Below are 115,343 nucleotides of genomic sequence, written 5' to 3'. Positions count from 1 at the left end.
AGCAAAAAGACAAAGAAAAGGATAAAGACAAGGACAAAAAGAAAAAGAAGAAAAAAGTATAAGGTAATGCACAGCTTATGAAAACAAAATTTCTGGAAATAACAGGGAAAGCGAAAGAGGTCATCTTTCGCTTTCCTATGGTTCTCCTGATGGCTTTACTCGCGTCTATCGGAGCGGTATGCCTCTATGAAACCAATTATTCAGAACGTTATTTTTTCACCTGTTCCAAATTTACGATCTGCTCCTGCTTGGGAATATCATTAATGTTCGCTCTGAAAATGCTTTCTCAACGGATAGGAAAAAGTTATATGCTCGAATCCCTGGGAGTCATTTTTCTTATTGGATTTTATTATATCTTACCTGGTGATAAAAAAGATTTCACAGAAGTATATAAGTATATTATTATAGTAACATTCCTTCTTTCCCATCTTCTGGTTTCCTTTATCGCTTTTTTAAGCCGAAACAAAGAACTCAATTTCTGGCAGTACAACAAGAATCTCTTTGTCAATACAGTGCTTACCGTCATATTCACAGGAGTTCTTACAGGTGGTATGGAACTGGCTGTTTTAGCGGTTGATAAACTTTTTGACTTTAAGTTTAATAACAGGGTCTACTTTGATCTTTTTTTCTTTCTGGCGATCTCCGGAAGTTGTCTCAATTTCCTGATATTTAATGAAAGAGGACTGCCTTATCTTGAAAAAGACAGCCAGTATCCTGTAGTTTTAAAATTTTTCACTCAGTTTATCCTGATCCCGCTTCTTTTGATATATGCTGTTATTCTTTACTTTTATTCGTTTAAAATACTGATCAACTGGGAACTTCCGAGAGGCTGGGTTTCCTACCTGGTACTCGCTTACAGTATTGTGGGGATTCTTGCTTTATTACTGGTTCATCCTTTGAAAGAAGACCATACAAAGTCCTGGGTAAAGGCATTTTCAAAACTATTCTATTATACTGTCATTCCATTAGTTGCCTTACTTTTTGTGGCTATTTTTACCAGAATTTTAGAATACGGATATACAGAGCCCAGATACTTTGTATTGCTTCTGGCTGTATGGCTGACAGGTTTAGTGGCTTATTTTATTTTGAATAAGAAGTCAAGCATCAAATTCATTCCGGTAAGTTTATTTATCGTAGGAATATTCTCCCTTATATTTCCTTATCTGAATGCCTTTAGCGTAGCAAAAAGAAGCCAGAAAAATGAATTGATCAGACTTTTAAAAGAAAATAATCTTCTTATCCGTAATACAATCGATTTCAATAAAAAAATATCAGATCCTGTGATCAATACAATGGCCTCCCAGTTTGAATTTTTAATTAAAAGAAAACAGGAAGATTTCTTGTTAGGTCTTGTGGATGCTAAAATGAAAGCCAAATTATCAAAAGATTTTAAGGAGCCTTACTATTGGAGCATCAACAATTCTTTAAGAAATGCCTTTACCTATGCTGATAAAAATTCCGGAATCACGGCGTATGAACAGCTCACCCTGGAGCCTGAAACAGAGGTAGTGAATATCAAAGGATATCAGTATTTGATTAATTTCCAAAGCTATAACAGGGAATCAAAAGAAATTAACGGAGATACATTTCTTATCGATAACCAAACAAAGATTAATGAATCCGAAGGTCTCAGGGTGATCCTCAACTCCCAGGAAGAAATAGACTTTACTCCAGCCATTCGTAAGCTTTTTCAAGAAAAAGTTAAGACAACAGGAATTGTCAAATTAAAAGAAGTTTCTGTTGAAAATGATTTGGGCAAGTATCATCTCAAAATAATATTCAAAAATATCTCAATGGGGAAAAGTTCTTCCGGTACCCATGATTATCTGTATTATAATGATGCCCTGCTTCTGATTAAAGAAAAATAAGCATAAAAAAAGCGGCTTAAAAGCCGCTTATATTTTTTACCAACGTTTTCCACCGCCGTTTCCACCGCGATCACTTCCACCACGGTTGTTACCGTAGCTTCCGCCACCTCTGTTGTTTCCATAACTACCACCTCTGTTGTTATCGAAACTTCTTCTTGGCTTCTCTTCTCTTGGCTTAGCTTCAGATACGTTTAACGTTTTTCCGTTGAATTCTTTCTGATTAAGAGCTTCGATAGCTTGTTGTCCTTCTTCATCACCCATTTCTACGAAACCGAAACCTCTTGAACGACCAGTTTCTCTGTCCGTAACGATTTTAGCTGATGATACGTCTCCAAATTCTGCGAATAGATCATGCAACTCATACTCTTTAGTTGCGTAATTGATGTTTGAAACAAAAATGTTCATTTTAAATAAAATTAAAAAATTAATAAAAATTTGGTATATAAAAGAAAAACAACATAAATTAATGAACAAATATTGATTCCAAATATAAACGTATGCAAGATACAATTAAAAAATTCAAATCAAAGATTTTTTTTGACTGTTTTTCACATTTATTTGATTTTATCTTTTCTATTAACTGATTTGGAATTAATATTTATTGCTAATCAATAAATATTTACCGATATTTACACAAAAGTTAAATTTAGTTAACAGATAAGAGGCCTCACTGCACTAAAAAGAAAAACAAACCATCATACCGTTATGCCCATAATAATAAACCTCGATGTAGTAATGGCAAAAAGGAAAGTATCGCTGAACGAGCTTTCTGAAAAAGTAGGAATTACCCTGTCTAACCTTTCTGTTTTAAAAACGGGTAAAGGAAAAGCAATCCGGTTCAATACTCTGGAAGCGATCTGTAAAGCCCTGGATTGTCAGCCCGGGGATATTTTAGAGTATAAAGAATAGTTATATTATATACTAACACCTATTTAAAATCAATTCAATCATGAACCAGCATACCACCAATTACATCAATACCTTTATTGAAACCGCCGAAGACTGTCCCGCATCTCACTCCCAGATTCCTCCGGACAAAAAAGAGAAAACCCAGGCCTGCCTGCAGTATGAAAAAATAATAAAAAATCCTTATCTGTATTCTTCTGATGACATTATCTTTGAATGGTATGCCCTGAAAAATGATATTTCCCAAAGTGAAAAACATGAAGCAAGAAATATATTCTTTTCCAAGGGACAAGCCTGTTTAAGATCTTCTCCTCTCGCCAAGAGATACGGCTTCGGCTTTCATCATAACCAAGAAGGAAAGGTAGCGCTTTTCCCAATAGAAAGCGAAGAATATCAAAATTTTTTAAATGACCCTTCCATTACCAAAGTAAAAGCAATGCGTTCCAAAAGAAAATGATTGAGAAAATGAATAATCTTCTTTGCATCAATAAATAGTATTCTTTTGAAAAGCCCGGTATTAAACACTAAATTTGCACTACAAATTATTAGAATATGAACTACCATACCAGAAAATGGGTAAAACCTGAAGATTTAAATCCTAACCATTCCCTTTTCGGAGGAAGACTTTTACAATGGATTGATGAAGAAGCGGCATTATATGCCATCATCCAGTTGGAAAACACAAAAGTAGTTACAAAATTTATCTCAGAAATTAATTTCGTAAGTTCTGCCAAACAGGGAGATATTATAGAAATTGGTATTGAAGCCACACATTTCGGGTCCTCCTCGATTACGCTAAGATGTGACGTCAGAAATAAAATGACCCACCAGACGATTATTACCGTTGATAAAATTGTAATGGTCAACCTTAACAGCGAAGGAAATCCTGCCCCACACGGCAAAACTCAGATTGAATTTGTAAAAGACAGATTAAACGGCAGTCTATGAAGGTTTTCATAAAAAACATGGTGTGCAACAGGTGCATTTCTGCCGTTGAAGATATTTTCAATAAAGCAGGCGTGGGGATCAGCTCTGTCATATTAGGAGAAGTTGAAACTGAAGCTGAAGTTTCTGTTGAAAGCATGCAGCGTGTCGAAAAAGAATTGCTTGAAACCGGTTTTGAAAGGATCATGGACTCTGCCCATCAACTGGTTGAAAAAATCAAAAATCTGGTTATTACAAAGATCAGTGAACTTGATATTGCCGAAGACTTTCTGCTTTCTGAATTTTTAAGCTCAAAACTTCACAAAGAGTACAGCGCCCTGTCCAAAACCTTTTCACAAAACGAAAACATTACCCTCGAACAGTTCTTTATCCTTCAAAAAATTGAAAAAGTAAAAGAACTCCTTTTATATAATGAATTTACTCTTACTGAGATTGCAGGAAAACTCGGATATAAAAGTGTACAGCACCTATCTACCCAGTTCCGCAACAGCACCGGTTTTACACCGACTGAATTCAAGAAACTGAAAGAACACAATAGAAAATCCCTGGATAACCTGTACTATTTTTGAGAGAGAGTATTAGGCTTCCGGGCGTCAACATGCGAGCGATAAGGATGCACTCCCGCTCTCCAAATCCTCAACCACAATTTTATAACTATTATCCTTAAATTTATAACAACCTTAGGTTTCCATTTTGGAAATTTGTAGTATAAATTTAAGAATCATGCAACGACAGTATAAAATACTTGGAATGACCTGTTCAGGCTGCCAGAAAAAGATTTCAAACCAGCTGAATAATGTCAAAGGCATTACAGCAGAGGTAAATCTGGAAAACAATACAGCAACGATCACCTCAGATCATGAAGTAGAACTATCTGTTCTGAATAACGCTTTAGCTGAAATAGGAAAATACAAACTGGAAGATCCCAATCATCCTGATCATGCGTTTGTAAAACCCCAGGACCGCGTATCTCCGTCTTCGGTCTATTATTGCCCGATGGAATGTGAAGGAGACAAAGTCTATTTCAAACAGGGGGAAAGATGCCCTGTCTGCAAGATGTACCTGGTCCCGATTGAAGAGAAACTTGCAAAAGATCCTCTCCATAAACCTGCTTATTCATCTGCCCACCTTCCTGAAAACTTCAAAAACAGTATTGGAAAATATTATTGTCCAATGTTTTGTGAAGGTGATAAAGTCTATGATGAAAAAGGCGATTGCCCGGTATGCCATATGCATTTAGAGGAAATAACGGAAGGGCTTGTCAACAATGCGGATTCTCATGCTCACAATCATAATCATGGCCATCATCACCAACATCACGAAACTCCTGCAGTCACGGATGAAATGGCAGGTAAATATTACTGCCCTATGTACTGTGAAGGGGATAAGACCTATGACTCCAATGTAGGATGCCCGGTATGCGGGATGGACCTTGTAAAATACCCGGAAAAGAAAACTGCCAAATATACGTGTCCGATGCATCCCGAGATTATTCGTGACGAGCCGGGAAGCTGTCCGATCTGTGGGATGGATCTGGTAAGAATGCCTGACAGCGGAGATGAGGAAGAAGATAAGACCTACAATATTCTAAAAAGGAAATTTATTATTTCATTGGCATTTACCATTCCGGTATTCATTCTTTCCATGGGTGGAATGCTGATCAATTTTCCTTTTCCGCACCAGATACAGGCTATTATAGAACTGGCTTTAACGCTTCCGGTGATGTTCTACTCGGGATGGTTCCTGCTGAAAAGAGGCTGGGTTTCTTTTAAAACCTGGAATCTCAATATGTTCAGCCTTATTGCACTAGGTGTTGCTGCCGCCTTTATATTCAGTATTGTTGCGTTGGCCTTTCCAGGCATTATTCCTCACGAGATCCGTGGGCATAATCATGAAATCCCGTTATATTTCGAGGCCGTCTGTGTCATTTTAACACTGGTTATTTTAGGCCAGTTAATGGAAGCGGCAGCTCATAAAAAGACAGGAAATGCCATCAAGGAATTAATGAACCTTTCACCGGATGAAGCCAATATTATAGTCAATGGTGAAGAAAAAGGGTTTTGCTTTCTCAGGTAAAAATAGGGGATCTTTTAAAGGTAAAACCGGGTGAAAAAATTCCGGTGGACGGTAAAATTACAGAAGGAAATTCCATAGTTGACGAAAGTATGATCACAGGAGAGCCTGTTCCTGTTGAAAAAAGTGTGGATGATAAAGTTTCTTCAGGAACCATCAATGGCAACCAGGTATTTATTATGAAAGCTGAAAAGGTTGGGGATGAAACCCTTCTTTCACAAATCATTAAAATGGTCAATGAGGCCAGCCGGAGCAAAGCACCTATTCAGAAACTGACCGATAAGGTTGCAAAAGTATTTGTTCCCGTAGTCATCCTGATTGCTGTATTAACTTTTGTTCTGTGGCAGTTTTTCGGCCCCGAAGGAAAAAGAAGTTTATTTGCTTTTGTCAATGCCGTGGCAGTTTTAATCGTAGCCTGTCCCTGTGCCCTCGGGCTGGCCACTCCTATGTCTCTGATGGTAGGAATTGGAAAAGGCGCTAAAAACGGTATTCTGATCAAAAACGCGGAAGCTCTTGAACAAATGAATAAAGTAAATGTTCTGATCACCGATAAAACAGGAACTTTAACGGAAGGGAAACCGTCTGTAGAATATATTGAAACGGTAAATAATGCAGATAAAAATCAAATTTTAAAACTGGCATTCTCACTAAACCAAAATTCTGAACATCCCCTGTCCAATGCGGTGATCAAAAGAGCGAAAGAAGAGCATATCTCAGCAGAGAAAGTAGATCGGTTTGAAAACATTTCTGGAAAAGGAGTTAAAGGCAGCATTGGCGGCAAAACCGTTTACCTGGGCAATGAAAGTCTTTTGACTTCGCATCAGATCCGGATTCCGGAAGGCTTACGACAGAAAGCTGTAGAAGTACAGTCAAAAGCACATACCATCTCTTATATTGCGCAAGACCAAAATGTATTAGGATTTATCAGCTTTACCGATAAAATTAAATTAAGCTCCAAAAAAGCAGTAGAAAGGCTGATGAGCGAAGGTATTGACGTCATAATGATGACCGGAGACAACGAACATACCGCGAAAGCAGTGGCGGATGAACTGGGAATCAAACATTTTAAAGCGAACTGCCTTCCTGAAGATAAATTAAATGAGGTAAAAAAATTACAGCAGCAAGGGAAAATCGTTGCGATGACCGGTGACGGGATCAACGACTCCCCTGCTCTTGCGCAATCTGACGTAGGTATTGCAATGGGAACAGGAACAGACGTTGCGATTGAAAGTGCTGAAATTACTTTACTGAAAGGAGATATCATGGGGGTTGCAAAAGCAAAGCTGTTAAGTGAAAAACTCCTTAAAAATATCAAAGAGAATCTATTCTTCGCATTTATCTATAATGTATTGGGAGTTCCAATAGCGGCAGGATTATTGTATCCATTTTTTGGAATTCTGTTATCACCGATGATTGCAGCTGCAGCCATGAGCTTCAGTTCATTATCTGTGATCCTGAATTCATTGAGATTAAATTCTGTAAATCTGGATATAAAATAATCATAATGAAAAAAGAAAATCTTTACATAGGGTGTTCAGGATTTTATAATAACGACTGGAAAGGGTCATTATATCCTGAGAATGCTCCAAGTAAAGATTTTCTTTCTTTATACGCTGAAGTGTTTAATGCTGTAGAGATCAATTCCACATTCTACAGAAACCCTACCGTTAAAACACTTTCAAAATGGCATGATGAAACTCCGGACCCGTTTCGGTTTTTCATTAAAATCCCTAAGATCATTACTCATCAAAACCGTCTTGCAGAATCAAAAGAAGCCATTGCCGCATTTTGCAGCCACATCCAAAATAACCTCAAGGACAAGCTGTCCGGTTTTCTGTACCAGCTGCCGCCCTCTTTTAAAAATACACCGGAAAATAGAGATCGGATCACCCAAAACCTTGATTTCAGTTTTTTAAATGTCATTGAATTCCGCCATGAATCATGGTGGCAACAAGAAATATTTGATTTTTTAAAAAGCATCAATGTCGTTTTTTCCGGGGTCAGCTTTCCTGGCAGTCTTCCTGAAGATTTGATCATTAACAATCCTGAAATCATCTATTACCGGCTTCACGGAAAGCCTGTTCTCTATAAATCTGAATACAGCACTGATTTCCTTGATGATCTTGCTGGAAAAATTAAGAACACCAAACAAACAGCCTTTATATTTTTTAATAATACCTGGGGAACTTCAGCGGTCCGCAATGGCAAGTATGTAAAAAAGATTTTGGAATAAAGAAAACAAAGCCATTTTCTGATAGCGGCAGTAGTACATTTTGTTAAAATTAAATAATTCCCTGTCTAATGAAGGATATTTTTACAGCAAAGAATATAGAGAAAGACTATTGTTTTCACATTTATAAATGTTAAAACATAAAGAAAACAAAATCATATCCTCACAATCGGGTCATTTATTACAATCTTCTTTAAAATTAAGTTCTTAAAATAAACTTAAAAAGAAAAAATGCTGCACAACATGGCATGTAATTTGTTAATTTTCAACCGTTATTTTTAACGATTTTTAACAATTTAAACTTCCATTATCTTTATGAGAAAAATTTTTGCGGGAGAGTCGAAAAATAAGACTTTTCTCGGGATGCTTGCATTGATGAGTGCAACTTCGATCTTATTGAACAGCTGTAATTTCAAGAACGACGTGAATGAAAAAATAAATTCACCGGAAGATCCTGCCGCAAAAACAGTCCCCAGTATAGATGATGAAAATGTAGACCCCGATAAAAGAGTGATCTACCTTACCTTTGATGACGGCCCGAATCAGGGCACTGAAAACCTTTTAAAAATACTCAATAAGAGAAATGTGTGTGCCACAGCTTTTCTTGTCGGGAAACATGCCTATGGAAGCAAAAAGCAAAAAGACGATTTTGAACTGTTAAAACAGAATCCCCTTATTGAGCTTGCCAATCACAGTTTTACCCATGCCCACAACAAATATACCGACTTTTATAAAAACGCCGAAGCCGTGGTACATGATTTTGATATCGCTAAAGACAGTCTTAAGCTTCAGGATAAAATAGCAAGAACCCCGGGCAGAAACATCTGGAGGCTCAACACGATTAATGTAACGGATATTAAAGGTTCTACGGCAGCAGCCAATGGACTTAAAAATGCAGGATACAAGGTGGTCGGCTGGGATCTGGAATGGAGACCCACTCATAAAATGACCCTGAAGGGAAGCCATGAAGCCATGTTGAAAAAGGTAGACAGTATTTTCTTTAACGATCTTGAAAAAACATCGAGACATCTTGTTTTCCTTACGCATGACCAATACCTCAGGGATACTGATTCGATCAACGAATTGGATCTGTTTATTGAAAAACTACAGAAAACCAACAGATTTGTTTTCAGAAAGATTTCTCAATACCCTACGATCAATGAAGTTTTGAATTGATTTTTTTATGCCGTGTAAAATGGGTTCATCACTAGCAACTGTCAAGTAAATTTCGGAAATTTGCAATTATGAGTATTAAAGAAAATTATCAGATTATAAAAGACCAGCTTCCGGAAGGAGTTCAGCTGGTTGCCGTATCAAAAACACATCCGGTTTCCGCTATACAGGAAGTTTATGAATTGGGACAAAAGGTATTCGGAGAAAATAAAGTACAGGAACTGATGGAAAAACAGCCTCTTCTTCCCCAGGATATCCAATGGCATCTGATCGGTCATTTACAGACCAATAAAGTTAAATACATTGCTCCCTTCATTGATACCATACAAAGTGTGGATTCTGAAAAGCTACTGGCAGAGATCAATAAAGAATCCGGGAAACAGAACAGGGTCATTAAGGTATTGCTTCAGGTAAAAATTGCTGCAGAAGATACAAAGTTCGGGCTTGACATTTCAGCGGCTGAAAACCTGTTCAGACAGTATCTTGACGGGAGTTTCCCGAATGTTGAAATTACCGGTTTAATGGGAATGGCTACTTTCACGGAGGATGAACAACAGGTCAGAAAAGAATTCTTAACCTTAAAAGGTCTTTTTGATCAATTAAGCCAGCTGAAACCATTGAAAATCTTATCAATGGGGATGAGTGACGATTTCCCGGCAGCCATTGAATGCGGGGCCAATTCAGTAAGGGTCGGATCTGCTATTTTCGGCAGAAGAGATTATTCGAAGTAGAATTTTTAGGTATAGTTTTTGCTAATAATTGAAACAAAAAATTTAAATTTGCAACTATGCAAAAAATCCTTATAGTAGAAGACGAAAAAGCAATCTCGGGAGTACTTCACAGTATTCTTTCTGATGAACTTACCGATTATGAATTTGTTATCGCTGAAGACGGCCTGGAAGGCTACAAGCAGGTAGAGAAAGAAGATTTCGCATTAGTGATCTCTGATATCAAGATGCCTAAGCTTTCAGGAACAGAGCTTTTAAAGCAAAGTCTCGCATTAAAACCAGAAACTACTTTTATCATGATCTCAGGTCACGCAGATATTGACTCTGCTGTTTCATGCCTGAAAGAGGGTGCATACGACTTTATCTCCAAGCCAATTGACATCAACAGACTGATCACCAGTGTAAAAAATGCGTTGGTTAAAGAAACGCTGAAGAAAGAAAACAAAAATCTTCAGACGGAAAACAAAACATTAAAGAAAAAAGTAAATAAAAAGTATCAGATGATCGGTAATTCTCCTGCTTTGCAGAAAATTCAGGATATGATCGAAAAAGTGGCCGTGTCTGATGCCAGAGTACTGATCACCGGACCGAATGGTGCCGGAAAAGAATTGGTAGCCCACGCGATCCACAATCAAAGCGACCGTGCAAGAGGTCCTATGATAGAGGTAAACTGTGCTGCAATCCCGTCTGAACTTATTGAATCTGAACTTTTCGGCCACGTAAAAGGATCTTTTACAGGGGCTATCAAGGATAAGCAGGGAAAGTTTGAACAGGCTAACGGAGGGACTATCTTTCTGGACGAGATTGGTGACATGAGCCTTATCGCTCAGGCTAAAGTATTAAGAGCGCTTCAGGAAAGCAAAGTTTCCCCTGTAGGAAGTGATAAAGAAATAAAAGTTGATGTAAGAGTACTTGCAGCAACCAATAAAAATATGCAGAAAGAGATTGAGGAGGGAAAATTCAGAGAAGACCTTTACCACAGACTTTCTGTGATTGAAATTTATGTTCCGCCATTGGATGAAAGAAAAGAGGACATCAAATTGTTGGTTGAACATTTTTCAGGTATGATTGCCGATGAGCATGGCACTGCTATGAAAAAGTTTGATGATAAAGCTATTGATGCTTTAAAAGCGCTTTCATGGACTGGAAATATCAGAGAATTAAGGAATGTTGTTGAGCGATTAATTATTCTTGGTGGAAACACGGTTTCTGAAGCTGACGTTGCAAGTTTTGTAAGGAAATAATACGATTATTATTTACGATATTATAAAAATTTGCAGTAATCACTGCAAATTTTTTTTTGACCTGTTTTGAAATATTAACTATATGAATCATAAAATACGATGAACTTTTTAAACAAAAACTATACAAAAGAATGCCTGACTTTGGCTCTGCCTGTGATGCTTACCCAGGTGGGGCAGGTTTCAGTCAATTTATTCGATAATATTATTGTCGGAAAACTGTTAGGTGCGGATGCACTGGCCTCAGTTTCGCTGGGGAATGCAGTATTCTTCTCGATATTCGTACTGGCACTCGGGTTTTCATTTGCCATTCCGCCTTTGGTTTCAGAGGCCCATTCAAGACAGGACCATGACACGATCAATTCTGTTTTCAGCCATGGATTTGTGATCAATATGTCTGTCGGGATTATCCTCACGGTGGTCTTATTATTGGGTATGCCTCTGCTCTACCACTCGGGACAGCCTGCCAAAATCATTCCTGACACCGTAAGCTTCTTAAGCATCATGGTTATCAGTATGATTCCTTTTATGGCATTTCAGACACTTCGTGAAGTATCTGAAGGGCTCTCTTATACTATTGGTGTTACCAAGGCAACAATCATTGCCAACATCATTAATATTGCCCTCAACTATGTATTTATCAAGGGTCTTTGGGGGCTTCCTCCAATGGGTGTAAAAGGATCAGCCCTTGCTACTCTTATTTCAAGAATTTTTATGGTTGTTTTCCTTTATTTTGTATTGCTTAAGGAAAAGAGAACCCGGCGTTATATCAAAGATTTTTCGTTGAAAATCCAGGATTTTTCTAAAAAGATGTTTGATAAAATGGTAAAACTGGGATTGCCTACAGCATTACAGATGTTCTTTGAAGTAACAGCCTTTGCAGGAGCGGCATTTATCTGCGGACTTATTTCTGCTCACGATATTGCTTCCCACCAGATTGCCTTAAGCATGGCTTCCTTCACCTTTAATCTTTGTGTAGGATTCAGTGTGGCTTCTACGGTAATGATTGGGCGCAAACTGGGCGAACGGAATTTTGTGGAATTAAGAAAAGTAGGGATCAATAATTTGAAGATTGCATTCATCTTCATGTGTATCTGTGGATTGGTCTTCATTTTAGGAAGAAACATCCTGCCTACTTTCTTTACGAAAAAAGAAGAAATCGAAGTCATCACTTTGGCTTCAAAACTGATGATCATTGCAGCCCTGTTCCAGCTTTCAGATGGAATCCAGGTCACCGCTTTGGGAATGCTCAGAGGATTACAGGACGTTAAGATACCGTCTATCTATACCTTTATTGCCTATTGGGTTATTACCATTCCGTTAGGGTATTTCTTCTGTGTCACTTTAAAAATGGGGGCCTTCGGAATGTGGATCGCCCTTGGTTTAGGACTGACTGTATCAGCCGTTTTCCTTGTAAAACGATTCCTGAACATGTCAGCCAAAAGAATTAAGCAGAATATATAAAAATAATGTGGCTGTTTCCAGATTGAAACAGCCTTTTTTATTGCTTAAAATCTAAGTTTCTCACAAATATTGCAGATTTCGCAGCTTCTTTCAATACCAATGAGGCACAAACCAATGGGGCGTTATACGAAAACCAAGATTGAGCCATATTAGGTATAAACATGATCTAAACTGCTATAAAGAGTGAGAATCTTTTTAAAATAATTATACAATTCATACAAAGAAAAAAGGTTATCTCAACAATGAAATAACCTTTTTATATTTTACCCGATTCTTTTTCCTAGAATCTTCAGACTCCTTTCCATACCGTCTAAAACCGCTACATCCGGAAGAGTTCCCCAATCTTCAAATCCAAAATATCTGAACAGTTTCAGACTTGGCTCATTATGAAGAAAAATAAGAGCAACCAGATTTTTTACGCCGAACTTTCCGGCATTGTCGACACAGTATTGAAGGATTGTTTTGCCATACCCTTTTCCCCTGCATTTTTCATCCAGATAAATACTTACCTCTACCGTTCCGCTGTATGCAGGTCTTTCATGGAACGAACTAAAGCTTACCCATCCTACCGTCTGGCCGTCAAGATCTTCAACAACCCAAAGCGGCCTTGTTTCAGGATTATGTTCTTCAAACCACTTCTGCTTGCTTGCTACCGAAACTTCTTCCACATCCGCGGTCACCATTCTTGAAGCCACCGTTGAGTTATAAATCTCTACAATTCTTTCTAAGTCTGCTAAACCGGCATTTCTAAACTTTATTTCGTCCATGGCTATCCATTCAATTTATTTTTCAATACAAAAGTAATTAAATTTTCAAAGTACCCCCAAAAAAAATAAGCATAATTCATTAAAATTTAATTAAATATAACAAACACCCCCTCTATAAATAGAGTTATTTTAAATTTTTCAAAATTCTATTCAGACTGCGCACTGTAATGCCGAGGTAAGCAGCCATATCTTCTTTAGAAATCCGGATCCCTTGTTTTTCCTGCATGGTCAGCAGCTGGCTCAATGTATGTTCTACCGTATACAGCTGCTGATAGGAAGCTCTGCTGGAAGTGTTGATAATACGTTCTGCAAAAACATCAATACATGATTTAAACGAAGATCATTCTGGATCAAAGACTTAAAATAAGGAAGGCTTACCGCATAAACAGCAACTTCTGATACGGCTTCAACACTGCATAAACAGGTTGTATTCTTAATCACCTCTACCTCACCAAGAATTTCTCCACTGCCCAAAAACTCTACAATATATTCCTTTCCGTTTTCTTCGGAAAAATAACATTTGGCAATCCCTTCTTTGATAAGCATGACTTTGGGAAGGGTCTGCCCCTGTATCAATATTTTTTCGCCTTTGGAAAAAGTTTTTAATACAATATCATCCTTTGGGCCCTGCTGTATATAAAGTGCTTCAAGATAGCTTAAAAATATATGATTCGTCCTTAGCATATTGATCCGGGACAAATGTCCTTTTCCGGTTTGATTTTTATATTGAATTTTGTTACCGGAAAATTACAAAAGTAAAATGAATAATCACATCACCACCATCGCTTTTGACGCTGATGATACCCTTTGGATCAATGAGCCCTACTTTCAGGAGGCAGAAAAAGAATTCTGCAGCCTTCTTGAAGATTATCTGCCACAACATTCGGTATCCCAGGAATTGTTTAAGACGGAAATGCAAAATCTTCATTTATATGGCTATGGAGTGAAAGGATTTATGCTGTGCATGGTTGAAACCATAAGCAGAGTTTCCGGGAATACAGCGCCTATACAAGTGGTAAATAAAGCGATTGAGCTCGGACAGGAGCTTTTAAAGAAACCTATTGAACTTCTGGACGGAGTCCCAGAGACCCTGGAAAACCTAAAAGGAAAATACAGATTGGTAGTCGCTACCAAAGGGGATCTGCTGGATCAGGAACGCAAATTGAGAAACTCAGGACTCCAGGATTATTTCCATCATATTGAGATTATGAGCGATAAGAAAGAAAACGACTACAGAAAGTTGCTGAAACACCTTGACTGCCTGCCGGAGAACTTTCTGATGCTGGGAAATTCCGTAAAATCAGATATATTGCCTGTATTGGAAATAGGAGGTTTTGCGGCCCATATTCCTTATCATGTCACCTGATCTCATGAGCAGCATGATCTTAGTCTGGAACATGAGCACTTTATGGAATTGAAAAGTATTGATGAAATTCTTAAACACCTGTAAAAAATATGCAGCCATTAACGGTTGATAGAATTTTAAAAACCGACTGCTCCAAAAATGTTCAGCCAATACTTTATTTTCCAGCCACAAATGTTCAAACTTCTTTCACTGGTTTATTCGGAACTAAAGAAAAACAGGCTGTCTCACTTCTGAGACAGCCTGTTTCCTATTATTTTTTCAAACATTTTTCAAGGAACTGATCCTGCTCCCATAAAAGATGTAAAATATTCTCTTTAGCCTGGTATCCATGGGATTCTTTTGGAAGAAGTACCATTTTTACCGGAGCTCCCAGATTTTTTAAAGCCTGGAAATACCTTTCAGTCTGCAGTGTAAATGTTCCGGGATTGTTGTCAGCATCCCCATGTACCAACAGAAGAGGTGTTTTCATTTTGTCTGCATTCATGAACGGGGACATGGCATTATAGATCTCGGGAACATCCCAATAGTTTCTCTGTTCACTCTGGAATCCGAATGGAGTCAGGGTTCTGTTGTAGGCTCCGCTTCTTGCAATACCGCATGCAAACAGGTTGGAATGGGTCAGAAGGTTGGCAGTCATGAAAGCTCCATAAGAATGTCCTCCTACAGCTACTTTTTTCTTATCAATATACCCTAGCTGTTCCACTGCATTGATTGCAGCTTCAGCATTCGCTACCAACTGAGGAATAAAAGTATCGTTAGGTTCTGTTTTTCCTTCACCAATGATCGGGAAAGCGGCATCATCCAATACGGCGTACCCTTTGGTTGTCCAGTATACAAAAGAACCATAATACGGGAAAGTAAAGTCATTGGGGTTCTGGGTATTCTGCCCTGCTGTATTCTTATCCTTATATTCTGTAGGGTAAGCCCAGATCAATAACGGAAGCTTTTCTTTTTTCGCTTTTCTGTCATAGTTGGCAGGCAGGTAAAGTGTTCCGGTCAGCGTAACTCCGTCATTTCTCTTGTAGGTAATCACTTCTTTGTACACATCTTTAATGCTCTCAAAAGGATTTGCGAAGTGGGTTACCGGTTCCGTTCTGCCGGACTTGATATTCTTTTTATAATAGTTTGGATACTGGCTTGAAGACTCCTGGGTCGTTAAAATCTCACCTTTGGATGGATTCAGAATATCAACAATACTTTCTTTGGCATTCTTAAGGCCGGAAGTATACAGTCTTTTCTTTTTCAGCGATTTAACATCCATTTCATCGATAAACGGGTGCTGACCATCCTTTGTAAATCCGTCACCTATCAGATAGGCCTTCCCTCCTTTCATATCAATCACATATCTTCCGTATTGATTTTTAACATTGTTAAATTTCCCAGGATCACTGTAAACATCCTGATAATTTCTGTCGTCAAGTACTTTTGAATCTCCGCTCTTCAAATCAACCAGGAACGATTTTTTATTTCTTGTGTCATACCATTCTTCAGAAATCACGGCATAATGGTCATTCGTCCAGTCTGTTCCATCGTATCTCTGTTTGGTTTTAAAGAAAGATTTTGAAGCAGCTGTAAATGGCGCTTCCCAGGTAAAGATTTCATCTCTATATTCCGCGGCTTTATACTGATCTCCTCCATCAAGTGCCTCTGCATAAACCAGCGTTGCCGGAACATCACTTCTCCATGTCATTCCTCTTTTTCCTGTTCTTACTGATGAAAATCCTTTCGGCATGATTTCACTTAAAGGAACCTCATTCACAACTTTTACGGTATTTCCTTTGACGTCATACACTGTAGTTGACTGTGGAAACCTGTTATAAGGAACAATATAAGAGAATGGTTTTTTGATCACTGTCGCCATCAGGTAATTCCCATCCGGAGAAAAGCTTAAACCAGCATACAGATCCTGGTCTTTTACTTTTTTAAGGCTGCCGTTCAAATCTACGTTATATACTTCTGAAGCGGTAAGAACTTCAAAGTTCTTTTCATCCTGTGGATTTTTCAAGAGATCCTGGTACGTCCTGTTTTGTGACACCTTTCCGTCAGCAGTGGAAACAATGGGTCCTGTAGGAAGATCTTTAGTGGCATCTATTAATGCTGCCCTGTTTTGAGGCAGTGTCTTGATCAGTAAACTCTGCGAATCATTGTACCATATATAAGGGGTTCCTAAATTGGCATTCAGGGTATCTCCTGTAATTTTTATGGCCGCAGCCGTTTCCAGATCAACGATCCACAGCTCTACTCCTTTGCCTGTTGTATTGGTAAACGCAAGTTTCTTCTCATCCGGTGAAAATGTAACGTAGGTGATCTTTGCATCCGCCGGCATATTTTTCACTGAGATTTCATTTTTATCGTTGATCTTTCTTATTTTAAGATTATTGAAATACGTTACCGTGCTTGCAATATTGGTCACCGGGTTGATTCTCAGTCCTCCCAGTTTCATTTCCTGCTGGTTAAGATCGTTCAGCGTTTTATAAGTCGGACGATAGGTAAAAACCACCCAATCCTTCTTACTGTTCATCAAAACGCCAGGCGGCCTTTCATAATCTGCAAGTTTCAGGATTTCTGCAGATGGCTTTTGATAAGCAATATTCTCCTGTGCATCATAAAAATTGAGAAATGCCAGAAGGCAAATAGTCAGTTTTATCTTCATTTAATTTCATTTTCCACGAATGTAGTAATTTTTGAGTTATTTTAAAGTCTCAGCCATGACACATCTTGCAAATGAACAGACCATTCTAGCATAAAATAAAAAAAAGAGCATTGTTTAATGCTCTTTTGTCTTTTATATTTTCTAAATAAGTCTACCAGTCTGATGCTCTTTTTCTTTTTTCAATCATATGATCCACTGAAATCTTTCCTGCCCCTAATGCCATGAGCAAAAGATAAACAGAAAGATAAATAAGGCTCATTTCTCTCTTCTCAAAAGGATCTGCTCCATGCACCACAAAAGCGGCGATCACCATTGTAAAGATCAGGAAGCCTAAAGAAACCCTTGTGAAAAGCCCTAATATCAGTAATATTGAACATACAAATTCTGCAAAAACCGTAAGAATAAGAGATATCTGAGGTCCTAGTCCCATAAAATCAAAGAACTCGATTTTACCGCCTGCCAACAGCATCTGAAGTTTTGGATATCCATGAGCAAGCATTGCAAAACCTACAAACACTCTCACAGCAAATAAAACAATATCTTTAAGTATTGAGCTTGAATTTGAATTGGTATAGTTCATGTACTGAAAAATTTAGACTAAGGTAATAAAAATCTTTTAATACAACGGGATTACAGCGTTTTTAGTTTATCTGTAACCGAAGTTTTTCAGATCTCTGTCATTCTTTCTCCAATCTTTTTTCACTTTTACAAATAAGTTTAAGTGAATTTTTTTAGAAAAGAATTTCTCCAGGTCTAATCTTGCGTCAGTTCCTACTTTCTTAATGGCCTCACCTTTATGGCCGATGATAATTCCTTTCTGAGTATCTCTCTCCACATAAATAATAGAGTCTATAAAGATGATCCCTTCTTTTTCCTTAAACTGCTCTGTTACCACTTCTACTGAATAAGGAATTTCTTTATCATAATTTAAAAGAATTTTCTCACGGATCGCCTCATTCACAAAGAACCTTTCCGGTTTGTCTGTAAACTGGTCTTTGTCATAATAGGGCGGGTTTTCCGGCAGTAGAGATTTAATCTTAGGTAAAATAATCTCTGTATTGAAAGAATTCAGTGCAGAAATAGGAAGAATTTCCGCTTTAGGAATTCTGTTATGCCAGTCTTCCACTAATTTTTCAAGGCCTTCCTGAGTAGTCTGATCCACTTTGTTTAATAAAAGAAGAACAGGAACAGGAATTTTATTTAATTTATCAATAAGAAATTCGGATGGTTCAGCTTTATCGGTAACATCTACAATAAACAGGAAAACATCAGCATCCTGCAAAGAATCTTTTACAAAATCCATCATTTTTTCCTGAAGACCGTACTTTGGATCCAATACTCCCGGAGTATCAGAAAATACAATCTGTAGATCCTCTTCATTATAAATACCAAAAATTCTGTGACGGGTTGTCTGAGCCTTCTGCGTTACAATCGCCAACTTCTCACCCATCAATTGGTTCAATAAGGTCGATTTCCCCGCATTGGGCTTTCCAACTATATTTACAAATCCTGCTTTGTGCATAAAAATATTATTACGAACTGCAAAGTTAGTAAAACAAAATTGGTCTTTACGGCTAATCTCAATATTTAAAAGAAAAAAGAGACTTATTGTTTTAAATGATCATGCAAAATGGTTTCTTTTTAATAGGAATACCGCTGTAAAACCTCATATCCCTGCATAATCTGAACTGAGACCATATACCTGTTTATTTTTAAAAAAAATGATCAGATTTTTGTGTTGCATCACTTAAAACTAATATTTTTGACTATTAGAATTCATTTTTATGAATATAGACCAGATTCTTGACTCTATTTATCTCCTTCCCGAAGCTTCAAAAACCGGCTTAAAAAAGCATATTACAGAAGTTTCCTATCCTAAAGGCTTCTGCCTTATGGAAGCTGATAAAGTCATCCCATACGTTTATTTTATCCGTAAAGGAATTGCGCGAGCCTATGCGACTACTTCAGAAAACGATATAACCTTCTGGTTCGGAAGCGAGGGGCAGACGGTTATTTCTATGAAAAGCTATGTACAGGACAAACCCGGTTATGAAAGTATTGAACTTCTTGAAGACTGTGATTTATATAAGATCGAAACGGAAGACCTGAGGAAGCTTTTTAATGAGGATATTCATATTGCCAACTGGGGAAGAAAACTGGCGGAAGCGGAGATGATCAAATCGGAGGAACTAATTATTTCAAGACAGTTTAAAACTTCTTTAGAGCGCTATAAAGACCTTATGGCTTATCAATCCGATCTTCTAAAAAGAGTGCAGCTTGGTCATATTGCCTCTTATCTTGGCATTACCCAGGTGAGCTTAAGCAGAATCCGTGCGGAGATAAAATAATTTCAATTTTAAGATTGGAAGCAGGAAGAATGAAGATGGAAGTTATGGTCTCATATACTAATTAGCAATCATTCCTTATGGAAGGTTCTTAGAATCATTAATAAGTAAAATTGAGTACGACTCCTTAACCGGCTATCATTACTCCTTTCTTCCGGCTCCCCTCTTCATTTTTTAACAATTGTAAAATTTTTTCTCCTGCCAAATTCTGAAATTTGCAGTAGAAAAATTAAAAAAATGAATTGGATCATATTAGTTATCGCGGGATTATTTGAAGTTGCCTTCGCATCATGTCTGGGAAAGGCAAAAGAAACATCAGGGACTGAGATGTACCTGTGGTATGCCGGCTTCCTGATCACAATGACGATCAGTATGCTTTTGCTGATCAAAGCTACTCAGACACTGCCTATTGGTACAGCTTATGCGGTATGGACAGGAATTGGGGCTGTAGGAACTGCTTTAATGGGAATTATATTCTTTAAGGATCCTGTAAGTTTTTGGAGGGTATTTTTTATTGTAACCCTTATCGGTTCCGTCGTAGGCTTGAAAGCGGTGTCTTCATCACATTAAAATCTGCATCAACTTCTATCAATAATTAAAAATGGAAACCGGCTTCGTATTGAAGCTGGTTTTTTTATTTTTATATAGTGAAATAAGGAAATATTCAGACTTGTCTTCCTGATTCCACATAAAAAAGCCTGTCATGCACTGACAGGCCTTTTTTATTTTTTGTAAACTACAGGTAAGATCTCATTGCGTCTTAACCCGTATTTTTTAATTTCTTCTTCCGAAAATTTTTGAGAATAGAAGTTCGGTTCTGCTTCAAAACCGGTCTTTCGTAAGCGGTCGAAATAATCCATTCCGTACCAACGGACATGATCATACTGTCCGAAGTGTTTCTGGCGTTCTTTAGGATCCTTGATCGTAAAATCTTCATACGTTTTCTCCAATGAATTTTTCATCGGAACCTGAAGAATTCCCCAACCTCCCGGCCTCATTACCCTGTAAAGCTCACGCATCGCTTTGGCATCATCTTCAATATGTTCCAGGACATGGTTGCAAAAAACAATATCAAAACTTTCATCTTCGAAAGGTAAATCAAGAATATCGGCCTTTACGTCCACGATCGGTGAATACAGATCGGCTGAAATGTAATTCAGGTTGCTCATTCTTTTAAATTTTCTCAAGAACTCCTGTTCGGGAGCAATATGCAGAACTTTGTAGTTCTTAATGAAAAAATCGGTCTCATTCTGAAGATACAACCACATCTGACGGTGTCTTTCCAAGCTCAGGGTTCCCGGAGAAAGGGCATTTTCTCTTTGCTTTCCATATCCGTAAGGCAGGAATTTCCGGTAAGATCTTCCGTCGATAGGATCATAAAACTGATCTCCTTTGAAAAACTGATAAATAAGCGGTCTCGCCCAGATGCTCATTTTAATCAGCATCGGACGTGGAATTTTATTCAGTAGAAGCTTAGTTATCTTTTTCATTAAAAATCCAGTTGGAACGGCTTTTCTTCATCACTTTGAATACCCAGCGCTTCATACACATATTGGAATGTTGAAAGCAATACCGGTTTACCGTTGATAACCGCTACATCATGTTCAAAATGAGCAGAGGGCAAGTTATCCAAAGTCGTTACCGTCCATCCATCATTATGGAATTTTACTTTTTCAGTTCCAAGGTTGATCATCGGCTCAATAGCAATGGCCAGACCGTCTTTGATCACTTTTCCGCTTCCCTGTCTTCCATAATTGGGAACCTGAGGATCTTCATGCATTTTTCTTCCTAAACCATGTCCTACCAATTCTTTTACCACTCCATATCCTTCTTTTTCACAGTGTGCCTGGATAGCATGTGAAATATCTCCTATTCTTTTTCCTCTTACACATTGGGCAATCCCTTTGTAAAGAGATTCTTTGGTCACCTCCAGCAGCTTTTTAACTTCCGGTTTCACTTCACCAATCTCAAAAGTGTAAGCATGGTCTCCTACAAAACCGTTCAGGATCACTCCACAGTCTACGGAAAGAACATCTCCTTCCTTAACGACTTCATTATTCGGGAAGCCATGAACTACCTGCTCATTCGGCGAGATGCATAAAGAGTTCGGAAAGCCTCCATATCCTAAGAATGCCGGTTCTGCACCATGATCTTTAATGAAATCATGAGCCAGTTTATCCAGATATAAAGTCGTAATTCCCGGTTTAATTTCTTTGGCCAACATTCCCAATGTTTTAGAAACCAATCGGGCGCTCTCCTTCATAAGACGTAGCTCGTCTATCGTTTTTAATTGAATCATTATTGTATAGATTTAGATATGAGATGCTAGAAGTAGATGACCGCTTTACGTATACCTTTACTTCTAATGATCTATCAACTTTTCTGAGAATATACAGAAGCTCTGCTATGACACTGAAGTCTGGCTCCTAATGTCCGGCTCTGCATTTTATCTTACCAGAAAAGTCCTTTTTTCTTTTCTTTTTTAAGTTTTGAATAGGCAAGAACTTCTTTCCCCTCTACCCGGAACTCTATTCTATCCTGGATGATATTGTAAATCTCGCCCCATCCCGGAAATCCACCTAAATTTCTGTCGTCAATGAACCAGTCTGCGTCTAATTTTCGGGACTGATTTTCAGAATCGAAAACTTCTCCTTCAAAACTTGAATTTACCGCATAAAATTCTATTCCGTTCTTTTTACAAAATTCTACCGCTTCATCTAACGTTTTTCCGTGTCTATATGTCCAAAGGATAAGTCTGTACCCTTCCGCCTGAAGTCTTTTCAATGTTTCGAAAGCAAAAATTTTCGGTTTCCCAATTGCCGGATAAGCATCATCAACAATAGTTCCGTCAAAGTCAACAGCAATCTTCTTATTGTTTAACATTTTGTTCTTTTTTTAGCTTTGCAAAGATAAGAAATAAAAAAGAGTGCCAAAAAAGAAAGGCACTCAATACTTTTATAATTTAAATAATAGTATGGAACTATTAGCTTTTTACCCAGTTGAACTGGAACTGAAGATCCGGTGTAGAAACTCTGTCGGTGATCTTCTGTAGTCTTGCAGGCAGCTTCATCAAATATTCCTGCGCTTTTTCTGCTTTTTCAGTAAGACCTTTCACGTGTTCAATCTTCCATTCATCCAATAGATCTTTCATAATATTGATATAATCCTGGCCGGTATACACCATACATCTTTGGGCTGCATCTGAAAAATGTCCCCAAAGTTCACCTGCCTTCTGCCCGGACTGTCTCATCAGGTGAGCCGGCATTACGATCTTCTTACGCATCATATCTTCAAAGGCAAGGATCATTTCTGAAGGGTCTATTTCAAGGATTTTAGCAACGAAATGCTTATAAGCTTTAGCATGTCTTGCTTCGTCTGCTGCAATAACACCGCACATTTTAGCCAATTTACCGTTTCCGGACTGCTTGGCCAATGTTCCTACTCTTCTATGAGAGATATTGGTTGCTGTTTCCTGAAAACTTGTATAAATAAAGTTTCTGTAAGGGTCCATACTTGTTCCCAAATCAAAACCGTCGTTAATCAGATATTGAGTTGTAATTTCTACTTCTCTCATATTCACTCTTCCGCACAGATAAAGATATTTGTTTAATAAATCTCCATGTCTGTTTTCCTCTGCGGTCCAAGCTCTTACCCAGTTTGCCCAGCCTAACTTTTCTTCCTGATTGATTCCTTCCACTCCCATCAGCCAAGACTCATAAGAAGGAAGAGCCTCTTCAGTGATACAGTCCCCGATCAGGGTTACAAACAGGTCATAAGGCATTTCACGGGCAAAAGTCTGAATTTCTTCCAAATCATGTTTAAACTCATCGCTTGAAGGGTCCGGCAGGTAATCGGAAGGCTGCCATATTTTTTCAATTGGCGTTAAAAATTTTTCCAGAAAAGAACCTACTTCCTTTTCCAATAATCCCATTACTTCTTTCCTAACAAGCTTTTGATACATTTTTCTATTCAGTTTTAATTAGCAAAGATATGATTTATTTATTATTTAACGCATAATAAAGTATGCAACTCATACCTTATCTGACATAAATCATAAAGAATGCCATTATTCAAATTATAACGGCATTCTTTTGACATTATTATTAAATTTTAGCTAACTAAAACATCTCCTGTCATCACAGCCGGTATTTCAACGCCCATCACTTTGAGGATCGTAGGAGCTACATCACCCAGTTTACCGGGTTTTAAGTTCCAGGTGTGGTCTTTATCCATTACAATGAAAGGGACCAGGTTTGTGGAATGCTGTGTATTCGGGGTACCATCTGCATTGATCATTACATCAGAATTTCCGTGGTCTGCAAGGATGAAAACAGCGTACCCGTTTTCATAAGCGGCAGTGGCCACTTTTTCAATACATTTGTCTACGGTTTCAGCAGCTTTTACTGCTGCTTCAAAAACTCCGGTATGCCCTACCATATCTGTATTGGCAAAGTTTAAGCAAACAAAATCAGCCGTTCCCTGTTCCAATTCCGGTACGATGGCATTGGTAATATCATAAGCTGACATTTCCGGCTTAAGATCATAGGTAGGAACATCTTTCGGGCTTGGGCACAACAGTCTTCTCTCTCCTTCGAATTCCTGTTCTCTTCCTCCTGAAAAGAAAAAGGTAACGTGCGGATATTTTTCCGTTTCTGCAATTCTGATCTGAGATTTACCATTTTTCTCTAGGACCTCTCCCATGGTTTCCATCAATACATTTTCGTCAAAGACCACCTGAACATTCTGGAATGTTTTATCATAATTGGTCAACGTAATATAGTAAAGGTTAAGTTTACGCATAAAGAACTCGGGGAAGTCTTTTTGTGAAAGTACTTCTGTGATCTCCCTGCCTCTGTCTGTACGGAAATTAAAGCAGATCACCACATCGTCATCTATAATTTTTGCTACCGGAACGATATTTCCTGTTGCCGTAGTATTTACTAAAATAATAGGTTTAAGGAATTCATCGGTTACATTATCATGATATGAATTCTGAATTGCTGCCAGCGCATCAGTAGTCTGCAGGCCGACTCCTTCCACAAGGGCATCATAAGCCAGCTTAACACGTTCCCATCTCTTATCTCGGTCCATTGCATAATAGCGCCCTATCACGGTAGCCAGTTTTCCTGTAGTAGCCTCCATATGCTTCTGAAGTTCGTCAATGAATCCCAGCCCTGAATGCGGATCACAGTCTCTACCGTCTGTAAACGCGTGAACGAAAACATTTTCATTCAATCCAAATTCTTTAGCGGCAGTTAATAAACCTTTCAGGTGATTAATATGTGAATGCACACCTCCATTGGAAACCAATCCTATAAAGTGTACTTTTTTATTTTCTCTTTTGGCATATTCAAAAGCATCCTGGATTACTTTTTCCCGTCCTAAGGTTCCATTCTCCACGGCCATATTAAGCTTTACCAGATTCTGATAAACGACCCTTCCGGCCCCTAAATTCATGTGACCTACTTCAGAATTCCCCATTTGTCCGGCAGGTAGCCCAACAGCCAGCCCGCTCGCTTCAAGTGTTGTATGCGGGTATTTTTTGTAGCAGCTGTCTATAAATGGTGTATTTGCTTTGTCTATTGCAGAAACATCAGGATTTGTTCCTAATCCCCATCCGTCAAGGATTGCCAATATTGCTTTTTTTGACATAGTATAACTTTTGTATACAAATTTACCTAATTTCCGATGAATAGAAGAATTTGAAGTCCTTAATTTTGTGTATATCTCATTATCAGACTGCTCTATCTTTTACAAGAATAAAAGTTCGGAATATATTTGATCTCTCAAACGTAGCCCGGAGTAAGCGGGGCCTTTGCTGCTCTCAAATGCCGGCATCCTCATCATTCTTTAATGCCAGCATCTTCAAATTTCATCAATATTTCCATCCATAAATCCGTAAATCTTTTTAATTTTGCTTTATGGATTTACGAGATCAATTGAAGAATCTTTTTCCTGATCATGAAGAGCAGGATTTTGAAATGCCTGAAGAAAAGTTCAAGCAGAAAGAACCTTTGGTGTGCAAATTTGAAAAAAAGGGAAGAAATGGCAAGCCTGTAACCATTGTTGAAGGCTGGGAAGGAAGCGAAGAAGAGCTGAAGAAAATTTCAAAGAAAATAAAAACCACCTTAGGAATAGGCGGTTCTGAGAAGGATGGAACGATTATCATTCAAGGGGATAACCGTGATAAAATAATGACTATCCTTAAAGATATGGGGTATAAAACCAAACGGGTTGGCGGATAGGTTTAGAAATAAACCTGGGTTTCCGGCAGTAAGACTTTTAATTTTTCAATTTTAGATTTATCTATAGGATTTCCTGTAAGAATCAATGTTTTCAGGTTTTTCAGCTGCTTAATCTCTGCAGGAATATCTTTCAGGTTATTATTGGCCAGATTCATGCTGACCATCCTTTTTAATCCTTTTATTCCGGAGGAAATTTCCGTAATCTGGTTATCACTGACGTTCAGGAATTCAAGATCCTGAGCTTTATAAAGGTTTTCCGGAAGTTTTACGATAGCGTTCTGCTGAAGTTCAAGATATCTTATACGGCTGGGAAAAGATAAATTTCCAAGATCATTGATCTGGTTATCAGCAAGATTTAAAAACTTAAGGTTCCTGATCTTGTACAACCGGTCGGCAATAAAACTGATCTGGTTTCCCTGAAGATTAATTTCTTCCAGCGCAGGGATTTCCATAAGCGCTTCCGGAAAAACATTCAGGTTATTGGCATCAAAGTGAACAGTCTTTAAGTTTTGGAGCCTGGCAACATTCGGATTAATATGGGTCAGGCTGTTCAGATTCATTGAAAATGTGGTGAGTTTCTGAAGCTGTTTTATTTCATCAGGAATATATTTAATACTGTTTTCATTGAAGTTCAGGATTTCCAATTGCTTCAGCTTAAATACCTCCTGATCCATTTTTTCAAACTTATTCCCCATCACATTGAGAAAGAATAATGAGTCCAGTGTTGCAATCTGGGGTGGCAGATTGAAGAGTTTCTTTTCTCTGAAGCTCATGCTGTAAACGGCTTTTTTACTATTCAGAGCTTCATCAATACTGGTGAAGGTAGGATATTTTACAGGATCAATCTGTCCTTTCGCCAGGAAAAGAAAAAGAATGGATATAAACAAAAAAGATCTTTTCATAGATAGGAAATGTCCGCCGGCAGCAGAGCTGCCGGCGGACAGGAATTATAAATAATTTATTTCTTTAAAAGTTTCACTGTCTTCTGGAAACCTCCCTCTGCTTCAATGTTTAAAATTAAAACGCGAGATGTTTCCAACTGTGGAGTGAAGTCCAGGTCCAGTACTTTGTTTACACCATTAAACTTCTTGGTATAAACAATTTTCCCATCCATGCTGTAAGCGGTCACCGAAATATCTTTCAGACCTTTTGCTGAATTGATTTTAACGGTTCCTGAAGTTGGGTTAGGGGCTACCTCTACTGTGCTTTCTGTTTTTGTAGCCTCAATAGTTCCCAAAGTTCCTTTCCCTAAGTTTTCTTTAAGTGCAATGACAATGGTTGCAGATTTTCCTCTATAATCAATGGTATTTCCGGTAGCATCAACATCTGTAGCAATAGTGGCATCAGGATGCTGAATGGAGAAGAAACCAAACTTATGATCAGGCGTAAAGGTAAGTCCTGTAGGCTCTGATCCTGAAGGCATAGAAGCAAAAAGCCTTACTTTAGGATTCGCCTGTGTATGATCCGGAGCAATCACCCAGATATAATTTTTTCCTCCGTCCTGAAGAACCCAAAGGTTTCCAAGTTCATCGAAAGTAAGGTTGTCATTTCCATCCCCCCAAGCTTCAGACATCATTCCCTGTGCCGTATTGAAAGAATAAACAGAAGAGGCACCCCCTACAAATGTTTCCACCTGTGAAGCGGTTGTTCCGTTATCCTGTAAACGGTATACTTTATCCAATCCTTTTGCTGTAAAATAAATCTTACCATCCAAAGGGCTGATATCCACATCTTCTACTCCATTAAACCTTGTTCCTCCCAATGATTGGGCAAGCGTGTTGGTACTGTTCTGATCTACTTTAGTTTTATTAGGAATCTGGACCCATGTAGCGGTGGTTCCTGCCGGATCTCCTGCTGCGGTAAGCCCCTGGTCTAATTTCAGTACGTAAAGATTTCCTGAAGAAAGATCATTCGGGGTATCCATTACATATTTATAGACCATGTGAGTTCCTCCGTCTTCTCCATAATAAGCTGCCGTTCCGGCATTATTAATCACCACATTTTCATGATTCATGATTCCCATCTGCCAAAGCTTACCTTTAGAGCCATCAAGATTTTTAGAAATGACCTGTGCTGTTGCAGGATCTATTTCAACAAGCCAGCCATAATCCCTGTACCCGTCATTATTCACATCATTGGATGTTACAGATTCTTCTGCCGTAATTACTGTCCCCCATGGAGTGATTCCTCCTGAACAGTTTCTGATGGTTTGTACCAAACTGGGAGCTGAGAAACTTACAGCTCTGGATCTTGTCAGCTGCCAAAGTTTTGTTGAATTATTATAGTTGATTTCCGCCATGGTCACTCCTCCTGGATTCGTTTCATGGTTTACTGAAAGGTATCCATTGGTGCTGCTTCCGGCTTTAGCGACATACGCTGTAAAATCATTCTGCCCTCCTACTAATCCTCCTCCTTCGGTATAGCTGTCTCCTTCTTTAAGGATAAGCTGGTATTTATGGACTGCAGGAATAATCAGTTTATTGGTCTGTGCCGTAGGAACAATAGAGGTAAAACAGCTGATATGTGTTCCGGTACAAGCTGTTGTAGTAGGTATTGTCTTTAAATAAGCATCGAGCCGGAGATCAGAGCTTCCCGCACTTCTGTTATGAAGTTCAATAGAGATTCTGTTGACCCCGTTTACAAATTTTGATTTGGGAATAGAGAATACATTATATACATTTTCGGCAGCTCCGTCAACAGTAGTACTTGAAAGTGTATTGAAAGTGATCGTTCCGGCAGGCATATTATCCCTTACGACTTCCTCACCGTTAAGATATACCACAATACCGTCATCTCTCATGATTCCGAGTTCCATATTGTCAGAAAGAGTGGATACATTAACCGTAAAATCTTTGGCAAAATAAGCAGTAATAAGCCCGGTAGCTCCAGAATGGATAGTAGTGGCTACAGGGTCTCCATAACCTAAGGGCGCATTTCCTACCGGCCAGGAAGAAACGTCATATGTTTTGGTTTTCCATCCGTCCGGCTGAGCCTGATCAAGATCTTTGTATCTCCAGGCCGAACCTTTGTCAAAGATAAGAGTCTGCGCCTGAACCGTAGAACTTGCCAATAAAGCTAAAGTCCCAATTGTTAGTAGTTTTTTCTTCATTTTAATTTGATTTATTAGACGTTGTAAAACTATTTTTTTAGGACTGTTTTCCTGTTAATTGGACTTTAAATATGGTTTGGAAAATATTAATTAATCAATAACCCAATGTTAAGAGAATTAAATTAGTGTTAAATCGTAAAGATCCGCGAACCAAGGTCCGGGTATGCTGCCATCCGGATGTACGTTTATTTCGCGTTACTCACATCTGTAAGGGCATTCAGGAAAGCAATGATCTGCCTGATTTCTGTCTGGGTAAGGTTTAGTTTATCCGGTGAAAGAGTCTGGTTTTTCATCTTCAGTCCCAACCCTTCTCCACCACCTTCATTGTAAAAATCAAGAACTTCTTCCAACGTGTTGAAAGCACCATTATGGAAATAAGGTTGGGTAAGTGCGATATTCCTCACCGTGACGGTTTTGAATGAATAATCATAAATCCATGACTTTTCTTTTTTCACCGGGCTTTTTCCTCTGCCTGGATCAGCGTCAAGCTCTATTGGCAATTGTTTGATCGGCTTCGTGGTCACCCCCAGCACTTCGGATTCATTTTCGTTGAAAAATGGCGGTACCAGTCCTGAAAAATGAGGGGCAAAATGACAGGTTGCACAGTTTGCTTTCCCCATAAACAGGTTAAACCCTTTCTTTACCTCATCAGATACATTTTTTTCATTCCTCATAAAACGGTCAAAATCACTGTCAAAAGAATACAGCGAGGCCACATAGGAGCTTAAAGCTTTTGAAAAATTCTCTTTGTTGATTTTGCCATCTCTGAAAGCATTGCGGAATGCTTTTTTATATCCGGGATCCGTTTTTAATTTCCTGATGATTTCTTCATAGCTAGTATTAAACTCTTCTTCGTTATAAATCACATGTTCCGCCTGCTGCTCAAGATAAAAGGCCCTAAGGTCATAGAAAAACCTCTTGGCAAAAACTGCATTATACAGAGAAGGGGAATTTCTTAAAACAGTTTTCCCGACAACATTGCTTGCTGATTTTGCCTGGAGATCCGTAAAAGCATTTTCCTGAAGATGGCATGAAGCACAGCTCATTTTACCGTTTCCGCTCAGCTTTTGATCATAGAAAATCGATTTTCCTAGATTTTTAAGCGCAGGACTATCCTCCGATGGTTGTAGCAGAGTATAAAAATAAGGATCTAAAAAATCACTGCTGAAAAGATTTTTACTGTTCACATTCCAGCCTGAAAATTCTTTAAGATCATCCGGCCTCCCATCCCATCTCCCGAACTCTTCGTACAGAGGCTGTATATACTTTTTATAAAACTCAATTCTATCAAAAGTTTCAAAGTCTCTATGAGCTGATAAATAGCGGATTCCTTCCGTTAAAATCTGATCAGCATTCTGTGTATTGTAATTCTTAAAATAAGGATCATCATTGATGTATTTTTTAATTCCTGAAAATGCAGACCCGGCTTCCTCAGCAATATTCAAAGATCCCGGAGTATCAAATCCTGTTACTCCTAAAGTATAGATCCTGATCAGTTCTATCCGCAACGGCAGCGTTTTATTATTCCCTTTACTTAAGCCATTTTTCACCATACTTAAATAGAAATTGGAATAGCTGTTGTATAAAAAGTCGGTAATGGTTTTGATCTTTTCTTTTTCTTCCTGGGCTTCCTCAGAAAAAATAAGTTCATCCAGCACCTGCAGTCCTTCCGGAGGTAATGTATAAGCCGAAGTTCCCGCTGCTTCTATATGAAATAGCGGAGCCGCATTGAGGTGTGTTTTTGTAAATTCGGGATAATGGTAAGCAATATAAAATTCTATTTCTTTAAAAGAATTTCTTGTCCGGCTCAGGGATTTCTGTAATTCTTCCAGGGAGATCTTATCTTCGGAAAACTGATACACATCTGATTTAAGCTGCCCAAGTTTCAATTTAAAGTCTGAAAGTCCTTGATTGACAAAGGTATTTTCGCTTTCTTTTCCTTTATACACCGGATTAAAAGACATAACTGCAAATCCTATCAAAAGGACGCCCACAAGCAGCGGATAAAATTTCATTAATTTTTAAGGGCAAAGCTATTCATCAGATGTTATCTTAACTTTAATAGGAGATTAAAAAATGTTTATATTTCTGGTAAAAGATTTTTTACTAATTTTAAACCCCGAAATCAAATTCATTATTCTTAAAGAAACCGTTCTTTCTAAAAAACTGGTAAAAAATAATGGCGGAGGTTACTGGGAGAGGATTTTTAAATTTAATTCAACACATCAAAACTAAAATAGTACTATGAGAATAAAGTTATGGTTTGCTTTGGCTGCCAGTTTTGTTTCTCTTTCTGCCTATTCTCAGAAAAAGAAACAAAAAGAAGTGGCTGTCTATGCAGAAAAAAAAGGCAATGATTATTATTTGATACGTCCGGAAGAAGGCACGATATACGAACGTATGGGATCACCTTACAAAGAAGCCATTTTCATTAATTAAAAAAACAAAAAATATACATTATGCTAAATAAACTTGCTGCCTCAGAACTTGTTCTGAATGAAGACGGAAGTGTATACCACCTGAATCTTTTACCTGAAGACATAGCTGATAAGATCATCCTTGTAGGGGATCCTGACAGAGTGGCGAAAGTTTCAAAATATTTTGATACGGTAGAGGTCAAAAAAAACAAAAGAGAATTTTATACGCATACAGGAACGCTTCGCGGTGAAAGAATCACGGTAATGTCTACCGGCATCGGAACTGAAAACATCGATATCGTAATGAACGAACTGGATGCCCTGGTAAACATTGACCTTAAAAACAAGGAATTTAAAACTGAGCACAAAGCACTAGAATTATTCCGTATGGGAACCTGCGGAAGTGTAAATCCGGATGTACAGGTAGATAACATGCTCGTTACACAAAACGTAGTAGGATTAGACGGACTAATGCATTTCTACCAGGATTACAATTTCGAGAATGAATTTTCTAAAAGTTTCTTAGAAAAATTCCCTTACGAAAAAATTAAGCCTATGCTTTATTTCTCAGACTGGGCAGAAGAAATGGGTGCCTATTACAAAGATGCCAGATACCATGGAAATACAGCTACATTCCCGGGATTCTACGCCCCGCAGGGAAGACAGCTTCGTTTAAAAGCAGTAGATGACCGATTCCTGGAAACACTGAACGATCTTGGAATCACCAATTTTGAAATGGAAACTTCTGCCATCTATGCGCTTTCAAAATTATTAGGCCACAAAGCTATTACCGTAAACAACGTAATTGCCAACAGAAGACGCGGAGAATTCTCTGCAGATCACCACGCTTCTGAGAAAAACCTTATTGAATGGGTATTGGAAAGAATCATCAAGTAGATACAGTCTTGTAACGATTATACATAAAGCTATCCTCAATGAGGGTAGCTTTTATTTTTTTATCAGGTTTTGGCTGAAGCCAATGGATTGATTTTTAAAAGTTAAACGGGCTAAAGCCCGTTGCTATTGATACCATTCTAATAGAAAAGTTCGTTATAATAAAATACGTGTATCCGCGGCTCACCGATTTTTCTGATCGACCAGATTTTTGATTTTAAAAAAAATTCTCTTTACAAATGAAAATACCTTGGATCAGGATATTGAAAAACAAAATCCAGTTCTGAAACTAATTTTGAAGATAAGATCTTCTTTCCTTTACTCTCTTTCACCTCTATATCCGGTAGCTCATTTTGGGCGTTGATCACCTGGCTTTTGGCAGGATGGTCCGGAGCCGTCACATTATACAGTTGAGCCTCCGTTCCTTTTTCAATCATCAGTGAGATCACAGCACAGATGTCAGCATAATGAATATGGTTGACGGCAAAATCCAGATTAGTAATATTATAATTTTTAAGCAGCCTGTTATCTCCCATCAGGCCACCCAATCTTAAAATATTAACCTGCGGATATGTTTTTTTAATCATTCTTTCCCCTGAAACCTGCTCCCAGGGAACATCATCTTCTATCCATTCTTTTGAGGTATCCGGATAAACACCGGTAGAACTCATTAAAAACATCTGTCCCTTAAAATCTCCGATAAAGGAGATCAAATTTTGAATTCTATTATACAATGAGCTTACACAACAGGTTTTATCTGAAATAGGAATTGTTATTATCAGAACATCCAGCTCATTGATCTCCCTCCATTGCGGATACGGATCTGCAAGCTGATAGTCCATAAAATTGGCAACCGAAGCAGTAAAGCCCTGGGCATTCAGCTGATCTGCCTTATCCTGAGTGGTTGCAGTAGCATAAATAATGTGCTGATCAGACATTGAAGCAGCAATTCTCTCTCCTAGCCAGCCGTAGCCTATAATTCCTATTTTTTTCATGCGTTGATATAAATTAAACCGACAACATTTCGTCTAATGCTGTCATTAACTGAGTTTTTGTTTCCTTACTGAGATTCATGGACTTCTGAACTGCTCCCGGGATATGTTTCGCTTTCGCTTTTAGTTGTCTACCCTTTTCTGTCAAACTGATCAGCACGACCCTTTCATCGTCTGAGCTTCTGACTCTTGTTAAAATGCCATTGCCCTCCATTCTTTTAAGCAAAGGGGTAAGCGTTCCATTATCCAGATGGAGATATTCTCCAATTTTACCAATACTCATTCCGCCGTTTTCCCACAATACCACCATTACCAGGTACTGGGGATACGTCAATGAAATTTCGTCCAGGTACGGCTTATATAAACCTGTGATATACCTTGAAACGGCATATGTCTTAAAACACAAATGTTCAGAAAGCTCCATCATATTTATTTGGGGATACAAAAATACTCAAATTACTTTGTGCACAATATTTTTGTTTACCAATTTATTTTCTATTCTATATTTCCGCATCACTATTTTAAATTGTGAAACTAAAACCTTTACCACTTACTATTGACATGAAAAAAACTGAGTGATCTGCTCTCTCCTGCTGCACTTATCAAAGAGCAAAAAACGGTTTCAGCGCTGTTAGTTTACTTCCGCTATTTTATTCCTGTGTATCTGACAGTATGGAAGAGCCAAAAGGACGTACGCAAGGAAATACACGCCCGCAAGGATAACTAACCCTCTTTTCCGAAATGCAGAATACATGCTCAAACTGCGGCCCAACCGTCACTACAAGTATTGCAGAAGCTTTTATCGATAATGACCGGTTATCTCTGGGTTTATCATCATTACAATAAAAAGAGACTTCCTGCACAGAAGCCCCCTTTAACACCATATCAACTATAATAAAACTTATTATTAAAACTCATTGATCATCACATACAAATGTCCTGAATAAAGGCTGCTGGCACTTCCTGAAATATTGGTAAGATTAACGGTTACACTGGAAGTAGAGGTCATTCTTGGATTTGATATCGAGAATGAAGTATTGCCTGCAAAATCTCCGGCCGGGGATACTACCACGACAGCTCTTGTGGAACCAGGTTGTAAATTGGAAGGAATCGCGATATCCAATGTTACAGATTTCCCCGGCGGTAAGTTATTGATGGATATCCCCGGCCATGCTTCAAAAATAATCTGGTTTTTCTGTATACTGCCTTTTTCCCCCAGCTTAAACTGTCCGTTTACATCCAGTTTAGCAGAAGTATTCGGAGCAGCGGTACCAATCCCTACATTCGCATTGTTATTTCCCAAAACAATGGCATTGGCCTGTGAAGTGGCCGCTCCGTATCCTACTGCTGTTGAATATTGTCCCAAAGCATTGGCACCTGAGCCTAAAGCGGTTGAGTTTTCGTTATTGGTAACGGTATTATATCCTAAAGCCGTTTCGCTATTTGTGTTTGTTTTTGCATTATATCCCAGGGCTATAGACTGAAATCCTCCAGCAGAGGAATTATTTCCGATAGCAGTAGACTCATTTTTACTGGTTTGTGCATTATATCCAATGGCCGTTGATTTAAAAGCTCCGGCTGTCGATTTATTTCCTATCGCCAAAGATTCATTGGCAGAAACAGTAGCTGCTTTACCGATAGAAATTCCCTGAAATGCAGAACTCGAACTCCCAATGGCAATTCCGTCCTGCCCTGCATTGGCTCCCTGCCCAAGACTTACAGAGTGATCCACTCCCAATCTCCCGGCAGTTAATGAATTCACTTTAAAGATCAGATCATCCATTGTTTTGGTCCCCAGAGACAAATTCGTATTTGTGCTTCCATAATTTCCGGCATTGGTTCCACTGGTATTCCATTCCGTACTGTCATCTTTATTCACCGATCCGGCAGCCGTTGAAAGCTTATTCCACTTGGAAGCATACCAATAATAAAAACCAGTCTCCGTGAGCCCTCCGTTTCCGTTATTCCAGACGATAAGCCCGTCTGCAGGAGACTGTACCGTCGTACTATCTGTCACGGATGCCAATGCAATACTGGGAAGAAGTACGCCCTTATCTTTTGAATCAATCTGCAGCATTGCAGAATGGTCCGGGTTCGGCGTTCCAATCCCTATTTGAGCAGATATGAAAACAGTAAAAAGAGAAAAGAGAAGACTAAGTTGGAATTTATATTGTCTATGCACGGTCATTTATTTTTGGCGGTGCAAATATACAATTTTTTAATAAATAAGTGATTTTATTAAAAAATTCGCAATTAAAAACACTCTAAAGGGATTAAATATACCCTTATTCACATTGTAATGAAAAATATGTAATTATCAGCGCATTACAAACGACCACACACAAAGGAAAATTCAATACATTTACTTGTATTATCCAATGAATAACATTAAATATTTAATAAAAATATCACAAAAAATTGAATAAAATTAAATTTATCATCTTCTTATAAAACAAGTTTCAATATGATCATTAACCATTCCTGTTGCCTGCATATGTGCATAGACTACTGTAGATCCCATAAATTTAAATCCTCTTTTTTTTAAGTCTTTAGATATTGTATCGGAAATTTCTGTAGTTGCCGGAATATCTGATAAAGTCTGAGGCTTATGATCTATGGGCTTTCCGCCTACAAATCCCCAGATATATTCAGAAAAACTTCCGAATTCTTTTTGTATTTCCATAAATTTACGGGCATTGGTGACTGCAGCCAATATTTTAAGCCTGTTTCTGATAATTCCAGGATCACTCATTAATTCTTCTATTTTCTGGTCAGAATACGCCGCCATCACCTGATAGTCGAAATAATCAAAAGCTTTTCTGAAATTTTCTCTTTTAGAAAGAATAGTATACCAGCTTAATCCTGCCTGAAAACTTTCAAGAATCAGAAATTCAAAAATTGTTCTGTCATCATACACCGGTTTCCCCCACTCCTCATCATGGTATTTTCTATAGAGATCATCTTTTTCACACCAGCCGCAGCGAATTTTTTCCATACTGTTCCTATTTAATTGATTAAGGTAAAGTTACTATCCATTTAGAAAAAGACAACAAAAGATTATGAAAATTTTAACAATATCACTCCATTTTAGGAATAGTTATTGTTTATTTACTGATACGCAAACCAAAATATAAGTTATTATGAACAATTCAGAGTATAACAAAGCAGAAAATGCAGTAAACAATGTAGAAAATTCTTTACAGAATGCAACGGACAACGCCAAGTGGAAAATCAATGAATTGGCAGACAGAGCCAAAGATTACATTAATGAGAAGCGAAACAAAGATGAGGAAGCGAATCAGGAAGACTGGCTTGACAGGGTAAAAGCTAATGTTTCCGATGCCTGGGAAGATATAAAGGATAAAGCTGATGAAGCATGGGAAAAAACCAAAGATGCAGCGGAAGATGTTAAGGCAGAATGGAACAAGAAAACCAATTAGTATTTCAGTCATATAAATATTTTCAAGAAAATGGAGTCTTAAATTGATAAGGCTCCATTTTTATTATGTCATAACCACAATTATTGCTACATTTGTATTTCAATAAACATTAAAAAATTATGTCATACGGTTTACTTAAAGGCAAAAAGGGAATTATTTTTGGAGCCCTTAATGAACAATCTATTGCATGGAAAGTTGCAGAAAGATGTCACGAAGAAGGTGCGGAGTTCATCTTATCCAATGCTCCTATCGCCATGAGAATGGGAGAACTGAATGCTTTAGCTGAAAAGACAGGTTCTGAAGTAATAGGTGCTGATGCTACTTCTGTGGAAGATCTTGAAAAACTTTTTGATGCCGCAGTAGCAAAATATGGTAAAATAGACTTTATCCTCCACTCTATAGGAATGTCCGTAAATGTGAGAAAAGGAAAACATTATACAGAGATGAACTATGACTGGTTAGAAAAAGGATGGGACGTTTCTGCTGTATCTTTCCATAAGGTAATGCGTGTGGCCTGGGAAAAAGACTGTATGAATGAATGGGGAAGTATTCTTGCCCTTACTTATATTGCAGCCCAGAGAACATTCCCTGATTACAATGATATGTCAGACAACAAAGCTTATCTGGAAAGCATTACCAGAACTTTCGGATATTACTGGGGCGAGAAAAAAGTACGTGTTAATACCATCTCTCAGTCTCCAACTCCTACAACAGCGGGAAGCGGCGTAAAAGGTTTCGGAGGCTTCCTTGGATATGCCGAAGATATGTCTCCACTAGGAAACGCTACAGCTCTTGACTGTGCCAACTACTGTGTAAGCTTGTTTTCAGATCTTACTAAAAAGGTAACCATGCAGAATCTTTTTCACGATGGAGGTTTCAGCAATACAGGAGTTACCCAAAAGGTAATCAACAGATATGATCTTGAATAGGAAGTAAGAAAAGATCATTCTCAATACAATTAGAACGGGCGGCCTCAATGAGGCCGCCCGTTCTGTCACAAAATAAATATTAATATGATATTATAAAATTACGGTCTGTATAGAGTGTGCAGGGGCATTCAGCTTAGCAGCCATCCCTTCAATCCATAAGTTGGTTTCGATATCATTGTCTGAATCGTTCATGATCACCGTTACAAGCTGTCCGTTTTCATTCATGAACGCTGTAGAAGTAAGGGCTGCTCTATTGGAAGAGCTTCCGATTCTTTGAGCGTTCGGTTTGATGAATTTTGACACGTGGCCTACATAATAATACTCGTAGGTGTAATGCAGCTCACCGGTTTTGGTATCGGCAATAATCGGTGCAAAACAGAAATTACCTTTATGGTTGGGACCTCCGGTTTCATCCAGCAGAATATTCCAGTCGGTCCATAAAGCATTTCCTTTGTTAAAATCATTGAGCATATTTCTTCCATACAGCTCTCCTAAGCTTACATCATCAATCTTTTCCATATTGAACTGCTCTTTACAACCTTCTGTAAAAGCCAGGAATTTATCCGGAAAAGCCCTGTGGGTTTCTGCCAGATTGTCAAAAAGCTGGGTTTTATTATTCCATGTTTCATACCAGTGGTAGCCGATACCATGAGCATATTTTGAAGTTTCCGGATCGCTCAGGGTGGTCGTTGCTCTCTGATAAATAAGGTCCCTGTTATGATCCCAGATCATGACCTTCTTATCCTTATATCCATTTTTCCAAAGAGTTGGGCCCAGGTTATTTTTCAGGAACTCTCCTTCTTCTTCCGCCGTATAGATACAGGATTCCCAACTTTGTGTAGCCATAGGCTCGTTCTGAACGGTTAATCCCCAAACATTAATTCCTCTTTTCTCATATTCCTTAATGAACTTAATATAATAATCCGCCCAGGTCTGGTAATATTCGTTTTCCAATCTGCCTCCTTTATACAGGCTCTTATTAGATTTCATCCATGCCGGTGGGCTCCATGGGGAGAAATAAAATGTAAAGTTATTTCCTATCGCATTTTTTGCTTCCCTGATCATAGGGATTTTATACTTTTCATCATGAGCAATATTGAATGATTTCAGGGAAGTATCATTATCTGCTACATACGTATAAGAATCACTGGAGAAGTCACAGGAATTCATATTGGTACGTACGACCGTATATCCCAGCCCATTTTTACCGAAATAGGCATCCAAAATCTCTTTCTGCTTATTCTTCGGCATTTTGTAAAAAGTTTCTGCCGACGCATCTGTAATAGCACCACCGATTCCTATCAACTTTTGATACTTAAAATTCGGTGCCACAAAAATACATGCTTCCGTTTCCTTAGGCTGTCCGAATTTTTCAAACTTAACAATTCCTTTGTCGGTCATTTTTTCGTTAACCTTAGAATTGGTAAGAATTACTTTAGCTGTTTTTCCATCATTTTTTTTCCAGTAATTTTGTGCCTGGGCATTGAAAACAACACTTATTACAAAACAGCTTACAATTAATTTTTTCATATTTTCTTTATCTTTTGAGGACAAAATTGTCCTTGCTTCATTATTTATTTTGATAAACTCTTACATAATCTATGTAATATCTTTGTGGAAAAATACGGTCATCAATTCCCTCTTTTCCACCCCAAAATCCACCTATTGCGAGATTTAGAATGATAAAGTAAGGCCTGTCAAAAGGCCATGCCCCAAAGGTTTTTTCTTTATTCTCGTAGGTGAAAAATTTCCGGTCATCTATGTAAACCTCTATTTGCTCCGGTGTCCATTCTGCTTTATAGACATGAAACTTCTCGCTTGCATCTTTTACAAACAGCGTATCTGTTTTCTGTGTTCCCAGGATATGATTATAATTTTTGGTGTGAACGGAAGCATGTATAAACCCCTGATGATAACCAACATGTTCCATGATATCCAGTTCACCATCATCAGGCCATTTCTTCATATTTTCACTCATCATCCAGATCGCCGGCCAGGTTCCGCGACCTTTGGGAAGCTTTGCTCTTACTTCTATTGTTCCATATTGAAAAGCAAATTTTCCTTTGGTTAAAAGTCTTGCGGAAGTATATTTATTGTTTTCCCAATTTTCCTTTTTAGCTTCAATGATGAGATTTCCTTTTTCCATTCTGGCATTCTCAAGCCTGTTTTTGGTATAAAACTGAGCCTCCTGATTACCAAAACCTCCGCCTCCTACATCGTAATTCCATTTTAATGAATCCGGAAGGCCTTTACCATTAAATTCATCACTCCAAATCAGGACTCTGCCGGAATCTGGTTTGCTTGAGACACAGCTGAAAACAGAAAGGAAGAAAATCCCTGCTGCACCTATTTTGATGATACTTTTAACGTTGAGATTCATATGTATTAGGTTTTGGCTAAAGCCATTTTCTGATGTCTTTATAAGCGGGCTAAAGCCCGCTCCTATTGAATTGAGCTTATTTCACCCAGTTAATTCTTTTTGTCTGTACATTTTGAGAATTGGTTCCCAGCATGATATCAAATTCTCCGCTTTCCCAATCAAAGTTCAGGTCTTCATCAAAAAACTTCAGATCTTCCGGGGTAAGTTTAAAATCTACTTTTTTACTTTCCCCTTTTTTGATGAATATCTTCTGGAAACCTTTCAGCTCCTTCACAGGTCTTACTACTTTTCCGAAAAGATCCCTGATATAAAGCTGTACCACTTCTTCACCATCATATTTTCCTGTGTTGGAAACCGTAACGCTGATTTCCAGTTTCTGATTTCCTTTAAGGTTTACAGAATTTAAAACCATATCAGAATATTTGAAATCTGTATAGCTTAAGCCATATCCAAACGGATATTTCGGATCATTATCAAGGTCTATATATGCGGAAACATAGTTTCTATCTGTATTATTTTTTGCGGGTCTTCCCGTATTGTAATGATTGTAATATACAGGAATCTGACCTTCTGTTCTTGGGAAGCTCATCGGAAGCTTCCCTCCAGGATTCACGGTACCCAACAGAACGTCTGCAATAGAGTTTCCTGCTTCAGTTCCCAGCCACCAGGTGTACATAATTGCAGGAATATTATCTGCTGCCCAGTTAAAGATCAGCGGTCTTCCTGCATTGATCATCAGAATGACTGGTTTTCCAGTTTTGGCAATTTCTTTCAGTAAGTCTTCCTGAACTCCAGTAAACCCGATATTGCTTCTGCTTTTTGCTTCTCCGCTCATCGCATGGCCTTCACCCAATGTCATAATCACTACATCTGCTTTTTTAGCCGTTTCTATGGCTTCTGCAAATTGAGTTTTGTCCTGATCATCTACATTACAGCCTTTTGCATACAATAAAGTGGAGTTTTTATCCAGTTGATTTTTAATTCCGTCAAACTGTGAAACTATCCTTTGGTTATCATCTTTAAAGGCGATCGACCAAAATCCATGATTAGCCACTGTTTCTTTTCCGAAAGGGCCAATGAGCGCAACGGTCTTCACTGTTTTTGAAAGGGGAAGAATATTTCCCTGATTTTTAAGCAGCACTATACTTTTTGATCCAAATTCTCTTCCGAATTTTCTGTTCTCCTGATTATCGGTCTGCTCTTTCTGTCTTTTCTCGCTGCTGAATCTGTAAGGATCATCGAAAAGCCCCATTTCGAATTTCTTGGTCAAAATTCTTCCTGCCGCATCGTCTACCAGTTTTGCATCTACTTTTCCTTCTTTCACCAGTTTTGGAAGTTCAGCCATATAAACACGGCTTTCCATATCCATGTCACTTCCGCCCTGTACAGCTTTTTCTGCTGCCTGGCCCGCATCTTTGGCATAACCGTGAGGAATCATCTCCCCGATACTCCCCCAGTCTGATACCACAAATCCTTTATAATTCCATTTTCCTTTTAACAGATCTCTCTGAATATATTTGTTGGCAGTCGCCGGAATTCCGTTGATGTCATTGAAAGAGTTCATAAAAGTAGCTACTCCAGCTTCTGCAGCAGCTTTGAACGGAGGAAGGTAAGTTTCGTTCAGCTGCCTTAGACTCATATCTACGGAATTGTAGTCTCTTCCCCCTACAGCAGCTCCATAGGCAGCGAAGTGTTTGGCACATGCCATTACTGCATCAAGACTTCCCAAACCTCTGCCCTGAAATCCTTTAATTCTTGCCAATCCTATTTTGGTTCCCAGAAAGGTATCTTCTCCTGAACCTTCCATTACTCTTCCCCATCTCGGATCTCTGGCAATATCCACCATCGGAGCAAAAGTCCAGTGAATACCATAAGCCGCTGCTTCTGTTGCGGCAATTCTTTCAGACTTTTCGATCATTCCCAGATCCCAGCTTGCTGCCTGTCCTAAATTCACAGGAAAGGTAGTCCGGTAACCATGGATAACGTCCTGCCCGAACAGCAAAGGAATTTTCAGTCTTGACTGCATCGCCAGTTTCTGAAAGGCCCTGGTTTCTTCTGATCCTGCAACATTCAGCATAGAACCTACTTTTCCTTTCTTAATTTCATCCAAAACAGCAGCTGAATTGGAATGCTGTGGTCCTGTGGCATATTCAAACCCGCTGTACTGAACCATCTGTCCTACTTTCTCTTCCAGGGTCATTTTAGACAGCAGCTCTGCTACTTTCTGATCAATTGTTTTTTGTCCGTAAGCACTGATTCCCAATGCGGAAAATGCCAATAAGAAATATACTCTTTTCATGGTAACAAATTAAAAAATATAAGTTGCTGTAGAACGTCCTGAAATTGCTACAGCAGCGGTTTTCCCGGCAAATTTAATATTAAATTTTTCATCTGCCTGATTATCGTTCTGAACAATTAAAACTATTTTCCCAAATTGAGTCTTAAAAGCAGCCGTTGAAAGTTTATCAGTCTGTGTGGAAGCGATACGCTGAGAACCTGCAGGAACAAATTTCGAAGCGTGTGCAATAATGTAATAGGAAACATTTCTGGTAAAGTTTTCACTGTCTGAAACGGTAATAGCACCTTTGCATTCTGTACAGCCGCCATCTGTATGCGGAGCAAATTTCGGATCGTTTGCCAGGTTCCATTCTAATGCGGTTTTGCTCCAGTTTCTCATGGAACCAATAATCACATTTTTAGTGTGCCAGTTCAGGTCTTCGTTAAAATTTCCCTTTGCTCCGGTCCACTGCTCGGTAAAGTATAAATTTTTGTCCGGAAAAGCATTGTGTACGGCACTTAATGCAGAGATGTCTCCTTCGTACAAATGAAAAGCAGATCCGTCTATATATTGATTTGCTTCAGGATCTTTTAAAATATCAACAGCATATTCAGGTTTGTTGCAGTTGTGATCATAAACAACAATCTTGGTCGTGATTCCATTGGCTTTAAAAACCGGTCCCAAATGATTTTTAATAAAATCTCCCTGTTGTTCAGACGGCATATACAAACTCGGGTTATTTCCCGGATGCAAAGGCTCATTCTGAGGCGTTACTGCATCAATGGTAATGCCCTCTTTTTTCATTCCCCGGATGTATTTTACAAAATATTGGGCATACGTTCCATAGAATTCAGGTTTTAAGCTCCCTCCTTTTGATTTACCGTTGTCTTTCATCCAAACCGGAGAAGACCACGGAGCAGCAATGATTTTAATAGAAGGATTGATCGCCAGAATCTCTTTCAGCATTGCTATCAGGTCTTTATCTTTTTCCAGACTGAATTTTGAAAGTGAGGGATCCGTCTGTCCTTCCGGCAGATCATCGTAGGAAAACACTTCGCCGTCAAGATCGGAAGCCCCTATGCTTAATCTTAAATAGCTGATGGAAATCGAGTTTTTATTGTTCCCAAAAAGTTCGTTAAGCAGTGCTTTTCTTTTGGAAGGCGATAACCGGTTGATTACCTCAACACTTCCTCCTGTTAATGTATATCCAAAGCCATCAACATATTGAAACTTTTGAGAATCGTCAATTTCAATATTCTGAAAGCTGTTGGAACCGTTTATAAATTTAACGGAGGTCTGCTGTTGTAATTTGACGCTTTCATCACCTTTGGTAAGCCAGTACTGCACTTCGTTTCCTTTATTGAATGCAACTGATGTACATGATAAAGGAAAAAGGGCCACACCACTAAGTAGTGCGGCACCTCTAAAGAAACTATATAAGTTGTGAAACTTCATGTGTTAGTATCCAGGATTTTGTTTTAAAGCGGTATTCGGCAATTCATTGAATGGAATGGGTAAAATTTCATTTTTGCCGCTTTTAAATCCTTTAGATGCAAGTTTTGAAGGAGCATCTCCCCATCTGACAAGATCAAACCATCTGTGTCCTTCTCCTGCAAGTTCTCTTCTTCTTTCATCCTTAATTGCCTGCATGGAAACAGGAACTGATGCTAAACCTACTCTTGCCCTTACTGCATCCAACAGCGCCTGAGCTCTTCCTCCGGCACCTCCTAAAGCTTCAGCTTCCATCAGGTAGGTGTCAGCCAATCTTATGGCGATATAATTTTGTCTGAAATTAAGTTCTGCCGGTCCGGGAAGTGAGCTTTTTAAAGCGTTTGTAGGTAAGTATTTATTGAGAAAATAGCCGGTATCCGCAAACGCCGGACTGTAAGAAATTTTACCATCCGCCACCAATTGTTTTGCATTGAAAACCGTCACATCCAGTCTTGGATCTCCCTGCATAAAACTGACAAAATTCTCTGTTACTGTATTAAATGCCCAGCCTGAATAGATATCAGGTGCAGTATTATTCGGAATATTTTTTAAAGAATAAGAACGAGGTCCCACCATTACATTGATAGAGTTACCTTCATCTTTTCCCTGGCCCCAAAAACCCCAATCAGAATTCCCTTTGTTGGTATGCATTACTTCCAGGATAGATTCTGTAGAAAATTTATAGGGGTCTGCCGTTTCCGGTCCTACTTTAAATAAGTCTGCATAATTGGCCACAAGTTTATATCCATATTGGCTGGTTCCTCCGGGTGTACCGTTCACTTCAGCAAACTGTGCTGCCGCTTCTGTCATTTTTTTATCATACAGATAAATTTTGCCCAATATTGCTCTGGCTGTTCCTTGCGTAATTCGGCCTCTGTCATTACCGCTTGACGTCATCATTAGATCCGGAATTGCAATAGTGACATCATTTTCTATCTGGGCATAAACCTCACTTGGCTTTGCCTGCGGAATATGCCAGTAATCATCATCAAATTTTATACTTTTGAGGATTAACGGAATATTTCCAAACATTCTTACAAGTTCGAAATAGTATAAAGACCGGAGAACCCTGGCTTCAGCAATATACCTCTTTTTAAGATCATCACTCATCGAAGCTCCGGGAACTCTTTCTATTAAAAGGTTAGCACGTGCGATACCCTGATAATAGTCTTTCCAGTAACTTGCAGGCATGGTATTGGGGTTAATCATATAATTATTCATTCCCTGAATACCTGCACCATCATTAGAATTTCCTCCACCGGAATAAAAATCGTCAGATCCCGCATTAAAAAAAGTCACTGTATTCTCGAATCCGCCTGAATATTTTCTCAAAATATCATATACGGAAACCAATGCGCTGAAAGACTGCTGCTCATTCTTAAAATACAAATCGGTATTAAAAGATCCCGAATTCTGTACGTCATCAAGATATGAATCACTGCAAGCCATATTACTAAAACTTAAACCCGTTAAAAAAGTAATAGCAAGTCCTTTATATAAAAAATTCTTATTTTTCATTTTGTTATGTATTAAAATTGAATATTTGCTCCCATCAAAAATGTTCTGGCTTGTGGATAGTAAGCTCTGTCAACACCGATAATATCCTGTTCAGAATTATTTCTTCCGGCAATTTCAGGATCATAACCTGTGTATTTTGTGAAGGTAAAAACGTTTTCCCCGGTTATATACAATCTCACTTTGCTCATTCCAAAACGGCTCGTAATATCCTGAGGAAGCGTATACCCCAACTGGATAATTTTCACACGTACATAATCACCTTTTTGAAGGTAGTAATTTGACATCCAGGAATAATTATGGTTAGGATCATTTCGTGTAATTCTAGGGTTTTCATTGGTAGAACCTTCACCGGTCCATCGATCCAAGACTCTTGTCTGGTAATTGGCATCAAGCATATCAAGCCTTCTTAAACCCTGGAAGATCTTATTACCGGCCTGCCCTTGTGCAAACACCATAAAATCGAAGTTTTTATAATTTAAATTAACGGTCAATCCAAAAGTATACTTCGGGATGGAACTTCCTAAGTTCACTTTATCATCATCATCAATTTTACCATCTCCGTTATTGTCCTGCCAGATAAAATCTCCCGGTTTTGCATTAGGCAGCAACTTGTTCCCATTGGCATTTACATAGGCATCGATTTGTGCCTGATTCTGGAAAACACCACTGTACGTTTGCCCGTAAAATGAACCGTAAGGCTGTCCAACTGCAACCCTTGATACAGCGCCCATAGTCTGGAAAGAAGCAAGATTGAAGTAGTCAATATCATCCTCTAATCGTAAAACTTTGTTTTTTATCGTAGCAAAATTCCCGTTTACCGATATCCCGAAATCATCCCAATTCTTTTTATAGCCCAACTCGAACTCCAGCCCTGAGTTTTCCATATCCCCTACGTTTGCCCAAGGTAAGTTAGGAACACCTACATAGCCCGGAATGTTGATTTGTCTCAAAATATCGGAAGTTTTCTTTTTGTACCAATCTGCAGTAAGCGTGAAGTTTCTGAATAATTTTAAATCTGCCGCAATATTCAACTGGCTGGTTTGTTCCCATTTCAGGTTTGGATTTTCCAGTGTGCTTGGTGCGTATCCTATAATGATATTATTCCCGGAATTGGTATAGTTGCTTCCTGAAACCATAAAACTTGCAAATCTGAAATTATCCATTTCATCATTTCCTAACACTCCATAACCTCCTCTTAATTTCAAATTATTGATCACTTTATTTTCCGGCCAAAAGTTTTCTTTATGAACATTCCATCCTAAAGACAGGGACGGGAAAGTTCCCCAATGCTGATTGGTAGCAAATTTTGAAGAACCGTCTCTACGGATTGTCCCCGTAAATAGATACTTATCTGCATAATCATAAATTACTCTCCCGAAATAAGAGGCCTTACGGGTTTGAATACCGTCCCACCCGGTTGCCGTAATATCATCCTGGGGAATATTAAAGTTAAAAGAAGCATCCTGCCAGTGTTCAATAGGCAAATTACTATAAGTCAAACTAGCACCGCCGGATATATTATATCGATAAATTCCCTGTCCTACCAATACACTTAAATTGTGATCTCCAAACTTATTTTGGTAGGTCAGAGTATTTTCCATACTCCATTCAAATTTATTTTCATCCACCTTATTCAGGCTATTAAAACTTGTGTTATTATAGTTCGGACTTAAATAATATTTCGGTGTAAAAGAGCGGCTTCCCCAATAAGATTTCTTACCGTTCAAGCTTGTTTTGAACGTAAAGTTTTTAAGAAACTTAAGCTCAGCAAAAACATTTCCTACAAAATCATCTGACCAGCTGTAGTTTCCTTGCTGTATTTGACGGAAGGCCTGCGGATTGGTCATTTCCTGATTTACGTAACGGGAAATTCCATACGGATTGCCATAGGGATCACGAATGATGTAGGGGTTGGTATAACCGCTGGGATCTACCTGAGACCAATCTGTGACAACTACCGGAGTGGTGGGATCTAGATTGACTGCTGAAGCTAGAGGACCACCATATTCCTCATTTGCGCTGACTCCCTGAGATTTGGTATGGGTATAAGCAAAGGTTTGTCCTAAAGTTAAATAATCTGTTACTTTATGCGTTGAGTTGAATCTGGCATTGATCCTTTTGTAATAAGAGATATCAGTCATTACAATACCGGTCTGATCGAAATATCCAAATGATGTATAGTACGTGGATTTCTCATTACCGCCGGTAATACTTATTTCGTGAGAGGATTTTTCACCGGTTCCAAAAATAGCATCCTGCCAATTTGTTCCTTTTCCAAGGGATTCAGGATTGGAATATCGGTGTTCCTCCGTCATTTACAAAACCTTCATTAATGATATTGGCATATTGGGTAGCATTTAAGAGATCTAATTTTTTAGATGCATTTGAAAAACCGTAAAACCCATTATAAGAAAGGGTTAGTTTACCTTTCTTACCTTTTTTTGTGGTCACCAGGATCACCCCTTTTGCGGCAGAAACCCCATAAATGGCGGATGATGCCCCATCCTTCAGTACTTCAATACTTTCTATATCAGATTGGTTAAGCCATCCGATATTATCTACTACAATACCATCGACAACCCATAGAGGACTGTTACTTCCAGCCCCAAAACTGGTAATTCCCCGCACACGTACTGTTGCCGGAGCACCGGGCTGTCCCGAATTTGTAACTACAGAAACACCTGCAGCTCTTCCCTGCAATACCTGCTCCGGCTTACCGGTCGGAATGTTTTCTATATCACTGGCTTTAATACTTGCTATAGCTCCGGTTACATTACTTTTTTTCTGAGTACCGTAACCGATGACTACAACCTCATCTATTTTGTTTTCTTTAGAAAGCGTGTCCTTCACCTTGGTCTGGGCACTGAAATTGGCCGTAAAATAGAGGACGGCAACCATTCCTAAGCTTCTTGGTATTCTTACATTCATATACAGTTATTATTTTAATTCTCAAATTGAGACAATAAAAATATATTTTTTTTCAATTAATTAACATTACATTAATAAATATTTTAATTTTTCGTTTATTTTTAAGGGATAGAAGCGTTATCTTCGCACACATATTTCATAAAATTTAATAAAAATCCAATAAAATAAATCCCCAAAATGACGCCCAAGCTGTCCCATATTTCACTTCCGTTAAAGCTTACTTTTCTCATTTTTTCAATGGTCTTGAATTGTATGGGGCTTATTATCCTCCAGCTTTCCGAGGCTAAAATCACTTATAGTGAACTGGGATTTCTGGAGTCATTCAAAGATTTGCCCATTGCTTTTATTTCTCTTTTTGCAGTAAGTTTCATCAATAAAACGGGAACAAAGAAAGCATTGATCATCGCATTAACTATTGTCGGATTATGTTCCTGCCTTCTGCCGTTTGTTGAAGTTTTTTGGTTTTATAAGCTCTGGTTTGCGATCATCGGAACTTGTTTTGCCGTTGGCAAGATCTGTGTCTTTGGTATTATCAGGAATAATATCTCAGAAGAAAAATCACTCGCAAAAAACATGAATAGCGTAGAAGCTTCTTTTATGATCGGAATTTTTGTGGTCAATACCGGTTTTGGGTGGCTGATTTCAAGCCCATATTCTCAATTTTGGAAATTTGGATTCTTACTGATCGCTTTGCTTTGTATCATCACTATTTTTTTATTTTCAAAAATGCCTATTTCAGAGGTAAAGCAGGTAGAAAACAAAAGTATCATCTCCGAACTGTCCGGATTTGTCACTCCCACCGTTCTGCTATTCCTGGGCGTTGTTTTTTTTATTGTTTTTGTAGAACAGGGTTTCAATTCATGGCTCCCTTCATTCTATAAAAATCATTTGAAGGTCAATTCATTCTTTGCTCTTCAGGCCTCCTCATTTCTTGCCCTCTTCTCCTATGCGGGAAGAACGGTAACGGCCAACATTATCCGGAGGTTTTCATTGCACCGCTATTACATGGCATGTATATTTTGTATTATAGCAATCCTGGCAGCCATTTTAGGAATACAATACTTTACATCGGAAAATTCCAAACTGCTTCTGTTTTTATTTCCGGTAATAGGATTATTTTTATCGCCGCTTTATCCGGTCATCAATTCAAAGATGATTGCCCACACCGATCAAGAAAAAGTAAACCTTTTCACCTCATTAATTGTCATTTTTTCTTCCCTGGGCAGCTCTGTCAGTTCTATTATCATGGCTGTTTTGTTCGGAAAAAGCCTCTTAAATTTTTATCCTTTGTATATTTTAGCCTCTGTAATTGTGCTTTTTATGATGAGTTTATTATATTTTAAGGTCTCCAAAAAGAAAATATAGAAAATAATTTTATTTTTACTGCCATGAAAATCAAAGACACAAAAAATAAAGAAACCCTACAGGAACTTATAGACACAAAAGATTTTGTAGCCCATATATCCGTAGACTGTACGATATTCGGTTTTCACAATAATATTTTGAAAGTTCTGCTGCTGAAATATCATGATCTTGATTTATGGTCATTACCCGGCGGGTTTGTATTTAATGATGAAGATCTCCGGGAAGCTGCCGAAAGGGTGCTTTACGAAAGAACTCATCTTAAGGGCCTGTTTTTGAAACAATTTCATACTTTCGGAAGAATTGACCGTACCGAGAATAATGTCCATCAGATTTTGCTTAAGAACAAAGGAATTGAGGTTCCGAAAGACCACTGGATATTCCAAAGGTTTATTACAGTAGGCTACTGCAGCCTTATTGACTTTTCAATAGCCAACACCTTTCCGGATGCATTCAATGAAAGCTGTGAATGGTTTGAAGTCAGCAAATTGCCGAAAATGGCTTTCGATCATGACAGGATTATAGAAACCGGGCTGGAATATCTCCGCATGAATATCAATACGGAAGTAGCAGCCAGTAACCTCCTTCCGGAGAAATTTACGATGAAAGATCTGCAGGCTCTTTATGAGACCATTTTAGGCCAAAAATTCAGGAGAAATAATTTCCAGCGTAAGATTTTAAGCTTAAATATTCTTGACAGACTGGAAAAGCTTTACGATGGTTCAGCCAATAAAGCTCCTTATCTGTATAAATTCAAAAAAGAGGTCCATAATTCTACCAATCAGTATCCCATATCTAATGAGGAGGAGGAGTAAAAAAGTAAAATCTTCCTGATAAAAGAACAAAAAAATCACTATATTACTGAAAATCAGTATTGAGGTAAGTTTTTAAAAAAATTTTTTAAACCACCCGAAAAATGCTATTTTTAACAAAATCAAAAAATCATGTCATATTATCCTCTTACAAGCATTCCTGACTATTATGGAATTGATGCTTTACTTACTGAAGAACATAAACTGATCCGTCAATCTATCAGAGATTGGGTGGAAAGTTTTGTAATGCCGCAGATTGACCAGGCAGCTCAAAATCATACAGATCTTCCGGGCCTTATGAGAGAGTTAGGGAAAATCGGAGCATTAGGTCCTTATATCCCGGTTGAGTATGGCGGTTCCGGATTAGACCAGATTTCTTACGGTCTTATCATGCAGGAATTGGAAAGAGGAGATTCAGCGGTACGTTCTGCAGCTTCTGTGCAGAGTTCTTTGGTGATGTTCCCAATCAATGAGTTCGGTTCTGAAGAGCAAAAAAGAAAGTATCTTCCTAAGCTTGCCGCTGGAGAAATGATCGGATCTTTTGGATTGACTGAGCCTAACCACGGATCTGACCCGGGTTCTATGGAAACTTATTTCAAAGACATGGGTGACCATTACCTTTTAAATGGTGCTAAAATGTGGATTACCAACTCTCCTCTATGCGACATCGCTGTAGTATGGGCCAAAAATGAAGAGGGAAAAGTACAGGGATTAATCGTTGAAAGAGGGATGGAAGGTTTCACCACTCCTGAAACACACAACAAATGGAGCTTAAGGGCATCAAAGACCGGAGAACTGGTATTCAATGATGTAAAAGTTCCGAAAGAAAACCTGCTTCCGGGAGTAACTGGATTGAAAGGGCCTTTATCCTGTCTGAACTCTGCAAGATATGGAATTTCATGGGGAGTAATCGGTGCAGCCATAGACTGCTACTGTACGGCTGTTCAGTATTCTAAGGAAAGAAAACAGTTTGGTAAGCCTATTGGTTCTTATCAGCTTCAGCAGAAGAAGTTAGCAGAATTTGTCACTGAAATTACAAAAGCTCAGTTGTTATGCCTTCAATTAGGAACTCTTAAGAACGATCATAAAGCAACTCCCGCTCAAATCTCTATGGCTAAACGTAACAATGTGAAAATGGCCATTGACATTGCTAGAGAATCCAGACAGATTCTTGGAGGAATGGGAATCATGGGTGAATTTCCTATGATGAGACACGCTGCCAACCTTGAATCGGTTATCACGTACGAAGGAACGCATGATGTTCATTTATTGATCACCGGTTTAGATATTACCGGAATCAATGCTTTTTAAATAAAAGACAAACGATAAATACACAGAGCCTGGCCGATGAGCCAGGCTCTTTATTTTATTCACATTCAGGAGAATTTATATTCAGTGAATAATTATTGAGGGGGTAATATTTTAATGAATTTATTAAAAACATTACCTTGACCCCCAATAAATACATCAATATTAGAAAACCACTACTTTTTTCTCGGTCTCACTGCTGCTTTTTATTCTGCACAGCAAAGAGGAGATCTGGTAAGCACTGAACAAAAATTTCACGGAAAAATAATTCCTAAAAAAGTAAAAATGTAACATCACCTTGTCTTTTATATTCATTTTCAAGTTAATTTTGATGCACTTCATGATAAAAATGAAGTGCATTTTTACCTTTATAACGTATAGGTAATCTGCAATGGTTAAATGATTTACCAGTTTTCTCCATGCAACACGACACCTTAAAAAAAGCATTCTCAACTCTTTTTTGGGCAAGAGGAGCACAATGACATTTGTCAATTATTTTAAATTATTCTAAATAAAATTAGTGAAATTATCATGAGCCACTTACTTTTGCCGGAAGAATAATGCTTGATGATAAATAATGTACCCCACCTTCCTTTTAGGCTTCTTTTTTTCAGTTTTCTCTTCTCTTTTACCGGTGCTGCCGCGTTTAAATCTCAGGAAAGAAATGTAACCATTACCTTCGAGGTAAAAAGCCCGGATGATGATCCTCTTGGAAAAACACAGATAAAAATTGTATCTGATGAAAACAGTTACTCAACTTCTACCAATAATAAAGGAATTTCGGTAATAAATGTCATTTCCGGGAAATATAAAGTGGAAGCCCGTAAAGACGGATATCATAGCTATTCTATGATCATAAACGCTGTAAAGACAGGCGTTTTTTCCATATCCCTGGCAGAGAAAATGAATAACATCGAAGAAGTTGTGATCACCGCTAAAGAAGGAAAAGGCCTCACCTCCTCCTCTATCATCAGCAACCGCGCCATGCAGCATTTACAGCCTTCAAGCTTTACCGATCTTTTGGAACTGCTTCCCGGAGGAAGATCGGGCGACCCGGTTTTGAACCAAGTCAATCAAATAAGCCTCCGGGAAACCGGCAGGCCTGGTTCCGGCTACAATACCTCATCGATGGGAACTACATTTCTTATAGATGGAGCTCCTTTACATTCCGGAGCCAATCTTCAGTATACGTATGATTTTCTGGATAAAACCAATAATGGATTAACGAAAAGACTTTCCGTTACCGGTGGAGTCGATATGCGGAGTATTTCCACAGACCAGATCGAGCGTGTTGAAATTCTCCGGGGAATTCCTTCAGTGATCTATGGAAACCTGACCTCCGGAATTGTAAAAATCACTAAAAAATCAGGATATACAAAATGGAAAGCAAGGTTTAAAGCAGATGGTTACAGTAAACTGTTTGCTCTGAATAAAGGTTTTGAAAATAAGGAAAAAGATTTGAAAATCAATGCAGGATTCGATTATCTGAATGCCAAAGCCGATCCGAGAGACAGACTGGAAAATTATAAAAGAATTACAACAAATCTTGCTGTAGCAAAGGAAAAAACATACCATAGCGGAAATGTAAGATGGCTGTCTACCCTTAGTTATACGGGTTCTGTTGACGGATCTAAATCTGATCCGGACATCGACCTATCCGAACTGAATTCTTACGAGGTAAACAATCATTTCCTCAGCTTATCCCAACTTTTCACATACACGAAGACCAACCGGTCATTTTACAGATCCACAGAAATCCAGGCCACTGCCAATCAAAGATTTGACAAAATAAAACAAACCAAATTTATCCAGCTCGAAAATGCTACTGCCTTTCCTTTATCTATTACGGAAGGAGAATACGACGGATATTATCCTCAGGCACAATACATTTCAGATTACCAGGTGGATGGAAAGCCTCTTGATCTGTTTGTTAAAATGGTCAATAACTTCCATTTTGATTTTAAATCGGTAACCAACGAATTGAATGCGGGATTCGACTGGCAGCTGAGTAAAAACTTGGGCAAAGGACAGCAGTTTGACCGTCACCGGCCGATAGATCCCAAATCAACGTTCAGACCTCGTGCCTACCGTGATATCCCGGCCTATACTACATCAGCCCTATTCCTTGAGTCTGTCACTATGGCAGCGTTGGGAAAACACCAGCTCACTTTAGCATTGGGAATAAGAGGAAACATCATGATGAATCTGCCTTCAGATTTCAAAATGAAAGGAAAAATCTATCCCGATCCCAGAGCTCATCTTCAATGGGAATTTCCCTCATTTGACTGGATGAATAAAAAAGCAAGATTGGCCTTAACGCTTGGATATGGCAGGCAAACCCTATTCCCCGACCTTAATTTACTGTACCCGGAGCTGGTGTACAAAGATATCCAGCAGCTCAATTACTTTCACAGCAATCCAAACTATAGAAGAGTTAATTATAAAACAATGATTTATAATCCTCAAAATCCGGATATAGAACCTGCCGCCAATGAAAAATTTGAAGCCAGAATGGATTTTAATTTAGGGTTTCATCAGTTGTCAGTGACTGTTTTTAAGGAGAACATGCATAATGCTTTCCGTTCTATGAATGAGTATGCAGTCTATCAATATAAAAAATATGATACCTCGGGGATTGATCATACTGCCATTACCTCTCCACCGGAGGTGAATACACTTCCCTATCAGACCGTCAGTGAAAACTTCATCTATGCCACGCAGCGAAATGGCAGTAAGGTAGATAAGGAAGGGGTGGAATTTCAATATTCTTCCAATAGAATTCCGGTCATCAATACGAGACTTACCTTTAATGGAGCATGGTTCAGAACCCAATACGGCAACAGTCTTCCTGTCTACAGAGGGCGGGATCTGCTCATCAGCGGAAGGCCTTATCCTTATCTCGGGCTCTATGAAGGGATGGAACCTGCTTCAAAAAATGAAGTGTTGAATACCAATCTGATGCTGGACACCTATTTTCCCAGGCTGGATCTGGTCTTTTCTTCTTCTTTCCAGTTTTCATGGTATTCGATGAGAAAATTAAATCCCATGAACGGCGTGCCCAGCCATTATGTGGATCAAAACGGTACTATCCACCCTTTTAACCCGGATACTGTAACAGGGACCATACTGGAAAGTTTAATTATTCCTCAGAATGAGGACCGCTACACTGCCACAAGAAGGCCTATGGAAGTGAATCTGAATCTGAAAGTAAGTAAAAGCTTCAGGAATAAGGCGGTTACTGTTTCTATGTTTGCCAACAGGCTTTTCAGTTACTATGCTCCATACAGCATTAATGGATTCAATATCAACAGGAAGGGAGCGTATGATCCTTACTTCGGAATGGAAATCAATTTCAATTTATAAATAATTTCAAAATAACATTATGTTTAAACATTTATTAAAAACACTATTATTATGGTGTACTGTAGCCGGTTTTACGGCATGTTCTTCAGATTCAGATGCTCCGGAAGCACAAACATCGTTACAGCTTGAGCTAAAGGTAGTTCCGGAAAATCTCCATGTTAAAGAATATAAACATCTTACGGTGAGCTTTAAGGAGCTTAACACAGGATTTACCGTTTCCCGGGAATTAAAAAATACGAATACCCTACAGCTTTCACTTCCTTCGGGAACATACCATATTATTGCTGAGGGAAGCATTGTTTATTCTGACGATTCAGGCTCTGCAGACGCTAAAGTCGGTGGTGTACAGACAGGAGTTGTAATCAGCGGAAATGAGCAAAATAAAACAATGGATATTGCTTTAAAAGCAGGAAGCAATGACCTTATTCTGGAAGAGGTCTTTTTTACCGGGACAAAAACACCACAGGGAGCGATGTATTTCGGAGATCAGTATTTTAAAATTACCAATAATACAGACCACGTTTTATATGCTGATGGTATGCTTCTGATACAATCCAGTTTTATGACCAATGAAAAGCAGGATTACAGTCCGAATATCATGGGAACAACCCTATCTGCCGGAGCGATCATCAGAATCCCCGGGGCAGGTAATACTTACCCTGTACAACCGGGAGAATCCATTATCATTGCAGAAGATGCCATTAACCACAAAGAATTCAATGTTCTATCGATTAATCTTTCGCAGGCTGATTTCCAGATTTTCAAAGAAGACTCGGATGATATTGATAATCCTGCAGTTCCTAAAATGATCAATGTATTTGAAAAAATGGTCATTCATACCCAGGGATATTATGCTTATGCACTGGCCCGTATGCCTGAAGGAATGACTAATGAGGCTCTGATCAGTCAGAATTCATATACTTATCAATACAATCTTACCTTCGGAGGAGATGTTTATCCTATGGACGGAACAGCGGTTAAAATTCCGAACGAATGGATTACTGATGCGGTCAATCTGAGTGTGCAGGATTCTTTTCAATGGCTGGTAACTTCTCCTTCTTTAGATATGGGATGGACTTCCGTTACCCAGTTTGACGGTGACAAGAACCGTTTCGGAAAAGCGGTCCGCAGAAAAGTAGCAGGTCAGTCTTCGGAAGGCAAAAATATTTTAAAAGACACCAACAATTCCACTGCAGATTTTGAGCATGGTGTAAAACCTTCATTATTTAACTAAAATGAAATATTCCCGTTCCATACTTGTATGTTTTATCCTTCTATTGGGGACAAAATTCCAGGCACAGGTCAATGATACCATTATGGAAAAAATCCGTGAAGAATACAGTTTTGAAAGAAAACTGAAAAATAATATCAATACCAACCCGGCCAGCCATATGGGAGCAAGAAAATACAGTATCACAACCTTCAGCGTGATGACTGAAGACCATGACACTCCCAATGCTTTACAGCAAAAAGGCAAAGGAAAGAGTGTATGGGGTGCAGAAACCAGCACCTTACAGATACCGGACAGTAACACCGTAGTATGGGGCAATGCTTCTTATACCCAGGGAAAAAATAAGCAGATGCTGTGGAACGAAAATGATGATTACGATCTGATCTATCCCTATGTAGCCGCCGATAGTGTCGGAGGTACTATGAAATTTGAGAATTATTCTTTTTCGGGAGGATATGCTAAAAGAATCAACAGTTTTACCATGGGTATTGCAGGAAGCTATAAGGCCGGCTTAAGCTACCGCGACATAGATCCAAGGCCCAAAAACATTTCTGCCCATTTTTCACTGGCACTGGGGGCCAATAAAATGATGTTTGATCAATTTAAAATAGGAGCCTATCTGGAAGCTGAAAAATATACTCAGAAACATGATCTGAGCTTTGTCAGCAACCAGGGGTTTCCCATGATCTACAACATGACCGGACTGGGTAATTATAATGAACTTCTTTCCGGAAAGCTCCGGCAGGCGTATTATGAAGGCTGGACTTATGGCGGAGGGATACAAATCTTTGAAGCAGCCAACAGAAACTGGTATTTTAACTTTGGAATGAAAAAGTTGAACCTGGATAAGTTCCTGACAGAATTTACTGACCTTAATGCCTCAAAAATTGATGAACAGCAGCTGAACTTTTCTTTGGGAAAAATTTTTGATGCAGGAAAAATAATGTGGGGACTCTCAGCAGACGGAAGCAGCATGGAAAGAAAAGGAACTGAAAATTTATTCCTGAATGATAACTCAAGAAACTATATCCAGATAGGAGCGCTGGAAAAATACAATCATAAGATCAGCAATCTCCTGTTTAAAGGACTTCTGCAAATCGGAAAAGAAGCAAAGTCTTCTTTCATTCCATTTTTAGGATGGATTCAGGAAAAGGAAAAATACAGTAATCCCCTGTCCATTGTAGAAATTAATAGGCTTGTATATGGTGCAGACTATCAGTGGTTAAAAACATTTGACCCCAGTCTTGCGCTATCTGTTGGTATAGGAATTTCAATGACTGATGTCTATAAGAAGAATTCGGTTTTTAGCAGCTCCGGGAAAGTATCCATCAACCAAATGCTGCAGGAAAATTATGCATTTCAGTCTTCTGACTTCTGGCAGGCCAGGATGGATGTTAAATTCCACTTCAGTTTTCCCGTTATCAAAAATGCGTTCGTAGGGAGCAAAATCATTTACAGTCATTTCAAAAGCAGCAGCAATATGCAGTTCGCTATGAGCATAGGAAGCATTTTTTAAATTCAGAAGAACGATGAAATTTTCAGATATTAAATTAGTACTGCTGATCGGAGGAGTTTCTTTATTTTGTATGCAGCATACGCTGCAGAAGTATCGTGTAGATTACGGAGAGGTCGCAGAACAGTATAAAAGACCGATAAAATACTGGCCCAGCCCTTCTATTGACTCCATGATCAATTGGACGGAATTTGAAGCCGTAGAATGGGATTCCAATTATTATGAAACCCAGGAACTGCCTGAGGTGATGCTGGGGAAAAAACTATTTTTCGATCCCAAGCTTTCTGCATCCGGCCAGATCTCGTGCAGCAGCTGCCATAATCCCGAACTGGGCTGGGGAGACCGTCAGGAAGTTGCATTGGGTCATGACCACCTTCAGGGGAAGAGAAATACCCAATCTCTGTATAATATCGGAGATCGGAAATCTTATTTCTGGGACGGAAGAGCCCCAACCCTGGAAAAACAACTGGTAGGTCCCATTTCCGCACACAATGAAATGAATATGAAGCCGGAAAAACTCGCTAAAAAACTCTATGCTTACCAGGAATACAGGCGGCTTTTTAAAGAGGTCTATAAGACAGAAAGAATAACATTTGACAAAATAGCCCGTGCTTTATCTACCTTTCAGAAAACCATCAAAAGCCAGCCTAGCCGGTTAGATAAGCTTATCAAAGGCGATTATAAAGCATTGAGTGACAAAGAAATCTATGGCATGCACCTGTTCCGAACCAAAGCAAGATGTATGAACTGCCATTATGGTAAATACCTTACCGATGAGTCTTTTCATAATATCGGCCTTACCTATTACAAAAGGGAATATGAAGATCTTGGAAGGTATCTTATTACCAAAAACCCGGATGATGTGGGGAAATTCAAAACGCCTTCCCTGAGAGACCTGGAGTATACCGCTCCCTGGATGCATAACGGATTGATGGATGACATGCATGGGATTGTCAATTTATACAACAGCGGGATGCAGATGATCAATCCGACACCGGAAGAAAAGAAGAATGATCCTAATTTCCCAATCACTGATCATCTGATAAAGCCTCTGCATCTCAATGAGGCAGAGACAGATGCTATTGTTTCTTTTTTAAAAAGCATATCCGGAAGTTATTATAAAATGCCGCGGCCGGAGATTCCCAGAAAATAAAAACTAAGTTATCCGCTAACCGGATGTTGTTAACATTTCAGTTTCACATTCGTAGAGATGAAATGATGATGCCTGAACGTTCTGTTCAGGCATCTACATCTATTATTAAAACTTAAATCCGACACTTAAATATATCCTGGAAAAATCAAGCTGATTATTTCTTGAAAAATTAATATTGATTGGTCCTATGAGAGATTCATAGCCAATATTCAAACCATAGCCAAACATATCAAAGCTGTCATTAAAAGGAGAAAATTCCTCACTTACCTTACCATAACTGAAAGAAGGCATAAGATACAGCCTTCTCATAACCCGGTATTGAAGAGACAATCCCGCTTTGGCAACAGAGGTCATAGGTAATTCTTTCTGGCGGAGACCGTTGAATTCCGGATTCATAAGATCATAATTGTATTCACTTCCCCCGATATTGTATTTCTGATTAAGAAAAAGATAAGGAACATTCTCCTTTACCGGCCCAAAACTTGTTCCAAGGAACAGGTTAACCTTAGCAGCCAGCCTTCTGGTAATAGGATAAGCAAAGTTTTCATTCAGCGTAAATGAAACCAGGTTCTTCGGTTTGGAATAATAATCTTCTTCAGGATTTAATATGGGATACAGCTGAGGCTGTACCTGCTTCAGGTCATATAAATTATATTGATCTCCATAATAAAACCTGGTGCTTATCTGCAGGTGGTTTCCTTTTGTGAAGTAATATTTCTTATTGAGATTATTCTGCTCAAATTTCAAAAAAGTATTGAAATTACTGTGATTATAGAGTTTCTTATTATAATTATCCACTTTCGACTGATCCACTTTATCCAGTAAAGTATACATTCTTTCAACACTGAATTCTGTCCCTAAAGAAAAAAAAGCATTAGGAGTAATATTATAATTCAAGGCAATCTTACCCGTTATATTTCTATAGATGTGGTTAGGAAATCTTGCACTTCCGTCTTCATCAAACATCTCCAACAATCTAAACGTCAAGTCATTACTTTTAAGATGAATCATTTTCGCCTCTATATCAAACCACCAGCGATCACCTTTACCCAAAAACTGCTGATAGGCCAGTTTTGCTTTAAAACGTTCCGAAATATCTATCGCAGCTAAAAATCTAGACCTGTTTAAAAGAATATTTCTGTAGGTATAATTGACAATAATCCCTACAGACTGCTCAGTATCATAATGAAGGGCCAGTTTAAAGGCTCCCTTTTTCGCTCTTTTTACAAAAATATTCATGACCAGGCCTTCCTCTACTTGGGTATATGTGTAATATACTTTCAAATACTGCCGCATTCCAAAAACCCGGTCTATGGCTTCATTAATGGTTTTTGCATCATAATACTTCCCTTCTTCCAGTCTCATTTGCTTTTTGATCACTTCTATTTCTGCAGCATCTTTAAGAGGAGTTCCATCTTCTTCATTGTAAGTAAACTGTACAGTCGGCAGTTTTACCTCTTCAATTATTTCATGCTCATACCTGATCCCCAATTTTCGCTGTGCTTCGGCCAGTGCTACGAATTCGGGAAGATGTTTTTTGGCTTCCATCTCTCCGATCTTAATGATCCTTCTGTACCTGGCAAAATCTTTTGTCGTGATATCTCCCAAAGGATCAACAAAGTCTACCAATATATTCGATAAGGCCTTTTGATGTTTAAAGTCTTCAACGGAGCGAATGGCATGAGTCTGATAAATCATTTTCATCGGATTCTCAATTTCTTTTTTAGTAAAAAGCCTGAACCCGGTGTAGCCTCCAATTACAAAATCAGCGCCCATCTGCTGAACTTCATTAGCAGGGTAATTACGATCAAGGCCGCCATCTACCAGGAGTTTTCCATCAATATAGACCGGAGCAAAAGCAGCAGGTATTGCCAGTGTAGCCCGGATCGCTAATGGCAGAGATCCTTTTTTCTGCATGATCAGCCCTCCATTTTCTATATCTGAAGAAGTAAGTTGTACAGGAATACGCAACTTGCTGAAATCATTGATATGTTTTGCATTAAATGTCAATGTATTAAGTACCTCCCCCATATACTGTCCTTCAATATAGGAACTTGGAAGAGTCGGAATTCCTTTCACTACAGGAAACTCCAGGATGTATTTGTCATATTCATCCTTTTCACTGATATTGACTTTGCTGTAGGGAATTTTATTGCTGAGAATCCTGTTCCAGTCAACTTTATGGACCGTTTCTTTTAGCTGATCCGCATTGTATCCCATAGCATATAAACCACCTAAAATCCCTCCCATACTGGTTCCTGTGATATAATCCACCCTGATTCCCAGTGAATCGATCATTTTTAAAATGCCGATATGGGCAAACCCTTTTGCTCCCCCGCCACTGAGCGCCAAACCAAATTTAGTATCCTTGGTGATGTTTTGTAAAGCAATATTCAGAGAATCGTTTGTTTGCTGAGACCTGGCCATTAAGAAAAGAAATACAGCTAAAAATATCAGGCTCTTTTTCATGCGCTTTTTAATTTATTCAGGTTAAATCCTGTTTATTTATAAAAAACAGTAATCGAGGCGTAAATATACAACAAAAAGCAGGTTTCTTTGTCCGGCCTACATGACAAAAAAAACATATTTCAACTCTGGTCTTTTACAAGATAAAAAGGGATTTATATTTGAATTAAGGACACAAAGACATGTGGAATCTGGGCTCTTTTTAATAGGGCTTTATACTTTCCACAAAGGGAATTTCCGGATTCAGAATTTCAAGGATAAGGCTTTTAACCGACCTCATTGCATCCTCAATATCTCCTTTTTCAAACTGAAGAGAAACCATTCCTTTTTTGGCTTCAGCAAAGCTCCATATTCCCGTTTCTATAGGGAACCCCCAGAACTCCGGCAGATTCTGTACCACATAATGATAAATACAAAGCTGAAGAGCCTGTTTTCGGTCACTGTTATGAAAGTAACTTTCCACATTGTCTTCATCTATTTTCACAGTAAGGTTTTTTGTTTTAGCTGTTTTATAATCAATAATTCTTAAAGTACCGTTCAGTTTATCAATCCGGTCTATGAATCCAAGAAAGGAAATTTTATCACTCCCGTCAAGGGCAAACTCTACATTTTCAAACCGCCTTTCTATATCTACGATCTCCAGTTTATTTCCCTGTTTTATCAGGTCTAAATCATGCATAAGAACATTTTCAATCACTTTTTTAGCAATTGCCTTATGGATATAGTTCATCCCTTTTTCGTAAAATTCAGGCTGATGCTTAAGCTTCTCAATGGCAATATTTATATAGCTATCTATCGCTTTAACTGAACTCTGTAAATCACTTTCTTTTAAAACCTTACCCTTTAACACTTCATATACTTCTTGAAGTGAATAATGTACAAGATTTCCATAGTTCTTCACCGATAATTCCTCTTCAATTTCATCCGTTTCCGAGGTATTTAGAATCTTGGATAAATAGAAATCTACAGGATTATAAAGATAACTGGTAAGATGGGAAGCGGACACTTTTTCTTTCCATTTCCGAAGACGTTCCAGCACAATTCCGGTCTTGGGAATTTCAATGGGTTTGGTAAGGATCGGTTCCGATGAATTCTCAATGATCAAATGTTCAATCTGATGGGAACTCTCCATTTCGATCTGGGTGATAAACCTGCTCTTTTCTCCGGTATTCACACCCGAGCTTAAAGCATTATACAGCAAATGCACATTCTTCGCATCCTGAATCAGCCTGTAAAAGTGGTAAGCATAAATGCTGTCATTTTCCAGAAAAGTATGCAGATCGAAGAATTTCCGGATATCAAAAGGAATATAGGTATTTTGAGAATTCCCCAGCGGAAGTTTTCCTTCATTGACAGAAAGCATGATCACATTTTCAAAATTCAGAAGACGGGTCTCCAACAATCCCATAATCTGAAGCCCACGTAACGGCTCCCCCTGAAAATCGATACTTTCAGAATTGATATGCTGGTTGATCAGGATCTCCAAAGTTTCCATCCTGATCTGGATATTGTATGGGGTCAGCTGGTTTTTGATAATTCTGAAGGCATTTTCAAAATGGGAAACATTCTCATATTGGATATCATCTATTTCGAGCCATTTTACCTGCTGGCAAAAAGCGATAAGCAGGTCGAGATAAGCATGAGTGCTGGCAGCTTTCTGGAGCAGTCCAAAATAAGAAAGCTCTCCTAAAAGCTCATGCAGCAGTTTTCTGGAAATATAAACGATATTCCGTTCTTCTATTTTTGCTTTAAACTCGTTGATGATCTGTTCATCTTCCGCAGACTTCGGAAGTTCTTCCAGAATAGGAAAAACATCCCGGTAATAATAAGACGACTTGTTTTTCTCCAATTGCTTTTGAAGATAGAAAAGCCGTTTTACCGCGTTGGAAAAGGACAAATTCTTCAATGGGAAACCCATTGTAATATTCAGCGTTTCAATTCCATGCATTACATCAAGGCTCGCGGGAAGAAGATTCTCATCCAGCAATACAACGGCCGTATTGGAATAGGTTGTATTATTGATCTCTTTAAATATCTCCGGCAGTACTTTAGTTTGAGTCACATTTCCGGAAACTTCATAAACCTTTATATTCTTAGGCTGGCTGAAATCATCTTCAATCCATTGAAAAGCTCGGTTATCATCAAACTCTTTCCAGGTTTTATGGTTTCTCAGAAATTTTCCGGCCTCTTGTCTTTCATCATCAAAATAATAGCGGTCTGCCTGAAAAAAACATTGAGCTTTATCCCACTGCAACAAGCTTCTTACCAGTTTTTCCTCCACCGGTGTAAAGGCATTAAAACCACAAAAAACAAATTGTTCTGAAGTATTCTTGGCAAATTGATCAATCTTAGCTTTAGCCGTTTCATGAATCATCCCCGAAGTAGCCCAATTTCTATCTTTGAGTCTTTCCTTTAATTGAGGAAGAAAAACATTCATATTCTGCCAGAAGTTCAGAAACTTCTTTCTGGGTACATCGTCGTCGTCTCCAAGATTCTGAGCCCATTCCTTGATCCTTTCTTCATCAAACATATACTGCAGTACCGCCTGATCGCTATCCGAGAATTTCAAAACATCATCCCAGTCTTTCTGTAAAGTGGGAAACCATTTTAAAAATTCTGCAAAATCATCATTCGGAATAAGATTCAGACTCCTGTACACATCAAATGAAAAAAGCCAGAGTGGAATCCCCTGGATAGGCTGTTTGTCTGCAATTTTATTGATAAGCTCTTCCACTGTAAAAAAATTGGGAAGAAATCCTGAGTAATGATTCTCTTCTAAGATCTGCCTGATGAATACAATGGGACGTTTTCCGGGCAGAACGATATTAAACGCAGAAAGATCCGGGTTTTGTGCTAAGAGTTCGTGAATGATCTTATTGAGAAATTTCAAGGGGTTTTATAGCTTTTTAAATGTTCTAACTCTTCAGCAATGGCCGTATTGTACGCTGCCTGCTTTTCTTTATTCATCCCATGGTTTGTTTCCCTGTCATAGGAGGTCTGGAAATTTTTATACCCGTTCGATATCTCGTTATAAATAGCTTTGAATAAACGGTCATAATCAGCAGATGTCCTGATACTTTCAGCAACAGATTTTCGCATTTTCCTCACAAACAGCTCAGCAATATCGAAATGCTTCTGCTCATGCAGCAAGATATAATCGTTGATTTTTTTTATGTCTTTCCAGGATTTGTCTTCGTTGAAAATGGTTTTAATTTCAACAGTGACAGGGGATTTGGGATTGGTAGATTTCACTACCGAATATTCCCAGCCGCAATGCGTGTAAGCAGCCACATCGGGATTATTTTTCCTGTTGACCGGGCTTTTAAAATTCTCCCAGCTAAGTTTCTGATTCTCTTTCCAGATGAGTTTTTGTCCAAATACACTTCCAACCGCTAAAAAAAGGGATAAAAAAATCAATTTCATGATTACTTTACTACAATTGTTTTTGTAATCCAGCTATTCCCCCCGTTCCAGAATTTAAAAGTATATGTTCCTGTCTTCTGCGGACTGAATCTGATCTGGCTGGCAACTACATAACTCGCTTGGGCACAGGGTCCGTTGGTAATGTACTTGTAAGCTGTAACAGTTCTTTCAAGATTATCATTATAGATATAATCGTATCCGTAGAATCCCTCGCATTGGGAAGGATAGGTAGAATACGTCTTTATACTCTGCACACCATAGACATTCATAGTATCTTTTGTACTCTTAACGCTGTCTATTTTGATTTTGCCGATAGATTCAATCGTACGGTAATCATCGTCATTACACGAGATTAAAACTATTCCCAACAATACTGCCGAAAATCCAATGTTTAAAAACTTTTTCATAGCCTTTAATTTTTGTGATTACCAATACATATTTAGCAAAAATTATTCCTTAATGGTATAAATTTAGGAATTAAAATTACCTTTTGATACATACACTACTTTTTTAGTATCAAAAAATTCTTCATCAAAATAGTTTTTAAGATTATAAATTTCACATCTGATCCCGGCCAGTTCTTCAGCGAGGTCACCTCCTTTTAAATAGAGAATTCCGTTATGCTTGGGATTAAACTGTTCTTTTTCAAATTTACCTTTCAGCCATCTTAAAAATTCAGGCATTTGTGTTACTGCCCTGCTGACTACAAAATGGAACTTTTCTTTTAATTTTTCCGCTCTTCCGTGAACAGCGGTCAGATTCGTTAAACCGATGCCTTCCGCTACCGCTTTTACAACAGTGATCTTCTTCCCGATAGAATCAATCAAAGTAAACTCCGTATCCGGAAACAGAATAGCCAAAGGAATTCCCGGAAAACCACCTCCGGTTCCAATATCCAGTACTTTTGTTCCCGGGGCAAATTCGATCACCTTAGCAATTCCTAAAGAATGAAGAACATGCTTTTCATACAGCGATTCCATATCTTTTCTGGAAATCACATTGATCTTTTCATTCCACTCGTTATAAAGCTCCTCCAATTGAGCAAACTGCTTCAGCTGTGTTTCTGTAAGATCCGGAAAATATTTTAATACTAACGTTGTAGACATGTGAATTATTATAATCCGCAAAAATAGGTTTTTTCTCAGCTTTATTCAAACTTTAAGGTCGGTATCTGAAAATATCAGCCCTTAATGATCAATAACAAAAGCAACATTTTCATCTTTCCCTGGTTTAATGCCGCTAAAAATGGGATCAGATATTACACTTAAATCAAAACCATTCATTGCCATTTACGTGATAATGATTCAATGTAAAAACTGATAAAAATCTTTAAATCAGCCGCTTTTTTATTTCCCTGAAAGGCGTTTTTATTATATATTTGTTAAAATTCAAAAAAATACATGGATAAACTTTCGGATAGAGTAAAAAGACTAGGTTACTCACAGACTTTTGTAATGTCTAATAAAGCCAGAGAAATGAAAGCGAATGGAATAGATGTGATCAGCTTGACTCTTGGCGAACCGGATTTTGATGTTCCGGACAACATAAAACAGGCCGCTTTTGATGCCATCAACCAGAACTACAGTCACTACTCTCCTGTTCCCGGTTTCCTGGAATTGCGTGAAGCCATTGCCTATAAATTAAAAAGAGATAATCATTTAGAATATAAGCCCACCCAAATCTGTGTATCAAACGGAGCGAAACAAGCCATTATTAACGTATTGGCAGCGATCATCAATGATGGAGATGAAGTTCTTCTTCCTGCCCCTTACTGGGTAAGCTACGATGAAATGGTAAAAATGATGGGTGGAACTTCGGTGATGCTTCCAACCTCCTATGTCACTGATTTTAAAATCACTGCCGAGCAGCTGGAAGAAGCCATTACAGATAAGACCAAAGCAGTACTTTTCAGCTCGCCATGTAACCCGTCAGGAGGATACTATACATATGATGAGTTGAAATCCATGGCTAAAGTTATTGCCAAACATCCTCAGGTGACGATAATTTCTGACGAGATTTATGAATATATCAATTACGAAACCAAAACAACTTCCATTCGCACAGTTTCCTGAAGTATATGAACAGACAGCCGTAATCAACGGAATGTCAAAAGCATTTGCAATGACAGGATGGAGAATCGGATATTCTGCATGTCCGGAATGGCTGGCAAAAGCGTGTGAAAAAGTACAGGGGCAGATGACCAGCGGAGCCAACACCATGGCACAGAGAGCCTCTATCACTGCGTTGAAAACAGATCCTTCCGAATACAGATACATGATTGATGCTTTCAAAGAAAGAAGAGATCTTGTGTATGAACTGATCAAAGAAATCCCAGGATTTAAAGTATTGCTTCCTAAAGCAGCATTCTACTTCTTCCCGGATATCTCCTACTATATCGGAAAAACCCTGAACGGAAAGGAAATTAATAATTCGGATGACTTCGCTATGTTCATTCTGGAAAATGCTCATGTAGGCTGTGTAGGCGGACTCTCTTTTGGAAGTCCTGAATGTATCAGATTCTCTTACGCTGCCTCTGAAGAAGATTTGAGAGAAGCTATGAAGCGAATCAAAAATTTATTGGAACCATTCAATTAACAAATTAATAATTAAAAATACAACACAACATGAATCTGTTAAAAAAACTAACCATCGCAACAAGTATTGCCGCTGCAAGTTTTGCAGGATATGCTTTTGGCCAGGATTTCCAATGGAAAGAAGGTAATTCTAATGGCTACAAGTACAAATACGTTACCAATGACCCTACTTCAGCAAGGTACTATACCTTAAAGAACGGGTTAACAGTTATCCTGAGCCCAACCAATAAAGACCCAAGAATACAAACGTATATTGCTACAAAAGCAGGAAGTAAAACTGACCCTGCAGACCACACGGGTCTTGCCCATTATCTGGAGCATATGCTTTTCAAAGGAACCAATCAGTTTGGTTCTAAAGACTGGACTAAAGAAAAGCCTCTTCTGGACCAGATTGATGCCCTTTACGAGAAATACAACCAAACCAAGGATGAAGCTAAAAGAAAAGAGATCTACAAAGAGATTGACAAGGTTTCCGGGAGGCTGCCAAATATGCAATTGCGAATGAATACGACAAAATGATGGCTGGTATGGGAGCTGACGGAACCAATGCCTTCACTTCTTTGAACAAACAGTATACACAGAAGATGTGCCATCCAATGTTCTTGACAAATTTCTTGCTGTCCAGGCTGAAAGATTCAGAGAGCCGGTTTTCAGACTTTTCCACACAGAGCTTGAAGCGGTGTATGAAGAAAAAAACAGATCTCTTGATGATGATGGAGATAAAGTTTTCGACACCATGTTTGCTCATCTTTTCCCTAATAACAATTATGGAAAGCAGACGACAATCGGAACTATTGAACATTTGAAAAATCCTTCTCTTCAGGCCATCAGAAATTACTACGACAGCTACTATGTTCCTAATAATATGGGAATCATCATGTCCGGAGACTTTAATCCGGATGAAGTGATCGCCAAAATAGACAAGGCTTTCTCCTATATGAAGTCTAAAACGGTTCCTGAATATAAGATCGGACAGGAAAAGCCCATCACGGCTCCTGTTATTAAAGAAGTTTTTGGGCCAAATCCTGAAAATGTAATGCTTGGTTTCCGATTCCCCGGAGCGTCTACCAAAGATGCCAGATTATTGAACCTTGTTGGAAACATGCTTACCAACGGACAGGCTGGATTGATTGACCTTGATCTGGTTAAAAAACAAAAATTACTGGGCGCATATGCAGGTTCTTATGCTTTAAAAGATTATTCAGTGTTACTTTTACAAGGAAAACCAACTGAAGGACAGTCTCTGGATGAAGTAAAAAATCTGTTGCTTCAGGAAATCGACAAATTAAGAAAAGGAGAATTTTCTGATGATCTGATCCAGTCTATTGTCAACAACGAAAAGAAAAACATCATCCAAAAAGACGAGAAATACTCTTCAAGAGCAAGTATTTTTATGGATGAGTTTACGTCTGATGTAGACCATAAAGTAACTTTGGAATATGTGGATGAAATTTCGCATCTCACCAAAAAAGATATTATGGATTTTGCATCCAAATACCTGCAAAACAATAGCTATGTAGCTGTTAATAAAAGAAAAGGGGAAGATAAAAGCATCGTAAAGGTCGACAAACCCACAATCACTCCTGTTTCAGTAAACAGAGAGGACCAGTCTCCCTTCCTTAAGAAGATCGATGAAATGCCTGAAAATGCAATCGCTCCGGTATGGTTGAATTACGACAAAGACATCGCTAAAAACAAATTAGCTGAGGTAGATGTGCTTTCTGTAAAAAATACAGACAACGCTCTGTTCAGAATGTACTATCACTTTGATTCCGGAAAATGGAACAACAAAATTCTTCCTATAGCAGCAGAATATCTTCAGTATTTGGGAACTAAAGACAAATCTTCAGAAGTAATCAGTAAAGAATTCTATAAACTTGCTTCAAGTTTCAATGTAGGGGCAGGTAATGAAGAAACTTATGTATCACTTGAAGGTTTAAATGAAAACTTTGATAAGACAATTGCTTTATTTGAAGATTTGATTAAAAACTGCCAGGCAGATCAGACCGCTCTTGACGCTTACAAAACAAGATTGAAAAAAGCCAGAGCGAATGCGAAGCAAAATAAAGGAACCATCATGGCCGGACTGAGAAGTTACGCACAGTATGGCGCACAGAATCCTTTCAACAATGTATTGAGCGATGCTGAACTTGATGCATTAAAAGCAGAAGATCTTATTAATGTACTTCACGACCTGTTCAATTTCAAGCATAAAGTATTGTATTACGGTCCGAAATCAGGAAACGAAGTGGTAGCCTCTTTACAACCTGTCCACAAACTTCCTGCAACCCTAAAAGATCTTCCTAAGTCTAAAACTTTTGCTCAGATCCCTACTGATAAAAACAAAGTGTTGTTTGCCCATTATGATATGGTACAGGCAGAAATTTTCTGGGTAAGAAATGCTGACCAGTATAACCCATCCATCACTCCTACCGTAAGTTTATTCAATAATTATTTCGGAGGCGGCATGGGATCTATTGTTTTCCAGACGATCAGAGAGTCTAAAGCACTGGCCTATTCTACGTATTCTTATTTTGCCCTTCCGGGAAAAAAAACAGATAAAGATATGGTTATGGCCTATGTAGGTACTCAAGCGGACAAGTTCAACGAATCTACTACCGCGATGAATGAACTTCTGACCGCCTTGCCAAAATCTGAACAGCTGTTTGAAACAGCCAAAAGCGGATTGAAAAAATCTATCGCTTCTGAAAGAATTACACATGACGGGATTATCTTTTCTTATCTGAAGTCTCAGAAACTTGGAAACGACTTTGACATGAGAAAGAATGTTTACGAGCAGGCACCCAAATTGTCTTTTGCAGACATCAATACTTTCCATGACAAGGAAATGAAGAACAAAAATTATACATATTGCCTTGTCGCTTCTCAAGACAAAGTAAATGAAGCCGATATGCAGAAATTAGGTGAGGTGAAAAAACTCAACTTAACTGAAATATTTGGTTATTAAAATAAACAAAAGCCCTGAATCCAGGGCTTTCTTATTGAACAAGGAGTCAAAAACAATTATAGATTTTATTTATTGAAAATAAGTTGTTCGATAGATGAATCTTTCCTATATTTGCATTAGAAAATTAAATATAAAAACAGAAAATTATGTCTTTAGTAGGAAAAAAATTCCCAAATTTAACAATTGACGCAATGTCTGAAATGGGTGACGATCTTAGAATTAACATCCTTGATGAAGCAGTAAACAACCAACAAAAAGTTCTTTTATTCTGGTATCCGAAAGATTTCACTTTCGTTTGTCCTACTGAACTTCACGCTTTCCAGGAGGCTTTAGGTGAATTCGAAAAAAGAAACACTAAAGTAATCGGTGCATCTTGTGATACAAACGAGGTACACTTCGCTTGGTTGAATACCCCAAAAGATAACGGAGGGATTGAAGGGGTTACTTACCCGCTTTTAGCTGATACTCACAGACAATTGGCAAACACTTTAGGAATCGTAGACCAGGATTTCGAATACGATGAAGAAGGAAATGAAACGTTCACAGGTTCTAACGTAACTTACAGAGCAACTTACCTTATCGACGAAACAGGAAAAATCTTCCACGAAGCGGTAAATGATATGCCTTTAGGGAGAAATGTAAAAGAATTCTTAAGATTGATCGATGCGTACACGCACGTTCAAAAACACGGTGAAGTATGTCCTGCCAACTGGGAAGAAGGAAAAGACGCTATGAAAGCTGACAGAACTTCTACAGCAGAATACTTAGCTAAGAATTAATATAATGTGGTAATTTGAAAATGAGATAATTTGAGAATTAATCACATGATTATATAAAATTATCTCATTTTCTTCTTTAATAAACATTGGCACATTTTTCAATTAACAAATTTTCAAATTATTATCATGTACACAGAATTAACCGAAGATACATTACAGAATATTGTGAATGACAACGAAAAAGTAGTTGTTCAGTATGGCGCAACATGGTGCGGAAACTGCAGAATCATGAAGCCTAAATTCAAAAAATTAGCATCTGAAAATGAATCTATTCCATTTTTATATGTAGATGCTGAGAAGCTTCCTGAAAGCAGAAAATTAGCAAAAGTAGACAACCTGCCTACTTTCGCCATCTTTAAAAACGGTGAATTGGTAAACCAGGTTCAGTCTAACCAGGCAGAAAGTTTAATTAACCTTTTTAACGAATTATCATAATGAAATTACCAGTAATCAGACAGTTTTATCAAAACCAGACTCCTGAAAACCTAGAAAAAACATTAGAAGTTCTGGAAAGTTTCTGTGAATTCAGAGGAACAAGCGAAGAGGACCTGAATGTGGCAGGAGAGCTGATCACCAATATCTGCGGAGCCTTGGAAGTTCACGCCAACGTACAAAACGGGATGAGCGAAAAAGATGCTTTAAATTCTTTTGCTCAAAAGGTTTTAGGATCGATCGACAAATAATATCTTGCAGTTATTCATAATTGAAAGATTATAAAAACACAAAATACCTGAGGTTCTCCTCATGGCTATACTTCCCTATTCTTTAATACGTATTTTTCAGCTGAGAGTATCGCTTCAATATGAGGCTGTAACCAGCATTAATAGTAATAAAGAATATCCAATTAAAATCCCGATGAAAATGTCATCAGGATTTTTTGGGTTTACATTTTCAACATCAACCAACGCCTCCTGTTTTGTTCTGATATCACAGATCACCTTACCGGCGGGACCATCCGGCCAAGCATAATCCTGTATTCCGGCCAAACAAATTCCCTCTCGCAGACTGTAAAAAAATAAAGCTCAAGTGTTAGCTAAAGCTCCTGGAAGAGATTGGAAAAAGATAGCGGGCTAAACCCATTCCTATTGATGCTGAATCTCAATGCTATGAGTAAGAAAATTCTTGCATCCATGGCAAAAAATAAAAAATCCCGGCGAATTTCACCAGGATTATTTATTTTAAATGATCAGCATGCCATTAGTTTCTTCTGCTCATCAAAATGCTTAAAATATACCAGAATAAAAGCATGATAGAAGCAAAAAGCTGTAATGCTGCTCCCACATACTGTCCGGTACCATATAAGTCTTTTAACTTGCTTGTCTGATATAAAATTGATGCTGAAGCCAGGATCACCATCCCCACTGAAAACCAAAGTCCTAAGTTGAAGCCAAATATCATTCCGCCAACAATTAGCCCGATTGAAATAAAGCCTCCGATTACAATAATATTTCTTAAAAAAGAAAAATCTCTTTTAGAAGTAAAAGCCACCGCAGAAATACCGGCAAACATAGCCACCGTTAGGGTTGCTGCCTGAAAGATCACGTTAGCTCCGCCCGCCATATTAACAGCAATAAAAAGCAAAGGCATGAAAATAACCGCTTCCAGTAAGATATAAAATCCTAACCCTAGATACTGAGTTGATTTACTTTGTGAAAGCGACCATTTGGAAGCTAAAATTGATGCCAGCCAAAACACCCCGATAATTAACAGCCAGGTATATTTTTGTCCAAACATCATGGCAATAATTTCTACCGGAACCGTTCTCAACAAAATCGCTTCCACTCCAATAAATGCAAGGATTGATAAAGCAACGTGCAGATACGTCTTCTTGTAAAAATCCGCTCTCTCCACTTCTGAGGAATGAGCGACTAAAACATCTGTCTTCATAATTTATATTTTTTAATTTATTTAATTTGTTTCATAGGTCTTATCCCTAATATTTTTCCATTTTCTTCAAAAATAACAGCTATAATATCATTTGGAGGATTAGATACGTCTGAGTATTTATATTGAATCATTGGATAATAATCGCCATCACCAATACGCTGATACCCTGTCATAAAAACTTCAATCTTTTTATTAAAATGAATATTTTCAACCAATTTGTCAAGAGCTTCATCCGTTGCTGAATTTTTTATTTTTTCAGAAAGAAAATTTCTGGATTCATCAAACTTCCTGGCTCTCAGCTGACTGGCAAGTTTAAAAAATTCTTCATCGAAAAATTTTATCTTTTCTTTACTTAAGACTTCATCTCCTATACCCTTTTCTTCTTTTTCATTAGACACATACATTCTTATTCTATGCACCGTGGGAATTGTAACCATTCCATTATTCTTGTAATACTCAGATAAAGTAACATAAGAATGTACATTGATATGATCACTGATTTTCCAGTGATCACTTCTCCTCAGCCCGTTTTCAAAATTAAGAAGTTTGAGATCTTCTAAACTGCCTTCTTGTATACTTTTCCCATATTTTTTAGAAACTTCGTTTACAATTTCCTGATATTTTTTGATCATTGCTTTATTAAAACTCAACGGCTTTTTGATATGATCATTTTTTTCAAAATGAGAAACATCCCATTCATAGAGAATTTCTGCAATAACAGAATCTTTTTTATAAGGAGTATAAGATACTAAAAGATTAGGAATTTCTTTCTCTTTTCTTTCAAAAATAAAGGGCTGAAGAACCGGCTTCACAGAAACATATTCTGAATCAGGAGTGTAAACTTTACTCCCTAATTTGTTTTCAACTTTAATGAAATCCGTTATTTTTTTTCCTTCAATATCAACCTGAATAAGATTTTGTGAGAAAAAAAACGGGCTCAAAAAAAGAAGACTTACGATCTTTATTTTCATGGGTATTGGTTATTTTCCTATGGTAAGTAAGTGAATTTATTTCTTCACTTCTTTATGTTTTGGTTTTATACCCAATATTTTCCCATCATTTTCAAACACAGCAGTGACTATATTTTGAGGATTTGAGGATTTATCATCAGAATATTTATACTGGATCATGGGATAGATCTTTCCATCCATCGTAGATTTGTACCCGGATTTGAAAACTTCAAGGGTTTTATTAAAGTCAATATCTGCTGAAAGCTTTTTATAAACTACATCTGTAACAACTTCTTTTGCTTTTGGAGAAAGCAGTCCTTCCATTGTTTTTTTGTCAGAAGATTTTAAAGCTGCTATGAATTTGAAAAAATTGCTATTATAGAGCGCTATTTTATCTTTATCCAATTCTGCAGACAGTTCTTTATTATCACTCTTTTCTATCTTCAGGCTTGTTACTTTTTGTGAAAACCCAAGCTGAATAGTGAAAACTGCTAATGCAAGAAATATTTTTTTCATATAATTTTGTTGATTTAAATAATTAATTGTTGAAGATACAAAGAATTAAATAATCAAAAATGTAAAGCATACGATAAAAACTATTTATTCTAACCGGTTTCACCTATTTTACATTGGCAAGGTTTTTCATTCAGCATGGTGTACAAGAATATTCCCTTCACAAACAGTTAGGATAGGATAGAAAAATGATACATCTTTCTGTTAAAATTAAGTTTATTTCAAATTCAGATTACACAACTTCTAAAAATTTCATCGTATCTACATTATCCGCATAAGTATCAAGACCGGGATGCTGAGCTTCTCCAAACTGAATGGAATCAAGTCCTAAATCTTCTTTAGCAACCACACACTGGATATTTTCTTCATTTTCGGCAATACAATTTTTAACATCTTCCAATGAGTCATATCTGCTGAAATGGATCACAGAAAGCGGGCTGAACAGTTTATCATCCTCTTTCAGCATCACAAAATTATTATCCCAGAATTTTTCCTGGTTCAAAAGGTATACAGCCCTGTTATAGTCATAATTGTTAGCATACTTATTATGATTGATAATATCCTGAAATCCTATAAAGCTTTCAAACAATCGGTCGATTACAAAATCCCGTGGAATATAGATCCTCGTCACATTTCTGCATCCTAATCCAAAATACTGGAAGATATCCTTCGCCAAAAGCTGTAGTTCTTCTTCCGTTTCATCTCCTTTTAAGACAGCCACAGAAGTTCTGTTCTTACGGATAATGCTCAAATGATTTTTGAAATAATACTCCAGGTATCTGGCGGTATTATTGCTTCCTGTAGCAATCACCGCATCAAAATTCTCTAACCTTTCTACAAATTCAAACTTTACCTCGCCATCTGAAAACTCAGCCCATTTTTTCAGTAAAAACGGAATCATGCATTTATCTTTTGAAGACAGTTTGATCACAGGGATATGATTACTTAAAACGACAGAGATCACATCATGGAATCCCACCAACGGAATATTTCCAGCCAAAATAAGCCCTACCCTTTTTGAAATTTTAGAAATTGAATAATTTTCAATCCAGGCAGTAAGACCTTCCTTGGTCAATAAATCCGCCCACTGCTGCAAAGCAAATTTCTGATTATCAATGGTAAACCACGGGTTTTCTATTTCAGATCTTTTTAATAATAATTCAATATCAGCATCATCTTCATTATACTGCTCCGGTTTCTTCGATAAAAACGCTTTTATATAACCACTTAATTTAATAAGTCCTAAAACTTGATTTTCGGTATTCATAATTACTGTAAAATTGGGGAATATTTTGTAATTTTGTGCAAATTTAAAAAAAATTAGCGATGGCTATTAAAATAACTGATGAATGCATTAACTGTGGGGCCTGTGAGCCGGAATGCCCAAATAATGCGATATATGAAGGAGCTGTAGATTGGAAAGCTTCTGACGGAACTGCCCTTAAAGGCACTGTAACAATGACGTCAGGACTTACTGTAGATGCAGATGCACCACAGGAACCGGTAAGTGATGATGTATATTTCATTGTAACCGATAAATGTACGGAATGTAAAGGATTCCATGAAGAACCTCAGTGTGCGGCTGTATGCCCGGTAGACTGCTGCGTTCCTGATGAAGATCATGAAGAATCCGAAGAATCTCTGCTTGATAAAAAAGCATTCTTACACGGAGAATAAAAAAAAAAATTCCGTCTCATCATCTGTGAGGCGGTTTTTTTAACCATAAATTCTAAGAATTCAGTTAAAAATAAAAATGAATCGCAGGGAGTTAGTTCTCTGCCTCAACCAAAAAAATAAAATATGAACAAAAAGCACAACTTCAGCGCAGGACCATGTATTTTACCCCAAGAAGTATTCGAAAAATCAGCACAGGCTATTTTAGATTTTAACGGAATAGGGTTATCACTTCTTGAAATTTCGCACAGAAGCAAGGATTTCGTTGCTGTAATGGACGAAGCACGTGCTATTGTAAAAAGGTTAATGAATCTTGGTGATGACTATGAAGTACTTTATCTGGGAAGTGGCGCCAGCATGCAGTTTGCAATGGTTCCTTACAACCTGATGAAAGTAGGCGGTAAAGCAGCTTATCTGGATACCGGAACATGGGCAGCCGGAGCCATTAAAGAAGCAAAAAAATTAGGAACGGTAGATGTGGTAGGATCTTCAAAAGACGAAAACTACTCATTCATTCCTAAAGGGTATACGGTAGGGTCAGACTACGATTATTTCCACTGTACTTCCAACAACACCATCTATGGGACTCAGATGAAAACTTTCCCTGAAGTGGACACCCTGATGGTATGTGATATGAGTTCTGATATTTTTTCAAGACAGCTGGATTTTTCAAAATTTGATCTGATCTATGCAGGGGCTCAAAAGAATATGGGACCCGCAGGAGTAACTCTAGTTGTTATCAAAAAAGAAATTCTTGGTAAAACCGGAAGAGAAAATATGTTGTCTATGCTAGACTACTCTCAGCATATTGCTAAAGAGTCGATGTATAATACTCCGCCGGTATTTCCAATATATGCCTCTTTGCTGACTCTTCAGTATCTTGAGAACAATGGAGGAATTGCAGCCGCAGAACAGAGAAATGAAGCAAAAGCCAAGCTTCTATATGATGAGATCGACAACAATCCGCTATTTGAAACCTTCTGTGTAAAAGAAGACCGTTCATTAATGAATGTTTCTTTCAAAATCACAGATGAGAGCAAGAAGGAAGAATTTGACAATGCGTGGAAAGCAGCGGGCATCAGCGGACTTAACGGTCACAGAAGCTTAGGCGGCTACAGAGCAAGCTTATATAATGCTTTACCTATTGAAAGCGTACAGGTTTTAGTCGATGTAATGAAGTCGATAAAATAACTTATATTAGGCGACCGAAAAAATAAAAAGATTAATAGGTAACAGATCCCGGATTTCAGACTCTAACGTCTCACTTCTAAGATCTCAGATCTAACGTCTATAATAAAATAACACATGAAAGTTTTAGCAAACGATGGAATTTCAAAAGCAGGGGAACAGGCTTTAAAAAAAGCCGGAATTGAGATCCTGGACAATAGAGTGGCCCAAGATCACGTTATTAAATTTATCAACGATAATAACGTGGATGTTCTTCTGGTAAGAAGCGCAACGAAAGTAAAACAAAATCTGATCGATGCATGTCCCGGTCTTCAAATTATTGGAAGAGGAGGCATCGGAATGGATAACATTGATGTTGAATATGCAAAAAGCAAAGGAATTAAAGTCATCAATACTCCTACAGCATCTTCAAAATCTGTGGCAGAACTGGTTTTCGGACATTTTTTTTCATTGGCGAGATTTCTTCACGAGTCAAACAGGCTGATGCCTTTAGAGGGCGAAACCCATTTCAATGCCATGAAAAAGTCATTCAGCAATGCTTATGAACTTTCAGGAAAAACATTAGGAGTTATTGGATTTGGAAGTATCGGCCAGGAAGTCGTTAAAATAGGAATTGCCCTAGGAATGAAAGTACAGGTTCTGACAAGAAGTCCCAGAACTGAAGTTCTCAGCCTGGATTTCTTTGACGGACAGTCTGTCAGTTTCGAAATCACTTCCACCAATGATATGGATGCATTCCTTAGAAATTCGGATTTCATCAGTATCAATACTCCGAAAACAAATGAATATATTATAGATACCCCTCAGTTTGAAAAAATGAAAGACGGAGTCTATATTGTCAATACAGCAAGAGGCGGCGTGATCAATGAAGTATCACTGATTGATTTCATAGAATCAGGGAAAGTAGCGGGAGCGGCACTGGATGTTTTTGAAAATGAACCGAGCCCGGAACTGCCTTTATTAATGAATCCTGCATTATCACTTTCACCCCATGTAGGAGGCAGCACAGTGGACGCGCAAGAGAAAATCGGAGTCGAGCTTGCTGAACAAATTATTAAGTTACAAAAAGAAACTATAAGATAAATATGCCTGTTTTTAAACCTTTCCGTGGAATACGACCTCATAGAGACTTCGAGAGTACTTTCCCTACACACCCGCTGGATAATTTCACCCAGGAAGAGATTGCAGAGAAGGCTCAAGTTGAAAATACTTACATCAATATGATTAAACCTTATGTTGTAAGTAAATCCAAAGATATTGACCGGAATCTGAGGAAGATCCGTTCTACATTTGAAGAACTTCTGGACGAAAAAAAACTGGTTCAGGACAGTTCTGCCTATTACCTTTATGAGCAAATATACCCCAACAAACAGGTTTTCAGAGGACTTCTGGGATTGGCCAGTATTGAAGATTTCTGGAATGGAAAAATCAAAAGACATGAGAGCACCATCCCTCAGAAAAAGGAAAAACTTGCCCATTACCTTGAAAAAGTGAGCCTGCAGGCTGAGCCGGTATTGCTTACCTACCCTGCCAATTCTAAAATTGAGCTGCTGATGAACCATGAGGAAAAAAATGTTCCTATTTTTAATCACATTGATTCCATTGGCATCAGACATAAGATCTGGAGAATAGACAACCGTTTGAAGCTCCAGCAGTTTAAAGAAGTAATTGATCAGATCGATTCATTTTACATCGCTGACGGGCACCATAGAATTGGCTCTACCGCCCTGAATGCAAAACGTCACAAAGAGAAGAACAAAAGGCACAACGGTACAGAACTTTATAATTTTGTATACAGTTTCATCGTTTCCAATCAGTCCATTAAAATTCATGACTACAATAGGATTTTACATGATCTGAACGGTATTTCAGGGGAAGACTTTCTGAAAGCACTGGATCAATATTTCCTTATTCACGAAAAAGGAGAAACGCCATACTACCCTTCTCAGAAATTCCATATTTCCATGTATCTGGACGGCAAGTTCTACTCGCTTCACGTAAAACACGATCTTCGTTCCAAAGAAATGTCTCTGGACAATCTTGATCACCACCTTTTGGATAAATATATTTTCAAAGATATTTTAAAGATTGAAGACCCCGATAGTTCTGAGTTAATTTCTTATGTTAAAGGAACATCTAATCTTGAAGGAATCAATATCTTAAAAGAAAAGGTAGACCGCGGAGAAGGTAAGGTAGGCTTTGGAATCTATCCGGTAAGTTTCAATGATATGATCAAAATTTCAGACTTAAAATTAAGCATGCCTCCGAAATGTACATTTATTGAGCCTAAATTGGTTACCGCTTTATTAATGTATGATATGAAACCTTAATAAATTCCTATTTTTTCCCTACTTTTATCATTGGAAAAAGAAAGGTAAATAATAAATGAAAAAAATCTTCATTATACTTCCACTCTTTTTGAGTGGATTTTTATTTTCTCAAAAAAAACCACATAAAAATCCGGTAAAAAAAGGGGCCATCGCTAAATTCAATTATCAGGATGAATTTAAAAAGATTTCAGACGAAATCTTAACCCGTGGTACAGCCTACGAAAACCTTGCCGAGCTCACCAAAGGTATCGGACCCCGTTTCAGCGCTACTCCGGGCTATACAAAAGCCTCAGAATGGGCCGAGAGAAAGCTGAAAGAAGCCGGTGCAGAAAATGTATGGAAACAGGATGTAAAAGTTCCTGTATGGGTAAGAGGTAAAGAATCCCTGCAGATCAGATCCGGAAACGGAGAGTGGAAGAATATCAGGATGCTGTCCTTTGGAAATTCCGAGGGTACAGGGGGAAAAGACCTTACCGCAGAACTTTTATTGGTCAACGATATCGCAGAGCTGAATGCCCTGACTTCCGCACAGCTAAAAGACAAGATCATTTTTGTGAATACTCCTATTGACCAGAGAGTTGTCAACACGGTTGATTCCTATCTTATTACGGCCAAATCCAAATTGCTGTCAGCATCCGTAATTGGTAAGAGAGGTGCAAAAGGTTTAATTATACGATCATTAACTACAGCTTCTGACGATACTCCTCATGCAAAAATGATTTATTATGAGCCGGATGACAGGATAAGAATTCCCGCAGCCACCATCGGCGTAAAATCAGCGGACGAACTTGAAAAGCTGCTAAAAAAACAAAAAGTAACGGCAAAACTGAATATGACCGCCGAATCCAAAGGCGAAGCCATTAATCAGAATATTATTGGAGAAATTCCGGGGAATAAAGATGCTAAAGTGATTGTTCTGGGCGCACAGCTTGATTCCTGGGATTTTGCAGAAGGTGCCCACGATGACGGCTCAGGGGTAGCCCAATGTATCGAAGTGTTGAGAACATTGAAAGCTCTTGGTGTTGCCAATAATCACACCATCAGGGTTGTTCTGTATGCCAACAGTGAAAATGGTGGCCAGGGAAGAGATATGTATGCTGCGTATGTGAAAAAGAAGGACGAAAAGCACATCTTTGCCTTAGGAACAGATTCCGGAGGCTACTCGCCACGAGGATTCTCATTAGATATGCCTCCTCAAAGAAGAAGACAGATCTTTGAATGGAAAAATTATTTCCTTCCTTATGGAATCTATGATTTTGACCAGACCTATGCCATACAGGACATTTCTCCATTAAAAAAACTGGATATTCCATTAGCTGAATTGGTCGTAGATACCCAGCGTTATTTTGACTATCATCATTCCGTGGAAGACACCTTCGACAAAGTCAATAAAAGAGAGCTTCTTTTGGGAGCTGTCGCTATGACACAGCTCATTTTCATGATCGATAAAAACTGGTAACATGAAAAAAATCGTAAATCTATCATTACTAACGCTTGGAATGGCTTTTTTATCCGGTCAGACCAAAGAGGATTCCATACAGTTTAACAGAATCTCCACAGAAATTCTGAATAACGGGAAAGGCTACGCTGAATTGAAGGAGCTCACCCAAAACATAGGCCACCGCTTAAGCGGTTCCGAAGCCTACGAAAAGTCTGTACAATGGGCAGAACAGAAATTGAGGGATGCCGGAGCAGATAAAGTATGGCTTCAGGAAGTAATGATCCCGGTTTGGGAAAGAGGTAAAGAATCATTACACATCAAAACCTCCAACGGGAACTGGAAGAATATTAAAATGCTTTCCCTTGGTAATTCTGAAGGAACGGGAGGAAAAGATGTTTCAGGAGAGATCATCATGGTTACATCCCTGGATGAATATGAAAAGCTTCCTGCCGAAAAGGTAAAAGACAGGATCGTCTTCTTCAATTACCCTTTTAACCAGGACCACGTACAAACTTTTATTGCTTACCGGGAAGCTGGGGCCTACAGACAAACTGCAGCTTCTTTAACAGCAAAAAAAGGAGGAAAATTTGCCATCATCCGTTCATTGTCCTCGGCTTTCGATGATGTTCCCCATACCGGTAATATGCGTTACGAGGAAGGCATTGCCAAAGTACCGGCTGTAACCATCGGGAATACTACAGCGGATGAACTGGAAACATTATTGAAAGATCAGAAGATAACTGCCAAACTCAATTCCAGCTGCGGAATGAGAGGCGAGAAGCTCTCCCACTCTGTGATCGGTGAAATCACAGGAAAAAAGGACCAAAGCGTCATTGTAGTCGGCGGGCATCTCGATTCCTGGGACGTAGGGGAAGGTGCTCATGATGACGGTGCCGGAATCGTTCAGAGTATTGAAGTATTGAGAACCTTTAAAAAATTAGGAATTAAAAATAACCATACGATCAGGGCTGTCTGTTTTGCTAATGAAGAAAACGGAACAAGGGGCGGAAAACAATATGGTAAAACGGTCAAAGAACATCATGAAAAACATCTTTTCGCTATTGAATCCGACGCAGGAGGCTTTTCTCCGCGAGGCATCTCATTAGAAATGGATGAAATGAAAAGAAATCAGATCAAAAGCTGGGTAAATCTTTTTTTACCGTATGGAGTCTATAACTTTGATGGAAAATACTCAGGTTCAGATATTGCTCCTCTCCACGAAACGGGAGTTCCTACTGCAGAATTGGTTCCGGATCCACAGCGCTATTTTGATATTCACCATACCGCAGAAGATACTTTTGAGAAAGTAAACCGCAGAGAGCTGCTTCTCGGTTCAGCCGTAATGACACAACTTATTTATATGATTGATAAAAATTGGTAACAATGAAAAAGATAGCAGGAACAACATTATTTCTTTTGGGAATGGTAGTTTTTGGCCAGACCAAAGAAGATTCTATCCAGTTCAGTAAAATCTCTACCGAGGTCCTGAACAATGGAAAGAGCTATAACGAGCTCAGGGAGCTCACTAAAAATATAGGCCACCGCTTAAGCGGTTCCGAAGCCTATGAAAAGTCCGTAAAATGGGCAGAACAGAAATTGAGGGATGCCGGAGCCGATAAAGTATGGCTTCAGGAAGTAATGGTCCCGGTTTGGGAAAGAGGTAAAGAATCATTACACATCAAAACGTCCAGCGGCAACTGGAAAAGTCTTAAAATGCTTTCCCTGGGTAATTCTGAAGGAACCGGCGGGAAAGATGTTTCGGGAGAGATCATCATGGTCAAATCCATAGAAGAATACAACCGGCTTCCTGCTGAGAAAGTAAAAGATAAGATTGTTTTCTTCAACTACCCTTTCAGTCAGTCATTTATTGAAACCTTCAAAGGGTACAGTGATGCTGCAAAATACAGGGTAACCGCAGCTTCTTTAACCGCTAAAAAGGGCGGGAAATTTGCCATCATCCGTTCACTGTCTTCGGCTTTTGACGATGTTCCGCACACCGGAGCGATGCGTTATGAAGACAATATATCCAAAATCCCTGCCGTAGCCATCGGAAGTACTACAGCAGATGAATTGGAAGCTTTGCTGAAAAGTCAGAAAATTACCGCTACACTCAATTCCAACTGCGGGATGAAAGGTGAGAAGCTCTCCCACTCTGTAATCGGTGAAATGACAGGTAAAAAGGACCAAAGCATCATTGTAGTCGGCGGACACCTTGATTCCTGGGACGTCGGGGAAGGCGCTCACGATGACGGTGCCGGAATTGTTCAGAGTATTGAGGTACTGAGGACATTCAAAAAATTAGGAATTAAAAACAATCATACGATCAGAGTGGTATGCTTTGCCAATGAGGAAAACGGAGTAAAAGGCGGTATACAATACGGCAAGACCGTAAAGGAAAACAATGAAAAGCATCTTTTCGCTATAGAATCTGATGCCGGAGGTTTTGCCCCCAGAGGTATTGCCCTGGATATGGATGAAGCCAAAAGAAAACAGATCCAAGGCTGGTCAGAATTATTCCTTCCTTACGGCGTTTATAACTTTAGCGAAAGGTTCTCGGGAACAGACCTTTACCCGCTTCACGATATGGGAATTCCAGCTGCTGAGCTGATTCCGGATTCCCAGAGGTACTTCGATATCCACCACACAGAAGAAGACACCTTTGAAAAGGTCAACCGGAGAGAGCTTTTACTGGGTGCTGTAGCGATGACCCAAATTATTTACATGATTGATAAGAACTGGTAATACAGTATCAGCCCAGATAAACAGGAGAACCCATATAAGTCTTGAAAATCAGGATTTTATGGGTTCTTTTTTATCACATATTCAGACGGAGAAGTCGATAGGTGGTACTTTCATTAAGTATGAATTCCTCTCCGTCGGCATTCATTATAGAAAACCGGACGGCTGCCTTAGAACCATCACTATGCTGCCGGGTAATAATGTAAGAGGGCTTCCGTCCACAGTGCCTTTCCAGGTTCCAACGCATTGAGATACTTCTTTTCCGGCTCCTGTTTGCATCTGTCCATATCCTAAAATACTGAAAAACAATAAATTAAAATCCATAAAAACATTAAAATCCATAAAAACATAGGATTAATAGCATAATTATCACTTTGGCATGAAATTAGCATGTAAAAAGCCGAGAAAAAATTATAAAAAACACTAAAGATGAGAAAAAAGGTTTTCTGTGGATTTTCAGTTTTCCACTGATTCGAATTCATATGCCAATATGAATCCTTTTTTTTCTACGATGCCGTAAAAGATACGGGTACGTGATCAATTAGCCCTCGGTTGATTTTTCACAGCATTTTTATGCCCCGTATCTAAGAGGTATCTTCAACCCATGAATCATAGCTGATTCTAAAATTTGACTGATCTATCCCGGGCTTTAAGCTTTGGATACCATCGTATAAATAAATGGCAAGTCTTCATGAACCTTAGCCCAGTAAAAGAATATATTCTTTTTACCGTGAAAGACAGCTGCTTATGGATATAAATTATTGTATAACCCTTAAAATATTAGTAATGATGAGAGATTTTTTTGAAATGATTTTTAAGAGAAATGAAGATGCTGCAAAAATGCATATCTGGAGCCTGCTATTGGTGTTGAGTTTTGCTGCCTTTTCTGTATTGGTATATACCTCAAAACCTAGCTTAAACAGCTTAATCATATATCTGACCGCCTTTGCCGCTTATATCGGTTTTGGTCTTGTATTCATCAGTTCCTTAGCCGGAACAAGTATGAAGAAAAGAACCGGCAGAAACATATAACTTTTAATTATTTATTTTACTGGAAAACCGCCCTGATGGGGCGGTTTTTTTGATAATAGCAGTTTATTATCACATCGTACAAAATTTATTTTTTCAACAGATCTTTCATTATTTTCTCAAACATCTTTGTTGTTTCTTCCTCAACCATTTTTTCAGACTTTTGAACTAATTCTATCCTGAAAGGATCACAACAGGCTCTTATTCCAAATCCTTCCTCTGTTTTAACAAACTCCGGATGCAAACCGTGTTCCTGACACACTTCCGATTCAATTTCTTGCTTTATTAACGAATAATCCAGATCAAACATATTTTTTTATTTATTTTTCATAAGTGATTGATAAAGATAGAAGTAATAAGTCTTTGCTGAAATCCGTATTTATACGGTATTTTAAATACACAAAAAAACTACCCATTTATGGGCAGCTTTTTTATCGATAGTATGTCATTATAAAGCATCAAAAACTCTGCTTCAGTTTGGTGTATACCGTAAACTCTAAAATTTTTCAAGAATTTTTTCTGGTAAAATATTGACAAGTTCAGGTCTGTATTCTTTTTCAATAATTAAAAATTTCCAATCCTTCTGGTCTGTTGAAACAGCACATGCTTTCTTATGAGCATTGATTATATAATAATCTCCGTTATTAAAATAGGTAACATTATCTTTTCCATAGCTGGAAATCACCGCTTCATTCATTTTTTCTTTTACAAGTTCTGCATCGTGAATTACCTTCCAATCAACTTTAAATTTCATTGTGAAAGAATAGTGAGTTACTGAAAAATACTCTTTACCTATCAGCTCCGGCTTTTCAACCTGATCTACTTTAAAACGCTGAATATCCGTCATAAAAGCAGGATTATTGTAAGACAGATTCAGGATTTTAAACATTTGCTCTCGTGTTATCGCAGCTAAATATTTAGGATAAATAAAGTTCACTGCATTGTCAATATCCTTTTCTTTTATATTTTCAAAAAAAGTGGTAAAATCTGTTTTTACCTCAGATTCATAATTAACTTCTTTAGTCTGGCCAAAAGATAAAATTGAAAAAAGTGAAGTTATGAATATGATTAATTTTATTTGCATCAATTATTATTAAAATTATTTACAAAAAAAACTACCCCTTTTCCGGGGCAGCCTTATCTCTTAAAAAGATTTCAATTATTTTACTTTTACAAGCTCAACATCGAAGATTAACCAAGAGTTTGGCGGAATAACTCCTCCTGCACCTCTTTCTCCGTAAGCCATTGCCGGCGGGATCAGTAAAGTAGCGGTTTCTCCTTCTTTTAACAATAAAATCCCTTCATCCCATCCTTTGATTACTCTTCCCATACCGATTGGAATTTCGATAGGCTCATTTCTTTTGAATGAAGAATCGAATTCAGTACCGTCTACTAACTTTCCAGCATAGTGTACAGAAACATTGTCACCAGCTTTTGGAGCTTTACCGTCAGCTGTTTTAGTGATCTTATAATAAAGTCCGGATTCCGTTTTCTGCATTCCAGCTTTTAAGCTTTCAACCAATTTCTCCTGGTTCGCTTTAAATTCTTCTTCTTTTTTCTTTCTTTCAGCTTCTTCTTTAGCGATGAAAGCCTTATTGTTTTCTGCGATCTTAGCTTTTCCTTCGTTGAAAGTTTTAGCAGCATCGTAGTTTTTGTACTCGTCACCTTTACTGAAAACAGAAACTTTTTCTAAAACGATATCTGTTTTAGGCTTATCCTGAGCTCCTTTTTCAACGTTAGCGATAGCATCGATCACATCATTCCCTTTTACCACTTTTCCGAAGATCGTGTGTCTTCCGTCTAACCAAGGGGTAGCAACTTCAGTGATGAAGAACTGGGAACCGTTGGTGTTCGGTCCTGAATTCGCCATAGAAAGAATCCCTTTTCCGGTGTGCTTAAGGTCGTTTCTTTCATCCTCGAATTTATAACCCGGATCTCCCATTCCTGTTCCCTGAGGGTCACCTCCCTGGATCATGAAATCTTTGATCACTCTGTGGAAAATCGTTCCATCATAATAAGGAACTCCCTTAGCCTTAGCTTTGTTATCGATTTTTCCTTCTGCAAGACCGATAAAGTTGGCTACAGTTACTGGTGCTTTCTTGTCTTCAAACTTAACAATCAGGTTACCTTTTGTGGTTTGAAGATTTGCATAAAGTCCGTCATTAAGACCTTCGTAAGTTTCTTTGTCTACGTTCATTTTTTTATAAATTGGGGTACAACTCATCAGCGAAATACTTGCCGCTGCCAGAATTATATTCTTGTTAAACAATTTCATGTATTATAAAGCTTTTAATTTTATGATTAATGGGATATCGTTATCTATTTTTTTTTCGTCTCCAAAGGTTCCGTAAGCCAGAGATGACGGTACCAATAGGGTTATTTCCTCTCCGTCGCGGATGAAACGCAAAGCATTCTCCACCGCTTTCAGTTCATCAAAATGTCCAAATTTAGCCTCTCTTCTTTCAATAGGCTGATCATAGATCTTAGTCTGGTCAAAATCATACAGATCATAAGAATATGAGATCAGGCTGTTGTCCGCTCTTTTTTCTCTTTGGTCATAACCTTCTACTGTTACCCAATAATTAAGCCGAGTTGGATAATATCTGACAGATTGTCCATTGATCCATTCCTGAATATGCTTCCTTTCTATTGTATTCAGATTCTTCATCCTTTCCTTGGAAACATCCAGATCCTTCTGGCTCAAAACACCTCCTACCGGAGGATGGGCAGTCTGTGCATTTCTGTTGCAGCTCAACAGACTGACTACTGATATGAAGACTATTTTTTTCATAAACATTTGCGAAAATACACATTTCGTGAATCAATTACAAAACTTATATCGCATTTCAAAAACAAATTAATAATACTGAAAATTCACTTCATTTCAAAAAAAAACCTTCAAACCATTAAGAGAAATTTAAGTTCTTGAGAATAAAGGGGCGCTTTGCTTTAAGCGCTGGTGCCCTAAAATCAACTGTTTTTGCACAGTTTAAATTAATAAATACAAAAAAGCCGGGAATATCCCGGCTTTCATATAGTTTATTCTATAAATATTAAACTGTTTCCAAAACGTGGTCTACTGCCACTCTCCATCCGAATGGATCTTCAGAAAGATTGTTCTGCAAATCTACCAAATCTTTTTTAAGGATCGCTGCATAGCTTTCTTCTTCAGATAACCTTGGAAGTTCAAGTTTCTCACCCTGAAATCCTAAAGCCTGGAATTCAGTTGTAACTACTGCTGTACCTACTCCCCAAACTTCTTTAAGACTGCCGTTTTTCAATGCTTCGATCACCGTTTTTACAGCAATAGGTTCTACTTTCACTTCAATTCCTCTTCTCTTGGCCAATTGGATAAAACTGTCTCTTGTTACCCCGTCAAGGATTTTCTCAGAGGTCGGAGGCGTATAGATCGTATCATTAATTCTTACAAATACATTCATTGTACCACTCTCTTCGAAATATTCGTGAGTAGCATCATCAGTCCAGATGATTTGTTCATAACCTTCTTCGATCGCTAATTGTGTAGGATAGAAAGAAGCTGCATAGTTTCCAGCTGCCTTAGCAGAACCTACTCCACCGTTTGCCGCTCTTGAATAGTGATCTGAAATTTTTACAGAAACAGGCTCAGCATAGTAACTCTTTGCCGGTGTTGCAACGATAGCAAACATATATTTATTAGATACTCTTGCTTTTAAAGCTTCCTCCGTAGCAAAGATCAATGGTCTGATATATAATGACATTCCTTCTCCCTGAGGAATCCATTCTCTGTCGATATCTACCAATGCTTTTAAACCGTCTAAAAACATTTCCTTAGTCACCTCAGGCATCGCTAGACGTTTCGCTGACTTGTTGATACGTTCAAAATTCTTTTCAGGCCTGAAAAGGAAAACCTGCCCGTCTTTGTCTTTATAGGCTTTCATACCTTCAAAACAAGCTTGCCCATAGTTTACTCCCATCATGGCAGGTGTAAATGGTATTGGACCGTAAGGAACTAATTTTACATCACCCCATTTCCCATCTTCATACTCACATATGATCATATGATCAATGAAAGTACCACCAAATGAAAAATTGTTTGGGTCAAATGTAGAAATTCTGGAGTTTTCAGTTTTTTGAATTATCATTTTTTAAAATTTTTACGATGTTCTACAAATTTAACATAATTTTCTAAATATAAAAATTTTAGAGTAAATTTGACAAAAAAATAGCTTGAAAAGAGAAATTAAGACCACAAACGACGGTAGTAAAACACTGTTTATCAATTATTTAAATGAAAACTACCATTCTCATCACGGGGCCCTACAAGAAGCCGAACACGTGTTTATCAAAAATGGATTGAATTTGATAAATGATTGCGAAATTAATATTTTAGAACTCGGTTTTGGAACAGGTTTGAATGTTTTAGTGACAATTAATGAATATTTAAAAACTGACAAAAATCATGTCATCAATTATTTTTCGCTCGAAAAATACCCCATAAATGAATCCGAAGTGAACGATTTGGCCTATTTTGAACTTTTTGATAACCCAGAATTAAAAAATATTTATCAGAAAATTCATCTGGCAGATTGGGAAAAGTCAGTTGAAATCACCAGTGGTTTCAATTTAAAGAAGATAGAATGTGACTTTTTCAGCCTGAAAGACACTGATTTACCCAAAATCAATCTGGTCTACTTTGACTGTTTCGGAGCCAGGGTACAGCCTGATCTTTGGGAAAAACCCCTTTTTGAAATGGTTTCTGACAAAATGGCCGTTAATGGATTATTAACAACCTATTCTTCTAAAGGAAGCGTAAGGAGAATTCTTCAGGAGCTCAATTTCCAGGTAGAGAAAAAACAGGGACCTCCGGGAAAAAGAGAAATGATCAATGCTGTTAAATTGTAAGGCGCAGGAAGGAAAGAACCAGAAGTGAATAGCAGGGATCATAAAGGCAGGTATGAAAATTGGCTTCGTACTTTATTGATACATTATCCCGTATTAGCCTTCTCAGCGCCCTTTGCCTTACCAGCTTCTTTCGCGCTTCGGGAAAATTCCTTACTTTAGCTTTACAAAATATTATACATTATATATATGATAGACAAGATCAACATTAGAGTGTATGCCTGTGCTGTAAAAGACAAAAAGGTTTTAACTTTATTTGAAGAATATGCCGGCGAACCTTTAGTGAAATTTCCGGGCGGCGGATTAGAATATGGCGAAGGAGTACTGGAATGCCTGCACCGAGAGTTCGATGAAGAGCTTAATGTGAAAATAGAAGTCGTAGAACATTTGTATACCCAGGAAAACTTTCTGGTTTCCCGCTTCAGGGAAAATGAACAGCTTCTTACCATATATTATATCGTCAATATCACCAATGAAGAAGATTTCCTGATTATGGATCCCTGTATTGAAAGAACAGAATGGATGGCGATCGACAGACCGGACAACCCGTTTCCTCTACCTATAGACAAAATCGTATTTGATAAATTAAAAGAAAAATTCCTGTAAGATGCTTACAGGAATTTTATATTTTATTTTTTGACTTTAAACTGACTTGCCCCCGGGTAAGGTTTTAAATAACCTGAATTCCAGTTGGACTGCAGCAATGATTCTATAAACTCATCACTTCTGTTTTTATGGGGATCATATCTGTCTTTCAGATCGATATCTGCCATTTTGCCTTTCAAATTCCACCAAAAAGCACTGAATCCTCCTCTCAGCTCTCTGATGATCTCATATACATTTTTACCGGTAGCCCTGTTCATTAACTTCGCAAAAACCTGGCCTTCAGTAGTCGTAAGATCTCTCAGTTGTTTTTCATACTGATCGGCAAGCATACTTTGTCTGTCTCTTACAAACTTTCTCTTAGCCTTGCTATCCATATCGTTCATGTCTACCTGGATATCTCTGTATTGCTGTAAAGCTGTTACAAATAACGGATATACCCTGTACAGCTTTTTATTGAGGAAATAATAGTAATTCTTATCCAGCTGATTGTTGAATCTCGGCTTATTGACCAAAACCAACTCGTCCAGCACGACGACAGGCTCACCGTTTATTTCATAGACTTTAACCTTTTGCTGCTCGTCGTAATAATACTTATTACCGAATTCATCCACTTTTAGAGATTCCGGCGGGTATTGGTTTAGAGGTTTTGCCACTATAGTATCCTTTTGACCAAAAACGCTGACTCCAAAAAAGAAAATAAAAAGGCAGATAATCTTACTAAAATTCATTATTTTTACACTTATTAGAACAAAAATTAAACGCAAAAATCATTCCTTTTTATGAAATTTGAAAAGAAATCTTTGAAATTTTTAGAGAAATATTTAAACACCTCATCGCCAACGGGTTACGAACACAAAGGACAGGAAGTATGGATGGAGTATATCAGACCTTATGTAGACAAAATTGAAGTGGATCATTACGGAACCTGTTATGGTATAATAAATCCCGAAGCTGAATTTAAAGTAGTGATTGAAGCTCATGCTGACGAAATTTCATGGTACATCAATTATATTACGGATGAAGGATTGATCTATGTGATCAGAAACGGAGGGTCGGATCAAACATTGCCCCTTCAAAAGTAGTTCACATCCATGGAGAACAAGGAATTGTAAAGGGAGTATTCGGATGGCCGGCCATCCACACCAGAACCAACCAGAATGAACCTACCCCGAAAATTGAGAATATTTTCATCGACTGCGGGGCCACTTCTAAAAAAGAAGTGGAAGAAATGGGAATTTTCGTAGGATGCATGATCACCTATCCGGACGAATTCTTCGAGATGAATAACAGGTATTTTGTCTGCAGAGCACTGGACAACAGGATCGGAGGGTTTATGATCGCTGAAGTAGCAAGACTTCTGAAAGAAAACAAAAAAACAATTCCGTTTGGGCTTTACATCACCAATTCTGTTCAGGAAGAAGTAGGATTATACGGTGCCGATATGATTGCCGATACCATTAAGCCTAATATTGCCATTGTAACGGATGTTACCCACGATACCACTACCCCAATGATTGAGAAGAAAAAAGAAGGAGATCAGAAATGTGGTGCAGGGCCTGTTGTATTCTTTGCTCCAAGTGTACACCACACGATCAGGGAACTGATCATTAATACCGCCAAAACAAAAAAGATCCCTTTCCAGAGAGCGGCAGCAAGCAGAGCGACAGGCACAGATACGGATGCTTTTGCCCATTCTAACGGCGGTGTACCAAGTGCTTTAATTTCCTTACCTTTGCGCTATATGCATACAACGGTAGAAATGGTTTCTAAAGAAGATGTGGGGAATGTTATCAAACTGATCTACGAAACGATTCTGAACATCAAACCGGAAATGAAACTGAAGTATCATTAATAGAATCAAGAGGAAAGACACAAGATTCAAGACTCCTAAAATAGATGTTAAAGTGCACTATATGTTCACAACTCATCTCTTGGTTCCTGGCTCTTGACTCTAAATATCTAATATAAAGTAAAAATGAAAACGAAGCTTATTGCTCCTTCCCTTTTATCTGCAGACTTTGGGAATCTGCAAAGAGACATTGAAATGCTGAACAGATCTCAGGCAGACTGGTTTCATATTGACGTAATGGACGGGAGATTTGTCCCTAACATTTCATTCGGTTTCCCTGTAATGAAAACCGTTCAGCAGCATGCTAAAAAATTTGTAGATGTACATTTAATGATCGTAGAACCTGAAAAATACGTTGACGAATTTATCAATCATGGCGCAGACCTGATTTCCGTACATTATGAAGCATGTACTCACCTTCACAGAACAATTCACCATATCCAGAGCAGAGGGGCTAAAGCCGGTGTTGTTTTAAATCCTTCCACTCCGGTTTTAATGCTTGAAGACATTATTGCAGATGTGGATCTTGTATTATTAATGAGTGTAAACCCTGGATTCGGGGGACAGAAATTCATTGAAAACACCTATAAAAAAATTGCAGAGACCAAAGACCTGATCTTAAGCAATAATTCTACCGCACTTATTGAAATAGACGGAGGTGTAAATCTTGATAATGCATCAAAACTTTTTGAAGCGGGAGCTGACGTATTAGTGGCCGGAAATGCAGTATTCTCTGCTGAAAGCCCGGAAAGAACCATTGAGCTTTTAAAGATTTAAAATCATTCTCAACTATACAGAAAAAAGGCGGTTCTCACAAACCGCCTTTTCTCATTTTTGGAATTTTGAATTGATGTGGTTATTAGCTTTCTATTCGTTTATCTTTTAGCTGCTCTTGATAACAACACAAAGATCTGCATAAAGTCTTATATAACCATCAGTAGAAATACCGAATTTACCAATGGGTATTTTTACTTACGCTTATACTTCCCTGTTCCAAATACATGCACAAACTACCAGGGCAATACTGACCACAGAGAACAGGGATCTTATGTTATTTAAAAAATTCCATTTATTTTCAAAACTTTCGCGCATCTGCCGAATGGCATCTGCCGTAGAGCCTGAGATATCAAATCGATCAAGCATATCATTCATCGGGACATTTCCAACTGCCGTAACTCCAAAAACGCCTATGAGATAAGCCAATGTTGCCAGTAAAAGAAAAATAAATACAGGCTGCTGTCCGCGGAACACAAATGTAGAGACAGGAAGAAGAACCGCAGTCCCTATAAAACTCATAAAAAACACAGGATTAAGGATTTCCCTGTTGATGCTCTGCATCGCCTTTATATATTCCGTATCAGACAGTTTTCCCAATCCGAGAACAACAGAACAGGAATAGGCATAGAAGAGCCCTCCGATTAAAGCAGTAAGCACAGCTGTAATAAGTAATAATAAAGTGGTCATTTTCATATATTTTGGTTGATGGTTAATCGTCAGAATACCTTAATGGAACACTCCTGCCGCTAATAAACAGGCCGTTAATACCGTTGGAATTTCCGTAGCCTTCTTTTTAAAGGAATTTTTATAATAAATGTTCCATTATTTCCTGTTAAAAATACAATAATTTACGTTTGAAGGTTCAGTTTCATGATTTATGTTTTTTATTGAGGTAAGATTTTGTTTAAATGATTAAAAATAGGCTGCCTTTGTTTATATTTATCATTAAAAAAACAAATGAGAAACAGACTGATCAAAGCTGTAATCCTCGGGTTAATACTATCACACAGCATCACTGTAAAAGCCCAATCGGCAGAGCCCCAAAAGAAGATGGAATGGTTCAAAAATGCCAAGCTGGGTATTTTTATTCATTGGGGAATTTATTCCGTCAATGGAATTTCCGAATCATGGTCATTCTTCAACAATTATATTAACCATGAAAATTACATGAAACAGCTGAACGGATTTTCAGCTTCAAAATACCGGCCGGACCAGTGGGTGGAACTGATCAAGGAATCCGGGGCACAATATGCGGTTATCACCTCCAAACATCATGACGGCGTATCTCTCTGGAACTCAAAGGGAGAAAAAGCAATCACGATCCCTGATCATTCTCTTGCCAAAAAAGATGTCTTAAGTCCTTTTATATCAAATCTTAAAAAGTCAGGATTAAAAACCGGACTCTATTTTTCTCTTCCCGACTGGAGCCATCCTTATTACGATATCAATACCCGGACAAAAAAAAGGTATGAAATAAAAAATGAACCGAAACGCTGGCAAAGTTTTATACATTATTATCAAACTCAGCTGAATGAGCTCTCTTCCCGATACAAACCGGATCTGTTATGGTTTGATGGTGACTGGGAGCATACCTCTGAAGAATGGAAAGCTTCTCAGACCCTGGATATTTTAAGGCAATATAATCCCGACATCATTATCAATTCAAGGCTTAATAATCATGGAGACTATGATACTCCGGAACAGGGAATCCCGGTTATTGCCCCTCAAAACCCGTACTGGGAACTCTGCTATACCATGAATGACTCGTGGGGATACCAGCCCTATGACACCCATTATAAAACCCCCAATATGATGGTCCGGACACTTGCAGATGTCATCAGCATGGGTGGTAATTTACTGCTTGATATAGGGCCAAAAGCAGATGGAAGTCTTCCTGAAAAGCAGGTTGAAATTCTAAAGAATCTCGGAAGATGGGTTTCAAAAAACAAAAGAGCAGTGTATGGCACAGACCGGGGAATCCCCTTTGAAAATTACAAAGGCAAATCTTCTTTTTCCGAAGCCAAAAAGTCTTTATTTCTTTATTTGGAAGAAGCCAAAAGTCTGACTAAAATCTACGGGCTCGCAACAAAACCCACCTCCGTTAAAATCGTTGGAAACGGCCAGGCTGTCATTAATAGTGATTATAGTGACAAAAAGACACTGACACTTCATTTTTCAAAAGTAAAATTTGATCAGGATGTTACTGTTGTTGAGCTTACTTTTGATCAGCCGCCTGTATTTGTCAAAGATTTAAAAAAGGAACAATATACGCTTTCCGAATTACTGGCTCAAAAAAATGTTCAATCGGCAGCATATGACATCGCTGAAACCCTGCATCGGGGAGAAAATATATTCATGAATTCCGGACTTACCCAAGACGGACTTGATATGCAGCTGCCCAAAACACCGCAAAGCAACCCTGAAACACAGCAATGGATCAGTACACATGCGGAAGCTTTATTTGAGACCGGCAAAGGATTGCCGGACGGGCATTATTCCGGTATGAGCACTCTTTCAAAGGATAAACAGACCCTCTATCTTTTTGTAGAAGGCGAACCGACAGGCCCCATCGCTTTGAAAGGAATCAAAAACGGAATTGCCAGAATAAGAATTGTAGGTGAAGGAACCTTACTTAATCATGAAATTTACAATAAACTTTACTGGAGTGACAGGCCTGGAATTATTTATATTGATATTCCCAAGGATAGGCTTGATAAGAATATTACGGTCATTGCAGTATTGCTGGATAAGCCTTTAGAGCTTTACAGGGAAAAGATCGGTGCAATAGAGAATAATCTTTAAACCTTCAGCCGCCGGATTTCCAGGTGCATAATGCTGTAGGTAAAGCGATCTGACCTGGTGTAAAAACAAAATCCGGAGAAATTCTCCGGATTTTTTATTTCGTTAGGAAATTTCTTAGAAAATCTCTCTTCCAGAAAAATGGAACTGAGCTTCGATAAGAGCATTCTCGTTAGAATCTGATCCGTGAACAGCGTTCTCACCAATGCTTCTTGCAAACATTTTTCTGATCGTACCTTCTGCTGCTTCTGCAGGGTTTGTAGAACCGATTAATGTTCTAAAGTCTTCAACTGCATTTTCTTTTTCTAAAACAGCAGCTACGATAGGTCCTGAGCTCATGAATTCTACCAGCTCCCCATAAAATGGTCTTTCAGCATGTACTTCATAGAATTTTTTAGCATCAGCCACTGTAAGCTGAGTTAATTTTAAAGCTTTGATTTTAAAACCTCCTTCTGCAATCTTACCTAATATAGCACCGATATGTCCGTCAGCAACTGCATCAGGCTTAATCATAGTGAATGTAATGTTAGACATAAATGTATATTTTTTTAATGGCGCAAAATTACAAAAAATATCTTTGATTTTTATTTTAAATTTTTTTTAACATAAAAATAACTTTTATTAAGAAATGACAGATTAAACTTTGGCACAGTAATTGTTTATTCTATTGCGATTCTCATGTTTAATTTGAGTTTTCATGGTTATTAGTTTTTACCCAGCTTCGGCTGGGTTTTTTATTTGCAATAATTCAGTGATTTTATTGCGGATTTGATAAAATTAAAAACCATATAAAATCATATTTACAGGGTATTGCTTCTATTTCAATCAATGAAATAATGAAAAAAAAATATTTTTTTTTCAAAAAGCAGTTCTCAATCCATTTCCGGGTATCAAAAAAAGGCAGAATATGACAAATTTTCAATGCCAAAAAGTGGAGTTATTCTAAAATTAGTTTTTTTTTGATTAAAAAAATAAAATGGACATTCCTATTTTTTATAAAAATGCAGCCTGTTCAGATAAAATTTTCTTCCGGGAAATATGCAGGGGGAATAAGTACAGATTATTTGTATAATCTGCTATGATCATGTAAGAATAAAAATCTGATTATTTTTGAGAGGCTTCTTCTGCTTCTTCCATTAGTTTTATATACGTGGAATAACGGGAATGCTGAATTTCTCCGGTTTCCAGAGCTTCGGTAACGGCACATTTTGGCTCATTAATATGAAGACAGTTATGAAATTTACACTCTTCTCTTTTTTTGAAGATTTCGGGAAAATAATGCTGTACCTCTTCTTTTTCGATGTCAATCATCGCAAACTCGCGTACTCCCGGTGTGTCAATAACATTTCCACCAAAATCCCAAAAGTGCATCTGGGCAAAAGTGGTGGTATGCTTCCCTTTAAGATGAGTGTCTGATATTTCAGAAGTTTTCAGATTAAGGCCCGGCTGCAATGCGTTCACCAGTGTAGATTTTCCACAACCCGAATGACCGAAGAATACAGAAGTCTTATCTTTAAGAAGTTCCTTAAGCTGATCAAGATTCAACCTGGAGTAAGATGAAATTTCTAAAGTATCATATCCTATTTCCTGATAAAGAAATTCAATATCTTTTACGATCTCAATTTCTTCTTCATGCAGCACATCCATTTTATTGAACAGAATCAGAGGGGTGATATTATAAGCTTCACAGCAGGCTAAGAACCGGTCCAGAAAACCAAGTGAAGTTTCCGGATGTTTCAGCGTAAAGATAAAACATGCCAGATCGATATTGGAAGCAATAATATGGGCTTCTTTGGATAGGTTTACCGATTTTCTGATCAGATAATTTCTGCGGGGATCAATTTTGGTAATCCACGCGATATCATCCTGTTCCAGCTGGAACTCAACAAAATCTCCAACAGCAAGCGGATTGGTAAGCCTTGTTTTGATCAGTTTGAACTTCCCCCGGATTCTGGCTTCGAAAATTTTATTAGTTTCCAATTCCAAAACCTGGTACCAACTGCCTGTAGATTTGATGATTTTTCCTTTCATAGATAATGCTGGTGCAAATATAAGAAATTAGGGCTTAGGGTTTAGGATATAGTTGAAAACAAATGCTACAATTTTCGTTTAATCCAGATTCCCTAAGCCCTATTATTACTAACAGAGCGCTTCATCAGTAAAACTTGGGAGGACTTCTCCCTAATCCTGATCCTGATCGCTGTTATCTATTATCTTTCAATCATGATATTATTCTGTACTTCAATAGATTCTTCGTGAATTGCTTTGAATACTTTTTCTATAAATTCATGAGACATTCCTGTTTCTTTCGCTTTTTGGCTGGCATATTCCGTAATAACTTTCCAGCGTTCAGGCTGGAAGATGGCAATGTCATTTTCTTTCTTAAGCTTACCGATTTTTTCGGATATTTTCATCCTCTGGGAAAGCAGCTCAATTAACTGGAAGTCAATATCAGAAATCAATGTCCTGTGTCTTCCCATTTCCCCTTCAAATCCTGCAAGGTTTGGATTTCTAACTTTTAAGTTTCCGATAAGCTCAGCCAATACCTCAGGGGTAATTTGCTGTGCAGCATCACTCCATGCTTCATCCGGGTTAGAGTGTGTTTCAATAATAGCCCCCTGGTATCCAACGTTAAGAGCTTCCTGAGTAATATCTGCCAATCCTGTTCTGTTCCCACAGATATGAGAAGGGTCTATCAACATCGGAATATTAGGAAACTGGCTTTTGAAATCTAAAGCAATCTGCCAGTTCGGGTTGTTTCTGTATTTGGTTTTCTGGTATGTTGAAAATCCTCTGTGGATAACACCCAGGTTTTTAATATCCTGTCCTAAAAGCCTTTCCAATGCCCCAATCCATAGTGCAAGGTCTGGATTTACAGGGTTTTTCACAAACACAGGTTTATCTGTTCCTCTTAAAGCCATCGCAATTTCCTGAACAGTAAAAGGATTCACTGTAGAGCGTGCTCCGATCCAAAGAACATCTACATCTGCTTCCAGTGCTGCAAACACATGGTGGGCATTGGCTACTTCAGTAGCTGTTTTAAATCCGTATTCTTCTTTTACTTTTTTCAGCCAGTTCAAACCGATCACTCCTACTCCTTCAAAACCGTTCGGTTTAGTACGAGGCTTCCAAATTCCCGCACGGAAAACAGAAACCTGTGCATTTGATTCTTTAATTCTTTTAGCTGTTTCAAGCATTTGAGCTTCGCTTTCCGCGCTACATGGTCCTGCAATCATCAAAGGCTGTGTAAGCCCATTGATCCAATCGTTTTTTAATTCTTTTAAGTTCATATTCTAAATGTATTGTTTTTTTATTTTTATTAAGTTCACAGCACAGCCCTTTCATTATAAAATTTACTTTATAAATCTTTTCAAAAAATGCCGTTCAATGTTTTTAAAGGAATCAGGAGAATAAAAGGGCTTTACGCCTCCTGTATTTTTTGGAAAGAAATTCAGTTAACAGTACCAATAAAATCGGTAATACGTTCTGAAATTTCTATAATAAGAAGCAGAAAAGCTAAAATAACCGCTAAAAAAATAATTAGCGGGTGCAAAATAAGACAGATATGAGTTCAATAATTTTTCCATTTTTTGGGCTGGAAATGTCTTGCTTTAGCGTTTCTTGTTACTATTTGTTTTTGTCGAAAAAATTATTTTTCACAACAATATTTTACAAATATATAAAAATTATGTCAAATCAAACTTCATTAAATCATCAAGATCTTTCAAAAGTGGATTTTTTTCGATAAATTTTTCAAATATTTTTCTTTTGGTAACGACTTCAATCTTCATATTTTCAACGTCTCTCAGGTAATCTACCTCAATCGTGTGGTTGTGAACTTTTCTTCTGAAATGATTAAAAAATTCTCCACTTATTTTATCAAATTCTACTTTGGCAGAATCAGACGGGTATAAAACTTTAATCTTATTCTCTTTTTCTTTGAGCAGTTTAAAGGTTTTTACCGCATTGAAAACAAAGCTGTCTTTTCTCTGAAGCTGCTTAAGCATAAGATTCCACTCCATTTGTAAATCTGTATCTGTAAAATGGTTTTGCGGAAGGTGTTCAGTCTTTACCGTTACGGTTTCTTCTACCGTCACTTTTTCTTCTGTATTCAGGAAAGAATTGATACTGAATCCTAAAGAGGCTCCCTGTTTCGATAAAGGTTTATTGGTCTTTTGTACTGCGGTTTCCTGCAGACTGTCGGATTTTATGGGAGGTTGGGCTGCGGGTGTTTCTTTTTTCTCCGGAGCTTTTTCAGGAATTTTCACTTCCTGCTTTTCACTGAGAAAGGGAGCCAGTATTAAGAACTTTTTTTTTTAGTATCGCCTGAATTAGCTGTCAGAGAAGCCAGCTGCATCAGTGCAATTTCAACTGTAAGTCTTGGATTTTTTGAATTTTTATAATTGATATCCGCATGATTGCAGATCTCAATGGCATCGATCAGCTGCTGGGCGTTCCATTTCTGGCTTTGTTCTACAAATCGGGCCTTTGTTTTTTCGCCCACCTCAATCAGTTCTATGGTGGCGGCATTTTGTGCCATCATAAGATCTCTGAAATGATTTCCTAATCCTGCAATAAAAATATGGGGGTCAAAGCCTTTTTTAACAATTTCATTCAATGCAAAAAGGACTTCGGGAATTTTGTTTTCTTTAGCCAGGTCTACAATATTCAGATACTGATCGTAATCTAAAATATTAAGGACTTCAGCAGCTTTAGCGAGCGTGATGTTTTTCTGGGAAAAAGTAGAAAGCCTGTCAAATATGGAAAGGGCATCTCTCAGTGCCCCGTCAGCCTTTTGAGCAATCAGATACAACGCATCATCTTCATACTGGATATTTTCTTTCTGCGCAATATTTCTTAAATGCCCCTGAATGTCTTCAATAATAATCCTTTTGAAGTCATAAATCTGGCATCTGGATAAAATGGTAGGAATGATTTTATGCTTTTCTGTAGTTGCCAGAATAAAAATGGCATGTGCAGGCGGTTCCTCAAGTGTTTTAAGGAACGCATTGAAAGCTGCAGAAGACAGCATGTGTACCTCATCAATGATATACACTTTATATTTTCCTACCTGAGGGGCAAAACGTACCTGATCAATAAGTTCTCTGATATCATCTACAGAGTTGTTGGAAGCAGCATCCAGTTCATAGATATTGTAGGCAAAGCCATCTTCTGAAACGGAACCGTCCTTTTCATTAATCTTTCTAGCCAAAATTCTGGCACAAGTAGTTTTACCCACACCACGAGGACCACAAAAAAGTAAAGCCTGAGCTAACTGGCTTTCCTCTATTGCATGTTCTAAAGTATCCGTAATATGGGATTGCCCAACAACCGTATCAAACTCCTGAGGGCGATATTTTCTTGCAGATACTATAAAATTTTCCATTGGTCAAAAGTAAGAAATATAGTTTTAATTTGAAAATTAAAAGTTTTCAAATTATCAACAAAAAACTGATTTCTGTTCAAATTGGAAAACTTTTAATGATCATTTTTTTGATTGTTTTGTTTGGTAGTAATAGTCTATAATCTCAACAATCACTTTTTCAACTTCACCTCTTCCTTCCTCAGTTCTCATATCAATACCACAGAATTCCGTTCCGTTGTATGCCGGAAATAAATTCAGATAGTATACTCCTGCTGCTATTAAAGCTAACATCGCTCTGACGTTTGTAGCATTTTCACCGAAATAAGGATCCGTTACATTTTCGAATAAATTAGCAGCTACCTCTTCTCTTTGCTTCAGTATATTTTTAAGTATTGGCTTACTTTCAGAAAGTTCCCAAAGAATAATTTTTTGTAATTCTTTGTTTTTCTTCAAGCTCTCAAACTGAGTAAGAATTCCTTGGGTCAGGGCATCCTTACCTTTTCCCACCTGTATTTCTTCTTCAATATTTGGACTGAATTTACTCCAATAATCCTGAGATTTTATGTATTCATCAATAAGTTTATCTGTACTTCCGAAGTACTCATAGATAAGCTTTTTGTCAAATCCGGCTACGGCTGCAATTTTACTTACTTTCAGACCTGAATAGCCTTTTACTCTCAAAATTTTACCAACTGCTGCAAGCAGTTTTTGTTTTGTTTTTTCTTTGTCCCTAATGGGTCCTTGCACTACTTTTCTAGGCATAATTTATTATTTTTTCGCAATATGCAATTTTTTATTAATATCATCAAAGACATTCAATGTTTTGTCAAGATGTTCTTTTTCGTGTCTTGCGGTCACAGTCATTCGGATTCGAGCGTCTTTTCTTGGTACCGCAGGGTACATAATAGGGTTTGTATAGACTCCTTCTTCTATCAATATTCTACCTATATCCCACATTTTACTTTGGTCCCCTATTTTCACCGGAATAATTGCTGAACAAGTAATTCCTGTATCTAACCCTAAATCATCAAGTCCCTTTTTAAAATAATTGATATTATTCCATAATTTATCTTTCCAAAACGGTTCTTCATCAATCAGATCAATCGCCTTTACTATTCCTGCAGAAGAGGGCGGCGCTGTTACGGAAAAAATATGTTGCCTTGACTGGAACTTAAGGAAAGATGCTATTTTTTTATTAGTAATCATATACCCTCCCAGATTACCAAACGTTTTGCTAGATGTTCCTGCTATAAAATCTACTTTCTGCAACAAATCATCATATTCCAGAGCTCCTCTTCCTGTTTCTCCCAGCACTCCAACACCATGAGCATCATCTACCATGAGATAGGCATTATACTTTTTTACAAGATCATAAATCTCGCTCGCACGCGACGTATCACCTTCCTGAGAGTATACTCCATCGATGATAACAAGCTTTGTACGGTACATACTTTCAGACATTTTCAAAATGTGCTCCAAAGCTTCCAGATTATTGTGCGGAAATGTTTTTTTATTGGTAAAAGCACATCCTTCATGTACACTTGCATGTACCCCCATATCTAAAATTGCAATATCTTCTTTCTGCATTAAAATCTGCAAAGTAGCACTATTAGCAGCATATCCGGTAGTAAACAATACTACTTCCTCTTCATTCCTTCCAAAAAACTGAGCGATTTTTTTTTCTAAAACATTATGATAATCAAAATATCCGCCAATAAGGGGCGATGCTCCTGTCCCTGTTCCATATTTTTCAATTCCTTCAATAGCAGCCCGTTTTACTTTCGGATGTTGTGAAAAACCTAAATAATCACTGGAAACAAAACTGATATATTCTTTATTGTGGTCTGCAATATCTATATTTAATGTTGCATTGCTTCCTGACGTATTTTTCAATCTGTAATTATTATGTCCTCTAGCGGTCATATGGTCTAGAAATTCATAAAAATAATCTGCTCTTTGAGCAATATCATAATCCGGTATATTCTCAAAATCTTTAAAAGTTGCTGTTGTAAAATCAATACTCATCCTTAATGTTGTTATGTTGTGGTTTGTGTGGTTTAATAAAAACAAATATATAACTATTTGGAGGCCTTCAGTTGTTCTCTAAAACAAATTATTATTAAAAGTAAATTATTTTATTATATGCTGCAAACCAAATTATATACCTGCCTGTTATCGTATATTTTTTCTTTTAAGATTAGCTTGTTTTTCTAATCTAAATTTATAAAAAAAAAGAAAATGATAAAATAATATCAATAAATATATCATAAAAAAGATATTCATTTTTTACAACCATCTCATTTATAAAACATTATTTTTCAAAAATTATGTTAAATATTTGATTTTTATTTAGTGAAAATCACTTTCTATAATAAAGCATTCCTGTTATAAGTCCCCAAAATGAGAAATAAAACATAACAAAACACATTCAACAGCCGTTTTTTTAATCAGTTATCCCTACTCGATTTTCTAAATATTCCGGGAGTTATTCCGGTCGTTTTTTTGAAAAATTTTGAAAAATTAGAAGGATCATAAGTAAAAATACGAGCAATCTCAGCGACGGATTTATCGGAATTCTCAAGCATTAACTGAGCTTGCTGAATAATTTTTTCATCATAAAAAAAACAGGGATGTTTTCCTTTTTCTTTCTTCACCGTATCGGTAAGATGCTGATGCGAAACAGCCAATTCGGAGGCAATTTCGTTCAGTTCCATCAATTCGGAAGCCCGCCCGGCAATCACATCCTGAATATGCTTTTCTAAAAAGTCAAAATACTGACCGGCAATTTCTTCACTTCTTTTCATCCTAGATCATTTAAAACAATAAATTTAAGAATAAGAAATTAAATATGATGGTGAATTTCCCGGAAAAACAGATCAATAGAAACTATCTTTAAATGCCTGTGTTGAATTTTTCACTTTTAACTTTTCAAGAATGTTCTGCCGGTGCCTGCTTACGGTATTGATACTTATGGAGAGTATATCCGCTATTTGCTTGCTGGCATATCCTTCACCAATCCATTTTAAAACTTCCAGTTCCCTTGGGCTCAGAATACTTTTATAATCCAGCCTGTCTTTTACGATGACTTCCCCTTTAGCCATATTAATAATCAAAAACTCCGGAATTGAGGACATTTCCAAAGCAATATTATAAAGACAAAGGGCAAATCTCAGTTTTCCATTATAGGGCGAATAGGTATAAAACATCCGGTGTTTAACCCATTTATATTCTCCGTTTTTATCCGCCATCCTGATTTTTGAGACTACGCTGTAATCGGTACGGATTTCCTTATTCATCGACTCCAGCAGTTTAAAGAAACGAAGTTCATGAATGTATTTTTTAAGCCTGTCATCAGGATGGATCTTTTTCAACATTTCCTCCTCCCAGATAGAATCAATTTCTACCGGATTTTCTTTACAGTTGAGGCCAAGTTCGGAAGCGGCTCCGGATTTGTACAGGTAGCTTTTATCTGCCTGCATATCACTCAGTACGCTTATGGCTCCTTCCATTTGTGAATACATTAATGCTCTCTGCTTATAAATCTCACTATCAAGCAGGCATTTTTTTGAAGTCTTGTCCAGTAATTGATCGTTTAATTGTTCCCGGATCTCCATAATGGTTATTTTTCAGTATTGGTGAGCTATTCCTTTAATTATACTTTTGCTAAAATAGTAATTTACCCTTAGAACTTATTTAAAAGAAAAATGAAGAGATTAATCTTGAGTTTCAGTGCTCTTTTCCTTATCCAGAAAATTTCAGCACAGACCTTAGAAAAAATGACATGGTTTAATGAACCTGAAAAATGGGAGATCAAAAACAACAGCCTCTCTATGTTTGTAACTCCGCAGAGTGATTACTGGAGGATTTCTCATTATGGCTTTACAGTAGATGATGCTCCTTTTTATTATACGACCTACGGCGGTGAATTTGAAGCAAAAGTGAAAATCACAGGAAATTACAAAGCAAGGTTTGACCAGATGGGCCTGATGCTGAGAACGGACAAGAACCATTATATCAAAGCCGGCGTTGAGTTCGTGGATGGAAAATACAATCTAAGTACTGTTGTGACTCATGATAAGAGCGACTGGAGCGTGATCACGTTAGATACAATCCCTGCCGCGATCTGGATAAAGGCCGTGAGGAGATTGGATGCTGTTGAAATCTTTTACTCTTTTGATGATAAAAACTACCGCATGATGCGTAATGCACCCTTTCAGGATAATATTCCGGTAATGGTAGGCTTAATGGCAGCCTGTCCTGACGGCGGAGGCTTTACTGCCACTTTTGAAAATTTCAAGATAAAGCATCTGCCGGACCAACGCAGATTAAAATGGCTTGAAAGCAATCAATAACCGATTGAAATACGTTTCAATATACAGTCAATTTTTGCCTCCCTTTTTGGGAGGTTTTTATTTTTACATCTTACCGGGAAAACGGATAAAAAAGCAAAAAGATCTCTTAAAAGAGACCCTTTGTTTTGGAGGCTGAATCTCTTGTGTTCTTAGAATCATTATTTTGGTTAAAAAACCTCTCTTTATCGTTGTTGGGAACTGTTTTGCAAAAGTATAAATCTTCTGGGTAGGGTGCAAAAATCCAATGTAGAATTAACGTCATATTTTTGTAAAACTTTTACTACAACATCAAAGTAAATTGAAAATTTAAATCAATAAATGATATAATGAAAACAAATAACATAAATTAAAAAACTCACTGGTCTGAGGATCAAATATTTTATTGAAAATCACGGTAAAGAAACCGCATCGTTTTATGGGTATACCTTCTGCAGCCAGAATCGGGAGCTTAAAAGAACCTAGGTGAGAATCATCCATGTATCGGGGCAAAAACAACAAACATTGAGAATAAAAACTCTCTTCTTGTAGAAATATGACTACAAAAAAGGCTCAATTACTTGGTTTAAAACCATCCGCGGCAGATAAAACTCATATTAAAACGAATCAAAATATGCTGGTTTATCTGTATAATTTCACTATTTTTACACCATCAAATAAATCAATTTAACGATAAAGCACAAAACACAAAAAAAAAACTTAATGATCAAAATTTATTTTCAATCGTTTCCTATCTTAAAAAAAACTTCGGCTTGTACAAAAACTAGTATTAACCATTTTTTGCATTGATATGCGAAAAACATAGATCAGTTTTGCACATATGAGGATTTGGGCATTTTTTTTTGCTTTCTTATATTTAAACATTTGCGGACAGCGCTATACTTCGACATGGTATAATATTGACAACGGACTTCCGCAGAGCAGCGCGAAAGCTGTTGTTAAGGATAAATATGGTTTTATCTGGATATCTACTGAAAACGGACTGGTGCGGTACGACGGTATTTCATTTGTTACATTCAATAATTTTAAAGTAAACAACCCTCATTTCGGGATATTCATCGGTGATCCGCTGCCGGACAGCATTACTACTCTTAATCATTTTCAGGGGAATAAAATAATCATCAGGGAGAGATTTCCAAAATTGAGCCCGGTGAACAGTCCCGACAGGATTTACATTTCAAACGAGAATAATTTTATCCAGAGAGTTGCCAATACTATTCTAACATCAAATTTTTATAATAATATTCATTATTTCATACCGCTAAACTCAAAATACATTTTCCGGGAAAAAAATCTTATTATTTACAAGGATGAACATCATGTGGAAAAACGAATACCCATCCCTTTTTCCAATGAAGATCTGAACAATATCTTTGTATCCAATGAAACTCTTTTCATCAATGATCTTAAGACAAGAAAAACCTATTCCCTTTACAAAGGGAAGCTTACTCTGGAAGATCAGCACGCAGCCAGCAGCCGCCGGCCGGTTTACTACCGCTCCACCAAAAAAGATAGTTTTATCTCCAATGAGTTCAATGGAAATTCACAGCCGAATGCTTACGCTTTAAAGAATGGAGAATTTGCATTTCCTTCTATGGATGGCTTTGTATTTTTCAGTCCTGCCCAAATCGAGACCTATGATCCGGACAGCAGAAAAATATACCTTGAGAGGGTAAAAACTGGCAATTCAGAAACGTTGCGTTTTAATGGTTTGCTGGATCTAAAGAGTGACTACAAAACAGCTGACATCTTTATTGATATCCCCTATTTTTCAAACCTGGAAAACCTTTACATAGAAGCTAAAATATCCGGGGAAGAAGAATCTGACTGGGAACCGGTCTCCACAGGAAGGGATTTAAAATATACGGTCAGCAACCTCAATCCGGGTGAATATACCCTCAGTGTAAGAATGCTGGTATCTCCGGATGGAAAATATCAAGAAAAAACGATCCGATTCAAAATAAGGCCTTTTTCTTTCAGACCTTACTGTTCAAAATATTAGTGGCTATTATTTTCCTGGCTGCCATAGTGGTCATCATTCAGGTGACAACCAACTTTTTAAGGGTAAAGAATAAGGCTTTAAAAAAGATTGTCCACAATAAAAACTCAGAGCTTAAAGAAACATCTCTTACCCTGGAAGTGGTAAAAAACGATTTACAGCGAGAAACCGAGTACCAAAAAAAACTTGTGGAGACCATTAGTCATGATATTACAACCCCTATCAGATTCATCGCAATGCTTTCCCAGAAGCTTTACGAATCCGATGATGTGGAACTTCAGAAAAAATATTTTGACAGTATTTATAAATCTTCCGAGCAGCTTTATCAGTTTACTTTAAATTTGAAAGAGTACACGGAACTTTACAAAGCTGAAGATATCTTTGAAGAGAAAGAGTATCTTCTCAACAGGATTTTAGAAATCAAGAAAAAATTATTCTGGGAAATTGCTAAGGAAAGAGGAACCGTCATCGTCAACAGTACTGAAAGTGAAGTGTACACTAAAGTGAGTGAGAGTATTTTATCTGCTATTATTCACAATGTCCTTGATAATGCCGTAAAAAATACTTTCAAGGGAGATATTACCCTTGCTATTACAGAAAACAAACAGAAAATTATTATAACAATAACCGATACAGGGGCAGGCATGTCTACAGAGCAGATGACTGTTTATATGAACCTGTTCAGGAATCCCAAACTGGAAACCCCAAGTTTTAAAGGGAAAGGATTGGGACTGCATATGGTGATCCATCTGGTGAAGAAAATTGGCGCTGAGATCAGCTTTAAACAAAATTTTCCTCAGGGAACTGTTGTAGAAATAATTTTTTAAGAAAAAAACTAATTTATATGAAAGAAAGAATTTTAATTGCTGATGATCATTACGTAGTAAGAGCCGGAACAGCATTGGTGCTTGAATCTGCCTACCCGGAATGTAAAATAGATTTTGCGGAAAACTACGAACGGGTAAAAGAAATGCTTACCACTGAATATTACCATCTTCTAATTCTGGATATTGATATGCCGGGAACGCAATATAAAAAGATGATTTCTGAACTTAAAGATATACAGAGCGATTTAAAAATCCTTGTATTTTCAGGATATGATAAAGATGTAGCCATACAGTATATCAGAGAGGGCGCCGAGGGATATCTGAACAAACAGAGCAGCGAAGAAGAAATCGTCAATGCAGTGAAAACAGTCATTGAAAAAGGCTATTTTTACCCGGCAGAACTGATTGGCCTCATTATCCAGAACAAAAGTGACAATCCTGCAGAGAAGCTGTCTTCCAGGGAGTATGAAATCTTTAAACTGCTGGCCGATGGAAACGGAAATCTGGAAATTGCCAACAGGCTGAATATCCAGATGTCTACGGTAAGTACATACAAAAAAAGGATATTTCAAAAGCTGGAAGTAGCCAATATTGCCGAGCTGATCAAGGCCTATGAGATGATGCACTGACATTTAATGAAACATCCTGCAGGTATTCCAATCTTCTGTTTTAAAATAAAAAGGATTGGAATACATCTCTTTGGAACCGTTCAAAATGTTTCAGCTATATTTTACTGATTGGTTTTGCCAATCAACGCCATTGAAACAAGCACTTTCAGAATTTAAAAAATATCAGGAAATTTACAGAATAAAATTTCTGTACAATCACTGCATTTGAATTGCAAAAAATCATGAATCCATCTGAAAAAGCAAAACAGGGAAGTAAACGTTTCCGGTATATAAAACTTTGTATCTTCTTTTCAGGCCTTTCTGTATTTGCTCAGCTTTATCTTTTTCAGCCGATGCTTCCAATGGCTGCAGAATATTTTAATGTGACAGTAGGCGATACTTCCCTACTCGTTTCTTCCTCCACGATAGGAATGGCGCTTGGACTGTTATTTTTTGCTTTTAAGGCAGACAGCTACTCCAGAAAAAAGCTGATGGTATTTTCTTTGGTGGCATCCGCCCTACTCACTATTATTTCAGCATGGATTCCCAGTCTCAGCATGCTTGTCGCGATTGGAGTACTGAAAGGATTTGTGGTTTCCGGAGTCTCCGCCGTCGCCCTGGCCTACCTTACCGAAGAGGTTTTCCTGGCAGCGGTACCTGCTGCCATCAGCATGTATCTCAGCGGAAATACCATTGGCGGAATGAGTGGAAGGATAACAGCCACTATTCTGGCAGGGGAGTTCGGATGGAGAAATGCCGTTTTATGTATTGGGATAGAAAGCTTGATTCTGGGACTGGTATTCTGGAAATTTTTTCCGGAGTCAAAATTCTTCCATCCACAGAAAACAGACTATCATCAAAAGGTAAAGCAGATGAAAAATTTTCTGACCAACTCCTATATGCTTCGTTTGTATTTCATAGCAGCTTTGCTGATGGGTGTTTTTGTAAGTGTTTACAATTATCTGACTTTCAGATTAGAAGCTAAACCTTTCTCATTGAGCCATTTCATTATGGCCTTTATTTTCTTAATGTATATTTTCGGGGTTTTTGGAACCATGATCACAGGGCGTCTTTCGAAAAGGCTTCCTATGAATACTATCCTGAAAGCTTCCATTATCTCTATGCTTTGCAGTGTGTGCCTGTTATTGTCGGAGAATATTTATATCGTCATTTTTGGACTTGGGCTGTTTACCCTTTCTTTTTTTGCGGCACATACCATGGCCAGCCAAATGACTGCCCTCCATGCCAAGCAGGGAAAATCCTCGGCCACCTCTATTTACTGGCTGTTCTATTATTTCGGTTCCAGTATTTTAGGAAGTGGAACCGGATACCTTCTTCATTCTTTTTCCTGGAATGTTTTCATTTCAGTTCTTATTATTACCGTTATTGTAGCCCTGCTGTTGGCAACTGCCGGTAACACTGTACAAAAAGAGAAAAAATCTTTTTAGTACCACACAGATACCACATGTCCGTTTTTAGAAAAATGCCCTTAGCTACTGCTGCAGCGCTGTTTTTAACATATTGTTAATGATCTGGCATCAATATTTAACACATTCTTTACTAAAACACTGTTTAACAACATGATGCAAGGCATAGTATTTGATGGATTATCTATTACCAAATCCCTCATTAAAAATCAAAATATTATGAACGTAGCAGATCTTAAAATCAAAAATTTAGTCGAGTACAAAAATCAGATTTATACGATCACTGAAATTTTTCAGAGTGTCGAACAGGCTTATTTTGTTAAAATTGAAAATGATATCCGCAGTATTTCAGTACCGGCAGAGTCCATCAGGCCTATCAGAATAACAGAAGAATGGCTTGAAAAGCTTGGTTTTTCAAGAACTTACAGCTCAGATCAGAGAATACGTTATGAAAGACCTGAGGCCTTTATAAAATATGACATTGACCTGAGTTCCAGAAAAATACTGGAAGGATTAAAAATATATGGTAATTCCATAAAATGTAAATATATTCATGAGTTTCAGAATATCTTTTCATGCTTATTTGGAAAAGAACCCTCTTTGCATTATGGCTATCTAAAGACAGAATAGTATTAAATAGTTCCTAGTTATTGTAACAGCCGCAGCTTAAAAACTGCGGCTGTTTTTATAACCCTGAAATCCTGTAACTTACATTGTTTAAAACAGGCTTTTTTAATATTTGCGTACATTCGAGCACTCCAGAGTGGATGCGTATGCGAAATACAGAACCTTTACCTCAGCTATCTGAGAAAAAACATCTGTCTGGTGCTTCTTAAGGTTTATCATTCTTACAAAATGATTTCAGTCCGGAAATCAGGATCTCTGAAATACAGATTATTTTACATCATATTACACCTACAACATAGTCTTAAGGAATAATCTTTTTATGGCGCATTTCATCAAACAATTCATAAAACATCTGTTCCGTATCGACAAATTCATGGAATCCCATCCGTCTTGCCTTGGTACCATCTGCAAAAAAGTCATAATCCCAGGAAAATACAAAATCTCCAAATGCCCAGGATGAAACTTCTTTGAAACTGTATTCCAATGCATAGTCTTTTCGGATCGTTTCCCAAAGGGTTTCCTTATCAGCCATCATGGTCTGCAGGGGCAATGGCAAGGGAGGTGCCGTCTCCATTTTAAAATAAGCTGCAATTTTAGGCCACATCTCATTCCACCGGAACAGATCTCCATTGTTAATATTAAACGCCTGGTTGGCGCATTGTGAGTTGGTAGCTGCCCAAACCATAGCCTTTGCCAGCAATGTAGAATCTGTCAGTTCCAGCAATGTTCCGTAGGCTCCTGCTTTACCCGGAAAACGAAGTGGAATCCCAAGTTGTTTTGAAATCGTGGCAAAGACGCCTATTACCATTACCAAATTCATAGGATTTCCGGTTGCTGTCCCGCCAACAACTGATGGACGTATGGCTGACCATGTCCAGGTTTTGCCCGACTGCTGCTGTTCAAGATACTGTTGTTGGGAAATATTGAACTCCGGAGGCATGTGCCCTGCATCGGTTTCTTTAGCAGGAGTTTTAAAAGATCCAAGATGGGCTCCATATACTTTATATCCCTGCATTAAACTGACATGTTGTAAGCTTTTTGCAACGGATTCCACCGTACTTAATACATTCATCAGCATGTCTAGATTAGGCTGTACCAATTCGGACCAACTTGCTCTATCCTGATAAGCAGCATAAAAAATGTGGGTCACATCTGTTAGCGAAGTCAGATTTTTCGTGCAATCTTCAGGGTCCAGTAAATCTACAGCAATATAGCGCACCTTATCCGTATTCATTCCTCCCCTTCGTGAAAGGCCGACGATATCCCATGTTCCGAGTTTTTCCAGATACTTGATCAGCTTTGTACCAATCACTCCATTAGCTCCAACCACTAAGGCCGTGTTATTTTTTGCTTCCATATATTTTAATTATGATGTAAAATTAGCCTGAGTTTTTTCTAAAAACATGTAAAAATCAAACATAATATTGTAAATTTCAGATATGAAACGTTACCGGCAATTTGAACCTGTCATAATATCCGATTTTAAGGGGTCACAATGGGAACACCCTGAACACAGCCATAACCATTATGAGATTATCTTTATCAAAGAAGGTTCAGGCAATCATATTATCAATGGAAATGCAGTGTCATATGAATCAGGAAGTGTTTTTTTACTAGGACCGGAAGAATATCACTATTTTGAAATTGAACAATGTACCCATTTTATCTATCTCAAGTTCACAGACGCCTATCTGTATAGAAAAACAGGTATGTCCCCTTCTACTATCCACCAGTTGGAATACCTTATCAAAAGCAGGGAAACCCATCAGGCCGGATTTAATCTTCCGGAACGGGAACGGTGTACTGTTCGGCTCATTTTCAATGTCATTATTTCCCTTCAACATCATATTCTCGATAATCAGGAATTAATATGGTATCAGCTTCTTACACTGTCATCTGTTTTAAAAAGAAATATGCCGGAGCTACAGGCTGTCGGAAACCGGAGCAGAGATCTTCAGGCAATATTCTGTTACATTCACAAAAACATTTACGAACCAGATCTGCTGAGAGCCCAACACATGGCAAAACATTTTAATTTAGCCACAGAATATCTCGGAACATATTTTAAAAGGAACGCCGGTATTACGCTAAGAAATTATATTTCTCAATACCGGAATATTCTGATCCAGCAGCGGATGAACGGCGGAAGAATGAGTTTAAAAGAAATTGCAGTTGAATTCGGACTGACTGACAGCAGCCATCTTTCAAAGGTTTTGCAAAAAGACATTTCTCCCGTTAGAAATCAAAAAGAATAAACTACCGGCAAAAAAGCAGAATTAAGTCCCTTGTTCTATCACTTTATACCGCTGCACTGATACACGGGATTGGTTTATTGAAAATATGATGGTGCAGCATGGCTTGCCTCCGTTTTTCGCTTATTGGGTTTTTGCAGGTGAAATCATAGCTCCTGTAATGATTATGACAGTATTCAGAATATGTCTGGCAGGATTGATCTTTGCTGCGAATTGTTTTACAGCCATTATTCTTGCACAGACGGGCAATCTGCTGAGGCTTAATGAATTTGGAGGCTGAGCGCTGGAGCTGCCGGCCATTTACCTGATGGTTGGTTTACGTTTTTTCTTTACCGGTGCTGGAAAATATGCAGTTTCAGGCCATAGCTGGTGGGATTAATATGGTTTAGGAATATAATTTAGGTTTTAGCCCATTGGGGTGTTTCATTTTTATGATAAAGGCTGTTTCATTTGGAGACAGTCTTTATTATTAAAAAGAAACCATACACCGTGCGGCCTTTTACCTCATCGAATATTGTTTCGGCTTCATCCCGGTATGTTCTTTAAATATTTTTGAAAAGTGGCTTAAATTGGTAAATCCCAGCCTATAACCCACTTCAGAAACGGAATATTTTTTCTCATTTAACAGGAAAGCGGCTTCTTTCATCCTAAATTCCTGATAATAACTGAAAATACTGTTTCCAAAAATCTGTCTGAAAAGACGTTTCAGTTTGGTGGGGCTCATACCGGCGGCGGCGGCCAAATCATTGATAACGGGAGGTACAGCCAGCTGCCCAAGGATTTTTTCCTTTACTTTATAAAGGGTTTCAACATCCTGATTGTTCAGCTTATAAAGACGTTTTTCATCCCGCTTCTCCATGGCTATCACTAGCCTGCAAATCAGTTCTTCAGCCTTTAGTCTCAGAAAAAAAAGTTTAAAATTTTCGTCCGTATCATCCGCAATGATCTCTCTGACAATATCCTGCATTGACGGATCAATCATCTGCTCAAAAAGCAAAGGCTGAGTATTCTTCAAAAGACTGTTCACCACAGGAGATTGATCCGGCGACTGAAATTGCCTGCCCAGATAATCTGCATCCACTTCGATATTAATGGCACCTGTATTGGTATGGATCGGAATAAGAGCATCAGTATTGATGCGGCTGGTAGCAATCAGGACAGAAGGGATCTCTTGTGCATTCGTTTCATCTGCCCTCTTTCCTGGTTGGGAAAATATATTTTGAAACTTAAAGAATAGCATCTTCTTAGAAGCATCCACTTCTGGGTTCTCCAGGATAATATCTTCATTCAGCCTGTAATGACTGATCAGCATCCGGATATGTTCGTTAAAAATAAACCCGGTACAGTATCCGTTTCCAAAGCGGGATGGAATTTCCAGTTTTCTGTGTTTTATCTCTGTTCTCAATAAAGAGGCCAGCTTTTTCAGGATAGCAGGAACTGTTTGGTCATCATTTTCCATAAAAGTCTTTTACAGCTATTTTTAAGTCTAATATAACTATTTTATTTCTAAAATACACCTCATTTTTGTATCAGCATTCCACAATACAAGATTATGTTATTAAAAAATAAAAAAGTAGCGATTATAGGGGCCGGCCCGGTTGGCCTTACTATGGCGAAATTACTTCAGCAAAAAGGTATAAAAGCAACCGTTTATGAAAGAGATAGAGACCCACAGGCAAGAATCTGGGGCGGCACCCTTGACCTGCACAAAGATTCAGGACAGAAAGCCATGAAAAAGGCAGGATTGCTGGAAACTTATTATAAAATGGCAATACCTATGGGCATTACTGTTGCTGACGAAAAAGGAAAGATCCTGTTTACCAAGGAAATTACTCCGGAAAATCAGTTTGACAATCCTGAAATCAACAGAAATA

General features: G+C 38.0%; 103 protein-coding genes and 5 pseudogenes (2 of these 108 cut by a window edge). 55 read left to right on the top strand and 53 right to left on the bottom strand.

Translation table 11 applies throughout. The features are described 5' to 3' along the window. Positions 1-25, top strand: partial view of a BlaI/MecI/CopY family transcriptional regulator gene (locus MUW56_RS20215; protein ID WP_292014886.1) — the final stretch only. 437 nt of this gene lie to the left of the window's left edge; only the last 25 of its 462 coding nucleotides appear in the window; its start codon lies off the left edge, out of view; the stop codon is at positions 23-25. A 52-nt stretch (positions 26-77) separates the two neighbouring features. Then, positions 78-1,868 carry a DUF4153 domain-containing protein gene (locus MUW56_RS20210; protein ID WP_292014885.1) on the top strand — a complete coding sequence of 597 codons (1,791 nt, stop codon included), beginning with the start codon at positions 78-80 and terminating at the stop codon, positions 1,866-1,868. 36 nt (positions 1,869-1,904) lie between these two features. On the opposite strand, the gene MUW56_RS20205 is transcribed toward MUW56_RS20210, so the two are convergent. Further along, the gene (locus MUW56_RS20205; protein ID WP_292014884.1) at positions 1,905-2,273 is read right to left on the bottom strand and encodes an RNA-binding protein; all 369 of its coding nucleotides are present in this window, start codon (positions 2,271-2,273) and stop codon (positions 1,905-1,907) included. Between the two features lie 300 nt (positions 2,274-2,573). Here MUW56_RS20205 and MUW56_RS20200 point away from each other — a divergent pair, with 300 nt between their 5' ends. From MUW56_RS20200 to MUW56_RS20155, 10 genes and pseudogenes are all read left to right on the top strand, one after another. Next, positions 2,574-2,777 (top strand): helix-turn-helix transcriptional regulator, encoded by a 204-nt coding sequence (locus MUW56_RS20200; RefSeq protein WP_292014883.1) that lies wholly within the window; start codon positions 2,574-2,576, stop codon positions 2,775-2,777. 40 nt (positions 2,778-2,817) lie between these two features. Continuing rightward, positions 2,818-3,231 carry a DUF6157 family protein gene (locus MUW56_RS20195; protein ID WP_292014882.1) on the top strand — a complete coding sequence of 138 codons (414 nt, stop codon included), beginning with the start codon at positions 2,818-2,820 and terminating at the stop codon, positions 3,229-3,231. A gap of 95 nt (positions 3,232-3,326) precedes the next feature. Further along, entirely contained in the window at positions 3,327-3,722 is a 396-nt protein-coding gene (locus tag MUW56_RS20190) for a hotdog domain-containing protein (protein WP_292014881.1), read from the top strand. Beyond that, a complete protein-coding gene (locus MUW56_RS20185) occupies positions 3,719-4,288 on the top strand; it encodes an AraC family transcriptional regulator (RefSeq protein WP_292014880.1) in 570 nt (189 codons plus the stop codon). Before MUW56_RS20190 ends, MUW56_RS20185 begins: the two co-directional genes overlap by 4 nt. Positions 4,289-4,442: 154 nt before the next feature. Then, a pseudogene (locus MUW56_RS20180) lies at positions 4,443-7,291 on the top strand (heavy metal translocating P-type ATPase). A 5-nt stretch (positions 7,292-7,296) separates the two neighbouring features. Next, on the top strand, positions 7,297-8,025 hold the full coding sequence (locus tag MUW56_RS20175) for a DUF72 domain-containing protein (RefSeq protein ID WP_292014879.1): 729 nt from the start codon (positions 7,297-7,299) through the stop codon (positions 8,023-8,025). A 312-nt stretch (positions 8,026-8,337) separates the two neighbouring features. Next, complete coding sequence (locus tag MUW56_RS20170; protein WP_292014878.1) at positions 8,338-9,198, top strand: polysaccharide deacetylase family protein; 861 nt, start codon at positions 8,338-8,340, stop codon at positions 9,196-9,198. 68 nt (positions 9,199-9,266) lie between these two features. Beyond that, complete coding sequence (locus MUW56_RS20165; RefSeq protein WP_292014877.1) at positions 9,267-9,926, top strand: YggS family pyridoxal phosphate-dependent enzyme; 660 nt, start codon at positions 9,267-9,269, stop codon at positions 9,924-9,926. A 56-nt stretch (positions 9,927-9,982) separates the two neighbouring features. Beyond that, complete coding sequence (locus MUW56_RS20160) at positions 9,983-11,167, top strand: sigma-54 dependent transcriptional regulator (protein ID WP_292014876.1); 1,185 nt, start codon at positions 9,983-9,985, stop codon at positions 11,165-11,167. Between the two features lie 99 nt (positions 11,168-11,266). Beyond that, a complete protein-coding gene (locus MUW56_RS20155) occupies positions 11,267-12,628 on the top strand; it encodes an MATE family efflux transporter (RefSeq protein ID WP_292014875.1) in 1,362 nt (453 codons plus the stop codon). 263 nt (positions 12,629-12,891) lie between these two features. Here the strand turns inward: MUW56_RS20155 and MUW56_RS20150 are convergent, their stop codons facing one another. From MUW56_RS20150 to MUW56_RS20145, 3 genes are all read right to left on the bottom strand, one after another. Next, positions 12,892-13,395, bottom strand: a complete 504-nt coding sequence (locus MUW56_RS20150) for a GNAT family N-acetyltransferase (protein WP_292014874.1) — start codon at positions 13,393-13,395, stop codon at positions 12,892-12,894. 124 nt (positions 13,396-13,519) lie between these two features. Continuing rightward, on the bottom strand, positions 13,520-13,582 hold the full coding sequence (locus MUW56_RS22895) for a hypothetical protein (RefSeq protein WP_367118571.1): 63 nt from the start codon (positions 13,580-13,582) through the stop codon (positions 13,520-13,522). 65 nt (positions 13,583-13,647) lie between these two features. Then, positions 13,648-14,079 (bottom strand): Crp/Fnr family transcriptional regulator, encoded by a 432-nt coding sequence (locus MUW56_RS20145; RefSeq protein ID WP_367118540.1) that lies wholly within the window; start codon positions 14,077-14,079, stop codon positions 13,648-13,650. A gap of 76 nt (positions 14,080-14,155) precedes the next feature. Here MUW56_RS20145 and MUW56_RS20140 point away from each other — a divergent pair. After that, positions 14,156-14,845 (top strand): annotated as a pseudogene (locus MUW56_RS20140) (HAD family hydrolase). 166 nt (positions 14,846-15,011) lie between these two features. Here MUW56_RS20140 and MUW56_RS20135 read toward each other — a convergent pair. The 3 genes from MUW56_RS20135 to era all read right to left on the bottom strand — a co-directional run bounded on the left by MUW56_RS20135 (position 15,012) and on the right by era (position 18,936). After that, entirely contained in the window at positions 15,012-17,414 is a 2,403-nt protein-coding gene (locus tag MUW56_RS20135) for a prolyl oligopeptidase family serine peptidase (protein WP_292014873.1), read from the bottom strand. A 151-nt stretch (positions 17,415-17,565) separates the two neighbouring features. Beyond that, a complete protein-coding gene (locus MUW56_RS20130; protein ID WP_292014872.1) occupies positions 17,566-17,994 on the bottom strand; it encodes a DoxX family protein in 429 nt (142 codons plus the stop codon). Between the two features lie 66 nt (positions 17,995-18,060). Further along, complete coding sequence (gene era, locus MUW56_RS20125; protein WP_292014871.1) at positions 18,061-18,936, bottom strand: GTPase Era; 876 nt, start codon at positions 18,934-18,936, stop codon at positions 18,061-18,063. 262 nt (positions 18,937-19,198) lie between these two features. Between era and MUW56_RS20120 the strand changes: the two genes are divergently transcribed. Further along, entirely contained in the window at positions 19,199-19,762 is a 564-nt protein-coding gene (locus tag MUW56_RS20120; RefSeq protein ID WP_292014870.1) for a Crp/Fnr family transcriptional regulator, read from the top strand. A gap of 234 nt (positions 19,763-19,996) precedes the next feature. Beyond that, a complete protein-coding gene (locus MUW56_RS20115) occupies positions 19,997-20,329 on the top strand; it encodes a multidrug efflux SMR transporter (RefSeq protein WP_050021122.1) in 333 nt (110 codons plus the stop codon). Between the two features lie 152 nt (positions 20,330-20,481). Here the strand turns inward: MUW56_RS20115 and MUW56_RS20110 are convergent, their stop codons facing one another. The 5 genes from MUW56_RS20110 to gpmI form a co-directional block, all read right to left on the bottom strand. Continuing rightward, a complete protein-coding gene (locus tag MUW56_RS20110) occupies positions 20,482-21,249 on the bottom strand; it encodes a class I SAM-dependent methyltransferase (RefSeq protein ID WP_292014869.1) in 768 nt (255 codons plus the stop codon). Next, positions 21,249-22,058, bottom strand: coding sequence for a type I methionyl aminopeptidase (gene map, locus MUW56_RS20105; RefSeq protein WP_292014868.1), 810 nt, complete (start codon positions 22,056-22,058; stop codon positions 21,249-21,251). The genes MUW56_RS20110 and map overlap by 1 nt, the downstream gene beginning before the upstream one ends. Before the next feature lie 152 nt (positions 22,059-22,210). Then, the gene (locus MUW56_RS20100) at positions 22,211-22,642 is read right to left on the bottom strand and encodes a BT0820 family HAD-type phosphatase (RefSeq protein WP_292014867.1); all 432 of its coding nucleotides are present in this window, start codon (positions 22,640-22,642) and stop codon (positions 22,211-22,213) included. Positions 22,643-22,742: 100 nt separating this feature from the next. Next, entirely contained in the window at positions 22,743-23,720 is a 978-nt protein-coding gene (locus MUW56_RS20095; protein WP_292014866.1) for an acyl-ACP desaturase, read from the bottom strand. A gap of 149 nt (positions 23,721-23,869) precedes the next feature. Then, positions 23,870-25,411, bottom strand: coding sequence for a 2,3-bisphosphoglycerate-independent phosphoglycerate mutase (gene gpmI, locus MUW56_RS20090; protein WP_292014865.1), 1,542 nt, complete (start codon positions 25,409-25,411; stop codon positions 23,870-23,872). 269 nt (positions 25,412-25,680) lie between these two features. Here gpmI and MUW56_RS20085 point away from each other — a divergent pair, with 269 nt between their 5' ends. Beyond that, the gene (locus tag MUW56_RS20085) at positions 25,681-26,004 is read left to right on the top strand and encodes a translation initiation factor (protein ID WP_292014864.1); all 324 of its coding nucleotides are present in this window, start codon (positions 25,681-25,683) and stop codon (positions 26,002-26,004) included. A 2-nt stretch (positions 26,005-26,006) separates the two neighbouring features. Here MUW56_RS20085 and MUW56_RS20080 read toward each other — a convergent pair whose 3' ends face one another. The 3 genes from MUW56_RS20080 to MUW56_RS20070 all read right to left on the bottom strand — a co-directional run bounded on the left by MUW56_RS20080 (position 26,007) and on the right by MUW56_RS20070 (position 31,128). After that, on the bottom strand, positions 26,007-26,906 hold the full coding sequence (locus tag MUW56_RS20080) for a leucine-rich repeat domain-containing protein (RefSeq protein ID WP_292014863.1): 900 nt from the start codon (positions 26,904-26,906) through the stop codon (positions 26,007-26,009). Positions 26,907-26,962: 56 nt separating this feature from the next. After that, the gene (locus tag MUW56_RS20075; RefSeq protein WP_292014862.1) at positions 26,963-29,113 is read right to left on the bottom strand and encodes an alkaline phosphatase PhoX; all 2,151 of its coding nucleotides are present in this window, start codon (positions 29,111-29,113) and stop codon (positions 26,963-26,965) included. 185 nt (positions 29,114-29,298) lie between these two features. Continuing rightward, positions 29,299-31,128, bottom strand: coding sequence for a cytochrome c peroxidase (locus MUW56_RS20070; protein WP_292014861.1), 1,830 nt, complete (start codon positions 31,126-31,128; stop codon positions 29,299-29,301). Positions 31,129-31,357: 229 nt separating this feature from the next. Between MUW56_RS20070 and MUW56_RS20065 the strand changes: the two genes are divergently transcribed. Further along, on the top strand, positions 31,358-31,552 hold the full coding sequence (locus tag MUW56_RS20065; protein WP_292014860.1) for a hypothetical protein: 195 nt from the start codon (positions 31,358-31,360) through the stop codon (positions 31,550-31,552). Between the two features lie 20 nt (positions 31,553-31,572). Next, a complete protein-coding gene (locus tag MUW56_RS20060; protein WP_292014859.1) occupies positions 31,573-32,427 on the top strand; it encodes a nucleoside phosphorylase in 855 nt (284 codons plus the stop codon). A gap of 230 nt (positions 32,428-32,657) precedes the next feature. Here MUW56_RS20060 and MUW56_RS20055 read toward each other — a convergent pair whose 3' ends face one another. The 4 genes from MUW56_RS20055 to MUW56_RS20040 form a co-directional block, all read right to left on the bottom strand. Continuing rightward, on the bottom strand, positions 32,658-33,419 hold the full coding sequence (locus MUW56_RS20055; RefSeq protein ID WP_292014858.1) for a hypothetical protein: 762 nt from the start codon (positions 33,417-33,419) through the stop codon (positions 32,658-32,660). 13 nt (positions 33,420-33,432) lie between these two features. Continuing rightward, the gene (locus tag MUW56_RS20050) at positions 33,433-33,843 is read right to left on the bottom strand and encodes a MarR family winged helix-turn-helix transcriptional regulator (RefSeq protein ID WP_292014857.1); all 411 of its coding nucleotides are present in this window, start codon (positions 33,841-33,843) and stop codon (positions 33,433-33,435) included. 480 nt (positions 33,844-34,323) lie between these two features. Next, complete coding sequence (locus MUW56_RS20045) at positions 34,324-35,604, bottom strand: hypothetical protein (protein WP_292014856.1); 1,281 nt, start codon at positions 35,602-35,604, stop codon at positions 34,324-34,326. A 249-nt stretch (positions 35,605-35,853) separates the two neighbouring features. Beyond that, on the bottom strand, positions 35,854-36,411 hold the full coding sequence (locus tag MUW56_RS20040; RefSeq protein ID WP_292014855.1) for a DNA-3-methyladenine glycosylase I: 558 nt from the start codon (positions 36,409-36,411) through the stop codon (positions 35,854-35,856). A gap of 145 nt (positions 36,412-36,556) precedes the next feature. On the opposite strand from MUW56_RS20040, the gene MUW56_RS20035 reads away from it, so the two are divergent. Both MUW56_RS20035 and MUW56_RS20030 read left to right on the top strand, forming a co-directional pair. Beyond that, positions 36,557-36,856 carry a hypothetical protein gene (locus tag MUW56_RS20035; protein WP_292014854.1) on the top strand — a complete coding sequence of 100 codons (300 nt, stop codon included), beginning with the start codon at positions 36,557-36,559 and terminating at the stop codon, positions 36,854-36,856. A gap of 119 nt (positions 36,857-36,975) precedes the next feature. Further along, positions 36,976-37,785, top strand: a complete 810-nt coding sequence (locus tag MUW56_RS20030; RefSeq protein ID WP_292014853.1) for an SDR family oxidoreductase — start codon at positions 36,976-36,978, stop codon at positions 37,783-37,785. A 90-nt stretch (positions 37,786-37,875) separates the two neighbouring features. Here MUW56_RS20030 and MUW56_RS20025 read toward each other — a convergent pair whose 3' ends face one another. The 7 genes from MUW56_RS20025 to MUW56_RS19995 all read right to left on the bottom strand — a co-directional run bounded on the left by MUW56_RS20025 (position 37,876) and on the right by MUW56_RS19995 (position 48,380). Then, positions 37,876-39,315, bottom strand: coding sequence for a glycoside hydrolase family 30 protein (locus MUW56_RS20025; RefSeq protein ID WP_292014852.1), 1,440 nt, complete (start codon positions 39,313-39,315; stop codon positions 37,876-37,878). A gap of 40 nt (positions 39,316-39,355) precedes the next feature. After that, positions 39,356-40,165, bottom strand: coding sequence for a glycoside hydrolase family 16 protein (locus MUW56_RS20020; protein WP_292014851.1), 810 nt, complete (start codon positions 40,163-40,165; stop codon positions 39,356-39,358). Positions 40,166-40,241: 76 nt separating this feature from the next. After that, positions 40,242-42,464, bottom strand: coding sequence for a glycoside hydrolase family 3 N-terminal domain-containing protein (locus MUW56_RS20015; RefSeq protein ID WP_292014850.1), 2,223 nt, complete (start codon positions 42,462-42,464; stop codon positions 40,242-40,244). Between the two features lie 9 nt (positions 42,465-42,473). After that, the gene (locus tag MUW56_RS20010) at positions 42,474-43,898 is read right to left on the bottom strand and encodes a glycoside hydrolase family 30 beta sandwich domain-containing protein (RefSeq protein WP_292014849.1); all 1,425 of its coding nucleotides are present in this window, start codon (positions 43,896-43,898) and stop codon (positions 42,474-42,476) included. A 3-nt stretch (positions 43,899-43,901) separates the two neighbouring features. Next, positions 43,902-45,452, bottom strand: a complete 1,551-nt coding sequence (locus MUW56_RS20005; protein WP_292014848.1) for a RagB/SusD family nutrient uptake outer membrane protein — start codon at positions 45,450-45,452, stop codon at positions 43,902-43,904. Between the two features lie 11 nt (positions 45,453-45,463). Further along, a complete protein-coding gene (locus MUW56_RS20000; protein WP_292014847.1) occupies positions 45,464-47,767 on the bottom strand; it encodes a SusC/RagA family TonB-linked outer membrane protein in 2,304 nt (767 codons plus the stop codon). After that, positions 47,736-48,380 (bottom strand): TonB-dependent receptor plug domain-containing protein, encoded by a 645-nt coding sequence (locus tag MUW56_RS19995; protein WP_292014846.1) that lies wholly within the window; start codon positions 48,378-48,380, stop codon positions 47,736-47,738. Before MUW56_RS19995 ends, MUW56_RS20000 begins: the two co-directional genes overlap by 32 nt. A gap of 177 nt (positions 48,381-48,557) precedes the next feature. Between MUW56_RS19995 and MUW56_RS19990 the strand changes: the two genes are divergently transcribed. From MUW56_RS19990 to MUW56_RS19960, 7 genes are all read left to right on the top strand, one after another. Further along, positions 48,558-49,745 (top strand): sugar MFS transporter, encoded by a 1,188-nt coding sequence (locus MUW56_RS19990; protein WP_292014845.1) that lies wholly within the window; start codon positions 48,558-48,560, stop codon positions 49,743-49,745. 23 nt (positions 49,746-49,768) lie between these two features. Then, on the top strand, positions 49,769-50,557 hold the full coding sequence (locus MUW56_RS19985; RefSeq protein WP_292014844.1) for an NUDIX domain-containing protein: 789 nt from the start codon (positions 49,769-49,771) through the stop codon (positions 50,555-50,557). A 129-nt stretch (positions 50,558-50,686) separates the two neighbouring features. Next, complete coding sequence (locus tag MUW56_RS19980) at positions 50,687-51,865, top strand: acyl-CoA dehydrogenase family protein (RefSeq protein WP_292014843.1); 1,179 nt, start codon at positions 50,687-50,689, stop codon at positions 51,863-51,865. 564 nt (positions 51,866-52,429) lie between these two features. Beyond that, entirely contained in the window at positions 52,430-55,225 is a 2,796-nt protein-coding gene (locus tag MUW56_RS19975) for a TonB-dependent receptor (RefSeq protein WP_292014842.1), read from the top strand. Positions 55,226-55,244: 19 nt separating this feature from the next. Then, positions 55,245-56,459 carry a DUF4876 domain-containing protein gene (locus MUW56_RS19970; RefSeq protein ID WP_292014841.1) on the top strand — a complete coding sequence of 405 codons (1,215 nt, stop codon included), beginning with the start codon at positions 55,245-55,247 and terminating at the stop codon, positions 56,457-56,459. A gap of 1 nt (position 56,460) precedes the next feature. Next, on the top strand, positions 56,461-57,972 hold the full coding sequence (locus tag MUW56_RS19965) for a DUF6850 family outer membrane beta-barrel protein (protein ID WP_292014840.1): 1,512 nt from the start codon (positions 56,461-56,463) through the stop codon (positions 57,970-57,972). Between the two features lie 13 nt (positions 57,973-57,985). Further along, positions 57,986-59,122, top strand: a complete 1,137-nt coding sequence (locus MUW56_RS19960) for a cytochrome c peroxidase (protein WP_292014839.1) — start codon at positions 57,986-57,988, stop codon at positions 59,120-59,122. A gap of 105 nt (positions 59,123-59,227) precedes the next feature. On the opposite strand, the gene MUW56_RS19955 is transcribed toward MUW56_RS19960, so the two are convergent. The 5 genes from MUW56_RS19955 to rsmG form a co-directional block, all read right to left on the bottom strand. After that, positions 59,228-61,591 (bottom strand): patatin-like phospholipase family protein, encoded by a 2,364-nt coding sequence (locus MUW56_RS19955; RefSeq protein ID WP_292014838.1) that lies wholly within the window; start codon positions 61,589-61,591, stop codon positions 59,228-59,230. A gap of 199 nt (positions 61,592-61,790) precedes the next feature. Next, positions 61,791-64,478: a PD-(D/E)XK nuclease family protein gene (locus MUW56_RS19950; RefSeq protein ID WP_292014837.1), complete on the bottom strand. Its 2,688-nt coding sequence runs from the start codon at positions 64,476-64,478 to the stop codon at positions 61,791-61,793. Next, positions 64,475-65,011 (bottom strand): DUF922 domain-containing protein, encoded by a 537-nt coding sequence (locus MUW56_RS19945; protein WP_292014836.1) that lies wholly within the window; start codon positions 65,009-65,011, stop codon positions 64,475-64,477. The genes MUW56_RS19950 and MUW56_RS19945 overlap by 4 nt, the downstream gene beginning before the upstream one ends. Before the next feature lie 2 nt (positions 65,012-65,013). Next, a complete protein-coding gene (locus tag MUW56_RS19940) occupies positions 65,014-65,418 on the bottom strand; it encodes a hypothetical protein (RefSeq protein ID WP_292014835.1) in 405 nt (134 codons plus the stop codon). 63 nt (positions 65,419-65,481) lie between these two features. Beyond that, positions 65,482-66,117, bottom strand: coding sequence for a 16S rRNA (guanine(527)-N(7))-methyltransferase RsmG (gene rsmG / locus MUW56_RS19935; protein ID WP_292014834.1), 636 nt, complete (start codon positions 66,115-66,117; stop codon positions 65,482-65,484). 294 nt (positions 66,118-66,411) lie between these two features. Here rsmG and MUW56_RS19930 point away from each other — a divergent pair. The 5 genes and pseudogenes from MUW56_RS19930 to MUW56_RS19910 all read left to right on the top strand — a co-directional run bounded on the left by MUW56_RS19930 (position 66,412) and on the right by MUW56_RS19910 (position 72,035). Next, positions 66,412-67,606: pseudogene (locus MUW56_RS19930) on the top strand (pyridoxal phosphate-dependent aminotransferase). Positions 67,607-67,635: 29 nt separating this feature from the next. Then, positions 67,636-70,573, top strand: a pseudogene (locus tag MUW56_RS19925) (insulinase family protein). A 146-nt stretch (positions 70,574-70,719) separates the two neighbouring features. After that, on the top strand, positions 70,720-71,352 hold the full coding sequence (locus MUW56_RS19920) for a peroxiredoxin (RefSeq protein ID WP_291937462.1): 633 nt from the start codon (positions 70,720-70,722) through the stop codon (positions 71,350-71,352). Positions 71,353-71,478: 126 nt separating this feature from the next. After that, a complete protein-coding gene (locus MUW56_RS19915) occupies positions 71,479-71,787 on the top strand; it encodes a thioredoxin family protein (protein ID WP_292014833.1) in 309 nt (102 codons plus the stop codon). Continuing rightward, positions 71,787-72,035, top strand: coding sequence for a hypothetical protein (locus tag MUW56_RS19910; protein WP_002980002.1), 249 nt, complete (start codon positions 71,787-71,789; stop codon positions 72,033-72,035). Before MUW56_RS19915 ends, MUW56_RS19910 begins: the two co-directional genes overlap by 1 nt. Before the next feature lie 514 nt (positions 72,036-72,549). Here the strand turns inward: MUW56_RS19910 and MUW56_RS19905 are convergent. From MUW56_RS19905 to MUW56_RS19890, 4 genes are all read right to left on the bottom strand, one after another. Beyond that, on the bottom strand, positions 72,550-73,239 hold the full coding sequence (locus MUW56_RS19905) for a Bax inhibitor-1 family protein (protein ID WP_292014832.1): 690 nt from the start codon (positions 73,237-73,239) through the stop codon (positions 72,550-72,552). Between the two features lie 17 nt (positions 73,240-73,256). Then, positions 73,257-74,210, bottom strand: coding sequence for a hypothetical protein (locus MUW56_RS19900; RefSeq protein WP_292014831.1), 954 nt, complete (start codon positions 74,208-74,210; stop codon positions 73,257-73,259). Between the two features lie 36 nt (positions 74,211-74,246). After that, positions 74,247-74,705 carry a peptidylprolyl isomerase gene (locus MUW56_RS19895; RefSeq protein ID WP_292014830.1) on the bottom strand — a complete coding sequence of 153 codons (459 nt, stop codon included), beginning with the start codon at positions 74,703-74,705 and terminating at the stop codon, positions 74,247-74,249. A 229-nt stretch (positions 74,706-74,934) separates the two neighbouring features. Then, positions 74,935-75,969 (bottom strand): acyl-CoA reductase, encoded by a 1,035-nt coding sequence (locus MUW56_RS19890; RefSeq protein ID WP_292014829.1) that lies wholly within the window; start codon positions 75,967-75,969, stop codon positions 74,935-74,937. A gap of 59 nt (positions 75,970-76,028) precedes the next feature. Between MUW56_RS19890 and MUW56_RS19885 the strand changes: the two genes are divergently transcribed. The 9 genes from MUW56_RS19885 (at position 76,029) to MUW56_RS19845 (ending at position 85,106) form a co-directional block, all read left to right on the top strand. After that, entirely contained in the window at positions 76,029-76,379 is a 351-nt protein-coding gene (locus MUW56_RS19885) for a 4Fe-4S dicluster domain-containing protein (protein ID WP_292014828.1), read from the top strand. Between the two features lie 123 nt (positions 76,380-76,502). Next, the gene (serC, locus tag MUW56_RS19880; protein ID WP_292014827.1) at positions 76,503-77,567 is read left to right on the top strand and encodes a 3-phosphoserine/phosphohydroxythreonine transaminase; all 1,065 of its coding nucleotides are present in this window, start codon (positions 76,503-76,505) and stop codon (positions 77,565-77,567) included. Between the two features lie 114 nt (positions 77,568-77,681). Continuing rightward, a complete protein-coding gene (locus tag MUW56_RS19875; RefSeq protein WP_292014826.1) occupies positions 77,682-78,647 on the top strand; it encodes a D-2-hydroxyacid dehydrogenase in 966 nt (321 codons plus the stop codon). Between the two features lie 2 nt (positions 78,648-78,649). Continuing rightward, complete coding sequence (locus tag MUW56_RS19870; protein WP_292014825.1) at positions 78,650-79,894, top strand: DUF1015 domain-containing protein; 1,245 nt, start codon at positions 78,650-78,652, stop codon at positions 79,892-79,894. Between the two features lie 55 nt (positions 79,895-79,949). Then, entirely contained in the window at positions 79,950-81,353 is a 1,404-nt protein-coding gene (locus MUW56_RS19865; RefSeq protein ID WP_292014824.1) for a M28 family peptidase, read from the top strand. Between the two features lies 1 nt (position 81,354). Further along, complete coding sequence (locus MUW56_RS19860; protein WP_292014823.1) at positions 81,355-82,716, top strand: M20/M25/M40 family metallo-hydrolase; 1,362 nt, start codon at positions 81,355-81,357, stop codon at positions 82,714-82,716. Between the two features lie 2 nt (positions 82,717-82,718). Further along, positions 82,719-84,077: a M20/M25/M40 family metallo-hydrolase gene (locus MUW56_RS19855; protein WP_292014822.1), complete on the top strand. Its 1,359-nt coding sequence runs from the start codon at positions 82,719-82,721 to the stop codon at positions 84,075-84,077. A 58-nt stretch (positions 84,078-84,135) separates the two neighbouring features. Continuing rightward, complete coding sequence (locus MUW56_RS19850; RefSeq protein ID WP_292014821.1) at positions 84,136-84,324, top strand: hypothetical protein; 189 nt, start codon at positions 84,136-84,138, stop codon at positions 84,322-84,324. A gap of 536 nt (positions 84,325-84,860) precedes the next feature. Beyond that, on the top strand, positions 84,861-85,106 hold the full coding sequence (locus tag MUW56_RS19845) for a hypothetical protein (protein ID WP_292014820.1): 246 nt from the start codon (positions 84,861-84,863) through the stop codon (positions 85,104-85,106). A gap of 85 nt (positions 85,107-85,191) precedes the next feature. On the opposite strand, the gene MUW56_RS19840 is transcribed toward MUW56_RS19845, so the two are convergent. The 5 genes from MUW56_RS19840 to MUW56_RS19820 all read right to left on the bottom strand — a co-directional run bounded on the left by MUW56_RS19840 (position 85,192) and on the right by MUW56_RS19820 (position 89,227). Further along, positions 85,192-85,413, bottom strand: coding sequence for a hypothetical protein (locus tag MUW56_RS19840; RefSeq protein ID WP_292014819.1), 222 nt, complete (start codon positions 85,411-85,413; stop codon positions 85,192-85,194). A gap of 186 nt (positions 85,414-85,599) precedes the next feature. Further along, positions 85,600-86,187 carry a hypothetical protein gene (locus MUW56_RS19835; protein ID WP_292014818.1) on the bottom strand — a complete coding sequence of 196 codons (588 nt, stop codon included), beginning with the start codon at positions 86,185-86,187 and terminating at the stop codon, positions 85,600-85,602. 75 nt (positions 86,188-86,262) lie between these two features. Next, on the bottom strand, positions 86,263-87,300 hold the full coding sequence (locus tag MUW56_RS19830; protein WP_292015451.1) for a peptidylprolyl isomerase: 1,038 nt from the start codon (positions 87,298-87,300) through the stop codon (positions 86,263-86,265). A gap of 81 nt (positions 87,301-87,381) precedes the next feature. Next, complete coding sequence (locus MUW56_RS19825; protein ID WP_292014817.1) at positions 87,382-87,894, bottom strand: FKBP-type peptidyl-prolyl cis-trans isomerase; 513 nt, start codon at positions 87,892-87,894, stop codon at positions 87,382-87,384. Between the two features lie 262 nt (positions 87,895-88,156). Continuing rightward, positions 88,157-89,227 carry a branched-chain amino acid aminotransferase gene (locus MUW56_RS19820; protein ID WP_292014816.1) on the bottom strand — a complete coding sequence of 357 codons (1,071 nt, stop codon included), beginning with the start codon at positions 89,225-89,227 and terminating at the stop codon, positions 88,157-88,159. An 85-nt stretch (positions 89,228-89,312) separates the two neighbouring features. Here MUW56_RS19820 and mnmD point away from each other — a divergent pair, with 85 nt between their 5' ends. Next, entirely contained in the window at positions 89,313-89,987 is a 675-nt protein-coding gene (mnmD, locus tag MUW56_RS19815; protein WP_292014815.1) for a tRNA (5-methylaminomethyl-2-thiouridine)(34)-methyltransferase MnmD, read from the top strand. A gap of 186 nt (positions 89,988-90,173) precedes the next feature. Further along, on the top strand, positions 90,174-90,590 hold the full coding sequence (locus tag MUW56_RS19810; RefSeq protein WP_292014814.1) for an NUDIX hydrolase: 417 nt from the start codon (positions 90,174-90,176) through the stop codon (positions 90,588-90,590). A gap of 23 nt (positions 90,591-90,613) precedes the next feature. Here MUW56_RS19810 and MUW56_RS19805 read toward each other — a convergent pair whose 3' ends face one another. Continuing rightward, on the bottom strand, positions 90,614-91,318 hold the full coding sequence (locus MUW56_RS19805) for a DUF4294 domain-containing protein (RefSeq protein ID WP_292014813.1): 705 nt from the start codon (positions 91,316-91,318) through the stop codon (positions 90,614-90,616). A gap of 51 nt (positions 91,319-91,369) precedes the next feature. Here MUW56_RS19805 and MUW56_RS19800 point away from each other — a divergent pair. Together MUW56_RS19800 and rpe are read left to right on the top strand one after the other, a co-directional pair. After that, positions 91,370-92,442, top strand: a pseudogene (locus MUW56_RS19800) (M28 family peptidase). 123 nt (positions 92,443-92,565) lie between these two features. Then, complete coding sequence (rpe, locus tag MUW56_RS19795) at positions 92,566-93,216, top strand: ribulose-phosphate 3-epimerase (protein ID WP_292014812.1); 651 nt, start codon at positions 92,566-92,568, stop codon at positions 93,214-93,216. A gap of 201 nt (positions 93,217-93,417) precedes the next feature. On the opposite strand, the gene MUW56_RS19790 is transcribed toward rpe, so the two are convergent. Further along, positions 93,418-93,903, bottom strand: a complete 486-nt coding sequence (locus MUW56_RS19790) for an anthrone oxygenase family protein (protein WP_292014811.1) — start codon at positions 93,901-93,903, stop codon at positions 93,418-93,420. A 270-nt stretch (positions 93,904-94,173) separates the two neighbouring features. Between MUW56_RS19790 and MUW56_RS19785 the strand changes: the two genes are divergently transcribed. Further along, on the top strand, positions 94,174-96,018 hold the full coding sequence (locus MUW56_RS19785) for an alpha-L-fucosidase (protein WP_292014810.1): 1,845 nt from the start codon (positions 94,174-94,176) through the stop codon (positions 96,016-96,018). Positions 96,019-96,132: 114 nt separating this feature from the next. Here MUW56_RS19785 and MUW56_RS19780 read toward each other — a convergent pair whose 3' ends face one another. The 9 genes from MUW56_RS19780 to MUW56_RS19740 form a co-directional block, all read right to left on the bottom strand. Then, positions 96,133-96,549 (bottom strand): nucleoside-diphosphate kinase, encoded by a 417-nt coding sequence (locus tag MUW56_RS19780; RefSeq protein ID WP_291937390.1) that lies wholly within the window; start codon positions 96,547-96,549, stop codon positions 96,133-96,135. 570 nt (positions 96,550-97,119) lie between these two features. Then, positions 97,120-98,046 carry a ribosome small subunit-dependent GTPase A gene (gene rsgA / locus MUW56_RS19775; protein WP_292014809.1) on the bottom strand — a complete coding sequence of 309 codons (927 nt, stop codon included), beginning with the start codon at positions 98,044-98,046 and terminating at the stop codon, positions 97,120-97,122. Positions 98,047-98,225: 179 nt separating this feature from the next. Further along, a complete protein-coding gene (locus MUW56_RS19770) occupies positions 98,226-99,305 on the bottom strand; it encodes a chorismate mutase (protein ID WP_292014808.1) in 1,080 nt (359 codons plus the stop codon). A 396-nt stretch (positions 99,306-99,701) separates the two neighbouring features. After that, positions 99,702-100,283 (bottom strand): hypothetical protein, encoded by a 582-nt coding sequence (locus tag MUW56_RS19765; protein WP_292014807.1) that lies wholly within the window; start codon positions 100,281-100,283, stop codon positions 99,702-99,704. A gap of 32 nt (positions 100,284-100,315) precedes the next feature. Then, positions 100,316-101,401 (bottom strand): DNA polymerase III subunit gamma/tau, encoded by a 1,086-nt coding sequence (gene dnaX, locus MUW56_RS19760; protein ID WP_292014806.1) that lies wholly within the window; start codon positions 101,399-101,401, stop codon positions 100,316-100,318. 99 nt (positions 101,402-101,500) lie between these two features. Further along, positions 101,501-102,142 carry a TetR/AcrR family transcriptional regulator gene (locus MUW56_RS19755; protein ID WP_292014805.1) on the bottom strand — a complete coding sequence of 214 codons (642 nt, stop codon included), beginning with the start codon at positions 102,140-102,142 and terminating at the stop codon, positions 101,501-101,503. Between the two features lie 6 nt (positions 102,143-102,148). Then, on the bottom strand, positions 102,149-103,405 hold the full coding sequence (locus MUW56_RS19750) for an aminotransferase class I/II-fold pyridoxal phosphate-dependent enzyme (protein ID WP_292014804.1): 1,257 nt from the start codon (positions 103,403-103,405) through the stop codon (positions 102,149-102,151). 422 nt (positions 103,406-103,827) lie between these two features. After that, on the bottom strand, positions 103,828-104,184 hold the full coding sequence (locus MUW56_RS19745; RefSeq protein WP_292014803.1) for an AraC family transcriptional regulator: 357 nt from the start codon (positions 104,182-104,184) through the stop codon (positions 103,828-103,830). A gap of 72 nt (positions 104,185-104,256) precedes the next feature. Beyond that, positions 104,257-104,994: a response regulator transcription factor gene (locus MUW56_RS19740; RefSeq protein ID WP_292014802.1), complete on the bottom strand. Its 738-nt coding sequence runs from the start codon at positions 104,992-104,994 to the stop codon at positions 104,257-104,259. A gap of 90 nt (positions 104,995-105,084) precedes the next feature. On the opposite strand from MUW56_RS19740, the gene MUW56_RS19735 reads away from it, so the two are divergent. The 6 genes from MUW56_RS19735 (at position 105,085) to MUW56_RS19710 (ending at position 111,220) form a co-directional block, all read left to right on the top strand. Further along, positions 105,085-105,732, top strand: coding sequence for a DUF1349 domain-containing protein (locus tag MUW56_RS19735; protein WP_292014801.1), 648 nt, complete (start codon positions 105,085-105,087; stop codon positions 105,730-105,732). Positions 105,733-106,549: 817 nt separating this feature from the next. Continuing rightward, positions 106,550-107,731, top strand: coding sequence for a hypothetical protein (locus tag MUW56_RS19730; RefSeq protein WP_292014800.1), 1,182 nt, complete (start codon positions 106,550-106,552; stop codon positions 107,729-107,731). Continuing rightward, positions 107,731-108,555 (top strand): HAMP domain-containing sensor histidine kinase, encoded by an 825-nt coding sequence (locus MUW56_RS19725; protein ID WP_292014799.1) that lies wholly within the window; start codon positions 107,731-107,733, stop codon positions 108,553-108,555. The genes MUW56_RS19730 and MUW56_RS19725 overlap by 1 nt, the downstream gene beginning before the upstream one ends. A gap of 17 nt (positions 108,556-108,572) precedes the next feature. Then, on the top strand, positions 108,573-109,184 hold the full coding sequence (locus tag MUW56_RS19720) for a response regulator transcription factor (protein WP_292014798.1): 612 nt from the start codon (positions 108,573-108,575) through the stop codon (positions 109,182-109,184). 221 nt (positions 109,185-109,405) lie between these two features. Beyond that, positions 109,406-110,611, top strand: a complete 1,206-nt coding sequence (locus MUW56_RS19715; RefSeq protein ID WP_292014797.1) for an MFS transporter — start codon at positions 109,406-109,408, stop codon at positions 110,609-110,611. A 198-nt stretch (positions 110,612-110,809) separates the two neighbouring features. Then, positions 110,810-111,220, top strand: a complete 411-nt coding sequence (locus tag MUW56_RS19710) for a hypothetical protein (RefSeq protein ID WP_292014796.1) — start codon at positions 110,810-110,812, stop codon at positions 111,218-111,220. Positions 111,221-111,518: 298 nt separating this feature from the next. Here MUW56_RS19710 and MUW56_RS19705 read toward each other — a convergent pair whose 3' ends face one another. After that, on the bottom strand, positions 111,519-112,574 hold the full coding sequence (locus tag MUW56_RS19705; RefSeq protein WP_292014795.1) for an SDR family oxidoreductase: 1,056 nt from the start codon (positions 112,572-112,574) through the stop codon (positions 111,519-111,521). 82 nt (positions 112,575-112,656) lie between these two features. Here MUW56_RS19705 and MUW56_RS19700 point away from each other — a divergent pair, with 82 nt between their 5' ends. Continuing rightward, positions 112,657-113,472 (top strand): AraC family ligand binding domain-containing protein, encoded by an 816-nt coding sequence (locus MUW56_RS19700; RefSeq protein WP_292014794.1) that lies wholly within the window; start codon positions 112,657-112,659, stop codon positions 113,470-113,472. A gap of 85 nt (positions 113,473-113,557) precedes the next feature. Next, positions 113,558-113,749 (top strand): hypothetical protein, encoded by a 192-nt coding sequence (locus tag MUW56_RS19695; protein ID WP_292014793.1) that lies wholly within the window; start codon positions 113,558-113,560, stop codon positions 113,747-113,749. 219 nt (positions 113,750-113,968) lie between these two features. Here MUW56_RS19695 and MUW56_RS19690 read toward each other — a convergent pair whose 3' ends face one another. Further along, entirely contained in the window at positions 113,969-114,928 is a 960-nt protein-coding gene (locus tag MUW56_RS19690; protein ID WP_292014792.1) for an AraC family transcriptional regulator, read from the bottom strand. 93 nt (positions 114,929-115,021) lie between these two features. Here MUW56_RS19690 and MUW56_RS19685 point away from each other — a divergent pair, with 93 nt between their 5' ends. After that, positions 115,022-115,343 carry the beginning of an NAD(P)/FAD-dependent oxidoreductase gene (locus tag MUW56_RS19685; RefSeq protein ID WP_292014791.1) on the top strand. Its footprint extends 797 nt past the window's final position, so the window shows 322 of its 1,119 coding nt (coding positions 1-322); its start codon is at positions 115,022-115,024; the stop codon falls past the right edge of the window.

This window comes from Chryseobacterium sp. (genome assembly GCF_022869225.1).
Classification (GTDB): domain Bacteria; phylum Bacteroidota; class Bacteroidia; order Flavobacteriales; family Weeksellaceae; genus Chryseobacterium.
Note: the sequence above shows the minus strand (reverse complement) of the source record. Positions and strands in the feature narration are given on the sequence as shown.

What these genes read in the sequence shown, in the direction of transcription:
- MUW56_RS20010 (WP_292014849.1), bottom strand. Translation starts at nt 43,898, where the DNA reads ATGAAGTTTCACAACTTATATAGTTTCTTTAGAGGTGCCGCACTACTT.
- MUW56_RS19965 (WP_292014840.1), top strand. Translation starts at nt 56,461, where the DNA reads ATGAAATATTCCCGTTCCATACTTGTATGTTTTATCCTTCTATTGGGG.
- MUW56_RS19710 (WP_292014796.1), top strand. Translation starts at nt 110,810, where the DNA reads ATGAACGTAGCAGATCTTAAAATCAAAAATTTAGTCGAGTACAAAAAT.
- MUW56_RS19980 (WP_292014843.1), top strand. Translation starts at nt 50,687, where the DNA reads ATGTCATATTATCCTCTTACAAGCATTCCTGACTATTATGGAATTGAT.
- MUW56_RS19995 (WP_292014846.1), bottom strand. Translation starts at nt 48,380, where the DNA reads ATGAATGTAAGAATACCAAGAAGCTTAGGAATGGTTGCCGTCCTCTAT.
- MUW56_RS19915 (WP_292014833.1), top strand. Translation starts at nt 71,479, where the DNA reads ATGTACACAGAATTAACCGAAGATACATTACAGAATATTGTGAATGAC.
- MUW56_RS20075 (WP_292014862.1), bottom strand. Translation starts at nt 29,113, where the DNA reads ATGAAGAAAAAACTACTAACAATTGGGACTTTAGCTTTATTGGCAAGT.
- MUW56_RS20175 (WP_292014879.1), top strand. Translation starts at nt 7,297, where the DNA reads ATGAAAAAAGAAAATCTTTACATAGGGTGTTCAGGATTTTATAATAAC.
- MUW56_RS19700 (WP_292014794.1), top strand. Translation starts at nt 112,657, where the DNA reads ATGAAACGTTACCGGCAATTTGAACCTGTCATAATATCCGATTTTAAG.
- MUW56_RS20160 (WP_292014876.1), top strand. Translation starts at nt 9,983, where the DNA reads ATGCAAAAAATCCTTATAGTAGAAGACGAAAAAGCAATCTCGGGAGTA.
- MUW56_RS20005 (WP_292014848.1), bottom strand. Translation starts at nt 45,452, where the DNA reads ATGAAAAATAAGAATTTTTTATATAAAGGACTTGCTATTACTTTTTTA.
- MUW56_RS19755 (WP_292014805.1), bottom strand. Translation starts at nt 102,142, where the DNA reads ATGCCTAGAAAAGTAGTGCAAGGACCCATTAGGGACAAAGAAAAAACA.
- MUW56_RS19840 (WP_292014819.1), bottom strand. Translation starts at nt 85,413, where the DNA reads ATGTTTGATCTGGATTATTCGTTAATAAAGCAAGAAATTGAATCGGAA.
- MUW56_RS19985 (WP_292014844.1), top strand. Translation starts at nt 49,769, where the DNA reads ATGAAAATCAAAGACACAAAAAATAAAGAAACCCTACAGGAACTTATA.
- MUW56_RS20095 (WP_292014866.1), bottom strand. Translation starts at nt 23,720, where the DNA reads ATGTATCAAAAGCTTGTTAGGAAAGAAGTAATGGGATTATTGGAAAAG.
- rsgA (WP_292014809.1), bottom strand. Translation starts at nt 98,046, where the DNA reads ATGAAAGGAAAAATCATCAAATCTACAGGCAGTTGGTACCAGGTTTTG.
- MUW56_RS20190 (WP_292014881.1), top strand. Translation starts at nt 3,327, where the DNA reads ATGAACTACCATACCAGAAAATGGGTAAAACCTGAAGATTTAAATCCT.
- MUW56_RS19695 (WP_292014793.1), top strand. Translation starts at nt 113,558, where the DNA reads ATGATGGTGCAGCATGGCTTGCCTCCGTTTTTCGCTTATTGGGTTTTT.
- MUW56_RS20130 (WP_292014872.1), bottom strand. Translation starts at nt 17,994, where the DNA reads ATGAACTATACCAATTCAAATTCAAGCTCAATACTTAAAGATATTGTT.
- MUW56_RS19895 (WP_292014830.1), bottom strand. Translation starts at nt 74,705, where the DNA reads ATGAAAAAAATATTTCTTGCATTAGCAGTTTTCACTATTCAGCTTGGG.
- MUW56_RS19835 (WP_292014818.1), bottom strand. Translation starts at nt 86,187, where the DNA reads ATGCAAATAAAATTAATCATATTCATAACTTCACTTTTTTCAATTTTA.
- MUW56_RS20110 (WP_292014869.1), bottom strand. Translation starts at nt 21,249, where the DNA reads ATGAAAAAGATAACTAAGCTTCTACTGAATAAAATTCCACGTCCGATG.
- MUW56_RS20080 (WP_292014863.1), bottom strand. Translation starts at nt 26,906, where the DNA reads ATGAAAAGATCTTTTTTGTTTATATCCATTCTTTTTCTTTTCCTGGCG.
- MUW56_RS20200 (WP_292014883.1), top strand. Translation starts at nt 2,574, where the DNA reads ATGCCCATAATAATAAACCTCGATGTAGTAATGGCAAAAAGGAAAGTA.
- MUW56_RS19970 (WP_292014841.1), top strand. Translation starts at nt 55,245, where the DNA reads ATGTTTAAACATTTATTAAAAACACTATTATTATGGTGTACTGTAGCC.
- MUW56_RS20135 (WP_292014873.1), bottom strand. Translation starts at nt 17,414, where the DNA reads ATGAAGATAAAACTGACTATTTGCCTTCTGGCATTTCTCAATTTTTAT.
- MUW56_RS20210 (WP_292014885.1), top strand. Translation starts at nt 78, where the DNA reads ATGAAAACAAAATTTCTGGAAATAACAGGGAAAGCGAAAGAGGTCATC.
- MUW56_RS19735 (WP_292014801.1), top strand. Translation starts at nt 105,085, where the DNA reads ATGAAGAGATTAATCTTGAGTTTCAGTGCTCTTTTCCTTATCCAGAAA.
- MUW56_RS19785 (WP_292014810.1), top strand. Translation starts at nt 94,174, where the DNA reads ATGAGAAACAGACTGATCAAAGCTGTAATCCTCGGGTTAATACTATCA.
- MUW56_RS19890 (WP_292014829.1), bottom strand. Translation starts at nt 75,969, where the DNA reads ATGAATACCGAAAATCAAGTTTTAGGACTTATTAAATTAAGTGGTTAT.
- MUW56_RS20205 (WP_292014884.1), bottom strand. Translation starts at nt 2,273, where the DNA reads ATGAACATTTTTGTTTCAAACATCAATTACGCAACTAAAGAGTATGAG.
- MUW56_RS19820 (WP_292014816.1), bottom strand. Translation starts at nt 89,227, where the DNA reads ATGATAATTCAAAAAACTGAAAACTCCAGAATTTCTACATTTGACCCA.
- MUW56_RS19940 (WP_292014835.1), bottom strand. Translation starts at nt 65,418, where the DNA reads ATGAAAAAGTTTTTAAACATTGGATTTTCGGCAGTATTGTTGGGAATA.
- MUW56_RS20060 (WP_292014859.1), top strand. Translation starts at nt 31,573, where the DNA reads ATGCTAAATAAACTTGCTGCCTCAGAACTTGTTCTGAATGAAGACGGA.
- gpmI (WP_292014865.1), bottom strand. Translation starts at nt 25,411, where the DNA reads ATGTCAAAAAAAGCAATATTGGCAATCCTTGACGGATGGGGATTAGGA.
- MUW56_RS19875 (WP_292014826.1), top strand. Translation starts at nt 77,682, where the DNA reads ATGAAAGTTTTAGCAAACGATGGAATTTCAAAAGCAGGGGAACAGGCT.
- MUW56_RS20120 (WP_292014870.1), top strand. Translation starts at nt 19,199, where the DNA reads ATGAATATAGACCAGATTCTTGACTCTATTTATCTCCTTCCCGAAGCT.
- MUW56_RS20165 (WP_292014877.1), top strand. Translation starts at nt 9,267, where the DNA reads ATGAGTATTAAAGAAAATTATCAGATTATAAAAGACCAGCTTCCGGAA.
- MUW56_RS19955 (WP_292014838.1), bottom strand. Translation starts at nt 61,591, where the DNA reads ATGAAAAAGAGCCTGATATTTTTAGCTGTATTTCTTTTCTTAATGGCC.
- MUW56_RS19790 (WP_292014811.1), bottom strand. Translation starts at nt 93,903, where the DNA reads ATGACCACTTTATTATTACTTATTACAGCTGTGCTTACTGCTTTAATC.
- MUW56_RS19945 (WP_292014836.1), bottom strand. Translation starts at nt 65,011, where the DNA reads ATGAAATTGATTTTTTTATCCCTTTTTTTAGCGGTTGGAAGTGTATTT.
- MUW56_RS20055 (WP_292014858.1), bottom strand. Translation starts at nt 33,419, where the DNA reads ATGAAAAAAATAGGAATTATAGGCTACGGCTGGCTAGGAGAGAGAATT.
- MUW56_RS19910 (WP_002980002.1), top strand. Translation starts at nt 71,787, where the DNA reads ATGAAATTACCAGTAATCAGACAGTTTTATCAAAACCAGACTCCTGAA.
- MUW56_RS20070 (WP_292014861.1), bottom strand. Translation starts at nt 31,128, where the DNA reads ATGAAATTTTATCCGCTGCTTGTGGGCGTCCTTTTGATAGGATTTGCA.
- MUW56_RS19865 (WP_292014824.1), top strand. Translation starts at nt 79,950, where the DNA reads ATGAAAAAAATCTTCATTATACTTCCACTCTTTTTGAGTGGATTTTTA.
- MUW56_RS19845 (WP_292014820.1), top strand. Translation starts at nt 84,861, where the DNA reads ATGATGAGAGATTTTTTTGAAATGATTTTTAAGAGAAATGAAGATGCT.
- MUW56_RS20195 (WP_292014882.1), top strand. Translation starts at nt 2,818, where the DNA reads ATGAACCAGCATACCACCAATTACATCAATACCTTTATTGAAACCGCC.
- rpe (WP_292014812.1), top strand. Translation starts at nt 92,566, where the DNA reads ATGAAAACGAAGCTTATTGCTCCTTCCCTTTTATCTGCAGACTTTGGG.
- MUW56_RS19730 (WP_292014800.1), top strand. Translation starts at nt 106,550, where the DNA reads ATGAGGATTTGGGCATTTTTTTTTGCTTTCTTATATTTAAACATTTGC.
- dnaX (WP_292014806.1), bottom strand. Translation starts at nt 101,401, where the DNA reads ATGGAAAATTTTATAGTATCTGCAAGAAAATATCGCCCTCAGGAGTTT.
- rsmG (WP_292014834.1), bottom strand. Translation starts at nt 66,117, where the DNA reads ATGTCTACAACGTTAGTATTAAAATATTTTCCGGATCTTACAGAAACA.
- MUW56_RS19920 (WP_291937462.1), top strand. Translation starts at nt 70,720, where the DNA reads ATGTCTTTAGTAGGAAAAAAATTCCCAAATTTAACAATTGACGCAATG.
- MUW56_RS19870 (WP_292014825.1), top strand. Translation starts at nt 78,650, where the DNA reads ATGCCTGTTTTTAAACCTTTCCGTGGAATACGACCTCATAGAGACTTC.
- MUW56_RS20000 (WP_292014847.1), bottom strand. Translation starts at nt 47,767, where the DNA reads ATGACGGAGGAACACCGATATTCCAATCCTGAATCCCTTGGAAAAGGA.
- MUW56_RS20170 (WP_292014878.1), top strand. Translation starts at nt 8,338, where the DNA reads ATGAGAAAAATTTTTGCGGGAGAGTCGAAAAATAAGACTTTTCTCGGG.
- MUW56_RS20040 (WP_292014855.1), bottom strand. Translation starts at nt 36,411, where the DNA reads ATGGAAAAAATTCGCTGCGGCTGGTGTGAAAAAGATGATCTCTATAGA.
- MUW56_RS19740 (WP_292014802.1), bottom strand. Translation starts at nt 104,994, where the DNA reads ATGGAGATCCGGGAACAATTAAACGATCAATTACTGGACAAGACTTCA.
- MUW56_RS20115 (WP_050021122.1), top strand. Translation starts at nt 19,997, where the DNA reads ATGAATTGGATCATATTAGTTATCGCGGGATTATTTGAAGTTGCCTTC.
- MUW56_RS20145 (WP_367118540.1), bottom strand. Translation starts at nt 14,079, where the DNA reads ATGCTAAGGACGAATCATATATTTTTAAGCTATCTTGAAGCACTTTAT.
- MUW56_RS20100 (WP_292014867.1), bottom strand. Translation starts at nt 22,642, where the DNA reads ATGTTAAACAATAAGAAGATTGCTGTTGACTTTGACGGAACTATTGTT.
- MUW56_RS19745 (WP_292014803.1), bottom strand. Translation starts at nt 104,184, where the DNA reads ATGAAAAGAAGTGAAGAAATTGCCGGTCAGTATTTTGACTTTTTAGAA.
- MUW56_RS19975 (WP_292014842.1), top strand. Translation starts at nt 52,430, where the DNA reads ATGATAAATAATGTACCCCACCTTCCTTTTAGGCTTCTTTTTTTCAGT.
- MUW56_RS19690 (WP_292014792.1), bottom strand. Translation starts at nt 114,928, where the DNA reads ATGGAAAATGATGACCAAACAGTTCCTGCTATCCTGAAAAAGCTGGCC.
- MUW56_RS20085 (WP_292014864.1), top strand. Translation starts at nt 25,681, where the DNA reads ATGGATTTACGAGATCAATTGAAGAATCTTTTTCCTGATCATGAAGAG.
- MUW56_RS19750 (WP_292014804.1), bottom strand. Translation starts at nt 103,405, where the DNA reads ATGAGTATTGATTTTACAACAGCAACTTTTAAAGATTTTGAGAATATA.
- MUW56_RS19825 (WP_292014817.1), bottom strand. Translation starts at nt 87,894, where the DNA reads ATGAAAAAAATAGTCTTCATATCAGTAGTCAGTCTGTTGAGCTGCAAC.
- MUW56_RS20150 (WP_292014874.1), bottom strand. Translation starts at nt 13,395, where the DNA reads ATGGACGAAATAAAGTTTAGAAATGCCGGTTTAGCAGACTTAGAAAGA.
- MUW56_RS19900 (WP_292014831.1), bottom strand. Translation starts at nt 74,210, where the DNA reads ATGAAAATAAAGATCGTAAGTCTTCTTTTTTTGAGCCCGTTTTTTTTC.
- MUW56_RS19715 (WP_292014797.1), top strand. Translation starts at nt 109,406, where the DNA reads ATGAATCCATCTGAAAAAGCAAAACAGGGAAGTAAACGTTTCCGGTAT.
- MUW56_RS19780 (WP_291937390.1), bottom strand. Translation starts at nt 96,549, where the DNA reads ATGTCTAACATTACATTCACTATGATTAAGCCTGATGCAGTTGCTGAC.
- MUW56_RS19805 (WP_292014813.1), bottom strand. Translation starts at nt 91,318, where the DNA reads ATGAATTTTAGTAAGATTATCTGCCTTTTTATTTTCTTTTTTGGAGTC.
- MUW56_RS19830 (WP_292015451.1), bottom strand. Translation starts at nt 87,300, where the DNA reads ATGAACGTAGACAAAGAAACTTACGAAGGTCTTAATGACGGACTTTAT.
- map (WP_292014868.1), bottom strand. Translation starts at nt 22,058, where the DNA reads ATGATTCAATTAAAAACGATAGACGAGCTACGTCTTATGAAGGAGAGC.
- serC (WP_292014827.1), top strand. Translation starts at nt 76,503, where the DNA reads ATGAACAAAAAGCACAACTTCAGCGCAGGACCATGTATTTTACCCCAA.
- MUW56_RS20045 (WP_292014856.1), bottom strand. Translation starts at nt 35,604, where the DNA reads ATGACCGTGCATAGACAATATAAATTCCAACTTAGTCTTCTCTTTTCT.
- MUW56_RS20015 (WP_292014850.1), bottom strand. Translation starts at nt 42,464, where the DNA reads ATGAAAAGAGTATATTTCTTATTGGCATTTTCCGCATTGGGAATCAGT.
- MUW56_RS20020 (WP_292014851.1), bottom strand. Translation starts at nt 40,165, where the DNA reads ATGAATCTCAACGTTAAAAGTATCATCAAAATAGGTGCAGCAGGGATT.
- MUW56_RS19905 (WP_292014832.1), bottom strand. Translation starts at nt 73,239, where the DNA reads ATGAAGACAGATGTTTTAGTCGCTCATTCCTCAGAAGTGGAGAGAGCG.
- MUW56_RS19720 (WP_292014798.1), top strand. Translation starts at nt 108,573, where the DNA reads ATGAAAGAAAGAATTTTAATTGCTGATGATCATTACGTAGTAAGAGCC.
- MUW56_RS20035 (WP_292014854.1), top strand. Translation starts at nt 36,557, where the DNA reads ATGAACAATTCAGAGTATAACAAAGCAGAAAATGCAGTAAACAATGTA.
- MUW56_RS20155 (WP_292014875.1), top strand. Translation starts at nt 11,267, where the DNA reads ATGAACTTTTTAAACAAAAACTATACAAAAGAATGCCTGACTTTGGCT.
- MUW56_RS20030 (WP_292014853.1), top strand. Translation starts at nt 36,976, where the DNA reads ATGTCATACGGTTTACTTAAAGGCAAAAAGGGAATTATTTTTGGAGCC.
- MUW56_RS20185 (WP_292014880.1), top strand. Translation starts at nt 3,719, where the DNA reads ATGAAGGTTTTCATAAAAAACATGGTGTGCAACAGGTGCATTTCTGCC.
- MUW56_RS19990 (WP_292014845.1), top strand. Translation starts at nt 48,558, where the DNA reads ATGACGCCCAAGCTGTCCCATATTTCACTTCCGTTAAAGCTTACTTTT.
- MUW56_RS19850 (WP_292014821.1), top strand. Translation starts at nt 84,136, where the DNA reads ATGGGTTCTTTTTTATCACATATTCAGACGGAGAAGTCGATAGGTGGT.
- MUW56_RS20065 (WP_292014860.1), top strand. Translation starts at nt 31,358, where the DNA reads ATGAGAATAAAGTTATGGTTTGCTTTGGCTGCCAGTTTTGTTTCTCTT.
- MUW56_RS19770 (WP_292014808.1), bottom strand. Translation starts at nt 99,305, where the DNA reads ATGAACTTAAAAGAATTAAAAAACGATTGGATCAATGGGCTTACACAG.
- MUW56_RS19885 (WP_292014828.1), top strand. Translation starts at nt 76,029, where the DNA reads ATGGCTATTAAAATAACTGATGAATGCATTAACTGTGGGGCCTGTGAG.
- MUW56_RS19960 (WP_292014839.1), top strand. Translation starts at nt 57,986, where the DNA reads ATGAAATTTTCAGATATTAAATTAGTACTGCTGATCGGAGGAGTTTCT.
- MUW56_RS20050 (WP_292014857.1), bottom strand. Translation starts at nt 33,843, where the DNA reads ATGATGGAGCTTTCTGAACATTTGTGTTTTAAGACATATGCCGTTTCA.
- MUW56_RS19855 (WP_292014822.1), top strand. Translation starts at nt 82,719, where the DNA reads ATGAAAAAGATAGCAGGAACAACATTATTTCTTTTGGGAATGGTAGTT.
- MUW56_RS19860 (WP_292014823.1), top strand. Translation starts at nt 81,355, where the DNA reads ATGAAAAAAATCGTAAATCTATCATTACTAACGCTTGGAATGGCTTTT.
- MUW56_RS19705 (WP_292014795.1), bottom strand. Translation starts at nt 112,574, where the DNA reads ATGGAAGCAAAAAATAACACGGCCTTAGTGGTTGGAGCTAATGGAGTG.
- MUW56_RS20025 (WP_292014852.1), bottom strand. Translation starts at nt 39,315, where the DNA reads ATGAAAAAATTAATTGTAAGCTGTTTTGTAATAAGTGTTGTTTTCAAT.
- era (WP_292014871.1), bottom strand. Translation starts at nt 18,936, where the DNA reads ATGCACAAAGCAGGATTTGTAAATATAGTTGGAAAGCCCAATGCGGGG.
- MUW56_RS19810 (WP_292014814.1), top strand. Translation starts at nt 90,174, where the DNA reads ATGATAGACAAGATCAACATTAGAGTGTATGCCTGTGCTGTAAAAGAC.